Raw genomic sequence first — 115,343 nt, 5'->3', positions numbered from 1 at the left:
CCGGCGGCGGCTTCGCGGGCTGCTTCGACGGTGTCACGCCCGACATCCGGGCCGGTGACCAGGTGGCCGTCCGCTTCGACCGGTCGCCGCTGGTCGACAGCATGTCGGTCAGCTCGGCGGCGGTCACGGAGGTCACCGCCAGCGACCCCACTCCGGGCACCACCAACTCCGTCACGATCTCCGGCACCTACGGCTCGGACGTGAGCCTCGACCGGTTCGCCGTCGAGGTGGTCAACCCCGAGATGCGCGACGCGGGCGCCATCGGTGAGCGGGCGATCGGCTGGAGCCCGAACGAGGCACCGGCGGCGACGCAGGGCCACACGGTCACGGGCACCGCCGCGAACGGCCGGTTCTCGGTGACCTTCGGCAACATGTCGCAGGAAGACCAGCAGATGGTCTTCGACGGCGAGAAGGTCGCGCTCAGCTGGATGGCCGACGCGACCGTCGTCGAGGCGCAGCTCGGCCTGACGCTGGCCGAGCACGGACTCGTCGGCGGCGGGGCTCCCGGCTGCCCGGCGGGACCGGACGGCGCGGAGCCCCCGGTGAGCGAGCACACCGTCGTGTGGACCAGCGACACGGAGGCGACGGTCACCTGGGCCGCGGCCGTGCCGGTCGCGGGCGCCGAGGCGGTCGACGGCTACAGCGTCGTCGCCGTCGACCAGACGGCCAACGGCCGCGGCGCCCACCGGCAGCTGGGCTACGAGGTCGGTGCGGACGCCACCCAGGTGGTCCTCGACGGCCTGGCCGCCGACGCCCTGTACGAGATCCGCGTGCGCTCGGTCGTCGACGGCGAGCTGAGCGCCGCGTTCCCGCTCGCCGGCACGACCACGACGCCCGACGACGGCGACACGACCGCGCCCGTCCTGACCGCCACGCCGGACTTCACCACCGGGACCGCCGCGGCCCCCGTCCGCACCTCGGCCGACCGCGTGCTCACTCTGTCCGCCGACGAGGGCGCGATCTACTACACCCTGGACGGCAGCGCGGTCACCACGGAGCCGGGCGGCAACGTCCCCTCCGCCACCGCGAAGCTGTACCCGGCGGGGACGCGGATCCCGGTGACGGGTCCGACCACCGTGTCCGTCGCGGTGATCGACGCCGCCGGCAACGCCACGCACGAGACCGGTGTGGTCGCCCCGGCGGCCGCGCAGCAGGCCGTGCCCCCGACGAACGTCGGGGTGACCGGGCTGCGCGCAGGGTCGGTCGACGTCGCCTGGAGCCCGGTGCCGGACGCGACCAGCTACCGGGTCCGGGTGTGGCTGCGCAAGGACGCGGTCCGCAACGCCAGCGGGGCGATCACCGCGCCCGCCACCACGACGGTGCAGACGCAGTACGACACGGTCGTGCCGGGCGCCAGCGCGACCGTCGCCCTGCCGCGCAGCGAGAGTGGCTTCCGCTACGTCTTCCGGGTGCAGTCGCGGACGCCTTTCGCGAGCACCTACTCGGAGTTCTCGGCGGACACCCCGGTCATCAGCGCCGTCGTGCCGGGTGACGACATCGGGCTGGTCCGGGCGCGGTTCGACGCCGGGGACGACTTCCAGATCGACGGCACCGGCAGCGTGGCCGGGGCGACGATCACCGTGCACCGGCAGAACGCGGCCGGTACCGGTCCGGTCCTCACCCCGATCCCGGGCTACCCGACCGCGACCGTCGGTGCGCTCGACGAGCTCGGCGTCGGTGCCTGGGACATCACCATGGATCCGGCTCCGGCGACCAACCCGGGCGTCATCTACCTCCTGTCCAGCAACGGTGACGTGGAAGGGCCGTTCACGGTCGAGGCACGCTGACGCCGTCCCGGCCGGGCCCCGCGGGAGGCCCGGCCGGGCGGCCGGACGACGGCACAGCTGCACGGCCCGAGGGCCCGTCACCGAGGAGGTGGCGGGCCCTCGGCCTGGGTGCCTGTCGCGGACCGGGTCGTTCCGGAAGTCGCCCCCGGATTGGGGGTCCTACTCCCCCCTCCTCACGGCTGCCTGGGGACCCCCCGTTCGAGCGACCGTTCCGGCACGGCCTCGGTCACCCGATCGGGGCGCTCGCTGGACAGCGGAGACCACCATGAGTCAGTTCCGATCGACCACTGCAGGTGGTCGCGGGGGCGGATCCGGAGCCACAGCTCCTCCCGCGTCGCGACTGCCCCGACCCACCAGGCGTGCAGGCCGCGTCCTGCTCACCGGCGCCATGGCTGTCGCCACCGGTGCCAGCGGCCTCTTCGTGGCCCACACCGCAGCCGCGGCACCGCCCGCCGCCCCGCACAACATCGTCGTCTTCCCCAACCGCGACTTCGTCACCGTCGAGGGCTTCCAGAACCGCGTCGGCCAGACGGCGACCCTCGAGGTCATCCGCGGCACCCAGGTGGTCGGCTCCGCGCAGAGCGTCGTCGCGGCCGGCGACGTCGCCTTCGAGGTCAACCACCCCGGGGGTGCCTGCTGGGGCGCCGGGACCGACCTCCAGGTGACCCCGGACATCCGCGCCGGTGACAAGGTGCAGATCCGGTTCGGGACGACCGTCCTCGGCGACACCGTCGTCCAGGACGCGGCCGTCCAGGGCAGCGCGGTCCGCACGGGGAACACCGTGACCGTGCGGGGCTACATCAACGACGGCGTCAACGCCGCGCAGGTCGAGCAGCGGGTCATCAACCCCGACCTCAAGGACACCTCCATCGGCCGCCGGGACATCCGCGCGGTGCCTGGTGGTACCGGGGACACCGGCTACACCTCCAGCCTGGCCATCGACGAGGCGGCCAACACCTTCACCGCGACCTACAACTTCACCGGCGCGGACGCGGCGGCGGTCGCCGAAGCGGTCGCCACCGGTGGCGGCGAGCGGATGATGTCCTGGCAGGTGCAGGACGCGGCCGGCAACCGGCAGGGCCTGACCATCGCCGAGACCGGCGAGCCCGGCGGTCCCGGCATGGGCGGCTGCCCGGCCGGTCCGGCCGACGCGGGCGCTCCGGCCGGCTCCTTCCAGGCGGTCAAGTCCACCACGGACCCGACGAAGACGGCGGTCTCCTGGACCCCGGCGGCCGCCGTGCCCGACGCCCAGGCCGTCACCGGCTACAGCGTCGTCGCCATCGAGGCCCTGCCCGCCGATGCGGCGCCCGACACCCCGCGCAACCAGACCGGTGTGCGGCTGGGCGCCTCGGCGACGAACACCACCCTCACCCTCGACCCGGCCAAGCAGTACGACATCGAGGTCCGGTCCATCGCCGGCCCCCGCATGAGCGAGGCCTTCACCGGCGGTCCGACCGCCGGCGGCGGGACGGGAGGCACCCAGGACGGCGTCGGCCCGGAGCTGACCTCGACCCCGGCCCTCAGCGAGACGGTGGCCAACGCGGCGAGCGTGACCGTGGCCGGCTCGGACGACATCTACTACACGACGGACGGCAGTGACGTCCTGACCGGGGACGTCCCTTCCGCCACCGCCAAGGTGTACTCGGGTCCGATCGCCATCACGGCGGCCAACACCCGGGTCAACGTCGTCGGCTTCGACGCTGCAGGTGACACGAGCACCCTCACCGGCCTCGTCTCGCCGGCTCCGGCGGCCGTGGCCGCGGTCCCGACCGGCCTCACGGTCGAGAGCGTCGGCGGTGCGGGTCCCGACGCCAACGCCCCGCAGGGACAGGTGAACCTGAGCTGGACCGGGGTCAGGGACGCGACGGACTACCGCATCCAGGCGTGGACCGTGACCGGGACCGGTGCGACTGCGGTCGCCACCCGTGCGGCCCAGTACGACAAGATCGTGACGACGTCCACCGCGGAGATCACGAACCTGCCCAAGAACGCCGACGGGCAGCGGTACCGGTTCCGGGTCGCGTCGCGGACGCCCAACAGCACCGCGTTCTCGGCCAACTCCACGCCGGTCGACGCGGCCGTCCCCGGCGACACGGTCGGGATCGAGCTGGCCGACTACCGGACCGGCACCGAGTTCCGGCTCGGCGGCAGCGGCAGCATCGTCGGTGCCACCATCACCGTCCTCCGCTCGAACACCGCGGGCACCGCGCCGACCACGACGGTCCTCGGGACCGCGCCGGTCACGGCCCTCGCTCCGCCGGAGGTCGGCGGGGAGTGGGAGCTGCGGCTCTCGCCTCCGCCCGCCAACCCGGGCAAGGTGTTCATCAGGTCGAGCCAGGGCGGCGTGGCCGGTCCGTTCGACGTCACCGTCCGGTGACCCCGTCCCGGGCGGTCCGGCACCCCAGCCGGGGGTGAGCCCGCCCGGGGAGCACCACACCTGAACACACCGAGGGCCCGTCACCAGCCGGTGACGGGCCCTCGGCCTGCCCGGTGAGGCCCGTCGGCCCTGGCCGGCACCCACGGATTGGGGGGCAACCCTCCCCCTCTCGACGGCTGCCCGCACCTCGGCGACCTCGACAGGCTTGCTCCACACGTCCCGGCAACCCGCTCGAGGACGGGGGGCCCGACGCACCACCGGAGGGGAACGGCCATGAGCCTGTTGAGACGACGATCCACCAGCACCGCAGCCGGAGGCAGTGCACGACGAGGCCGGAAGGTGCTGGCCGGCCTGGCTGTGGCCGCCCTGCCGCTGAGCCTGGCGACCACCTCGATGGCCGCTACCGAGATCACCGTGAAGAACCCCGGCCAGCTCGTGCAGGCCGGTCCGGTCAACCCGGCGTACGGGTTCCCGGCCTGGTACGAGGACAAGAACGGGCTGCGCCTCGAGCCCTGCCTCGACATGTTCAACCCGCTGTGCAACATCCTCCCGGACGAGGTCCCCAACCCGTCCGCGCAGGTCTCCTTCCCGGACAACTTCCCGGGCGAGTTCTTCTACCAGCTGGCCGAGGCGGAGGTGACGCTGCGCGGCGGCGGTACCGCTCAGCTGACCCTCGGCCTCGAGGGCGCGTGGCTGAACGAGGAGGTCAACCCCGGCGACCAGACCGTCTTCGCCCGGGTCCGGGTGGACGTCGACGACGCCGCCCCGGGCACGACGTTCCGCTTCAAGCACCCGTTCGGTGAGCTGACCGTCGACACCGACGCCCGCGGTCGTGGCCGATTCGTCCAGGACGTCTCGCCGGCGCTGGGCAACTTCGACACCCCGCTGGCGGGCAACTTCGGGCCGTTCCTCCGGTGGCGACCGGGCGTCGCCCCGGCCGCACCGGCCGGCTACGTCGGTGACCCCAACGTCCCGCACCAGGTGACCGGCGGCCTGGCCGGCTGGAACCGGTTCACCGCCTGGCAGGGCACCCTCCAAGAGGGCACCACCGACATGTTCACCATCTCGGGCAAGATCGCGGTGAACACCGGCCTCAAGGTCGACCAGGCGTCGGTCAGCGGCACCAACCTCGACGTGTTCGCCACCAGCAAGGGCAACCAGCTGGAGGTCGTCGGCCAGGCCGGCAAGTTCGCCACCACGCCCATGGAGCACGACGCGGGCTCGGACCGGTTCTACGTCCGCCTCCCGCTCCAGGCGGGCGCGGCCGCGCCGACCGAGATCACCGTGCGCAACCTCGGGGACAAGCCGGTCAGCACGAGCACGTACAAGATCAACGGCGTGTCCGTGAGCCAGGCGACCTACGACGGGACGAACCTCACCGTCGCGGCGTCGGCTGTCGCACCGGCCTCCTACCCGCTCACCGTCGTCGGCATCGGGACCCTCGACTCCGCTGCGGCCAAGGCCTTCCCGATCTCCGCTCCGCCGGCGGTCGTGACGGTCAAGGACGCCAGTGGCGCCACGGGCACGCTCCAGGTGAGCATCACCGACGGTCCGGCCAGCCCCGGCGGCACCCCGCCGGCCGAGCCGGGCACCGACCCGGGCCCGGTCACCGACCCCGGTGGCGGCCCCGGCACGGAGACCCCGGCCACCGTGCCGGGTGCGCCCACCCTGGGCACCCTGACGGCCGGCAACGCCTCCGCCGTCGTCAACTGGACGGCCCCGGCCAGCGACGGCGGCGCCGCGATCACCGGCTACCGCATCACCGCGGTACCGGTGGCGCCCGCCGACAACCCCGGCGCCGTCCTGCCCGCCACGGTGACCGCGAACGCCGACGCCACGGCCACCTCGACCACGCTGAGCGGCCTGGTCAACGGGCAGCGGTACAACGTCCGCGTCCGGGCGATCAACTCGGCCGGCGTCGGTGACGGGTCCCTGGGCAAGGCGGTCACCCCCACCGCCTGACCGCACCGCGCAACCCAGGGCCCGTCACCAGCCGGTGGCGGGCCCTCGGCCTGTCCGGAGCCCCGCAGATTGGGGGGCGGAGACCCCCACGATCGCGTCTGCCCAGGTCAGGCGCCAACCGACAGGCTCATCCCATTGCGGGCCAGGAGGTCCTCACGAAGCCGGGGGGCGACGACAGATGCAGCACGACGACACGACCGCGGGTGTGTGCCCGTTCAGCGGCGCGACGGCTCCGAGGCCGGCCGGCGGGGTGAGCCGGCGGGGGTTCCTCACCACGGCGCTGACCGCGGCCATGGTGCCGGCCGTCGGCGGGATCGGGGCCACCGCCCTGGCCGCCGAGGAGGCGCCGGCGGGCGGCACCGCGGCGCCCGCGCCGACCGCGCCGGCCGAGACCGCAGCCCACGCGGTGGGCGACCCGCGCGGGGCCCAGATCGTGGCCCAGGCGGGGCGGACCAAGCGCGCGCGGTTCGGCCTCATGTTCCCGCAGCTGCCTGCCTACGCACCCGCCGACGGGTTGCTGCGGTGGCTGGCCGAGGACATGAACGACGGCAAGGCGCCGCTCTCCGACGTCCGGGACAGCGACCTCGCCTTCGACAACCCCGGCATCCCCGCCGGCTACATCTACTTCGGCCAGTTCGTCGACCACGACATGACGCTGGACAAGACGCCGCTGACCCAGCGGCTGCAGGACCCGCTGGCCATGACCAACTACGACAGCCCGCGGTTCGACCTCGGCAGCGTCTACGGCAAGGGCCTCACCGGCAGCCCCGAGCTCTACGACCCCGCCCGCCCGGGGTATCTGAAGGTCAACCCGCACGACGACATCGTCGACCTGCCGCGCGACGAGGTCGGCGCCGCCTACCTCGGCGACCCGCGCAACGACGAGAACCTCATCGTCGCCCAACTGCACACGGTCTTCATCCGGCTGCACAACAAGTTGATGGACCAGGGCAACTCCTACGCCCAGGCCCGGAAGACGTGCCGCTGGCACTTCCAGTGGCTGATCGTCAACGACTACCTCCCGCGCATCGTCGGGCAGGACGTGGTCAACAGCCTCATCAAGCGCGACGGCACGGGGCCGATCAGGTTCGCGGGCACGTTCTACAAGCCGGAGGACACCGCCCGTCCCTACATGCCCGTCGAGTACTCCGGCGCCGCCTACCGCTTCGGCCACAGCATGATCCGCGCGGAGTACGAGGTGCAGGACGGCCACACCGTGCCGATCTTCGGCAAGGACGGCTTCGAGGACCTGCGCGGCAGCCGACCGCACCCGCAGAACCTCTGGATCGACTGGAACTACTTCTTCGACATCCCCGGGCTCGAGCCGCCGGACGACCGCAACATGGCCCGGCTCATCGACACCGACATCTCGCTGCCGCTGTACACGCTGCCGTCGACCGTGGTGGCCCCCACCGACAAGGCGATCGTCGCGCTCGCCGAGCGGAACCTGCTCCGCGGCAAGCGGCTGGGTCTGCCCTGCGGCCAGGACGTCGCGAAGGCGATGGGCATCACCCCCCTGACCAACACCCAGCTGGGACTCAAGCAGCCGGGCTGGGAGGGCAAGGCCCCGCTGTGGTTCTACGTGCTCAAGGAGGCCGAGCTCGTCAACAAGGGTCGCAAGCTCGGCCCGGTCGGCGGCCGGCTCGTCGCCGAGGTGATCCTCAACATCCTGGCGATGGACCCCGAGTCGTACTTCAACGCCAAGCCCGGCTTCCAGTGGAAGCTGAAGCTCGGCATGGGTGACCTCATCCTCCTGGCCGACGCACTCGACCCCCGCTCGCGCATCGTGCAGCCCGACGACGAGGAGACCGGTCCCCTGCCGCTCGAGCCCGGCGAGGAGATCAACCCGGAGGCGACCACGCCGGTCGACTCGGGCACGCTCCTCGAGGGCGCCGACCAGGGCGGCACGACCACCGTGACCGCGCCGGGTGCGCCGAGCATCGGCGCGCTGACGCCCGGGGACGCCTCGGCGGCGATGACCTGGCGCAAGCCCGACAGCGACGGCGGCAAGCCCATCACCGGCTACCGGATCTCGGCGGTCCCGACCGACGGCGGCACCGCCGTCGGGATGAGCGTGGGGGCCACGGCCTTCGAGGCGACGGTGACCGGCCTGGTCAACGGAACCGCCTACAACGTGCGGATCCGGGCGCTCAACGAGGTGGGCATCGGCGAGGGATCACCGGGCAAGCAGGTCACGCCGGCCGCCGGCTGACCTCCGGTCAGGCCGCCGCCCCGGCCTCCTGCGGCACCGTCGCGGGAGGCCGGGGCCGGCCCCGTCGGCGGGACAGCGCGACACCGGCCAGGCACACCGCGCCGCCGACGACGGCCAGCGCGGGTGGCACCTCGTCCAGCAGCAGCCAGCCCAGGAGGATCACCAGCGGGGGCACCAGGTAGGTCGTGACCCCCAGTCGGCCGGCGTCCATGCGGGCCAGCGCGTAGGCCCAGGTGCTGAAGGCCAGCGCCGTGGGGACCGCGCCCAGGTAGACCAGCCCGGCGATCGAGCCGGCCGGGGCGGTCTGCAGCTCACCGGCGAGCGCGCCGGCCCACGGCAGGCAGCAGACCGCGCCGGTGACGCAGGCGATCAGGGTCACCTGCAGCGGGGGCAACCGGCGCAGCAGCGGCTTCTGCGCGACCACCCCGGCGGCGTAGGTCACCGCGGCGACCAGACAGAACACCACCCCGAGCACGTCGGCCTCGGCTCCCCGGGTGGCCAGCCCGATGAGCAGCACCCCGGCGAAGGCCACGGCGAGGCCGGCGACCAGCGGCCGCGGGAACCCCTCGCCCAGCAGGAGCCCGGCGAGGACGGCGATGAGGATCGGCCCGACGTTGACCAGCATCGCCGTCGTCCCGGCGTCCAGGTGCCGTTCGGCGGCGTTCAGGGCCAGGTTGTAGATCCCGAACCAGCCGACGCCGCAGATCGCCAGCAGCCCCCACTCGCGCCGCGTCGGGGCCACCCACCGCTGTCGCGACACGGCGAACAGCGCCGCGAGAACGACGGAGCCGACGGCCAGCCGGCCCAGCGCCAGCGCCCCCGGGGAGAGGTCGGCGCCGACGGCCCGGATGCCGACGAACGCCGACGCCCAGGCCAGCAGGGTGACGACGACGGCGGCGAGGACGGGGAGGCTGCTGGCACGGGACGGCGGAGACGGCACGAGCCGGACCCTAGGCCGCACTCCCGGCCCGGCACCGGCGGGTTCCGGACGCCGTCCTCTCCGCTGCGGGATCCGGCAGGAACGCTGCGGTCAGGGCAGCAGCGCGCGCACGTCGACCTCGCCGGTGATCATCCCGTACTCCCGCGCGAGCTCCGCCTGCTCCTGGAGGTGCTCGAGGTCGAGCGAGCCGTCGAACCGGGACAGGGTCATCTTCTCGAGGGCCTCCGGCGCGATCTCGGTGTACTCCCCGATCGTGGCCCGGAGCTCGTCGGGGTGCTCCTGGGCGTAGGCCAGGGACTCCTCCATCGCCGAGCTGAACGCCTCGACCGCGTCGGGGTTGCTCTGCGCGTAGGGCTCGGTCGTGAAGTACGAGGCGATGAGGAAGTCGGGGTCGGTCTCCGCCCAGTTCCACACCACCGGCGTGACCCCCTGCTCGAGGGCGCCACTGAGGAAGGGCTCGACGAGGACCGCCGCGTCGACCCGGCCCTCCGTGAGCGCCGCCGTCTGGTCCGGCCAGGGGATCTCGACCCAGTTGATCTGGCCGGCGTCGCCACCGTCGCTGTCGACGACGTGGCCGACCGTCATGACGAAGTTGTTGCCCAGCGTGTTGGTGGCGACCGTGGCGCCGGCGAGGTCCGCGGCGCTCTCGACGCCCGATCCCGGCACGGTGACGACGGCCGAGACGTCCCGCCCGACCTCCCCGGTGCTGAACGCGCCGGGAGCGACCACCTGCAGCGGCAGCCCCTGGTCGGCAGCCACCAGGATGGAGCCGAAGTTGGAGAAGCCGAAGTCGAACTCCCCGCTGACGACGGCGGGGACGACCGCGGCGCCGCCCTGGCTGACCTGGAGCGTGACGTCGAGCCCCGCGTCCTCGAAGAAGCCCTGATCGATGCCCAGGTAGATGGGCGCGACGTCGGCGTTGGGCAGCACCCCCACGGTGATGCTGGTGAGCTCCCCCTCGGCGGTCGCGGCCGCCTCGTCGTCTCCCGCCCCCGAGCTGCCTCCGGCCGTTCCGCAGGCCGTCAGCGCGACCACGGCGGCGGTGACGCACCCGACGGGACGGGCTGCGCTTCTGAACCCCATGTCAGGACTCCCTCGTCTCGGTTCGGAACCGCGGTCAGCCGACGGGCGTCGGACGATCCGCTGCCTTCTGCAGTGCGGCTCGGACGTCGACGGGCTGCCACCACGGCTCCAGGCCGAGGTCCTCGGCGATGATCCGGGAGACGATGTAGCCCGCGCCGCCGGAGATGGCCCCGCCGGGGTGGGTGGGCGAGCCGGCCATGTAGAGGTTCGAGATCGGCGTGCGGTAGCCGAAGTGGTTCCACATGCTCTGCTCCCCGGCGAAGGAGCCGACGAAGATGTCGCCGTTGACCATGTTGATGAGGTCACGGCTGTAGTCGTTGGCCGTGTACGTCCAGGTGTGCAGGATGTTGTCCGGCGTCATGTTGGGGGCGTACCGACGCCACACCTCGAGGATGCGCTCGGTGATCTCGGCCTTGACCGGCTCGATGTTGGCCGGGTCGCCGCCGGGCGCGTACGGCATGGCGTACCACGCGTAGGCGGTGTGGTGTCCCGGGGGCGCCTGGGAGGGGTCGAACTGCGTGATGGACCCGGTGCCGAACGACGTGAGGTCGGGGACGCGCCCCTGGGCCACCTGGTTGTGCAGCTCGAACAACTCCTCCATCGTCTCCGCGCCGACGTTGTACTTGAGCGCGCGGTTGATGTTGGGGTCGAAGTCGGCGCCGACGTAGCCGGGGGCGTTCTCGAGCGCGAGGTGGACGCCGAACAGGCTCCAGGCGGTCTGCTTGAAGGCGTCGACCTTCGCGCGGTACTCGGCGGGCAGCTGGTCACGCCCGACCAGGGTGTTGAACGTCTGCGGCACGTCGATGGTGCTGGCGACGAACTGCCCGGCGTGCAGGCTGCGCCCGTCGCTCAGCTCGACGCCGGTGGCCCGCCCGCCGTCGACGACGATCCGCGCGACCTCGGCGTGGTTGAGGAAGGTGCCGCCGGCACGGATGAAGCCCTCCATCAGCCCGCGGGCGAGGTTCCAGCTGCCGCCGACGCACACCTGGTACCCGGCGGAGAGGTCGAACCCGCGGACGGTGGCGCCCATGGGGCTCCGCTGGGTGACCGCGTCGTAGAGCACCGTGCCGAACAGGGAGAGCTTGAAGAGCATGAGCAGCTGCACCCGCTCGTCGACGAACAGCTCCTTGACCAGGTCCAGCGGCTGCCGCTCGATGATCTGCAGGAAGTCGCGCCCGGTCTCGCTCCGTGACAGCAGGTCGTCCCGCTCCGCCTCGGCCAGCGGCTCGGAGTACCGCTCGGCGAGGAAGACCGCGTTGCTGATCGCCTCGGCCCGGCGGTTCCAGTCGCGGAACGTCTCGGCGTCCTGCGTCGAGAAGCGGGCGATCGAGGCGACCGTCTCCTCCACGTCGCGGGAGATGACCAGCGACGTCCCGTCCAGGTGGGGCTGGGCGAACTCGTAGCGCGGGGTGACGTACGGGACGGAGGAGGACAGCCCCAGGTCCCGGTACCACGGCGTCTCGGTGATGTTGAAGTGGTTGATCGAGTGCGGGTTCTGGTAGAAGCCGGGCGGGCCGGGCTGGACGGTGCTGAGGCCGCCGCCGTACACGAGCCGGCGCTCCAGGACGGCGATCCGGAGGCCGAGCCTGGACAGGTAGGTCCCGAGGACCAGGCCGTGCTGGCCGGATCCGATGATGATGCCGTCGTAGGTCTCGGCCACCGTGCTACTTCCCTTCGACGCGGATGTAGACGTTCTTCTGCTGGGCGTACGAGGTGAGCTCCTCGACGCCTTCCTCCCGGCCGACGCCGCTGTTCTTCACCCCGCCGAACGGGGTGCCCGGGATGTGCACGGAGCTGGCGTTGACCCAGACGTACCCGGCCTCGAGCTCACTCGTGGCGCGCATCGCGGTGTCCAGCGAGGAGGTCCAGACGCTCGCCGTCAGCCCCAGCGGCAGCGCGTTGGCCAGCGCGACGACCTCCTCGTGGTCGTCGAACGGCACGACCGCGAGGACGGGGCCGAAGACCTCCTCGGTCAGCAGCACCGAGTCGCACGGACCGCCGTCGAACGCGAACACCGTCGGCTCGATGAACAGGCCCTTCTCGTCCCTGCGGGACCCGCCGACCACGAGCCGCGCCCGCGGGTCGTCCAGGCCGGCCTCGACGTAGCGCGAGACCCGGTCGTACTGGCCGCGGTGGACGATCGCGCCGACGTCGGTGGTCTCGTCGAACGGGTCGCCGACCCGCAGCCCGCCGAGGCGGGCCTCGACGCCGGCCAGGAACCTGTCCCACACCGACCGGTGGACGTAGGCCCGGGACGTGGAGCCGCAGGACTGGCCCTGCCAGGTGAAGTTCATGCCGTGCACGGCGCCGGCCACGGCGGCGTCCAGGTCCGCGTCGGCGAAGACGATCAGGGGGTTCTTGCCACCGAGTTCCAGCGTGACCACCTTGACGCGGTCCGCGGCCGCCTGGCGCTGGATGTGCAGGCCGGTCTCGACGCTGCCGGTGAAGGCGATCCGGGGGACGTCGGGGTGCGACGTCAGCCGGGCACCCACCGTGCTGCCGAGTCCGGTGACCACGTTGACCACGCCGGGCGGGAAGATCTCGGCGCACAGCTCGCCGATCCGCAGCGCGGACAGGGACGTGTGCTCCGACGGCTTCAGCACCACCGTGTTCCCCGCGACCAGGGGCGCGGCCAGCTTCGTCGCGGCGAACATCAGGGGGTGGTTGAAGGGCACCAGCCGACCGACGACGCCGAAGGGCTCGAAGACCGTGAAGTCGATGCCGCCCGGAGCCGGGATCGACTGGCCGCGCAGCTCCAGGGCCAGGCCGGCGAAGTAGCGGACCTGGTCCACGGCCAGGCGGACGTCGTTGCGGAGCATCCGGAGCGGGGAGCCGTTGTCCAGCGCGTCCAGCTGCGCGAGCTCCTCGCCGTGGGCGGCGACGGCGTCGGCGAGCCGACCGACGAGCCGGCCGCGCTCGGCGGCCGGGGTCGCCCGCCAGCCCGGGGAGGCGGCCTTCGCCGCCGCGACGGCACGGTCGACGTCCGCCGCGGTGCCGGCGGGGATGCCGGCCACGGTGTCGCCGGTGGCCGGGTCCACCACGTCCAGCACCCCGGCACCGGCCGGGACGTGCGGCGCGCCGTCGATGACCATGCGCCACTCCCGGTCGACCAGGGACCTGGCTCCCGCCGCTGTCGGCACTCCACGCTCCACTCGTCGTCGGACCGTGTTCGACTCTGCGGAACGCTGGACCGCTCTGTCGAACGCATGTGATGCTAGGCACGACCGCCAGCGGGGGTCAAGGGACGGCGCCCGACGCCGACGCCTCGCGCAGGAGCGGTGCTGGAACACGACCGGGAGGATCACCACATGCTCGACCTCGGCGCCCGATCGACCCTCGACGGAGCGGTCGGCATCGTCACCGGAGCCGGTCAGGGGATCGGTCGCACGTTCGCCACCGCCCTCGCCCGCGCGGGAGCCCGCGTCGTCGTCGCCGACCTCGACGCGGCGCGCGCCGAGCAGACCGCGGACGAGCTCCGGGCCGACGGCCACGGCGCGTGCGCGGTGCAGGTCGACGTCGCCGACGAGGACAGCGTGGCCGCCATGGTGGCCACCACGATGACCCGCTACGGCCGGGTCGACGTGCTGCTGAACAACGCGGCGGTGTTCTCGACCCTCACCATGAAGCCGTTCGACGAGATCAGCGCGTCGGAGTGGCGGCGGGTGCTCGACGTCAACCTCACCGGGGTCTTCCTCTGCTGCCGCGCCGTCGCCGGCCCCATGCGGGAGCAGCGCGGCGGTTCGATCATCAACATGTCCTCGGCCAGCGTGCTGGGCGGTCGGCCGAACTACCTGCACTACGTCACGTCGAAGGCCGGGATCGTCGGCTTGACGCGGGCGATGGCGCGCGAGCTGGGCGGCCGGGACATCCGGGTGAACGCCCTCATGCCCGGCTCCGTGGACACCGGGATACCGCGGGACTCCGCCCGGCCCGGCGCCGTCGACGAGATCGTCGCCAACCAGGCGCTGCGGCGACGTCTCGAGCCCGCGGACATCGCCGGCATGGCGGTCTTCCTCGCCTCCGACGCCGCACGGGCCATCACCGGGCAGACGATCGTCATCGACGGAGGGATGAACTTCCTGTGAACCGCGCGAGCTCCCCCATCGAGCTGACCCTGGCGATCAACGACTCCGACCAGGTCCGTGACCTGAGCAGCGGCCGGGTCCCGGTCGAGGGCATCGAGCTGCGGACGCTGCACCACGCGGTCGAGGAGATCTTCTTCCGCTTCACCAAGTTCCGGGAGTGGGACGTCTCGGAGATGTCCCTCGGGAAGTACTGCTCGCTCCGGTCGCGGGGGGACGACTCCCTCGTCGGCCTGCCCGTCTTCCCCTCCCGGTCGTTCCGCCACTCGGGGATCTTCGTCCGGGCCGACGGGCCGGTGGACCGGCCGGGTGAGCTGGCCGGCGCGCGCATCGGGTTCCCCGAGTGGACCGTCACCGCCACCGTCTACCAGCGGGCCCTGCTCCAGCACGAGTTCGGCGTCGACCTCGCGTCGGTGGACTGGGTGCAGGGCGGCATCAACGAGCCCGGGCGCATCGAGACGCTCCCGGTGGGCCTGCCCCCCGGCGTCACCGTCCGGGCCGAGCGGGAGAGGTCGCTGGACCAGCTGCTCCTCGACGGCGAACTGGACGCGGTCCTCGTGCCGCACCCGCCGGCCGCGTACGAGGACCGGTCGGGCCGCGTCGTGCAGCTCTTCTCGGACACGGTCGCGACGGAGTCCGAGTACTACCGGCGGACCGGGATCTTCCCGATCATGCACCTGGTCGTGCTGCGCGCGGACGTATACGAGGAGCACCCGTGGTGCGCGCCCAACCTCGTCACGGCCTTCACCGCGGCCAAGGACCGCAGCGTCGCCCGGATGCTCGACGCCACGGCCCCGCACACCCCGCTCCCGTGGGGGCCGGACCGCGCCCGTGCGGCGACCGACCTCTTCGGCCCGGACCTGTGGCCGTACGGCATCGACGCCAACCGCCGGACACTGGAGGCCTTCCTGCAGTACGCCCACGAGCAGCACCTGTGCCCGGAGCTGCTCGCGGTCGAGGACCTCTTCCCCGCATCGGTCCACGAGACGCACCGGATCTGACGCGTCGCCGGACCCTCACATCGGCAGCGCCGCGCTGATCTGCCGGGCGCCGTCGGCCAGCGCCACCGCGATCGCCGGCGCCTGCTCGACCGACAGCCGCGAGGGCGGGGCGGACACGGCCAGGGCCGCGCTCGCCCGGCCCTGGCCGTCCAGCACCGGGACGGCGACCGACGCGACCTCCTCCTCGGTCTCGCCGATGCTGATCGCGAAGCCCCGGTCCCGGACGACGGCCAGGTGCTCCTGCAGCTCGGCGCGGCTGGTCACCGTCCGGGCGGTCAGGGGGGCCAGGTCCGCGTCCGGCAGCAGCTCCAGGAGCCGGGCGGGCTCCAGCCCGGCGAGCAGCACCCGCCCGGCCGCCGTGCTGTGCGCGGGCCGGGACAGGCCGGTCCGGATCCCGACACGGAGGCTCTTCGTGGTCTCGATCGACTCCACGAAGAAGATCTCCGCGCCCCGCAGGACGCTGATGTGGACGGTCTCACCCAGCTCCTCGACCAGCTTGGCCATCACCGGGCGGGCGGCGGTCCGCAGGTCCAGGCCACGGACCACGGAGACCGCCAACCGCACCAGCGCCGGGCCGGCGACGTAGGCCCGGGTCTCCGGCTCCTGGTCGACGAAGCCGTGGTTCCGGAGCCCCTGCAGCAGCCGGTGCGCCGTGGACCGGGCGACCCCGAGCTGCCGGCTGACCTCGGCGACCCGGAGCGACCGCTGGTCCTGGAACATCTGCAGGAGTCGGACGGCGTTGTCGACGGACCCCACGGGGTGCAGCGGAGCGGCCTCGCTCTGCTGGTCGGCGTCATTCACGGTGCGGGCTCGATTCGGTGCCGGGGTCGGGCAGCTGGCGTCGGACGGCGTCCGCCGTCGTGCAGCGTGGCAGATCCGCGCCGGCCGTCGGCCCCCACCTGCGGAACGCCGTCGGGCCGGGCCCGCTCAGCCGCCCAGGTGCTGGGCGTAGGTCCGGTGCCCGCGCGCGCCGGCGGAGGGCAGCGCGGCGCCGTCCCGGACGGCCGACGACAGCCGGCCGGGCACCGGGGTGGCCACCACCCGGGCGCCGGGCTCGCGGGCCGCCGCCCACGCCCGGGCCAGCTCCGCGGCGGTCAGCTCCTCGGGCCCGCCGTACTCGACGACGTCGCCCGTCGGCGCCCCGGCGGCGACCGATGCGGTGTAGGCGGCCGCCTCGCCCACGTCGACCGGCTGGACCCGCCAGCCCATGGGCACCGGCAGCACCGGCCCCCGCCGGGCGGTGGCCAGCAGCTCGTCGACGAAGTCGTGGAACTGGGTGATCCGCAGCAGCGTGACCGGCAGCCCGGAGGCCAGGAGCACCTGCTCGGCGGCGTACTTGGCGTGGTAGTAGCCGTAGGGGACGCGGTCGACGCCGACGATCGACACGTACACCAGGTGCCGCAGCCGGTCGCGGTCGACGGCCTGCACCAGCCGCCGCGTGCCCGCGACGTCGGACTGCCAGTAGTCGCCGCGGGCGTCACTGGCCGCGTGGACGACGACCTCCGCACCCGACAGCGCGGTCGACAGGTCCCGGCCGGTGGCGAGGTCGGCCCGGACCCCGCCGGGCCCCGTGCCGCGCCGCGACATCTGCCGCACCCGGGAACCGCCGCCCCCCAGCTGCTCGACCAACCGCCGGCCCAGCCGCCCGGTCCCTCCTGTCACGAGAACGTCCATGCCCGCAGTCTGGCCGGACCGGTCCGTCCTGGACACGCACCGGCGCGCCGCGGGCCGTGTCATCTCACAGGAGAGATACGGTCCGTCACTGTGACGCTGACCGACCCGACCCTGTCCGACGCCACGTCCGGCGACACGGCCATGCGCCGCATCGGCCTGCTCGTCCGGGACGCCCGGCGGCACCGCGGGCTGACCCAGCAGCAGCTCGCCGAGCGTCTGGGCACCAGCCAGAGCGCCATCGCCCGCATCGAGCAGGGCGGCCAGAACCTCACGCTGGAGCTGCTCGGGCGGCTGTCCGAGGCCCTCGAGCGCGAGCTGTTCACCCTCGGGCCCTCCGGCCCCACCCACCTGCGGGTCACCGGCGGCACGCCGTTGCGCGGCAGCGTCGCGGTGAAGTCGTCGAAGAACGCCGCCGTCGCCCTGCTGTGCGCGGCGCTGCTCAACCGCGGCCGGACGACGCTGCGCAACGTCGCCCGGATCGTCGAGGTGGAGCGGATCCTCGACGTGCTGCGCTCCATCGGCGTCGCGGCGACCTGGGACGCCACCGGCCGGGACCTCACCCTCGTCGTCCCCGACGAGCTGGACCTCGCCGGGATCGACGCCGACGCCGCCCGCCGGACCCGCAGCATCATCATGTTCCTCGGCCCGCTGCTGCACCGCGCCGGCAGCTTCGACCTGCCCTACGCCGGCGGCTGCGACCTCGGCACCCGCACCGTCGAGCCGCACATGATCGCGCTGCGCCCGTTCGGGCTCGAGGTGGAGGCGCGAGCCGGCGAGTACCACGCCACCGTCGCGCCGCCGACCACCGCCGACCGGACCATCGTGCTGACCGAGCGCGGCGACACCGTGACCGAGAACGCGCTGCTGGCCGCCGCCCGCGCCGACGGGACGACGACCATCCGCAACGCCAGCTCCAACTACATGGTCCAGGACCTCTGCCTGTACCTGCAGCTGCTCGGCGTCGGCATCGAGGGCCTGGGATCGACCACGCTGACCGTCCACGGGCGGCCGGAGCTCGACGCCGACGTCGACTACACCATCAGCGAGGACCCGGTCGAGGCGATGAGCCTGCTGACCGCCGGGATCGTCACCGGCTCGGAGCTCACCGTCCGCCGGGCGCCGATCGAGTTCCTCGAGATCGAGCTGGCCGTCCTCGCCGAGATGGGGCTGCGCTACACGCTGTCCCCGGAGTACCGCGCCGACAACGGGCACACCCGGCTGTCGGACATCACGCTGTCCCCGTCGGAGCTCAAGGCCCCCATCGACAAGATCCACCCGATGCCGTTCCCCGGGCTCAACATCGACAACCTGCCGTTCTTCGCCGTCATCGCCGCGGCCGCGAACGGGTCGACGCTGATCCACGACTGGGTCTACGACAACCGGGCGATCCACCTGTCCGACCTGACCCGCCTGGGCGCCGACGTCCGGCTGCTGGACCCGCACCGGGTGCTGGTCAGCGGCCCGACCCGCTGGTCGAGCGCCGAGGTGGTCTGCCCGCCGGCGCTGCGGCCGGCCGTCTGCATCCTGCTGGCCATGCTCGCGGCCAAGGGGACGTCGGTGCTGCGCAACGTCGACATCATCGCCCGCGGGTACGAGCAGCTCTACGAGCGGCTGATCGAGATGGGCGCCCGGATCGAGGTCTTCCGCGACTGAAGCGGAGTGCCACGGGCGAGGATTCCTCGCCCGTGGCACTTCGCTTCAGCGTTCCTGATCCGTCGGGCGGACCAGGACCTCGTTGACGGCGACGTGCGGCGGCTGGGTGACGACGTAGAGGACGGCGCGGGCGACGTCCTCGGCCTGCAGCGTGCGCATCCCCGCGGCCATCTGCCGGGAGGCCTCGCGCGCCTCGGGCTGGGTGATGTGGCTGGACAGCTCGGTGGCCACCGCGCCCGGCTCGACCAGCGACACCCGCACGCCCCGGGCGGTCACCTCCTGGCGCAGCGACTCGCTGAAGGCGTTCACCGCCCACTTGCTCGCGTTGTAGACGCCGGCTCCCTTGCGTGCGGTCCGGCCGGCGACGCTGGAGACGTTCACGATGTCGCCGGACCCCTGCGCCAGCATGCCGTCGATCGCGGCGGAGGTCGTGTACATGAGGCCCAGGACGTTGGTGGCCATCATCCGCCGCCAGTCCTCGGGATCGGCCCCGACGATCGTGCCGAGCAGCATCACCCCGGCGTTGTTGACCAGGACGTCGAGGCCGCCGAGCTCCTCCCGGGTGCGCCGGACAGCCGCCCGGCAGGACGCCTCCTCGGTCACGTCGAGGTCCAGCGCCAGCACCCGCGCACCGCCGTCGGCCATCCGCGCCGACAGCGCGTCCAGCCGGTCGCGCCGGCGGGCGCCGATCGCCACCGCGGCACCGGCCTCCGCCAGCGCGACGGCGGTCGCCTCGCCGATGCCCGACGACGCGCCGGTGACCAGCGCGACCTTCCCGGTGAGCGGACCGGTGGCCTGGGTCATGAGCACCCCTCCTCGACGGGCCGCCGGGGTGCGGCCCGCCCCCAGCCTCGCCGATGGCTCCCGGACCGGCGCGGCGGGGCTCAGGCCAGCCGGACGCCGAAGCCGCGGACGGCCAGCCGCAGCAGGACCGGCCCGGGGCGCAGCAGGTCGGCCACCCGGTCGGCGGCGGCCGCCTCGAGCTGGGCGACCCGCTCGGCGTAGACGCCCGGACCGCGCCGGCGGGCGGCGTCCAGGCGCCCGGCGTTGGCCCACACCTTCCGCCGGGACTCCCGCAGGAGCACCTGGCTGGCGGTGCGGTTGGCCGGGGACAGCAGGCGGTCCAGGCGGGTGCGCCGGCCGCCGGCCCGGTGCAGCTCGGCGTCCTCGGCCGCGATCCGGGAGGCGAGCACCCGGTCGATGCGCTCGTGGTCGCGCCGCCGCAGGTCGCGCACCCGCGGGTCGTCGAAGTCGGCCGGCGGGATGACCCGGACCAGCGACTGCGGCAGGTCGAAGTTGATGTGCGCGTTCATGCCGAGGAGCACGTGCGCCTCCGGCGGCAGGTCGCGGCGGGCGCCGAAGGCCATACGCCACGGGCGCGGCGGGGCGGCCGGGTCCCGGCGGTGCGCGGTGAGCGCGTCGAGGTAGAGCTCGGCGAAGTCGACGTCCCACTCGACCACCCAGGTGCGGTCCTCGAACTCCCCGCCGTCGATGGCCGCCCCGACGGCGACCGTCGTCCGCAGGTAGGTGCCGAGGAAGAACCGCGCCGGGTCCCGGTCGGCCTCCAGCGACGACAGCAGTTCGGCCATCCGGGCCACCAGCGCGTCCACGCCTCTCCCCACGGGCGCGACCCTCTCGCGGTTCAGATGAGGGCGTCGAGCCCCTCGTCCGGGGGCATCGACAGCGCGGCGTCCACCGGCGGGCGGTGCGGCTGGTCCAGACCCCGCATCCGCGCCGCGTGCAACGCCAGCAGCAGGTTCAACCGCAGCGTCGGGTCGGTGGTGAAGGGCCCCAGCAGCCGCTCCAGCTTGCCGATCCGGTAGCGCATCGTGTTGTAGTGGAAGTGCAGCCGGCGCGCGGACTCCGCGACGTTGAGGTTGGTCTCCAGCAGCACCCGCAGCGTCTCGCGCAGGTCGGCCGAGTCGGGGTCGGCGGCGTCGGCGAGCGACCCGAGCACCTCGTCGACGTAGTTGCGCAGCTCGGTGCTGTCGGGGATGAGCGACAGCAGCCGGAACACCCCGAGCTGGTCGAAGTGCGTGACCGCCTGCGTGCCGTGGATCTCCTGCCCGACGGCGAGCGCGCGCTGCGCCTGCTGGTGGGCCTCCCCCAGCGCCGACAGCGAACCCGCCGGGCGGCCGATCCCGGTGCCCAGCACCCGGCCGACGCGGCGCACCCGGGCGTTCACGCGGGAGGTCACCGCCGACACCAGCGAGCTCAGCTCCTCCGGCGTCCGGCCGTCGAGCGGCAGCACGGTGACGATCTCGGTGGACAGGCCGGCCACCGCCGCCCCGGAGACCTCGGTCTCCAGCGCCGCGCGCCAGCCGTCGGCCAGCCGGTCGAGGACGTCGAGGGCGCGCGTGGGGTCGGCCTGCGGGTCGGCCGCGGTCTCGGTGGCGGTCACGAGGACGGCGACCGGGCCGTCCAGCCGCCAGCCGAACGACCGGGTCTGGGCCAGCGCCCGCTCGGTGTGCCGCAGCGCCCCGGCCACCAGCCGCCGGACCAGGTCGCCCTGGAACCGCAGCTCCACCGAGTGCACGGCCTGCTGGCGGATGACCGAGAGCGCGGAGACGACCGCCGCCCGCTCCAGCACGCCACCGGCACCGACCATCATCGGGCCGGTCCGGTGGACGGCGACCAGCCAGCCGTGCCGCTGGTCGCCGGCCATGATCGGGGCCACGGCGTACTCCCCCATCCCACCCGGCAGCTCGTGGTGCCCCGGGACGAGCAGGATGCCGTCGGCGGGGGTGAGGTCGGCGCCGGCCAGCACGTCGGCGGGGGTGACGACGGTCTGGTCCGCGCGCAGGCCCGACAGCCGCCGCGAGGGGGCCATGGTGGCCAGCTCGTCCTCGGCCTCGGCGTCCAGCAGCCACAGCCAGTCGCTGATCTCGGCGACGTCCTCGGGCGGGCCGGCCGTGGTGACGATCTCGCGGTCGGGCCCCAGCCCCAGGACGGCGGCGCCGTCCAGCGCGTGCGTCAGCTGCTCGGTCACCTCGGCCATCCCCCCGCCACCGAGCGCGACGTCGATGAACTGGTCGTGCATGCGGTACGAGAGCGCCAGCGCCTCGCCCTGCTTGCCGACGACCGCGCCCAGCACCTCGGACACGACCTCGTCCATCCGGGCGGAGGCCGGCAGCGCGAGCACCGGGAAGCCCCGGCGGTCGGCCTCGGCCAGGACGTCGTCGGGCACCGGGGACGGGCCCTCGGTGCGGCGGAAGGCCAGCCCGGCGGTGCCCATGGAGTCCAGCCGCTCCACCAGCGCGCGACAGTTGGCCGCGTCGGCCGCGGGCAGCCGCGCGCCGAGGACGACGAGCACGTCCTGCCCGGCCACGGCCAGCGGCTCGGCGGGGTCGTCGACCACCATGTGGCGCAGCACCCGGCGCAGCCCCTCGCCGCCGGCCGCCACCTCGGTGCCGGCCAGCCCGGGCAGCTGCAGGGCCTCGTCGAGGGTCAGCCCCATCCGGTCCTGCCACGAGGTCCGCTCGCCGCGGTCCCCGGCCACCGGGATCTCGGTGGCCGCCCAGTTGCGACGGATCGACATGGCACCATCACCCTGCGTAGGCCTTGTGAGTGAAGTGTCACTCTGGGTCACGACACCCACCTTCCCCGTCGACGATGCACACGGCACTACCACGGCACCCTGTCAGGAGTGCCTGGACCAACGTCCCCATTCTTGGCGACTTCCGCCATACAGGGGCATGCGACGCGCCGCTTAGGTTCGAGACCCGGACCACTCCGCCCGCTGGGATGGTAGGCGGTCACCGCGCCTGGTGCCGCTCGTCCCTCCGGCCCGGAGCAACGGGCCCGGGCGGGGGGCCTCGAGCCGACGGTGCCTCTCGATGCATCCAGGTGAAGAGGCCACCATGCGCACCATCGACGAGACCGCCGGCCCCGGCGGGACCCGCCCCGGAGCCCCGACGTCCCCCCGCAGCCAGGCCGCACGCGCCGGCGTGCCGACCATCCCCCTCCCGCGGGAGCAGGCCCAGGCCACCGCGCGCACCGCTCCCCCCTCCCGCGCCGCCACCGCGGTGCCCGCCTCGGCCAGCACCGGGGTCGCCGAGCTGCTGCGGGGCCCGGTCCGGCAGGCGCGCGTGCTCATGAGCGTGCCGGCCGCCGTCTACCTGCACGTGCCCAACGAGCGCGGCGGCGACGTCGTGGGCGTCCTGACCAGCGACGCCGCCCGCCTGCCGCTGGCCTGCGTGCTCTTCCGGCCCAGCAACGGCCGCCCGCTGGTGGCCCTGCCCAGCGACGCCCCGGCCGAGGTCGGCGGCGGGCGCATCGTCGTCGGCGACCTGGCCGTCAGCGCCGCCGCCTGGTGGGACCCGCGTCCCCGGCTGCCCAGCCCGCAGCCGGCGCTGCTGCCCGAGGGCGTGCGCCAGCTGCGCAACTCCCTCTACGGCGAGGGCGTGCCGCACAGCGCCTTCACCCTGCCCGGCCTGCCCGCCGGTCCCGGCGGCCCGCTGGCGGCGCTGCGCGGCGCCGTCCGCCGCGCCGACCTCGACGCCGCCCTGCGCACCGCCGTCCGGTTGATCGGCCTGGGCCCCGGCCTCACGCCGGCCGGGGACGACGTCATGGCCGGGACCATGGCCGGCCTGGTGCTGCTGGGCCACCCGGCCGCCGAGCGGTTCTCGGCCGGCGTCTACGCGCTGGCCGCGGGCCGGACGACCGAGCTGTCGCGGGCGCTGCTGCGCCACGCCGCCGCCGGGCGGGTCAGCGGCGAGTACGCGGCGGTGCTGCACGGGCTGGTCGGCGAGCGGCCGCTCGGCCCGGCGATCGCCGGCCTGCTGGCCACCGGCTCCACCAGCGGCCGGGCGATGGCCCTCGGGCTGTGCACCGCCATCGACCTCGTCGACCGGACGACCCGCGTCCGCTGAGAGAGGGACCCCGCCGCCCCACCGCTCGGGGGCGCCGGGGTCCTCCTTCAGATCCGGCAGGCGTGGATGCTGGTGACGAGGATGGCCCGGGCGCCGAGCTCCCACAGCTCGTCCATCACCCGGTTGGTGTCGGACTGGGCGACCATCGCCCGCACCGCCGACCAGCCCTCGGTCTGCAGCGGGCTGACGGTCGGGCCCTCGAGACCCGGGGTGAGCGCGGTGGCCTTCTCCAGCAGCTCGTTCGGGCAGTCGTAGTCGAGCATCACGTACTGGCGGGCCACCAGGACACCGCGCAGCCGGCGGCGCAGCTGGGCCACCGCCGGGATCTCCTCGGCCCCGGCCCGCCGCACGAGGATCGCCTCGCTGGCCAGCACCGGCTCACCGATGGTGTGCAGGCCGGCGGCGCGCAGCGTCGTCCCCGTCTCCACCACGTCGCAGACGGCGTCGGCGACGCCGAGCCGGCAGGCGGTCTCCACCGCCCCGTCCAGCTTGACGACCGAGGCCGCGATGCCCTTCTCCGCCAGGTACCGCCGGAGCAGCACGGGGTAGGCGGTGGCGATCCGCTTGCCGGCCAGCTGCTCGACGCCCTCGATGCCGGACTCGACCGGGCAGGCGAAGCGGAACGAGGAGCGGCCGAAGCCCAGGGACATGACCTCGGCCGCGGCGGGGCCCTCCCCGTCGGCCGGCGCCGTCTCCAGCAGCATGTCGCGGCCGGTGATGCCGACGTCGAGGGTGCCGGCGGCGACGTACACGGCGATGTCGCGCGGCCGCAGGTAGAAGAACTCGGTGTCGCTGTCGGGGTCGTAGACGGCGAGGTCCTTGGTGCTGCGGCGCTGCCGGTAGCCGCTCTCGGCCAGCATCTCGGCCGCCGGCTCGCTCAGGACGCCCTTGTTGGGCACGGCGATGCGCAGCACGGGAGAACTCCTCACAGGTCGAACGGAGCGGCCCCGCTGCAGGGGCCCGCGGCGAGCTCGCGAGCCGTGGGGGGCAGCGGGGTCCTTTCTTCAGAGGTGAGCGTAGACGTCGTCCAGGCTCAGCCCCCGGGCCAGCATGAGCACCTGCACCCGGTAGAGCAGCTGGCTGATCTCCTCCGCCGTCCGCTGCTCGTCCTCGTGCTCGGCGGCCATCCAGGACTCCGCCGCCTCCTCGACGACCTTCTTGCCCGCGGCGTGCACGCCGTCGCGGACCGCCGTCACCGTGCCCGACGCGGGGTCGCCGGCGGCGACCTTCGCCGACAGCTCGGCGAACAACGAGTCGAAGGTCTTCACGCGCGGCTCCCGTCGGCCGGTCGGATGCTGAAGCCGGTCGGCCGCGACGGGCCGCGCAGCGTGCGGAGGGTCAGGGCGGTGGACAGGGCGGCGACCGCCGCCTCCCAGCCCTTGTCCTCGGCGGAGCCGGGCAGGCCGGCCCGGTCCCGCGCCTGCTCCTCCGTGTCACAGGTCAGGACGCCGTTGCCGACCGGTGTCCCGGCGTCGAGCGCCACCCGGGTGAGCCCGGCGGTGACCGCGTCGCAGACGTACTCGAAGTGCGGGGTGCCGCCGCGGATCACCACACCGAGCGCGACGACCGCGTCGTGCCGCTCGGCCAGCGCCTGGGCGACGACCGGCAGCTCCACCGCGCCCGGCGCCCGGACGACGGTCGGCTCGGCGACGCCGCTGGCCCGCGCCGCCGCCACCGCCCGCTCGAGCAGGGACCCGGTGATCTCCGCGTGCCAGGTGGTCGCGACGATGCCGAGGGTCAGCCCGGATGCGTCGACCGCGCCGACCTCCGGCGCGCCCCTGCCGCTCACGCGATCGCCCCGCCGGCGCGCGCCGGCCTGCTCACAGGTCCTGCTCGTTCTGGTGCAGGGGCACGTCGGTCCCGGGGACGGTGGGGGTGTCGGCAGGACCGGACTCGGTCTCCGGCTCGATGATGTCGAGCAGGTGCCCCATCCGGTCCCGCTTGGTCCGGAGGTAGGCCAGGTTCTCGGCGGTCACGTGACTGGGCAACGGTACCCGGCCGGTGATCTTCAGGCCGTACCCCTCCAGCCCGGCCCGCTTCGCCGGGTTGTTGGTGAGCAGCCGCATGGTGTGCACGCCGAGGTCGACCAGGATCTGCGCGCCGGTGCCGTAGTCGCGGGCGTCGGCGGGCAGGCCGAGGTCGAGGTTGGCGTCGACGGTGTCCACGCCGGCGTCCTGCAGCTGGTAGGCCTGCAGCTTGTGCAGCAGGCCGATCCCCCGGCCCTCGTGCCCGCGGATGTAGAGGACGACGCCGCGGCCCTCCTGCGCCACCGCGGCCAGCGCGGCCTGCAGCTGGGGGCCGCAGTCGCAGCGCAGCGACCCGAAGACGTCGCCGGTGAGGCACTCGGAGTGCACGCGCACGAGGACGTCCTCGCCGCCGGAGATGTCGCCGTAGACGAAGGCGACGTGCTCGCGCTCGTCGTAGGAGCTGCGGTACCCGACGGCGGTGAAGGTGCCCGGCGCCAGCGGCACGGTGGCCTCGGCGACCCGCTCGACCAGCTTGTCGAACCGCTTGCGGTAGGCGATCAGGTCGGCGATGGAGACCAGGCACAGGTCGTGGTCGTCGGCGAAGACCCGCAGCTCGTCGCCACGGGCCATGCCGGTGGGGTCCTTCTCGCTGACCAGCTCGCACAGGGTGCCCGACGGGCGCAGCCCGGCCAGCACGGCCAGGTCCACGGCGGCCTCGGTGTGGCCGGGCCGGCGCAGCACGCCGCCGTCGCGGGCCCGCAGCGGCACGATGTGGCCGGGGCGGGCGAGGTCCGCGGAGCTGGTGGCGGGGTCGGCGAGCAGCCGGATGGTCTGCGCCCGGTCGGACGCCGAGATGCCCGTGGTCACGCCCTCCCGGGCGTCCACGGTGACGGTGTAGGCGGTGCCGCGGCGGTCCTGGTTGACCCGGAACATCGGCGGCAGGTCCAGCCGGTCGGCGTCGTGCTCGGTGACCGACACGCAGATGTAGCCGGACGTGTAGCGGACCATGAACGCCACCAGCTCCGGCGTGGCCAGCTCCGAGGCGAAGATCAGGTCGCCCTCGTTCTCGCGGTCCTCGTCGTCGATGACGACGACGGGGCGGCCGTCCTTGATGGCGGCGATCGCGTCCTCGATCGTGTCGAGTCGCGTGGTGGACGTCGTCACGAGTCCTCCTCGCTGGCGCTCGTCAGCCTCGTGCCGAGGCGTGCTGTGCTCGTGCGTGAGCTCGCGAGCTCGCTCACGAGCGTGCTCCCAACAGGCGTTCCACGTACTTCGCGACCACGTCGACCTCCAGGTTGACCGGGCTGCCCGGGGGAACCGCGCCGAGCGTGGTCTCGCGCAGGGTGGTGGGGATGAGGCTGACCTCGAACCACGGCTCGGGGTCGTCGACCGCGCTGACCGCGCTGACCGTCAGCGAGACGCCGTCCACCGCGACCGAGCCCTTCTCGACCACGTACCGGGACAGCTCGGGCGGCAGGGCGACGCGCACGACCTCCCAGTGCTCGCTGGGCGTACGGCGGACGACGGTGCCGACGCCGTCCACGTGGCCCTGCACGAGGTGGCCGCCGAGCCGGGTGTGCGGGGTGACCGCGCGCTCCAGGTTCACCGGGTCGCCGGCGGTGAGGACCCCGAGGCTGCTGCGGCGCAGCGTCTCGGCCATGACGTCGGTGCTCCAGGCGTCGCCGTCGGCACCGGTGACGGTGAGGCAGACCCCGTTGACGGCGATGGAGTCACCCAGGGCGACGCCCTCGAGCGCCTTGCGCGCGCGGATGGACAGCCGCGCGGCGTCCCCCTGGTCCTCCCGGACGAGCAGGGTGCCGATCTCCTCGACGATCCCGGTGAACACGATCAACTCCCTACCGCGCGTCCGTCCGCGGACCCGCCCACACGTCCAGTGTGCCGGGTCGGTCGTAGCCGGAGCTCCACGTCCCCGCCCAGGCGGGTGACGTCCACGACCGTCAGGCTCAGCGCGTCGCCGATGGTGGTGATTCCCAGGTCGCCCACCAGGGATGCCCCGGCGCCCAGGAGTCTCGGTGCCAGGTGCACGACGGCCTCGTCGACCAGGCCGTCCCGGAGGAACGCCGCGGCGAGGGTCGGGCCGCCCTCGAGCAGTACCCGCCGCACGTCGCGGGCGAACAGCTCCGCCAGCAGGTCGCGCGGGGTGGCCGCGGTGCTCACCAGGGTCGGCGCGGCGTCGTCCCGGACGCGGGCGGTGCCCGGCAGCCGGCCCCGGCGGTCCAGCACCACCCGCAGCGGCTGCCGGCCGGCGTTCCGTCCCGCGGCGTCGCGGACGGTGAGCTGCGGGTCGTCGGCCAGCGCGGTGCCCGACCCGACGACGACGGCGTCGCAGGTGGCGCGCAGCCGGTGGACGGCGGCCCGGGCCTCGGGCCCGGTGACCCAGCGGCTGCTGCCGTCGGCGGCCGCGACCCGCCCGTCGAGGGTGCCGGCGGCCTTCCAGACCACCTGCGGCCTCTGCTCGCGCACGCCGGTCAGCCACGCGGCGAGCGCACCGTCCTCGGCCTGGGCCTGCTCCACCCCGAGGACGACGTCGACGCCGGCCGCGCGCAGCCGCTCCGCCCCACCGCCGGCCAGCGAGGTGGGCTCAGGGACGGCGATGACGACCCGCGCGACGCCGGCGGCCAGGAGGGCGTCGGCGCACGGGCCGGTGCGGCCGGTGTGCGCGCACGGCTCCAGGGTGACGACGGCGGTGCCGCCGCGGGCGCGGTCGCCGGCCCGGGCCAGCGCACGGATCTCGGCGTGCGGACCGCCGGGCGGCGCGGTCGCGCCCTCCCCCACCGGCGTGCCGTCGGCGGCCAGGACGACGGCACCGACGGCCGGGTTGGGGCTGGTCGTGCCGAGCACGCCGGCGGCGAGCTCGCGGGCCCGCGCCATGGCGGCGAGTTCGACGGGGGTGGCGCTCACCCCGTCACGGCCGACGCGGCCTGCGCGCGCAGTGCCGCGATCGCGCGCGCCGGGTCGTCGGCGCCGTAGACCGCCGAGCCCGCGACGAAGACGTCGGCCCCGGCCTCGGCGGCCTGCTCGATGGTGTCGGCGTTGATGCCGCCGTCGACCTCGACCAGCAGCCGCAGGTGGCCGGTGTCGGTCAGCTCGCGGGCCCGGCGGACCTTGGGCAGCACCTCGGCCATGAACTCCTGCCCGCCGAAGCCGGGCTCGACGGTCATGACCAGCAGGGTGTCGAAGTCGCGGAGGACGTCGAGGTACCCCTCCAGCGGCGTCCCGGGCTTGAGGGCCAGCCCGGCCAGCGCCCCGGCCGCCCGCAGGTCCCGGGCCACCGCGCGGGGGTCGGTGCAGGCCTCGGCGTGCACCGTGACGTTGCGGGCACCGGCCTCGGCGTAGCCCGGCGCCCACCGCTCGGGGGCCTCGATCATCAGGTGGCAGTCCAGCGGCACCGGGCTGACCGCCTGGATCGCCTGCACGACCGGCAGGCCGAGCGTGAGGTTGGGGACGAAGTGCGCGTCCATGACGTCGACGTGCAGCCAGTCGGCGTCGGCCACCCGCTGCACCTCGTCGGCCAGCCGGGCGAAGTCCGCCGACAGCAGGCTGGGCGCGATCATCGGGGTCCGGGGCACGGGTGCCGAGTCTAGGCGGGCGGCCCTCCCTGCCCGGCACGGGAGCGGGAGCGGAACCAGAGGCCGGCACCGAGGGCGGCCACCGCGAGGACGACGGCGCCGGCGATCCAGCCGCTGCTCACGCCGTTCTCGCCCGGCTCCGCCGCGGGGGTGGTGGCCGGCGCCGCCTGGGTCGGCGCCGCGGCCGGCGTCTCCGGAGCCGTCGTCGGGGCGGGCGGGGCGGCGCTCGCCGGGGCGGGGGCGCCCGGCGCCACGGTGAGGACCGGGGCCGGCTGCTCGGGCTCGGGCGCGCCGGGGGCCGCCTGCTCGATCCACGCGTCCTCGGTGCCGTCGGCGTAGCGCTGGATGGTCGGGAACGCCAGCTCGGTCACCTCGAACGGCAACTGGGCGACGGTGATCGCGTACTCGGCGTCGGCTCCCGGGGCCAGGGGCGGGCCGCCGACCTCGTACCCGTCGGCCGTGGGCGTGAGCGCCCAGCCGGCCGGCCCCGAGGCCAGCGTCACCGAGGCCGGCGGGATGCCCGGGGGCAGCTGGGTGCGGAACCCGGCGATGCCGGCCGCCGCCTCCGACGCCGCCGAGAACGTCACGGTCACCGGGCCGGTGCCGGCGGTGGCCCCGGGGGCGCTGACCCCGACGTGCGCGGCCGCGGTGCCGGTGCCGGCGAGGACGAGGGCGGCGGCCAGGACGCCGGTGGCCAGGAACCGGCGCACGGCCGAACTGCGAGTGCTCACGCAGCGGTAGTCGCTCGGGACGCCCGGGTGGTTCCCGGGGCGCACCACCCGATCGGGGGACGGCGCCGGGGTCCAGCGCGCACCGGGACCCCGGGAGGGCGGAGGACCCGGGCCCGTCGTCGGTCGTGGCCGCCCCCTTCCTCACCGGCACCCGGGGACCTTCGTCACGACCTGTCCGTCCCGGGCCCGGATCGCGTCGCGGAGGCTCCGCGGGCGGGGTCCGCGCCGTTAACCTGCCCGTTGTGAGCCAGCTCACGGCCGGTGCCCAACGCCGGCAGCCCACGGTGACCACCTCGGTGGTCCGCTTCACCGTCGCCGGGGTGCTGGTGACCCTCGCGCTCGCGGCCGTGCTGGGTGTGCTGGCCCGCTCCGCCGGGCTGGAGCAGGGTGTCCGGTCCGCCGAGCGGGTGGCGCGAGTCGTGGCGCACGGCGTCGTCGTCCCGCTGCTGGACCGTGCCCTCGTGGCCGGCGACGAGGCGGCCCGCGCCCAGCTGCGCACCGACGTCGCGGCGGTCGCCGCCTCCGGCCCGGTGACCGGGCTGACCGTCTTCGACGACACGGGGCTGGTGCGGTGGTCCGACGACCGCACCATCGTCGGGCAGACCTTCCCGCTGCCCGCCGAGGCGCGGCAGGCCCTCGAATCGGGGTCCGCCGTCTCCGCCGTCGACACGCGGGAACCGGACGGGGCGACGGTGCTCGAGGTCTACGTCGGCGTGCGCGACGCCGTGGGCACGCGACTGCTGGTCGAGGTGCACCAGGACCACGCCGCCGTCGTGGGGGCCGCGACGTCGGCCTGGTGGACGTTCGCCCCGCCGTCGCTGGCCGCCCTGCTGCTGCTGCAGCTGGTGCAGGTGCCCTTCGCGTGGCGGCTGGCCCGCCAGGTGCGCCGGCACCAGGAGGCGGAGGCCGCCGCGCTGCAGCTGGCCGTGGACGCCTCGGAGGCCGAGCGGCGGCGGATCGCCGGGGAGGTGCACGACGGGGTGGTCCAGGAACTCACCGGGGTGACGTTCGACCTCGACGCCGCCCGCCGGAGCCCGCCCGCCGAGCCGGAGGCCACGGCGCTGATCACCCGGACCGCCGACCGGCTGCGGCAGAGCCTGTCCGAACTGCGCACGCTCCTCGTCGACCTCAACCCGCCCCGGCTGCCCGAGGCGGGGCTCGGCCCGGCGCTCGCGATCCTCGCCGAGGGGCTGCGCCGCTCCGGGGCGCGCGTCGACCTCGACGTCGAGCAGGCCGACGAGCTGCCCCGCCCGGTCGCCTCCCTGCTCTACCGCTGCGCCCTGGAGGCGCTGCGCAACGTCTCGGCGCACAGCGGTGCCGGGCACGTCGAGATCGCCGTCAGGTACGTCGACCGGTACGCGACGCTGGTGGTCGACGACGACGGCCGGGGCTTCGACGAGGCGCTGCTGGCCGTCCGCGGCGTGCGCGGGCACGTGGGGCTGCGCGCGCTGGGCGACCGGCTGGCCGCCGTGGGCGGCACGCTGACCGCGGCCAGCGCCCCGGGCGACGGCACGCGCCTCGTGGTGCAGGTGCCGCTGGACCTGCCCCGCTCGCGCCGGCCGGACGTGCGCGCCGCCGAGGGAGGGCGTGCCCGGTGATCCGCGTGCTGGTGGTCGACGACCACGCCGTCGTCCGGACCGGACTGGTCCACCTGCTGGAGACGACCGACGACCTGGAGTGCGTCGGCGGCGCCCCCGACGGGGAGCGTGCCCTGGAGCTGGTCGCCGAGTGCAACCCGGACGTCGTGCTGCTCGACCTCTCGATGCCGGGCACCAGCGGTGTGGCGGTCATCCAGGCGCTGCGCGCGACCCCGGAGCCGCCGGCGATCCTCGTCCTGACCTCCTTCAGCGACGCCGGACTGGTGCTCGACGCGGTCTCGGCCGGCGCTGACGGCTACCTCCTCAAGCAGAGCGAGGCCGAGGAGATCCTCGACGGGGTGCGCACGGTCGCCTCCGGAGGCGCCCCCGTCGACCCGGCCGTCGCCCGCTCGCTGCTGCGGGACCTGCGGGACCGCCGGCCCACCCCGGCGTCGGTGCTGACCGAGCGCGAGGTCGACGTCCTCGAACTGCTGCACCTGGGCTACCCGAACAAGACGATCGCCCGCCGGCTCGGGATCAGCGAGCGGACGGTCAAGGTGCACCTCACGCACATCTTCCAGCGGCTCGGGGTCGCCGACCGCACCGCGGCCGCCATGTGGGCCGAGCGTCACACCCCCTGGTCCGAGGACAGGAAGGAGGTGCCCTCGTGAGCAGGCAGCACGACGGCAGCGGCACGGCGGACCCCCGGCACCGGCCCGTGGTGCTGGAGGTGGGCGCACCCCGGCCGCGGCCGCGTCCCCGCCGGGCGCCGACCGTGCTGGGCGCCGTCACGGTCGCCGGCACCCTGGCCCTCAGCTGCGCCGCGGGCGCGGCAGCGGGCCTGGAGATCGTCGGCCTCGGCTGACCGGCCCGCGGCTCAGCGGGTGCGGCGCAGCAGGGCCATGAACATCGCGTCGGTGCCGTGCCGGTGCGGCCACAGCTGCCCGTACGCGCCCCGGGCCACGCCGGGCACGTCGGGGAACAGCGGCGCGACGGGCAGCACCTCGACGTCGTCCCGGGCGGCGGCCGCGTCGGCGACGGCCACGGTCTCCCCGACGTGCGGGGAGCAGGTCACGTAGGCCACCACGCCGCCGGGGCGCACCGAGGCGAGGGCACCGTCCAGCAGCGCCGCCTGCAGGTCGGCCAGCTGGGGGACGTCGTCCGGCGTCCGGCGCCACCGCACCTCGGGGCGGCGGCGCAGCGCGCCGAGGCCGGTGCAGGGCGCGTCGAGCAGCACCCGGTCGAAGGACCCGGGCGCCCAGGGCGGCTGCCGGCCGTCGGCCACGAGGACCGCCACGTCCTCCTCCCCCGCCAGGGCTCGGCGGACCAGCTCGGCGCGGTGCGGCGCCCGGTCGGCGGCGGTCAGCCGGACGCCGTCCGGCCGCACCGCCGCGAGCAGCCCGGCCTTGCCGCCGGGACCGGCGCAGACGTCCAGCCAGTTCTCGTCGCGCCCCTCCAGCGGAGCCCGGGCCAGCAGCAGGGCGGCCAGCTGGCTGCCCTCGTCCTGCACCGCCGCGGCGCCGGAGGCGACCGACGGGACCCGCCCGGGGTCACCGCCGCCCAGGCGCACGGCGTAGGGCGACCACGGCCCCGGCTGCCCGCCGGACTCGGCCGCCAGCTGCTCGCGGGCCACGCGGCGGGCGACCAGGTGCACCTCGGGCGCGGCGTCGTCGGCCAGCAGCGCCGGCTCCAGCTCCGCGTCCGCGCCCAGGGCCTCCTGCCACGCGCGGACGATCCACGGCGGGTGGTCGGTGGCCAGGGCCAGCCGCCGCTCCGGATCGCCGCCGAGCGTGTCCAGCCAGGCGGCGCGGTCGCCCCCTGCGGCGACCTTGCGCAGCACGGCGTTGACCAGGCCGGAGGCGCCCGCCCCGACGATCGCCCGGGTGAGGTCCACGGTGGTGTCCACCGCGGCGTGGGCCGGCACCCGCAGGTCGAGCTGCTGGTAGGCGCCCAGCCGCAGGAGGTCCAGCACCCGCGGGTCCAGGTCGGCCAGGGGCCGGTCGACCAGCCGGGCCAGCACCGCGTCGAGCGTCCCCTGCGCGCGCAGGGTGCCGTAGGCCAGCTGGGTGGTGAACGCCGCGTCACGCTCCTCGAGCCGCCGCTCGCGCAGCAGCTGGGGCAGCAGCAGGTTGGCGTAGGCCTCGCGGGAGGAGACGGCGTCCAGCACGTCGTAGGCGGTGAGCCGGGCGCCGTCGAGCTGCGGGCGCGGCGGGCGGTGCCCGTCGCGGCGTCCCGGGCGGGGCCGGCCGGGCCGGCGTGGCGGGCGCGTCATCCGACCCGCTCCCCGGGAGCGGGCCGGGCGCCGCGGGCCCAGTCGGCGGCCGGCAGCATCCGCTTGCCCGCCGGCTGCACCTCACCGAGGCGGACCGCGCCGCGCCCGGTGCCGACCAGCACGCCGGTCGAGCCGACCGACAGCTCCCCCGGCTCGAGCCCGAGGGAGGTGGGCAGCGGCTCCACCGGGCCGAGCCGGAGGCGGTCGCCGCGCCAGGTGGTCCACGCACCGGGCGCCGGGGTCACCCCGCGGACCCGCCGGTCGACGACGTGCGCGGGCAGCGACCACTCGACGCAGGCGTCGGCCGGGTCGATCCGCGGAGCCAGGCTGACCCCGTCGCCCGGCTGCGGCACGGGCGCCAGCGTGCCGGCCTCGATCCCGTCGAGGGTGGCCAGCAGCAGCCGGGCACCGCTCTCCGCCAGCCGGGCCAGCAGGTCCCCGGCGGTGTCCCGGGGCGCGATCGGCTCGGTGACCACGCCGTAGACCGGCCCGGTGTCCAGGCCGGCCTCGAGCCGGAAGGTCGAGGCGCCGGTGACCTCGTCGCCGGCCATGACCGCGTGCTGCACGGGTGCGGCGCCGCGCCAGGCGGGCAGCAGGGAGAAGTGCAGGTTCACCCACCCGTGCCGGGGCAGGTCCAGCGCGGCCTGCGGCACGAGCGCGCCGTAGGCCACCACCGGTGCGCAGTCGACGCCGAGCCCGGCCAGCTCCGCGAGGAACTCCGGCTCGCGCGGGAAGCGGGGCTGCAGCACGGGCACGCCGGCGGCGTCGGCCCGCTCGGCGACCGGTGCGCGGCTCACCTTCCGGCCGCGGCCGGATCGTGCGTCGGGGCGGGTGAGGACGGCGACGACCTCGTGCCCGGAGCCGAGCAGCAGGTCCAGCGAGGGGACGGCCGCCTCCGGCGTCCCGGCGAAGAGCAGCCTCAGTGGGGGCTCACCTCCACGCGCGGGGCCCAGGCCGCCATACCGGACCACTCCGCCTCGGCGATCGCCGACAGCGCGGCCGTCCGGGCGCCGGGGTCCAGCCGGTCGACGAACAGCACGCCGTCGAGGTGGTCCACCTCGTGCTGCACCGCGCGGGCCAGCAGGTGCGAGCCCTCGACCCGGACCGGCTCCCCGTGCAGGTCGACACCCGTCGCCGCCACGTGGAGGTGCCGGCGGCAGTCGTAGGCGAACCCCGGGATGGACAGGCAGCCCTCGGGGCCCTCCTGGATCTCCTCCCCCACCGGGGTCACGACGGGGTTGACCAGGTGGCCGACCTCGCCGTCCACGTGCCAGGTGAAGACCCGCAGCCCGACGCCGAGCTGCGGAGCGGCCAGCCCGGCTCCGCTCGCGGCCAGCATGGTGTCGGTCAGGTCGGCGACCAGCTGCCGCAGTTCGGCGTCGAAGTCGACGACCGGGGCGGCGGGGGTGCGCAGCACCGGGTCGCCGTAGAGCCGGATGGGGGTGACGCTCACCGGTCGATCGTAGAAGGAGCCCTCTCCCCCGTCGCTCGCGACGGACCCGGCCGAGGGGCCGGCCCCGCCGGCCGCCGGCTCAGGGCCCGGCGGTCACCTGCACCACGGCCGGGGCCAGCCCCTGGGGTTCGCCGCCGCTGGGCCCGTCGTCGGGGCCGCACCGGCTGATCGACACGGTGATGGTCAGGACGGCGATCAGGACCACGAGGCCGACCCCGACGCGGACCAGCCAGCGCTTGAGGTCGGAGGGCTGGGGTCCCGGGTCGCCGGTCCCCGGTTCGCCGGGTTGGGGGTTGCTCGCGGTCACGGGTGCTCCCGGGGCTCGGACGGACGGCGAGGTGCCCACGGGCTGGAGCGCTCCCCGACCCCGCTACCCCCGCTGCCGCCGCGCGACACCCCGCCGCTCACACGAGGTCGAGCGGGTCCAGCTGCACCCGGACGTGCTCGGGCGCCTTCTTCGCGCTGCGCACCCCCTGCACCTCGGCCAGCGCGTGCGCCAGCGCCGCCCCCTCCCCGCGGGGCACCCGGACCAGGTACCGCTCCCGCTCGCCGTCCTGACCCGGGCGCGCGGGCTCGGGCACGGGACCCAGCAGGTCGGCGTCGGCCGGCAGCCGCGCCGCCTCCAGGAACTCGGCGAGCGCCGGTGCCGAGCCCGACAGCGCGGCCATGCGGGTGGCCGGCGGGAAGCCGAGCTCCCGCCGGTCGGCGAGCTCCCGGGCGGCCAGCCAGCCGGGGTCCCAGCGCACCAGCGCCTGGACGACGGCGTGTGCGGCGTCCGCGGCGACGACGACCTGCCCGCCCGCCGACGCGGGCCGCACCAGGGCGGCCGCGTTCATCCACCGGCGCAGGGTCTCCTCCCCGGCCCGCAGGTCCGCCCGGCCGAGCAGCGCCCAGGAGTCCAGCAGCAGCGCGGCCCCGTAGCCGCCCTCGGCGACCGGCTCGGCGCCGGGCGTGGCGACCACCAGCGCCGGACCGGGCGGCACCGACGCCAGCACGCCCGATCCGCGCCCGGACACCCGCACCGCCGCGCCGGGGAAGGCCCGCCCCAGCTCCTCGGCGGTGCGGGTGGCGCCGACGACGGAGGCCCGCAGCTTCGTGCCGTGGCAGTGCGGGCAGTCGAAGGTGGCCGCCGGGCGGGCGCACCAGCGGCAGGCCGGCACCCGCGAGCCACCCGGTCCCGGCGTCGGCGCGATCCCCAGCGGCCCCGAGCAGACCGGGCACCGGGCCGGCGCCCGGCACCGGTCGCAGGCCAGGCCCGGCGCGTAGCCGGCCCGGGGCACCTGCACGAGCACCGCCGCCCCGTCGGCCAGCGTCTGGCGGGCGACGCGGTGGGCGAGGCTGGGCAGCCGGGCGGTGCGGGCGGCCGGGTCGCGCGCCAGCTCCGCGTCGGCACCCAGGGCCTGCACCCGCGGCGCGGCGGCGCGCAGGGTGGCGCGGTCGGCGACCAGCTCGTGCGCCCACCCGCTGTCGACCAGGAGGTGGGCCTCGGCGCTGCGCGCGGTCGCCGCGACGACGGCGGCGCAGGAGGCCAGGTGCGCGCGGTGCACCAGCACGTCGCGGGCGTGGGCGTAGGGGGCGCGCGGCTCGGCGTGCAGGTCGTCGCCGTCGTCCCAGACCGCGACCAGGGCGAGGTCGGCGACCGGCGCGTACGCCGCGGCCCGGGTGCCGAGGACGACCTTGGCGCTGCCGCGGACGGCGTCGAGGAAGCGCCGGTAGCGGGCGTCGGGGGCGGCGTCGGCGCGCAGGACGACGAAGGAGCCCTTCGGCAGCCGGGCCTCGGCGGCGGCGGCCAGCCGGTCCAGGTCGCGCCCGTCGGGGGCCACCACGAGGGCGCCGCGACCGCCGGAGAGCGCGGCCTGGCACAGCTCGACCAGCCGGGCCGGCCAGTCCTCGCCGGGCAGCGCCGTCCAGACCGCCCGGGCCGGCCGGCCCTCGGCGACCGCCGTCAGCAGGGCCGGGCCGGTCCGGTAGCGGGCGAAGCCGGCGGGGTCGGGCGGCGGTGGGGGCGGCGGCGCCTCGGCCGGGGGGCGCTTCTCCGCGGCGGCCCGTCGTGGCGGGATCGCCAGCCGCAGGACGTCGGGGACGGTGCCGCCCCAGCGGTCGGCGACCGAACGGGCCAGCGCGGCGACCTCGGGGGTGAGCACCGGCTCCGCCGAGACCAGCTTGGCCAGCGGCGCCAGCCGGCCGCCGTGCTCGGTGGTCTCCCCCAGCTCCAGCACGAAGCCGTCGACCAGCTGCCCGGCGAAGCGGACCCGGACCCGGCAGCCCGGGCGCACGCCGTCGGCCAGCTCGTCGGGGACGGCGTAGTCGAAGGTCCGGTCCAGGTGCGCCAGGGGCACGTCGACGACGACCCGGGCCACCCGCGGCCGGGGCTCGGGACCTGCGGAGCTGGACACCGCGAGCACGCTACCCACGGGCGACGACAGCGCCGTCACGCTCCCGGCGGCCTCGGCCCCCTGCAGGGTCCCGACGCGAGCGTGCGAGCGGCGGGGGGCAGGGGGCCCTCGCTCAGACTCCGGCCGCCGAGCGGAGCGCCTCGACGCGGTCCACGCGCTCCCAGGGCAGGTCGACGTCCGTGCGGCCGAAGTGGCCGTAGGCCGCCGTCGGCGCGTAGATCGGGCGCAGCAGGTCCAGGTCGCGGACGATCGCGCCCGGGCGCAGGTCGAAGACCGAGCCGATGGCCTTCTCCAGCACGTCGTCGGACACGGTGCCGGTGCCGAAGGTCTCGACGAACAGCCCCACCGGGTGGGCGGCGCCGATCGCGTAGGCCACCTGCACCTCGCAGCGGCGGGCCAGGCCGGCCGCGACGACGTTCTTGGCCACCCAGCGCATCGCGTAGGCGCCGGAGCGGTCCACCTTCGACGGGTCCTTTCCGGAGAACGCGCCGCCGCCGTGCCGCGCCATGCCGCCGTACGTGTCGACGATGATCTTGCGGCCGGTCAGCCCGGCGTCGCCCATCGGCCCCCCGATGACGAACTTGCCGGTCGGGTTGACCAGCAGCCGGTAGCCGGTGGTGGGCAGGCCGAGGGCGGCCAGCTCCGGCTCGACCACGAGCTCCTGGACGTCGGGGGCCAGCAGCTGCTCGATGGAGATGTCCTCGGCGTGCTGGGAGGAGACGACCACGGTGTCGACGGCGACCGGGCGGTCGTCCTCGTAGACGACAGTGACCTGGGTCTTGCCGTCGGGCCGCAGGTAGGGCACCGAGCCGTCCTTGCGCACCGCCGACAGGCGCCGCGCCAGCCGGTGCGCCAGCGCGATCGGCAGCGGCATGAGCTCGGGGGTCTCGTCGGTGGCGTAGCCGAACATCAGGCCCTGGTCACCGGCGCCCTGCCGCTCGATCTCGTCCTCGGCCGAGCCGGACGTGCGGGCCTCGTAGCCGGTGTCGACGCCCTGGGCGATGTCGGGCGACTGGGAGCCGATCGAGACGCTGACGCCGCAGGAGGCGCCGTCGAAGCCCTTGCGCGAGGAGTCGTAGCCGATCCCGAGGATCGTCCGCCGCACGATCTCGGCGATGTCGACGTACCCGGCGGTGGTGACCTCACCGGCGATGTGCACCTGGCCGGTGGTGATGAGCGTTTCGACGGCGACCCGGCTGCGCGGGTCCTGCTGGAGCATCGCGTCCAGGATCGAGTCGCTGATCTGGTCGGCGATCTTGTCCGGGTGGCCCTCGGTCACCGACTCGGACGTGAAGAGGCGGCGTGGCACTCGGGGCTCCTGACGGTCGGGGACGGTTCGGGGCCTGCCGGGCGGCAGGTGCGTCGGGTGCACGGTACCGGCGCGGGTCGACCCGCGGCCGACCGCCGTCCGGGTGGGCTCAGCGCAGGCGCGCGGCCACGGCGGTCCAGATCCCGGCGGCGACGGCGTCCTTGCTGCCCTCCGGCAGCTCCGTGGTGCTGCCGTCCGCGCCGAGCACCACGGCCGCGTTGTCCGGCCGGCCGAACACCCGGCCGCCGGAGACGTCGTTGACCACGAGCAGGTCGCACCCCTTGCGGGCCAGCTTGGCGCGCGCGTGGGTGAGGACGTCGCCGGCGTCGTCCCCCGTCTCGGCGGCGAAGCCGACCACCACCTGCCCGGTCGGCCGCTTGCCGACGAGCTCGACCAGCACGTCCGGGTTGCGCGCCAGCGGCACCGAGTCCGGCTCGGCGGCGCTGTCCTTCTTGAGCTTGGTGGCCGCGACCGTCGCCGGCCGGAAGTCGGCGACGGCGGCGGACATGACGACGACGTCGGCGTCCGCCGCCTCGGCCAGCACGGCGCCGCGCAGCTCCTCCGCGGTCCCGACCGGGACGACGCGGACCCCGAACGGGGCCGGCAGGTCGACGTTGGCGGCGACCAGGACCACCTCGGCACCCCGGGCGGCGGCCACCCGGGCCAGGGCCCAGCCCTGCTTCCCGGAGGAGCGGTTGCCCAGGTAGCGGACCGGGTCGAGGGGCTCGCGGGTACCGCCGGCGCTGATGACCACCCGGCGGCCGGCCAGGTCGGGGGCCAGTGCCGCCGAGCCGTTGCTGAGCACCACCGCGGCGAGGGCGGCGATGTCGGGGGGCTCGGGCAGGCGGCCGGGTCCGGAGTCGGGTCCGGTGAGCCGGCCGACCGCCGGCGGCAGCACGATCGCGCCACGGCGGCGCAGCGTGGCGACGTTGTCCTGCGTGGCCGGGTGCAGCCACATCTCGGTGTGCATGGCCGGCGCGAAGACCACCGGGCAGTGCGCGGTGAGCAGGGTCGCCGCGAGCAGGTCGTCGGCGCGGCCGGCGGCGGCGCGGGCGAGCAGGTCGGCGGTGGCGGGGGCGACGACGACGAGGTCGGCGGCCTGGCCGATCCGCACGTGGGCCACCTCGTCGACGTCGGTCCAGACGTCGGTGGTGACCGGGTGGCCCGACAGCGCCTCGAAGGTGGCCGCGCCGACGAAGCGCAGCGCGGCGGGGGTCGGCACGACGCGGACCTCGTGCCCGGCCTCGGTGAACGCCCGCAGCAGGAGGGCGGCCTTGTACGCGGCGACGCCGCCGCTCACGCCCAGCACGATCCTCGCCATGCGGCTCATCCTCCACACACGACGACGCCCCCGGCGCGAACCGGGGGCGTGGTCATCAGATCGGGCGGGCACGGCCCCTCTGCAGGGGCCCACGCCGAGCTCGCGAGGCGTGGGGGGCAGAGGGGTCCTTCTTCAGTTCTCGCCGGCGGTGTGGGTGAGCAGCCCCTCGTTGATCTCGCGCAGCGCGATCGACAGCGGCTTCTCCTGCGGGGCGGTGTCGACCAGCGGGCCGACGTACTCCAGCAGGCCCTCGGAGAGCTGGCTGTAGTAGGCGTTGATCTGGCGCGCGCGCTTGGCGGCGAAGATCACCAGGCCGTACTTGCTGCTGGTGCGCTCGAGCAGCTCGTCGATCGGCGGGTTGGTGATGCCCTCGGGGGCGGGTGCGACTCCGGACACGGGCGGGCCTGCTCCTTGCGGTCGTTCGACGGGAGTGTCGGGCGGCGGGACCGGGGCCCGTCACTCAGGAGCGCCGCTGCCCCGCACGGGACGGCCGGACGACGGCGCAGTCAGCAAGGATACCAACTCGTCCGCCGCCCGTGCGACGTCGTCGTTGACGACCACCACGTCGAACTCCCCGGACGCGTCCAGTTCGGCCTGGGCGATGGCCAGCCGGCGCTCCTGGACGGCGGGTGGCTCCGAGCCGCGGCCGGCCAGCCGGCTGACCAGCTCGGCCCACGACGGCGGCGCCAGGAACACCAGCTGGGCGTCGGCGTCGCGGGCCCGGACCTGCCGGGCGCCCTGCAGCTCGATCTCCAGCAGCGCCGGCGCCCCGGTGGCCAGGCGCGCGCGCACCGGAGCGGCCGGCGTGCCGTAGCGGTTGCCGGCGTACTCGGCCCACTCCAGCAGGCCGTCCTCGGCGACCAGCCGGTCGAACTCCGCGTCGGTCAGGAAGGAGTAGTGCACCCCGTCGACCTCACCCGGCCGGGGCCGCCGGGTGGTGGCCGACACCGACACCCAGACGTCCGGGTACCGGCGCCGGACCTCGGCCACGACCGTGCCCTTGCCGACCCCGGAGGGTCCGGAGAGCACGGTCAGCCGGGCCGGGGGGCGCTCCTCGGCAGCACGTCCCACGCGTCGTCGTCCTCGGCCTCCGGTGCCTCGCCGTGCGGGTCAGCCCTCCGCGGCGACCTGCTCGGCGGCGACCTTCTCGCCACCGAACTCCGCTTCGAGGGCCTTGCGCTGGTTGGCACCCAGACCGCGCACCCGGCGGGTCGGGGAGATCTCGAGCCGCTCCATGATCTTGGCAGCCCGCGCCTTGCCCACGCCGGGCAGGGACTCCAGGACCGCGGAGACACGCATCTTGCCGATGACCTCGTCGCTCTCGCCCTGGCGGAGGACGTCGCCCACGGTGGCACCCTTGCTCTTGAGCCGCTCGCGCAGCTCGGCACGGGCCTTGCGGGCGGCGGCGGCCTTCTCCAGTGCGGCGGCGCGCTGTTCGGGGGACAGATCCGGGAGAGGCATGGTGCGACCCAATCGTGTCGTCGCCGGCTCGCGTCTCGACCGGCGGGATCGGTGCGGTGTCGGGACAGGGCTCGCTGCTGAGCCCTGTCGGCCAACCTAGTTCCCGGAAAAGCGCAGGTCACGCCCGTCTTTCGGGGCCGTGTCCAGCAATCGGTGACGCATCGGGCACGCTCCGTCGAGCATCGTCCTCACCCTGCGTCATCACCGCAGGTCAGCGGCCATCCCGGGTCGCCGCGAGGTCGTTGCACTTGCGGACGGTTCCGTCCGACACGCCGCAGTACGACACGCCGGTACGGGCCGGAAACCGCTGGTGGAACGCCCGTCCGGCCGGCTCAACCGCCCGCGCGCCGACGGGACCGGCGCCCGAGGGCCCAGCCGCCGACGCCGGCGAGGACCAGCAGCCCGAGGACGACCAGGCCGGCGCCGGCGGCGTGCCGCCAGGTCCACAGCACGGAGCCGTCGACGGACAGCACGAGCTCGCTCCGGTAGGCCGCCGGGGACCCCTCGGGCACCAGGGGGGCGTAGCTGCCGCTGTACGCGGTCCAGGTGGCGGTGTTGGCCAACCGGAACACGACGGCGCCCGCGGCGACGAGGGCCAGCCCCACCGCGGTGACCGCCCAGGGCGCGGCGCGGCTCACCCGGCCAGCTCGGTGGCCCAGCGGTCGGCCGCGGCCCGCAGCGCCGCGGCGTCCGGCCCGGCGGCGAGCACGTCGCGCGACACGGTCGGGACGACGGCCGCACCGGCGCCGAAGAGCCGGCGCAGGTCGGCCGGCGACCCGCCCTGCGCGCCCAGCCCCGGGGCCAGCACCGGGCCGCCGAGGCCGCTCAGGTCGACGTCCAGCTCCGCCAGCGTGGCGCCCACGACGACGCCGAAGGAGCCGGTGGTGGGCCCCCAGCGGCTGGCGAGGTCCTGCACGGCGCCGAGGTCGGGCAGCGGGTCGCCCAGCACCCAGCCCGGCGTGTTCCAGCCGCGGACGGTGTCCACGACGACCTGGGCGACCGTCCGCTCCCCCACCAGCGCGTGCTGCAGCGCGCCGGCGTCGGGGTTCGAGGTCCGGGCCAGGACGAACAGCCCGCCGCCGGACTGCCGGGCGGTGTCGACCGCCGGCTGCAGGGAGCCGGGGCCGAGGAAGGGGCTGACCGTCATCGCGTCCACCGCCAGCGGGTGGTCGGGGCGCAGGTAGTCGGCGTAGGCGTCCATCGTCGAGCCGATGTCCCCGCGCTTGGCGTCGAGCAGCACCAGCGCCCCGGCGGCGCGGGCCCGCGCGACGGCGTCCTCCAGCACCGCCAGGCCGCGGGAGCCGTGCCGCTCGTAGAACGCCAGCTGCGGCTTGAGGACCGCCACGGTGCCGGCCAGGGCGTCGACGACGGCGTCGGTGAACCGCGCCAGGCCGTCGGGGCCGTCGGGCAGCCCCCAGCGCTCCAGCAGCGGCACGTGCGGGTCGATGCCCACGCACAGCGGCCCGCGCGCGGCGACGGCGTCGGCCAGGCGCTCGCCGAACGGCGCGCTCACCGGTGCGCGTACCCGACGGCGTCGCGCAGCGAGGCGAACCCGCGCGCGGCCAGCGCCGCGGCCAGCTCCTCGTGGACGCGGGCGACCGCGGACGGGTCCGCGAACACCGCCGTCCCGACGCTGACCGCCGAGGCGCCGGCGAGGACGAACTGCAGCGCGTCCAGGCCGGTGCGGATGCCCCCCATGCCGAGGATCGGCACGTCCGGCAGCGCCTGGTGCACCTGCCAGACGCAGCGCAGCGCCACCGGGCGGATCGCCGGGCCGGACAGCCCGCCGGTGACCCCGCCGAGCACCGGCTTCATCGTGTCGGGGTCGATCACCAGCCCGAGCAGCGTGTTGATCATCGACAGCCCGTCGGCGCCGGCGGCGGCCACCGAGCGGGCCACCGCGACGATGTCGGTGACGTCGGGGCTGAGCTTGGCGTAGACCGGCTGGGCGGGGTCCGCGGCGGCCCGGACGGCGGCGACCACGTCGGCGGCCGCGACCGGGTCGCAGGCGAACACCTCGCCGCGGCTCTCGACGTTCGGGCAGCTGATGTTGACCTCGAGGCCCAGCACGCCGGGCACGCCGCGCAGGCGGGTGGCGAGCTCGGCGAAGTCCTCGACGCGGGTGCCGGCGATGGAGACGAAGGCGCGCGCGCCGCGCTCGGCCAGCCAGGGCAGCTCCTCGGCCAACAGCCCGTCGATGCCCGGCCCCTGCAGCCCGATGGAGTTGAGCATCCCGCTGGGCGTCTCCGCCATCCGCGGGGTGGGCCGGCCCGAGCGGGGCCGCAGCTGCACCGACTTGGTGACCACCGCGCCGACCGCGGCGAGGTCGACGAACGGCTCGAGCTCCTGGCCGAACGCGGAACAGCCGGAGGCGGTGAGCACCGGGCTCGGGATCGCCGCCGTCCCCAGGGCCGTCGACATGTCGACGGCGGTGGCGGAGTCGCTCGAGCGCGGTTCCTGCGCTCCAGCGACTCCGCTCGACTCGACGAGGGTCATGGTGCGACCACCCCCATGGCGTCGGCGCCGACGACGTCCCACGGCAGGGCGCCGACGTCGGCGAAGCGGACCCGGTCCCCGCCGAAGACCGGCCCCTCGGTGCAGGAGCGGGAGAACCGGGTCCGCCCGTCCTCCCCGACCACCGGCAGCACGCAGGTCATGCACACCCCGATCCCGCAGGCCATCGACTCCTCGACGGCGACGTAGGAGGGCACGCCGGCCGCGGTGGCCGCGTCGGCGACCGCGCGCAGCATCGGCATCGGCCCGCAGGCGTAGACGACGCCGGCGTCGCCGAGCAGGTCCGCGAGCGCGTCGGTGACCCGGCCCCGCCGGCCGGCGCTGCCGTCGTCCGTGGTGACGGCGACCGCCCCGGCCACCGCCGACAGCTGGTCGACCGAGCACAGCCGGTCGGCGCTCGCCGCCCCGGTGACCGCGGCCACCGGGTGCCCTCGGTCGCGCAGCTGCGCGGCCAGCCCGACCAGGGCCGCGGCGCCGTAGCCGCCGCCGACCACGACCGCGGTCGCTCCGGCCGGGGCCGCCGGGAAGGGGCGGCCCAGCGGGCCGACGACGTCGACGGTGTCGCCCGGCCGCAGCGCGGCCAGCCAGGTGGAGCCCGGACCGTGCGGGGCGACCACCACGCTGACCGCGCCCCCGCCGGCGCCGGCGATGGCGATGGAGCGGCGCAGCAGGTGCGCCGAGGTGGGCCCGCCGACGGCGAAGGCGACGAACTGCCCCGGCTCGGCGCGCTCGGCGACCTCCGGAGCGGCCAGGGTGAGCTCGACGTAGGCACCGACCGGCCGCGCCGCGAGCACCTCCACCACCCGCTGCACCGGCCGGTTCGCCGCCCGCGGCGCCGGCTCGGTCAGCAGCCCCTCCCGACGGTTTCCACGAGAACCGACGGGAGGTGGGGTGGCGGTCACGGGCGGGTTCCGGCGGTCAGGGCGGCGTGGACCTCCTGGAGGCTGCGCACACCGACCTCGCCCTGGCGCAGCGCCTCGATGCCCTGCACCGCGGCCCCGAGCCCCTGCACCGTGGTGATCGAGGGGATCCCCGCCGCGACGGCGGCCGTGCGGATCTCGTAGCCGTCCAGCCGCGGCCCGCTGTTGCCCGGCGAGCCGAACGGGGTGTTGACCACGATGTCGACGTCGCCGGCGAGGATCGCCTCGACCACGTTCCCCGGACCCTCGCTGAACTTGCCGACCACGTCGCAGGGCACGCCGTTGCGGCGCAGCACCTGCGCGGTGCCCGCGGTGGCCAGCACCCGGAACCCCAGGTCGGCCAGCCGCTTCACCGGGAAGACCGCCGAGCGCTTGTCGCGGTTGGCCAGCGAGACGAAGACCGTCCCGGTGGTGGGCAGCGAGCCGTAGGCGGCGGCCTGGGACTTCGCGAACGCCGTGCCGAAGCCGGTGTCGAGGCCCATGACCTCGCCGGTGGACTTCATCTCCGGGCCGAGCACCGTGTCCACGTTCTGCCCCTCGACGGTGCGGAAGCGGTGGAACGGCAGCACCGCCTCCTTGACCGCGATCGGCACGTCGGCGGGCAGGTCGGCGCCGTCACCGGCGGCCGGCAGCACGCCCGCGGACCGCAGGTCGGCGATCGTCTCCCCGACCGCGATGCGCGCGGCGGCCTTGGCCAGCTGGACGGCGGTGGCCTTGGAGACGAACGGCACCGTCCGGCTGGCCCGCGGGTTGGCCTCCAGCACGTAGAGGATGTCGTCCTTCACCGCGTACTGGACGTTGACCAGCCCGCGGACGCCGACCCGGGCGGCCAGCTGCTCCGTCGCGGCGCGGATGCGCACGATGTCGGCCTGGCCCAGCGTGATCGGTGGCAGCGCGCACGCCGAGTCGCCGGAGTGGATGCCGGCCTCCTCGATGTGCTCCATGACCCCGCCGAGGTAGAGCTCGGCGCCGTCGTAGAGCGCGTCGACGTCCACCTCGACGGCGTCCTCGAGGAACCGGTCGACCAGCACCGGGTGCTCGGGGCTGACGTCGGTGGCCTTGGCGATGTAGGCCTCGAGCGTCGCGTCGTCGTAGACGATCTCCATGCCGCGCCCGCCCAGCACGTAGGAGGGGCGGACCAGCACCGGGTAGCCGACCGCCGCGGCGATCTCCCGCGCCTCGGCGAAGGTCGTCGCGGTGCCGTGCTTGGGTGCCAGCAGCCCGGTGTCGTGCAGCACCCGGGAGAAGGCCCCGCGGTCCTCGGCGGCGTCGATGGACTCCGGGGAGGTGCCCAGCACCGGGACGCCGGCGTCCTTGAGCCGCTGCGCCAGGCCCAGCGGGGTCTGCCCGCCGAGGGTGCAGATGACCCCCGCGACCGGACCGGCGGCGCGCTCGGCCTCGTAGACCTCGAGGACGTCCTCGAAGGTCAGCGGCTCGAAGTACAGCCGGTCGGCGGTGTCGTAGTCGGTGGAGACGGTCTCCGGGTTGCAGTTGACCATCACCGCCTCGTAGCCCGCGTCCTGCAGGGCGGCGACCGCGTGCACGCACGAGTAGTCGAACTCGATGCCCTGCCCGATCCGGTTGGGACCGGAGCCGAGGATCAGCACCGCCGGCTTCTCCCGCGGCTCGACCTCGGTCTCCTCGTCGTAGGAGGAGTAGTGGTACGGGGTGCGGGCGGCGAACTCCGCGGCGCAGGTGTCGACGGTCTTGAACACCGGCCGGATGCCCAGGCGCCAGCGCAGCACCCGGACGCCGTCCTCCCCGGCCAGCTCCGGCCGCAGCGCGGCGACCTGCCGGTCCGACAGCCCCGACCGCTTGGCCCGGTGCAGCAGGTCCGGGGTGAGCGACGGCGCGTCGCGGACCGCCTCGCCGATCTCGCGCACCTGGGCGACCTGGTCGACGAACCACGGGTCGAAGCCGCTGGCCTCGGCCACCTGCTCGACGGTGGCGCCGGCCGCCAGCGCCTGCTCGACGACGTAGAGCCGCCCGTCGACCGGGGTGCGCAGCGCCTCGAGCAGCTCCTCGGCCGAGCGGGACTCGGCGTTCCCGGTCCAGAACCCGGCGACCGGGGTCTCCGTGGACCGCATCGCCTTGCCCAGCGCCTCGGAGAAGTTGCGGCCCATCGCCATCACCTCGCCGACGCTCTTCATCGTGGTGGTCAGCCGCGGGTCCGCGCCGGGGAACTTCTCGAACGCGAAGCGCGGGATCTTCACCACGACGTAGTCCAGCGCCGGCTCGAAGCTGGCCGGGGTGACCCCGGTGATGTCGTTGGTGATCTCGTCGAGCGTGTAGCCGATGGCCAGCTTCGCCGCGATCTTGGCGATCGGGAAGCCGGTGGCCTTGGACGCCAGCGCCGACGAGCGGGACACCCGCGGGTTCATCTCGATGACGACCAGCCGGCCGGTCCCGGGGTGGACGGCGAACTGGATGTTGCAGCCGCCGGTGTCGACGCCGACCGCGCGCAGCACCGCGATGCCGACGTCGCGCATCTGCTGGTACTCGCGGTCGGTGAGGGTCATCGCCGGCGCGACGGTCACCGAGTCGCCGGTGTGCACGCCCATCGCGTCGATGTTCTCGATCGAGCAGATGACGACCACGTTGTCGCTGCGGTCGCGCATGAGCTCGAGCTCGTACTCCTTCCAGCCCAGCACCGACTCCTCGATGAGCACGGTGTGCACCGGGGAGTCGGCCAGCCCGTGGCCGGCCATGCGGCGCAGCATCGGCTCGTCGGTGGCGATGCCGGAGCCCAGGCCGCCCATGGTGAAGCTCGGCCGGATGACGACCGGGTAGCCGACCTCCTCGGCGGTGGCGATCGCCTCCTCCACCGACGCGCACACCGTGGAGCGGGGCGCGTCGGCGCCGATGGACCGGACGATGTCCTTGAACAGCTGCCGGTCCTCGCCGCGGTTGATCGCGTCGACGTCGGCGCCGATGAGCTGCACGCCGTACCGCTCGAGGACGCCGTTCTCGTACAGCGCGATGGCGGTGTTGAGCGCCGTCTGCCCGCCGAGCGTGGCCAGCAGCGCGTCGGGTCGCTCCTTGGCGATGACCTTCTCGACGAACTCCGGCGTCAGCGGCTCGATGTAGGTGGCGTCGGCGACCTCGGGGTCGGTCATGATCGTCGCCGGGTTGCTGTTGACCAGGCTGACCCGCAGCCCCTCGGCCCGCAGCACCCGGCAGGCCTGGGTGCCGGAGTAGTCGAACTCCGCGGCCTGGCCGATGAGGATCGGCCCGGAGCCGATCACCATGACGTGCGAGATGTCGTCACGCTTGGGCACTGCGCTCGGCCTCCATCAGGTCGACGAACCGGCCGAACAGGGGCGCGGCGTCGTGCGGGCCGGCCGCGGACTCCGGGTGGAACTGCACGCTCAGCGCCGGCGCGTCGAGCAGCCGCAGGCCCTCGACGACGTCGTCGTTGAGCCCCACGTGGCTGACCTCCACCCGGCCGTACGGGGTGTCGGTGGGCCGGTCCAGCGGGGCGTCCACGGCGAACCCGTGGTTGTGGCTGGTGACCCGGACGGTGCCGCTGACCCGGTCGAGCACCGGCTGGTTGAGCCCGCGGTGGCCGAAGCGCAGCTTGTAGGTGCCCAGGCCCAGCGCCCGGCCGAGGATCTGGTTGCCGAAGCAGATGCCGAACAGCGGGCGCCCGGCGTCCAGGACGCCGCGCACCGCCGCCACCGCGTAGTCGGCGGCGGCCGGGTCGCCCGGGCCGTTGGACAGGAACACGCCGTCCGGACCGGCGGCCAGCAGGTCCTCGGCCGTGGCGGTCGCCGGCAGCACGTGCGTCTCGACGCCGAGCGCGGCGAGGTGCCGCGGGGTCGCGGTCTTGATCCCGAGGTCCAGCGCGGCGATGGTGAACCGCTTCTCCCCCGCCGCCGGGACGACGTAGGGGTCGTTGGCGGTGACCGCGGGCGCGAGGTCGGCGCCGGTCATCGGCTCGGCCGACTGCACCCGGGTCAGCAGCTCCTCGACCGGCAGCCCCTCGCTGCTGATGCCGGCCCGCATCGCGCCGCGCTCGCGCAGGTGGCGGGTGAGCGCGCGCGTGTCGACCCCGCTGATCCCGACGACGCCCTGGGCGGTCAGCTCGTCGTCCAGGCTGCCGGTGGCCCGCCAGTTCGCCGGGCGGCGGGCCGGGTCACGCACCACGAAGCCGGCGACCCACATGCGGCGGCTCTCGTCGTCCTCGTCGTTGACCCCGGTGTTGCCGATGTGCGGCGCGGTCATGACGACGACCTGGCGGTGGTAGCTGGGGTCGGTGAGCGTCTCCTGGTAGCCGGTCATCCCGGTGGAGAACACCGCCTCGCCGACCGTCGTCCCGACCGCGCCGTACGCCTCGCCCCGGAACGTCCTGCCGTCCTCGAGGACCAGCAGGGCCTCTCTCGTACTCACGTCACTGCCTTCCCGTCCATCACCCGGCGAGATCGGCGATCTCGCACGGTTCCCCTGTCCAGAGCGTGCGAGATCGGCGATCTCGCCGGAGGGGCTGTCAACGAACCGCCTTGCCGTCGAGCACGGTCGGCGTCCCCCGCAGGAACGTCGCGACCACGCGGCCGGGGAGCTCCCGGCCGGCATAGGGGCTGTTGCGGCTGCGGCTGGCCAGCGCGGCGGGGTCGACGACCGACCGCGCGCCCGGGTCCAGCAGCAGCAGGTTGGCCGGCTCACCGGGAACCAGCGGACGGCCGTGACCGTCGAGCCGGCCGATGGCCGCCGGCCGGGCCGACATGCGGTCGGCGACGCCGCGCCAGTCGAGCAGCCCGGTCTCCACCATCGTCGCGACGACGACCGACAGCGCCTGCTCCAGCCCGAGCATCCCGGGCCGGGCGCTGGCCCACTCGGTCTCCTTGTCCTCCACCGCGTGCGGGGCGTGATCGGTGGCGACGGCGTCGATCGTGCCGTCGGCCAACCCCTGGCGGAGCGCCTCGATGTCGGCGTCGGTGCGCAGTGGCGGGTTGACCTTGAAGACCGGGTCGTAGCTCTCGGCGCACTCGTCGGTGAGCAGCAGGTGGTGCGGGGTGACCTCAGCGGTCACCTGCACGCCCCGCGACCTGGCCCAGCGGAGGATCTCCACCGACCCGGCGGTGGAGACGTGGCAGACGTGCAGCCGGGCGCCGACGTGCCCGGCCAGCAGCACGTCGCGGGCGATGATCGCCTCCTCGGCGGCGGCCGGCCAGCCGGTGAGGCCCAGCCGGGCCGAGCGGTCCCCCTCGTGCATCTGGGCGCCGGCGGTCAGCCGCGGCTCCTCGGCGTGCTGGGCCACGACGCCGTCCAGCGCCTTGACGTACTCCAGCGCGCGGCGCATGAGCGCGGGGTCGCTCACGCAGTGCCCGTCGTCGGAGAACACCCGCACCCGGGCGGCGGAGTCGGCCATGGCGCCGAGCTCGGCCAGCCGCTCGCCGGCCAGCCCGACGGTCACCGCGCCGACCGGGACGACGTCGACCAGCCCGGCGTCGCGGCCCAGCCGCCACACCTGCTCGACGACGCCCGCGGTGTCGGCGACCGGATCGGTGTTGGCCATCGCGTGCACCGCGGTGTAGCCGCCCAGCGCCGCCGCGCGGCTGCCGGTCTCGACCGTCTCGGCGTCCTCCCGGCCGGGCTCGCGCAGGTGCGTGTGCAGGTCGACCAGGCCGGGCAGCGCGACCAGCCCGGCGGCGTCCACCACCTCGGCGCCGGGGGCCGACAGCGACTCCCCGACGGCGGTGATCCGGCCGTCCTCGACCAGGATGTCGGCGGCCTCCTCGCCGTAGGGGCGGGCCCCCGTGATCAGGACGGTCATGAGGGGGCCCCTCCCAGGAGCAGGTAGAGCACGGCCATGCGGACGGAGACGCCGTTGCCGACCTGCTCGACGATCGTGGAGCGGACGGAGTCGGCCACCTCGGCGGCGATCTCCATCCCACGGTTCATCGGGCCCGGGTGCATGACGATCGCGTCGTCGGCGAGCGCGCCCACCCGGCGGGCGTCGAGGCCGTAGCGGCGGCTGTACTCGCGAGCACTGGGGAAGAACGAGGCGTTCATCCGCTCGGCCTGGACCCGCAGCATCATCACCACGTCGGCCTTGGGCAGGACGGCGTCCAGGTCGTAGGAGACCTCCGCCGGCCAGCTGCCCACGCCCACCGGCAGCAGGGTCGGCGGGGCGACGAGGGTGACCTCGGCGCCGAGCGTGGCCAGCAGCCGCACGTTGGAGCGGGCCACCCGGCTGTGCAGGACGTCGCCGACGATCGTCACCCGGACCCCCTCCAGGCGGCCCAGCCGGCGCCGGATCGTGTACGCGTCCAGCAGCGCCTGGGTGGGGTGCTCGTGGGTGCCGTCGCCGGCGTTGACCACACTGCCGCGCACCCAGTTGGCCAGCCGGTGCGGAGCCCCGGAGGCGCTGTGCCGGACGACGATCGCGTCGCTGCCCATGGCCTCCAGGGTCAGCGCGGTGTCCTTGAGGCTCTCGCCCTTGGAGACGCTGCTGCCCTTGGCGGAGAAGTTGATGACGTCGGCCGACAGGCGCTTGGCGGCCAGCTCGAAGGAGATGCGGGTGCGGGTGGAGTCCTCGTAGAAGAGGTTGACCACGGTGCGGCCGCGCAGCGTCGGCAGCTTCTTGACCTCGCGGCCGGCCAGCGCGGCGTCGATCTGCGCCGCGGTGTCCAGGACCAGCGTGGCGTCGGCCCGGTCCAGGTCCCCGGCCTCCAGCAGGTGGCGCTTCACGCTCTGCTCCTCGGTGCGACTCCGCGGTCGCTCCGCTCCTCGCTCGCAGAGCTCGCTGCGATGCTCACTCCCTGTCGCCTCACCGGCTCTCCCCCTCGGTGACGAGCACCTCGTCGGTGCCGTCGATCTCCTGCAGGTGGACCCGCACCTGCTGGCTGCGTGCGGTCGGCACGTTCTTGCCGACGTAGTCCGCCCGGATCGGCAGCTCGCGGTGGCCCCGGTCGACCAGCACGGCCAGCTGGACGGCGCGGGGCCGGCCGAGGTCGCGCAGGGCGTCGAGGGCGGCGCGCACCGAGCGGCCCGAGAAGAGGACGTCGTCGACGAGGACGACCAGCCGCCCCTCGATTCCGGCACCGGGCAGCACGGTGTCCTCCAGGGCCCGGACGCCGCGCATGCGCAGGTCGTCGCGGTAGAGCGTGATGTCGACGGTGCCGACGTCGACCCGCGTGCCGGTGAACGCCTCGATGCGGGCGGCCAGCCGGCGGGCCAGCGGAGCGCCGCGGGTGGGGATGCCGACCAGCACCAGGTCGGACAGGCCGCCGTCGGCCGGGGACGGGCTCGTGGTCGCGGCCCGTTCGATGAGCTGGTGGGCCATCCGGTCGACCACGCGGGCGACGTCGGCGGCGGAGAGGAGTGCGGAGGGGGACGGACCGGCGGGTGCCGGTGCGCCGCCCAGGGCAGGCTCGGACGATCTGGCCATCAGGCCTCCTTCCCCGCCTCACGGGACGGGTCGTTAAAGGAGTGGGGTGGACCGCGACCGACGGTACTGCACGATCGAGTGGCCCCTGCGCCGCCCCCGGGTGACGCGGATCGCGCCCCGTCACCCGGGAGGAGTGTCCTGGTGTCGCGCCCTCCGCTTCACCAGTACGCTCCGTGACGACAACTCGCCCACGACGACGGACAGTGAGCAGGAAGCGATGAGCACCGACTACTCACGGGCCCTCGGTGCCCGGCTGCGCGCCATCCGGAACCAGCAGGGACTCTCCCTCCAGGGTGTGGAGGACAAGTCACACGGCCGGTGGAAGGCCGTCGTCGTCGGCTCCTACGAGCGCGGCGACCGCGCGGTGACCGTGCAGCGGCTCTCCGAGCTCGCCGTCTTCTACGGCGTCCCGGTCTCCGAGCTGCTGCCCGATCCCCGGCCGAGCTCCGCGGTCACCTCGACCACGAAGATCGTGCTCAACCTCGAGTCGCTGGGCTCGCTGCCGGCCGACGAGGCCGGGCCGCTGGCCCGCTACGCCTCGACGATCCAGGCGCAGCGGCACGACTACAACGGCAAGGTCCTGTCCATCCGCGCCGAGGACCTCAAGTCGCTGGCGATCATCTACGACATGAGCCCCGACGAGCTGACCTCCCGGCTCATCGAGTGGGGCGTGCTCTCCCCCGGCATGGAGAGCGTCGTCGGCTTTGGTGGCGACGAGGACGAGGACGAGCTCAACCCCAACTGGGAGCGCCGCCGCTCGCCGCGCTGACGCCCGCTCTCGCAGGAGGCCCCCGACCGGTCGCCGGTCGGGGGCCTCCCGCGTTCGGGGGACCTCGGGGTCACGGAACTGCCAGCCGACGGCCACGGAAGTGTCAGCAGGGCTCCGTAGCGTCGGCCACGCCCGCTGATCGACCCCCTCTGGAGGAGCCCGTCATGACCCCGCCCGCGCTGGTCCCCGTTCCGCCGGACCGGGACGTCCTGCTCGCCGCCCGCCGTCGGGCCGCCCTGCGCCGGGTGCACCGCCAGGGCTCGGCCGCCCGGATGCAGGCGATGCTGCTGGCCGCCGGCACCGGGGCGGCCCGCCGGGCCTGGCGCCGGAGGCCCGGGCCGGCGGGGGGGGCCCCGGGCGGCGGGGACCGCGCCGAGGACGCCGTTGACGTAGCCCGGCGAGTCGTCGGTGGACAGGGCCTTGGCCAGCTCCACCGCCTCGTCGATCACCACGGGATCCGGGACGTCGTCAGCCCACAGCAGCTCGAAGACCGCCATGCGCAGGATTGCGCGGTCCACGTCGGGCAGCCGGTCCAGCGACCAGCCGGTGGCGTGCCGGTCGATCAGCTCGTCGATGCGGGCGCCGTGCTCGACGGCACCCTCGACGAGCTGGACGGTGTAGTCGTTGACCGGCGGGGAACCGCCGGACACCTCCTCCGCGAGCTGTTCGCGCGGATCGCGCGCGCGGAGGTCCGCGGCGTAGAGGACGTCGACCGCGCGCTTGCGCGCCTTGGACCGGGCAGCCATCGGGGCGCGGGGGTCAGTTGGCGCGGCCGAGGTACCGGCCGTCGCGGGTGTCGACCTTGAGCTTGTCGCCGGTGTTGACGAACAGCGGCACCTGGATCTGCGCGCCGGTCTCCAGGGTGGCCGGCTTGGTGCCGCCGGTGGAGCGGTCCCCCTGCAGGCCCGGGTCGGTGTGCTCGACGACGAGCTCCAGGGTCACCGGCAGCTCGACGTAGAGCGCGGTGCCCTCGTGCACGGCGACGACGGCCTCGGTGTTCTCCAGGAGGTAGTCCGCCCCGCCGCCGACGGTCTCGGCCGGCACGTGGATCTGGTCGTAGGTCTCGCCGTCCATGAAGACGAAGTCGGTGCCGTCCTTGTACAGGTACGTCATCGACCGCTTGTCGACCGTGGCGGTCTCCACCTTGGTGCCGGCGTTGAAGGTCTTGTCCACGACCTTGCCCGACAGCACGTTCTTCAGCGTGGTCCGGACGAAGGCGCCGCCCTTGCCCGGCTTGACGTGCTGGAACTCGGTGACGGTCCAGAGCTGGCCGTCGAGGTTGAGGACCATGCCGTTCTTGAGGTCGTTGGTGGTAGCCATCTACAGGACCAGGAGTTCCTTGCTCGTGAGGGTCAACAACTCGGGCTCGCCCTCCGTGACGATCAGCGTGTCCTCGATCCGGACTCCGCCGTGGCCGGGGAGGTACACCCCCGGCTCCACGGTGACGGCCATGCCGGCGGCCAGCGTACCCGCGCCCAGCTGCCCGATGCCCGGCGCCTCGTGGATCTCCAGGCCCACGCCGTGCCCGAGACCGTGGGAGAAGTGCTCGGCGTGACCGGCGGCCGCGATGACGTCCCGGGCCGCGGCGTCGACCGCGACGACGTCCGTGCCGACGGCGAGCGCGGCCCGCCCGGCCGCCTGCGCCTCGGCGACCAGCGCGTAGACCTCCTGCTGCCAGTCTGCCGCGTGCCCGAGGACCAGCGTCCGGGTCATGTCGGAGTGGTACCCGTCGACGGTCGCGCCGAAGTCGAGCTTCAGGAAGTCGCCCTCGGTGAGGACGGTGGAGTCGGGCCGGTGGTGCGGGATCGCGGAGTTGGCGCCGGTGGCCACGATCGTCTCGAACGACGGCGCCTCGGCGCCCACCGCCAGCATCCGGGCGTCCAGCTCGCGGCCGACCTGCAGCTCGGTGCGGCCGGGGCGCAGCGCCCCCTCCGCAGCGAGCTCGGCCAGCGCCGCGTCGGCCACCGCGCAGGCCCGGCGCAGGGCGTCGATCTCGTCGGCGTCCTTCACCGCGCGCAGCGACTCCACCGCGCACCGGACCGAGCCGAGCTCCGGCACGGGCCCGCCGGCCGCGGCGTCGGCGAGGACCGACTCCAGGGCGCGCAGTCCGTCGACGGTCACCACGTGGCTCTCGAACCCGATGCGGCCTGCGCCGCGGCGCACGGCCTCGCGGGCGAGCGCCGCTCCGGTGTTCCGCTCGACGAGCAGCTCGAGGTCGGGGACCTGGGTGCCGGCCTGCGTGGTGTAGCGCCCGTCGGTGCCGAAGACGTCGCCGCCGTCGGTGCGCAGCAGGAGGGCGCCGTTGGAGCCGGTGAAGCCGGTGAGGTACCGGACGTTGAGCAGGTCGGTCACCAGGACCGCGTCGAACCCGCGCTCGCCCGCCATCGCCCGCAGCGCCGCCCGGCGCTCCGCGTGCCTCACCGGTGGTCCCGGGCGGCCAGCCAGCGCAGGGCCAGCAGGTAGCCGTCCACGCCGAGCCCGGCGATCACGCCCTCGGCCACCCGGGACACGTAGGAGAAGTGCCGGAACTCCTCGCGCCGGTGGATGTTGGTGAGGTGCACCTCGAGCACCGGCGCGCGGGTCGCGGCCAGGGCGTCGTGCAGGACCACGGAGGTGTGCGACCAGCCGCCGGGGTTGATCACGATCGGGGAGCCGGCGTCGGTGGCCTCGTACACCCAGCGCAGCAGCTGGCCCTCGTCGTCGGTCTGCCGGACCTGCACCTGCAGGCCCAGCTGCGCGGCGGCGGACTCGACGAGCTCGACCAGCTCCGCGTACGTCGTCGTCCCGTACTTCTCGGGCTCGCGCAGGCCCAGCCGGCCGAGGTTCGCGCCGTTGAGCACCTGGATCGTCACGATCGTCCTCCACTGACCGCCGCCCACGCGGCGTCGAGCCAGGCCTGGTCCGGGTCGGCCAGGATCCGCGGGTTGCCCAGGCCGTCGAGGACGACGAACCGCAGCGAGGCGCCGCGGGCCTTCTTGTCCAGCCGCATCACCGCCTGCAGCCGCGCCCAGTCGCCGGCGTAGCGGGTGGGCAGTCCCAGGGCGCCGACGAGGTCGCGGTGCCGGTCCACCTCGGCGCGGGACAGCAGCCCCGCCTGCCCGGCCAGCTCGGCGGCGAAGACCAGGCCGACCGCGACCGCCTCGCCGTGCCGCCAGCCGAAGTCCTCCACCCGCTCGATGGCGTGACCGAGCGTGTGCCCGTAGTTGAGGAACTCCCGGCGTCCGGTGTCGAACAGGTCCTCGCCGACCGCGTCGGCCTTCACCTGCACCGCGCGCTCGATCAGCTCGACGGTGTCGCGGCGGCCGGTCGGGTCGGCCTCGAGCAGGTCGAGGATCGTGCCGTCGGCGATGAAGCCGCACTTGACCACCTCGGCCAGCCCGGCGCGGAACTCCGCCTCCGGCAGGCCGGCGAGGACGTCGGTGTCGGCCAGCACGGCGGCCGGCGGGTGGAAGGCGCCGACCAGGTTCTTGCCGGCGGCGGTGTTGATGCCGGTCTTGCCCCCGACGGCGGCGTCCACCATGCCCAGCAGGCTGGTCGGCAGCTGGACCACGCGCACGCCGCGCACCCAGGTGGCGGCGAGGAACCCGGCCAGGTCGGTGACCGCTCCCCCGCCCACGCCGACGACGGCGTCGGAGCGGGTCAGGCCCAGCCGGCCGAACTCGTCCCAGGCACGGGCCGCGACCTCGGCGGTCTTGGCGGCCTCGCCGTCGGGCACGACCACCGCCTCGGCGGCGACCCCGGCCGTCTGCAGCGTCTCGACCGCGGCGCCCGCGAGCGCGGCCAGCGGCGGCGCGTGGACGACCACGGCGCGGGGGGTGCCGTCGAGCACCAGGGCCAGCTCCAGCTGCGCGCCGGGCCCGATGACGACCTCGTAGGGCCGGTCGCCCTGGACGCGGACCCGCCTCGAGGTCGCGCGGTCCCCGCTCACCGGGCCGTCCTCGAGCGCAGGGCGGCGGCGACGTCGGCGATCACGTCGCCGGGCTCCCGCCCGCCGGTGGGGACGGTCAGCGTGGCCACCTCCTCGTAGAGCGGCGCCCGGGCCACCAGCAGCGCGCGCAGCGTCGCCCGCGGGTTCATGCCCAGCACCGGGCGGGTGCGGCCGAGCCCGACCCGCTCCGCCGCCGACGCGAGGTCGACGTCCAGCCAGACGACCGTGCCACCGGACCGGCCGTAGCCGACCAGCAGCTCGCGGGTGGCGGGGCTGAGCACGGCTCCGCCGCCGAGGGCCACGACGCCCCCGTGCGCGCCGAGCGCGCGGGCCACGGCCTGCTGCTCCAGCGACCGGAAGAACTCCTCACCGCGCTGGACGAACAGGTCGGCGACCGTCTGCCCGGTGACGTCCTCGATGTCGGCGTCGGTGTCGGTGAAGCCGACGCCCAGCAGCTCGGCGACGGCCGAGCCGACGGTCGTCTTGCCCGACGACGGCGGCCCGACGAGGACCAGGAGGGGACGGCGCACCGGCTCGGCGGGGGTCATCGGCTCGGCGGGGGTCATCGGATGGTCAGGGCGTCGAGGTAGCCCGCCACGTTGCGGCGGGTCTCGGCCAGCGAGTCGCCGCCGAACTTCTCCAGCGCCGCGTCGGCCAGCACCAGCGCGACCATCGCCTCCATGACCACCGCCCCGCGGGGCACGGCGCAGGCATCGCTGCGCTGGTTGATCGCGACGGCCGGCTCGCCCGTGGCGACGTCGACCGTGGCCAGCGCACGCGGCACGGTGGAGATCGGCTTCATCGCCGCCCGCACGCGAAGCACCTCCCCGTTGGTCATGCCGCCCTCGATGCCGCCGGCGCGGTCGGACAGCCGCTGCACCCGCCCGTCCGCGAGCACGATCTCGTCGTGGGCCACCGAGCCGCGGCGGCGGGCGGTCTCCAGCCCGTCGCCGACCTCCACGGCCTTGACCGACTGGACGCCCATGAGGGCGCCGGCCAGCCGGGAGTCCAGGCGGCGGTCCCAGTGCACGTGGCTGCCCAGGCCCGGCGGCAGGCCGTGGACGACGACCTCGATGACGCCGCCCAGCGTGTCGCCGGTCATCCGGGCGTCGTCGACCTCGGCCACCATGCGCGCGCTGGTCCCCGGGTCCGCGCAGCGCACCGGGTCCTCGTCGATGCGCGGGTTGTCCTCGGGGCCGGGGACGATGCCGTCGGGGACGACGACCGGTCCGATGCCGACCACGTGGCTGACCACCTCGGCGCCCAGGGCCTGTCGCAGGAAGGCCCGGGCGACGGCGCCCAGCGCGACCCGGGCCGCCGTCTCGCGCGCGCTGGCCCGTTCCAGCACCGGGCGGGCGTCGTCGAAGCCGTACTTCTGCATGCCGGCCAGGTCCGCGTGGCCGGGCCGCGGCCGGGTGAGCGGCGCGTTGCGGGCCTGGCCGGCGAGGACCTCGGCATCGACCGGGTCGGCGGACATGACCGTCGTCCACTTGGGCCACTCGGTGTTGCCGATCTGCACCGCGATCGGACCGCCCTGCGTGAGCCCGTGCCGGATGCCACCGGTCAGCGTCACCTCGTCCTGCTCGAAGGACATCCGGGCGCCGCGGCCGTGGCCGAGCCGCCGCCGGGCCAGGTCGGCGTCCAGGTCGGCGGTCTGCACGCGCACGCCGGCGGGCAGGCCCTCGAGGATGGCGGTGAGCTGCTGGCCGTGCGACTCACCGGCGGTCAGCCAGCGCAACATGCCCCGGAGTCTAGGAGGACCCCCCTCCCCTCCTTCCCCCGCGGGCTCGGGCGGGCCCCGGGGGGAGAGCCGTTCCCGCCGCTCACCACGTGCCGGCGAGCGCCAGGGCCAGGGCCGCGCCGACCAGCAGCGGCGGGCCGAACGGGACGGCGCTGCGCCACCCGGCCCGGCCGGTGGCCACCAGCGCGACGGACACCGCCGCCCCGGTGAGCAGGCCGAGGAACACCCCGGCGAGCAACGCGCCCCACCCCACCCAGCCCAGCACGAGGCCGAGCAGGCCCAGCAGCTTGACGTCGCCCAGGCCCAGGCCCCGCGGGGAGATCAGCGCGCCCAGCAGCGCCACCCCGGACGCGGCGGCCGCGGCGAGCACGGCCCGCAGCAGGTCCGGCCAGGTCCCGAGGACCGCGGCGTCGGCGACCAGCGCCGCGGTGACGACCGCGGCCGCCGGGAAGGTGACGCGGTCGGGCAGCCGGTGGACGGCGAGGTCCACGCCGCCCAGCACGATCGCGGCCCCGGCGGCCCAGGCCAGGCCGAGCGCGGCGGGGCGGACGCCGGCGAGGACGACGACACCCGTGAGCGCGGCGACCAGGAGCGCGCTGGTGAGCACCGCGCGCAGCGGGCCGGCCGCAGCCGCGTCGTCCCGCGTGGCCAGCCGCACGGTGACCCGGGCCAGCCAGGGTCCGACCACCACCGCGGCGACCGTGGCGGCCGCGGCGAGGACGACCGGGGAGAGACCGGCTCCCGCGGTCAGCGGGCGTCCAGCGCCGCGCGCATCTCCGCGATCGGCGCGGGCTGCCCGGTCATGAGCTCGACCTGCGCGGTGGCCTGCCAGAACAGCACGTCCAGGCCGCCGACCACCGTGCCGCCGGCCGCGGTGACCGCGGTCCCCACCGGCGTGGGCCAGGGGTCGTAGAGCACGTCGAGCACCGTCTGCCCGGCCCGCCACGGCAGCGCGGCGACGACGGGCTGGCCGCCGACCGGCACCGTGCTCACCACGACGGAGGCGTCGACGACCGCGGCCTCCAGGGACACCACCGCCGTCGGCACCGAGAGCGTGTCCAGCACGCGCAGCAGGTCCCCGGCGCGGGACGGCTCGCGGACGACCACGTCGACGTGCTCGGCGCCCAGGGAGGCCAGCGCGACCGCCGCGGCCGCCGCCGTCCCCCCGGCGCCGACGATCGCCACCCGGTCGACGGACTCGACGCCGGCCAGCTGCAGGGCCATGCCGATGCCGGCGACGTCGGTGTTCTCCGCCCGCCAGCCGGCCTCGGTGCGCACCAGCGTGTTGGCTGCGTGCAGCAGCCGCGGCAGCGGCTCGACCAGGTCGGCGACGTCCACCGCGGCCTGCTTGCAGGGCATGGTCACGGAGAAGCCGCGCCACTCCTCGCCCAGCCCGGCCAGCAGCACCGGCAGGTCCTCCGCCCCGATGTCGAGGGCGTCGTAGGTCCAGTCGGTCAGGCCGAGCGCGGCGTAGGCGGCCCGGTGCAGCAGCGGGGACAGCGAGTGACCCACCGGCCGGCCGAGGACGGCCGCGCGCCGGGTGGCGACGGCCGTCCCCGCGGCCGGCGCGTCAGCCACCGCAGCCGAGACCGGCGGCGGCGCACCGCTCCCGGGCCGCCATGAACTCCGCGTAGTCGCTGGTGAAGAAGTGCTTCCCGTCCTGGTTCTCCAGCACGTAGTACAGGAGGTCGCCGGTGGTGGGCGCCAGGGCCGCCTCGAGGCTGGCCTCGCCGGGCGAGCTGATCGGCGTGGGCGGCAGCCCGGCCCGCGTGCGGGTGTTGTACGGGCTGTCGGTCTGCAGGTCGGCCACCGTGAGGTCGTTGCCGTTCTTGCCCAGGCCGTAGGCGAGGGTGGCGTCGATGCCCAGTGCCGTCCCCTGGCTGAGCCGGTTGTAGACCACCTGCGCCACGTCGGGCCGCTCGGCGTCCAGCCGCGTCTCCGACTGCACCATCGAGGCGATGGTGACCACGTCGTGGACCGACCGGCCCGCGGCCGCGGCCCGCTCCTCCAGCTGGATCGTCGCGGCGGTCTCGGTGAACCGGCCGACCATCGCCCGCAGCATGTCGACCGGGGCGTCGTCGGGCTGGAAGTCGTAGGTCGCCGGGAACAGGTAGCCCTCGAGCTGGCCGTTGGCGTAGGCCGGCAGGCCGAGCGCGGCCGGGTCGGCGGTCGCCGCCTGCAGCTCCTCGATCGGCTTCTGGGTGCCCTCCGACAGCCGCTGCAGGATCTGCGCGACGGTGAAGCCCTCGGGGATGGTCACCCGGGAGAACAGCCGGGTGGCCGGGTCCAGGAGCAGGTCGAGCGCGGCCTGGCCGCTCATCTGCGACCGCATCGCGTACACGCCGGGCTGGATCCCGCGGGCGGCGGGCTCGGTCTCCGCGGCCTCCACGAACGGCCCGACGGAGGCGATGACGCCGCCGTCGACGAGGCTGCGGGCGATGTCGCTGAGGGTGTCGCCGACGGAGATGCGGATCTCGACGCTGCCCGACCCCTGGCCGGCGAAGTCCTGGCTCGGCGGGTTGACCAGGTCGATGATCGCCTTGCCGCCGAAGACGATGCCCGCGATCAGCCCGGCGAGGACGACGAGGGAGAGGACGACGGCCAGCGGGCTGCGCCGGCGGGGGGCCCGCCCGGAGCCGCCGCCGTCGTCGTGCCCGCGGCGCGACCGGCGGGAGTCGTCGGCGCCCGAGGCACCGATGACCTCCAGGCCGCCGGTGGACTCGTGCTCGTCGTCCCAGCCGTGCGGGTCCCCGGGGTGGTGCCCGGCGGGATCGTCGTCCGGCTCACCGCCGAACAGGCCCGGCGCGTCGGCGAAGGACTGTGCCACGGTGGCGTCGTCGTCGGGGTGGACGTCGGTTCTGCGCTGCATGCGCGACCAGGCGCCCGGCGGCCGCGGGGGGAGGTCCGGCAGGGGCGCCGACGGGTGCGTCGACCCCTCCTGGCCGCCGGCGGTCCAGCGCGGCGGAACGGGGCGGGCGCCCTCGCCGGGGAGGGGGCCGGTGCTGCCGTCGTCCGCCGGGCCGCCACCGTGACGGGCGGCCGGAACGGCCCGGCGCTGCCGCAGGCCCTCGGCGCCGTACAGCCCGCCCGCACCCGGGGCACCGGCCCCGGGGGCGTCGGGCGAGGCGTGCCGACCCCGCCGCACGGACGGGGTCGGGTCGGTCACGACCGCTCCCGCTGGGCGTCCAGGTAGGCCTGGAGTATGACGACGGCGGCCGCCTGGTCGATCACCGAACGCTGCTGGCGGCTGTCGAGACCGTTCGCCCGGAGGGAACTGGCTGCGGTCACGGTGGAGAGCCTTTCGTCGACGAGGTGCACGGGCACGGTGCCGATCCGCCCGGCGAGTGCCCGAGAGTAGGCACGCGCCTCCTTCGCTGACGCACCCGACGCACCCGAGAGGTGCCTCGGCTCCCCCACGATCACCTCTGTCACCTCGTGTTCCACCACGAGGTCGGCGATCCGGTCCAGATCGGACTCGTCACGGGCCCGCCGCACCGTCTCCAGCGGGGTGGCCAGCAGGCCGGTGGGGTCGGAGATCGCCACCCCGACCCGCACCGAGCCGACGTCGATCCCGAGCCGCCGGCCCTGCCGCGGGCGGCGCGGCGGGATCGGCAGCCCGCCCGGCAGGCCGCCGGACAGGTCGATCTGGGAGGTCTCGTGCCGCACCGGGGGGAAGCCGGCCGACAGGTCGATCTCGGTCGTCTCGTGCTGCACCGGCCGCGGCGGCTGGGCGGACGGGGCGGGCCGCGGGCGGGCCGGGGGCGGCACCGCCGGGCGGCGCACCCGGCGCTCCCCCACCGGTCCGGTCTCGTCGGGGCGCTGGTCGGGCACTCCGCTCACCTCCCTGCGGCGGTCGCGACCGCCTGTTCGCCGGCCTGGAGGGCCGCGGGGATGCCGGCGGGGTCCGTGCCGCCGCCCTGGGCCACGTCGTTCTTGCCGCCACCCTTGCCGCCCACCTGCGGGGCGGAGACCCGGACCAGGTCACCAGCGGAGAGCCCCCGCTGCACGGCGGCCGGGTTGAGGGCCGCCACGAGAGCCACCTTGCCCCCGGACTCCGACGCGAGCAAGACGACCCCCGGGCGGTCGGCGGGCAGCCGGCCGCGGACGTCGAGGGCCAGCGTGCGCAGGTCCCCGCCGCCCAGGCCCCCGGGCGAGCCGGTCACCACGGCGACCCCGCCGACGTCCCGGGCGCCGGCGGCCAGTTCCCCGGCCGCGGCCACGGTCTGCTGGGCGCGCAGCTCGGCCAGCTCCTTGTCGACGTCGCGCAGCCGGGCCAGCATGCCGCTGACCCGCTCGACCAGCCCGTCGGTCGGGGCCTTGACCAGGTCGGCGAGCTGGCGGACCAGGTCGCGCTCGCGGGCCAGGTAGCGGAAGCCGTCCAGGCCGACGACCGCCTCGACGCGGCGGGAGCCCGAGCCGACGGAGGACTCCCCGGTCAGCGCCAGCGTGCCGATCTGCGCGCTGCCGCGCACGTGCGTGCCACCGCAGAGCTCCCGCGACCACGGGCCGCCGATCTCCACGACGCGCACCTGCTCGCTGTAGGTCTCGCCGAACAGCGCCAGCGCGCCGATCGCCTGGGCCTCGGGCAGCGTCATGTAGCTGGCGGTCACCCGGTGGTCGGCGCGGACGGCGGCGTTGGCGACGTCCTCGATGTCGTGCCGCTGCTGCGGGGTGAGCGCGCCCTGCCAGGCGAAGTCCAGCCGCAGGTAGCCGGGCCGGTTGTAGGAGCCCGACTGCAGCGCCTGCTGGCCGAGCACCTGGCGCAGCGCGGCGTGCACGACGTGCGTGCCCGAGTGCGCCTGGCACGCCGACAGCCGCCACTCGCGGTCCACCTCCGCGACCAGCTCAGCGCCCTCGCGCAGCTCGCCGTCGAGGACCCGCACCTGGTGGGCGACCAGGCCCTTGACCGGCCGCTGGACGTCGAGGACCTCCGCGCGGCCGCCGTCCCACGTGAGGACGCCGGCGTCGGCCACCTGGCCGCCGGACTCCGCGTAGAACGGCGTCCGGTCGAGGACCACGCGGGTGATCTCGCCCGGGCCGGCGGGGGCGCCGGCCCCCTCCTCGGCGAGGTCGCTGACCACGCCGAGCACGCGCGACTCGGTGCGCAGCGTGTCGTAGGCCCGCCAGTCGGTCGGGCCGTGGTCGGCCAGCAGCCGGCGGTAGGCCAGGACGTCGACCGAGCCGGTCTTCTTGGCGCGGGCGTCGGCGCGGGCGCGGTCGCGCTGCTGCTGCATGAGGGCCCGGAAGCCGTCCTCGTCGACGGTGACGCCCTGCTCGGCGGCCATCTCGAGGGTGACGTCGATCGGGAAGCCGTAGGTGTCGTGCAGGGAGAACGCCTGCTCCCCCGACAGCTGCGGGGCGCCCGCCCGCTTGGCCGTGGCGACGGCGGTGTCGAACAGCGTCGTGCCCGCGCTGAGGGTGCGCCGGAACGCCTCCTCCTCGGCGTAGGCCACGCTGGAGATGCGCGCGAAGTCGGTCTCCAGCTCCGGGTAGCTGGCCTTCATCGCGTCGCGCGACACCGGCAGCAGCTCGGGCAGGGTGGCCTCGTCGACGCCGAGCAGCTTCATCGAGCGCACCGCGCGGCGCAGCAGCCGGCGCAGGATGTACCCGCGGCCCTCGTTGCCGGGCGTGACGCCGTCCCCGATCAGCATGAGACTGCTGCGGACGTGGTCGGCGACCACGCGCAACCGGACGTCGGCGTCGTGATCGCGTCCGTAGCCGACGCCGGCGAGGTCGGCCGCCCGGCGCAGCACCGGGGACACCTCGTCGATCTCGTAGAGGTTGTTCACGCCCTGCAGCAGGTAGGCGACCCGCTCCAGGCCCATGCCGGTGTCGATGTTCTTCTTCGGCAGGTCGCCGACGATGCGGAACTCCTCCTTGCTCCGCACGTCGGCCAGCTCGTACTGCATGAAGACGAGGTTCCAGATCTCCAGGAACCGGTCCTCGTCGACCACCGGCCCGCCGTCCGGCCCGTGCTCGGGACCGCGGTCGTAGTAGATCTCGCTGCACGGGCCACCCGGGCCGGGCTGGCCGGTGTGCCAGTAGTTGTCCTTGAGCCCGCGCCGCTGGATCCGCTCGTCGGGCAGCCCGGCGATGCGCCGCCACGCGTCGGCGGCCTCGTCGTCGTCGAGGTAGACGGTGACCCAGATCCGCTCGGGATCGAAGCCGAGCCCCCCGGCGTCCACGGACCCGGTGATCAGGTCCCAGGCGTGCTGGATCGCGCCGTCCTTGAAGTAGTCGCCGAACGAGAAGTTGCCGTTCATCTGGAAGAACGTGCCGTGGCGGGTGGTCTTGCCCACCTCCTCGATGTCGAGGGTGCGCACGCACTTCTGCACGCTGGTCGCCCGCGGGTAGGGCGCCGGCTCCCGGCCGGTCAGGTACGGGATGAACGGCACCATGCCCGCGACGGTGAACAGCAGCGACGGGTCGGGCGAGACCAGCGAGGCGCTGGGCACGACGGTGTGGCCGCGGGAGGCGAAGTGCTCCAGGAAGCGGCGGCGGATCTCGGCGGTCTGCATCGTCCTACTCGGGGATCGGGGGGCGGGCGGCGTCGCCCGCGAGGACGGAGGTCAGCGGTCGGCGGCGTGCGCGCCCCGCCGGGAGGGGAGCTGCGCCTGCCCGGGCTCGGGCAGCGGCGCGTCCAGCCCGGTGCCGGCGCGCAGCTCCTCCTCGCGCGCGGCCGCGGCCGCCCGGACGTCGGCACCGAAGTCGCCGATCGCGTCGGCGAGGTCCCGCAGGCCCTCGACGAGGGCGCCGGCGATGCCCTGCGGGGTCAGCTTCTCGGCGGCGCGGGACAGCTTGCGGACGAGGAGCGCGCCGATGGTGACGCCCATCCCGAGCCAGAACAGCCGGCGCATCAGGCGGCCCGCCGGGCGGCCCGGCGCTCGCGGCGCGCGACCCGGTCACGGGCGGCGGCGTCGGCGATGGCCTGGCCCTCGCGCTTCTTGCGGGCCGCGCTGCGCACCCCGTAGCTGAACGCGGCCACCTTGATCAGGGGGCTGCCCAGGGTCGCGGCGACGACGCTGCTGAGCGCCGCCACGTTGCTGGAGACGTTGGCCGCGTTGCCGGTGATGTCGTCGACCCGCTCGAGGTTGCTGTTGACGTGGGCGACCGTCGTCGAGGCCTGACTGAGGATCGGCGCGCTCTGCTCGCGAGCCTGCCGGATGGTCAGCGTCGCCTCGTCGAGGGTGCGCCCCAGCTTGAGGATCGGGACGGCGAGCAGCACCACCAGCAGCACCAGCGCCAGCGCGGCGATCAATCCGGCCCACTCTCCTGCGGACACGCGGGGTCTCCTGTTCCTCGGCGACGGCTCGTCGTCCGGAGTCGTGCCCGCGCGGTCGCTCCCGGCGGACCTCGGCCCGGCGTGGTCACAGTAGTCGCGGCCCGGGACGCCCGTCCGTGCCCCGCCGGGGGTCAGCGGCCGCGCCGGAGGATCGCCCGCAGCTTGACCAGCCGGGCGCCGATCGCGCCCTCCGCACCGCGGCTGGTGGGGCGGTAGTAGTCCTTGCCGACCAGCGCGTCGGGCGGGTACTGCTGCGGCACGATCCCGTCCGGCGCGTCGTGCGGGTACCGGTAGGTGGCGCCGTGCCCCAGCTTCTTCGCGCCGGCGTAGTGCGCGTCGCGCAGCCCCGGCGGGACCGGCCCGGCCAGGCCGGCGCGCACGTCCGCGACGGACTCGCCGATGGCCACGGTGAGCGCGTTGGACTTCGGCGCGGTGGCCAGGTGGGCGACGGCCTGGGCCAGCGCGAAGTGGCCCTCCGGCATGCCGATGAACGCGACGGCGTCGGCGGCGGCGACCGCGGTGAGCAGCGCCGTGGGGTCGGCCATCCCGATGTCCTCGCTGGCGGAGATCACCAGGCGGCGGGCGATGAAGCGGGGGTCCTCCCCGGCCTCCACCATGCGGGCCAGGTAGTGCATGGCGGCGTCCACGTCGCTGCCGCGGATGGACTTGATCAGCGCGCTGGCGACGTCGTAGTGCTGGTCGCCCTGCCGGTCGTAGCGGACCGCCGCCTGCGCCACCGCCGTCTCCAGGGTGGCCAGGTCGAGGACCTCGGTGCCGGCCGCCCTCGCCGCGCCCGCACCGGACTCCAGCGCGGTGAGCGCCTTGCGGGCGTCGCCGCCGGCCACCCGCAGCAGGTGCTCCTCGGCCTCCTCGGTGAGGGTGACCGCGCCGTCGAGCCCGCGGTCGCTGGTCAGGGCCCGGCGCAGCACGGCGCGGACGTCGTCGTCGGACAGCGGCTGCAGGGCCAGCACGAGGCTGCGGGACAGCAGCGGGCTGACCACCGAGAAGAACGGGTTCTCGGTGGTGGCCGCGATGAGGCTGACGATGCGGTCCTCGACCGCGGACAGCAGCGAGTCCTGCTGGGTCTTGGAGAAGCGGTGCACCTCGTCGATGAACAGGACGGTGCGCCGGCCGGCGTAGGTCAGCTCCCGCTTGGCGCCGGCGATGACCGCCCGGACCTCCTTCACCCCGGCGTCCAGCGCCGACAGCTGGACGAACTGCCGCTTGGTGGCCAGGGAGATGACGTGCGCGAGCGTCGTCTTGCCGGTGCCGGGCGGGCCGTAGAGGACCAGCGACATCGGCTCGTCGCCCTCGACCAGCCGGCGCAGCGGGGCCCGCGGACCGAGCAGGTGCTGCTGGCCGACGACCTCGTCCAGCGCGCGCGGCCGCATCCGGACGGCCAGCGGGGCGCCGGGGTCGACACGCGGGGCGTCGTCCACCGGTTCGTCGAACAGCGAACTCACGGTGTCCTCGGTTCGCTCCCGCGGGGCGCTCCGCTCCTCGGTCGCTCTGTCACTGCTCGCCTCCGCGGTCGCTCCGCTCCTCGCTCGCTGGCGCTCGTTGCGATGCTCACTCCCTGTCGGCTCGGACGCTCCCTGTCGGGCTTCCGCCCCTGTCCGCTCACGCGTGAGGACGCTACCCGCGGGGCACGACACCCCCGTGCAGCAACGACGCATCGGAGACGTCCCCGTCAGCGCCATCGGGCTCGGGGCCATGCCCCTGTCCACCAAGGAGCGGCGGCCGTCGCACGACGACGCCGTCGCCACGATCCACGCCGCCCTGGACGCCGGCGTGACGCTGGTCGACACCGCCGACGCCTACTCGCGCGACGAGGCCGAGTTCGGCCACAACGAGTCGCTGGTGGCCGACGCGCTGGCCTCCTACGGATCGGGCGCGGCCGACGTGCTCGTCGCGACGAAGGGCGGGCACACCCGGCGGGGCACCGACTGGGAGCTCGACGGGACGCCGGGGTACCTGCGGCGGGCCTGCGAGGCGTCGCTGCGCCGGCTCGGCGGCGACGCGATCGGGCTCTACCAGTTCCACCGCCCCGATCCCGACACCCCGTGGGAGGAGTCCATGGGGGCGCTGCGGTCCCTGGCCGACGACGGGCTGGTGCGGATGGTCGGCATCTCCAACGCCGACGTCGCCCAGATCGACGTCGCCCGCTCGATCGTCGGCCCGGCGCTGGTGAGCGTGCAGAACCAGTTCTCGCCGGGCTGGCGGTTCTCCGCCGACGAGGTGGCGCACTGCGCGGGGCACGGGCTGGCGTTCCTCCCGTGGAGCCCGTTCGGCGGGGTGTCTGCGGCCGGGTCGCTGGAGGCCACCGCGCCGGCCTTCGCGGAGGTCGCCGAGGAGCTCGGGGTGTCGGTGTACCAGGTGACGCTGGCCTGGCACCTGGCCCAGGCCGACGTCGTCGTCCCGATCCCGGGCGCCACGCGGGCGGCGTCCATCGTCGACTCCGCGGCCGCCGCGGACCTGCAGCTCACCCCCGAGCAGCTCGCCCGCCTCGACGCCTGAGCGCCGTCTCCCGGCACCGATGAGGTCGGGGGCGCCGGTCGGTCTGAGGGATGTGGCCTCGCGACCGCGCCGGGCCCCGTCAGCGCAGGAGGCCACCATGACGACCGACACCGCGACCGACCCCCGGACCGCCGCGCTGCGCTCCCTCGACCGCCTCGTCGGCACCTGGTCCGTCTCGGGCCCCGACGACCTGAGCGGCGAGGTCCGCTACGAGTGGATGGAGGGCGGCGCCTTCCTCGTGCAGCACGTCGACCTGCACTCGGCCGGCGAGCACACCCGCGGCGTGGAGTACATCGGCTTCGACGAGCCCAGCGGCGAGCTGCGGTCCCACTTCTTCGGCACCGGTGGGGAGATCCTCGAGTACACCTACCGGCTGGAGGGCGACCTGCTCACCATCTGGTTCGGCGGAACGGACTCCCCGGCCCGCTTCGAGGGGCGGTTCAGCGCCGACGGCGCGAGCAACTCCGGCGCGTGGGAGTGGCCCGGCGGCGGCTACGCGTCCACGATGACCCGGGCCTCCTGAGCCCCGGACTCCTGCCCCCTCGATTGCTGGCCCCTCCGCCGTCGCCGGGGCGCCCCGAGCCGCGCACCCGGGCACCACCGTCCGGCGGATGACGCCCCTCCCGACGTGGACCTCGGCCGCCGCGCGCGCCGCCGGCATCTCCCGGGCCACCCTGCGGAGAACCCGCTTCTTCCGGCTGTCCCACGACCTGTACGTGCACCTCGACGACGCCGTCGACGCGGCCGAGCGCCTGGCCCTGCTGGCGACCACACTGCCGCCGGACGCGGCGTTCAGCCATGCCACGGCAGCGGCCGTCCTCGGCGCCCCGGTCGACGCGCCGGCGCTCCCGCACGTCGTGCTCACCCCCAGGCGGGTGCTCCCGCAGCGGGCCGACCTCGTCGTCCACTCCCGACTGCTGGCCGACCCGGACGTCGTCGTCCACCGGGGTCTGCGGGTGACCTCGGGCGCGCAGACGTACCTCGACCTCGCCGCGGGCTCCGCGCCGGAGGACCTCGTCGCCGTCGGTGACGCCCTCCTGCGGGCGGGGCACCTCAGCGCCGACCGGCTCGAGGAGCGGCTGGGTCGGGCGCGCCGGGTCCGCGGCGTGGTCCGGGCACGGGAGTGCGCACCGCTGCTGTCACCCCTCGCGATGTCCCGTCCCGAGAGCCTCGTGCGCTACTGGCTGGTGCGCAGCGACCTGCCCGACCCGCAGCCGCAGGTGGCGGTCCGCGACCGCTGGGGGCGCGTGGTCGCGCACGGGGACCTCGGCTACGAGGAGTGGGCGGTGCTCCTGGAGTACGAGGGACGCCAGCACGCGGAGCGCGACCAGTTCGGCCGGGACGTCGACCGCTACTCCCTCGTGGCCGCGGAGGGCTGGCTGGTGCTGCGGTTCGCCGCCCGCCACGTCGGGGGACCGTGGTGGTGGACCGCACGTGCCGGGCCCTGGTCAGCCGGAGCTGGCGACCGCAGGCGGCGAGCGCCGGCGGGGCGGTCGCGGTCAGCGGCCCAGCACCTCGCGCAGCGCGGCCAGGACGAGCGCGACGGTGTCCGGGCGGGCGTTGTGGCCCATCAGGCCGATCCGCCAGACGGTGGCCGCGTAGGCCCCGACGCCGCCGCCGATCTCCAGGTCGTAGCGCTCGAGCAACTCCTTGCGCACCGCGGCGGAGTCCACGCCGTCGGGCACCCGCACCGTGGTCAGCTCGGGCAGCCGGTACCCCTCGGCGGCGAACAGCTCCAGGCCCAGCTCCTCCAGGCCCGCGTGCAGCAGCCGGCCGGCCTCGAGGTGCCGGGCGTGGACGGCGTCCAGCCCCTCCTCCAGGACGCGGCCGAGCCCGGCGTGCAGCGACACGACCATCCCGGTGGGCGCCGTGTGGTGGTAGGTGCGGCCCCCGGAGCCGGCGGCCTCGCCGGCGTACCCGCCGAGCATGCCCAGGTCGAGGTACCAGCTGCGGGGCTTCTCGATCCGCCGCTCCCAGGCCCGCTCGTTGATCGTGAACGGCGCGAGCCCCGGCGCGACCCCCAGGCACTTCTGCGAGCCGGAGTAGGCGAGGTCGACCCCCCACTCGTCCAGCTGCACCGGGATGCCGCCCAGCGAGGTGACGCAGTCGGCCAGCAGCAGCGCGTCGCCCTTGCCGGCGGCCAGCGGGGCGAGGTCCGAGCGCACGCCGGTGGAGGTCTCGGCGTGGACGGCGGCGATCAGCTTCGGGGACGGGTGGGCGGCCAGCACGCGGTCGGCGTCGACCGGCTGCCCCCACTCGTGGTCCACCCGCACGACCTCGGCCCCGCAGCGCGACGCGACGTCGACCATCCGCTCGCCGAACAGGCCGTTGACCGCGACGACGACGACGTCGCCCGGGCCGACGGTGTTGACGAACGCCGCCTCCATGCCGGCCGAACCGGTCGCCGACAGCGGGAGGGTGCGGCGGTTCGTCGTCCCGAAGACCTGGCGCAGCCGGTCGGAGGTCTCGTCGAGGATGCCCAGGAAGACCGGGTCCAGGTGGCCCAGCAGCGGCTGGACCAGCGCGACGGTGGCTTCGGGGTAGGGGTTGGACGGACCGGGTCCGAGCAGGGTGCGGGCACGCAGCGGCATGCCCGCAACCTACCGGCGGACCGTGACCTGGGTTACGGCCGGATGGTGACGTCGGTGGACGCCGGCCCCGGTGCCCCGGGCTCGGCCGGCAGCGGCGGCTCCTCCGGCTGGGCGTCGATGCCGGCCTCCTTGCGCTGGGCGTCGGTGATCGGCGTCGGCGCGCCGGTGAGCGGGTCGAAACCGGCGCCGGTCTTCGGGAAGGCGATGACCTCGCGGATCGAGTCCACCCCGGCCAGCAGGGCGGTGAGCCGGTCCCAGCCGAGCGCGGCGCCGGCGTGCGGCGGCGGGCCGTAGGCGAACGCCTCGAGGAAGAACCCGAACCGCTCCCGGGCCTCCTCGCGGGACATCCCGAGGGTCTCGAAGACCCGCTCCTGCAGCTGCGCGTCGGAGATGCGGACCGAGCCGCTGGCCAGCTCGTTGCCGTTGACCACCAGGTCGTAGGCGTCGGACAGCGCGGCGGCCTTGTCCTCGGCGAACCGCTCCCGCCACTCCGGCGTGGGCGAGGTGAACGGGTGGTGCATGAACGTCCAGTCGCCGTCCTCGGTCTCCTCGAACATCGGGAAGTCGACGACGAAGAGGAACGACCACGAGCCCGGCTCGATGAGCTCCAGCCGCTTGGCGATCTCGTTGCGGGCCGCCCCCAGCAGCTCCTGAGACGAGCGGCGCTGACCGGCGGCGAAGAACACGCAGTCCCCCGGCTGCGCGCCGACGGCGGCCACGAGCCCCTCGCGCTCGGCGTCGGAGATGTTCTTGGCGACCGGCCCGCCGAGCGTGCCGTCCTCGGCGATCGTCACGTAGGCCAGGCCCCGCGCACCGCGCGAGCGCGCCCAGTCCTGCCAGGCGTCGAACGCCCGCCGCGGCTGCGACCCGCCGCCGGGCATGACGACCGCGCCCACGTAGGGGGCCTGGAAGACGCGGAAGGGGGTGTCGGCGAAGAACGAGGTCAGCTCGGTGAGCTCGACGCCGAACCGCAGGTCGGGCTTGTCCGAGCCGAAGCGGTCCATCGCCTCCCGATAGCTCATCCGCGGGATCTCCGGCACCTCGTAGGCGGCCAGCTCCGACCACAGCGCCCGGACGACGTCCTCGGCCACGGCCAGGACGTCGTCGCGCTCGACGAAGCTCATCTCGAAGTCCAGCTGGGTGAACTCCGGCTGCCGGTCGGCGCGGAAGTCCTCGTCCCGGAAGCAGCGGGCGATCTGGTAGTAGCGCTCCAGCCCGCCGATCATGAGCAGCTGCTTGAACAACTGCGGGGACTGGGGCAGCGCGTACCACTTGCCCGGCTGCAGCCGGACCGGGACGACGAAGTCGCGCGCGCCCTCCGGCGTCGAGCGGGTCAGGTTCGGCGTCTCGACCTCGACGAAGCCGTGCCGCGCCATGACCCCCCGCGCGATCCGGTTGATCTCGCTGCGCAGCCGCAGCGTCCGGGCCGGGCCCTGCCGGCGCAGGTCCAGGTAGCGGTACCGGTAGCGGACGTCGTCGGAGGCGGCCTGGTCGGTCTCGATCGGGAAGGGCAGCGGCGCCGCCGCCGACAGCACCCGCAGCTCGCTGGCGGCCACCTCGATCTCGCCGGTGGGCAGCTCCGGGTTCTCGTTGCCCTCCGGCCGCCGCCGGACCTCGCCGGTGACCAGCACGCAGAACTCGTTGCGGAGGGCGTGCGCCTCCTCCTCGCGGACGACCACCTGGACGTAGCCGGAGGCGTCGCGCAGGTCGACGAAGACGACCCCGCCGTGGTCGCGGCGGCGGGCGACCCAGCCGGCGAGGGTCACGGCAGAACCGGCGTCGGACGCCCGCAGCGTGCCGGCGTCGTGGGTGCGGAGCACGTCAGTGCCTTTCCAGGGAGAGGGTCACCAGCGGTCGTGCACGGAGGCGCGGATGCGCTCGTCGTACACGCGCTCGAGGTCGGCGAGCTGGCTGTCGGTGAGGGGCGGGAGGGAGGCGGCGGCGACGTTGCCGCGGACCTGCCCGACGGTGCGCGCGCCGGGGATGACGGCAGTGACCCCGGGCTGGTCGATGACCCAGCGCAGGGCGAACGCCGCCGTCGGGGCGTCGCCGGCGATCTCGGCGACCTCGCGGGCGGCGGCGACGCCGATCTCGAAGGGGACGCCGGAGAACGTCTCGCCCACGTCGAACGCCTCGCCGTGCCGGTTGAAGGTGCGGTGGTCGTCGGCGGGGAAGGTCGTCGACTCGTCGTACTTGCCGCTGAGCAGGCCGCTGGCCAGCGGAACGCGGGCCAGGATGCCGACTCCGGCCTTGGCCGCGGCCGGCAGCAGCTCCTCGAGAGGCTTGCGCCGGAAGACGTTGAGGATGACCTGGATGGTGGCGACGCCCGGGTGCTCCAGCGCGGTCAGCCCCTCGGCGACGGTCTCCACCGAGACGCCGTACGCGGCGATCGCCTGCTCCTCGACCAGCGCGTCGAGGGTGTCGTACACGCGCTGGTCGGAGTACACGGCCGGGGGTGGGCAGTGCAGCTGCACCAGGTCGAGGGTCGGCACGCCGAGCGTGCGCCGGGAGCGGTCGATCCAGGCGCGCAGGTTCTCCGGCGTGTACTGGGCGGCCTCGAACGGGTCGGCGCGGCGGCCGGCCTTGGTCGCCACGAACGGCCGCTCCGACCGCGCGGCCAGCGCACGGCGGATCCGCTCCTCCGAGCGCCCGTCGCCGTAGACGTCCGCGGTGTCGAGCAGGGTCACCCCGGCGTCCAGGGCGGCGTCGAGCACCTCGGCGGCGCTGTCGTCGTCGACGTCCCCCCAGTCGCCGCCCAGCTGCCAGGTGCCCAGGCCGACGACGCTGACGTCGGCCCCCGTCCGACCGAGCGGTCGCTGCTCCATCGTGGAAGTCACTTCTCCACACTCGCACGCAGCCGCTCGTACAGCTCACCCACGGGGACGGCGGTCTGCTCGCCCGTGCGGAGGTCCTTGAGCTGGCCGACCCCCTGCGCGAGGTCGCGGTCGCCGATGACCACCGCGTGCGTGGCCCCGGAGCGGTCGGCGGCCTTCATCGCGCCCTTGAGCCCGCGGTCGCCGTAGACGGTGTCGGCCGAGATCCCGGCCGCGCGCAGCTGCCCGACCAGCCGCACCGCCAGCCGCTTGGCCTCGGCGCCCAGCGGGACGACGAACGCCTGCACCCCGGCGACCGCCCCGATGTCCAGGCCCTCGGCCTGCACCGCCAGCAGCGTCCGGTCCACGCCCACGGCGTAGCCGATGCCCGAGACGTCCGGGCCGCCGAGCGCCGCCGACAGGCCGTCGTACCGCCCGCCGCCGCCGATCGCCGACTGCGCCCCCAGCCCGTTGTGCACGAACTCGAAGGTCGTCTTCGTGTAGTAGTCCAGCCCGCGCACCAGCCGCGGGGCCTCGGTCCAGGTCACGCCGAGGTCGGTGAGGTGCTGGCGGACGGCGTCGTAGTGCGCCCTGGTCGAGTCCGACAGGTGGTCGACCATCAGCGGGGCGTCGTCCAGTTGCGCCTGCACCTCCGGCCGCTTGTCGTCCAGCACCCGCAGCGGGTTGATCTCCGCCCGGCGGCGGGTCTCCTCGTCGAGGTCCAGCTTCTCCAGGTGGGCGACCAGCAGCTCCCGGTACTGCGGGCGGCAGGTGGCGTCGCCCAGGGAGGTGAGCAGCAGCTCGAAGTCGGTCAGCCCGAGGTCGCGGAAGCCCTGCACCCCGAGCGCCACGACCTCGGCGTCCAGCGCCGGGTCGTCGACGCCGAGGGCCTCCATGTCGACCTGGGTGAAGTGCCGGTAGCGGCCGGCCTGGGGGCGCTCGTAGCGGAACGCCGACCCGACCGTCCACAGCTTCACCGGCAGTGCGCCGGTGTGCAGCCGGTGCTCGATGAACGCCCGCATCAGCCCGGCGGTGAGCTCCGGGCGCAGGGTCAGCGAGCGGCCGCCGCGGTCGTCGAAGGTGTACATCTCCTTGGTCACGACGTCGGTCGACTCGCCCACGCCGCGGGAGAAGACCGCGGTCTCCTCGAACACCGGCGTCTCGACGTAGCCGTAGCCGGCCCGGCGCAGCGGCGCGGTGAGGGTGTCGCGGACGGCGAGGAAGCGCGCCGAGTCCGGCGGCAGCGTGTCGAACGTCCCCTTCGGCGCGGTCAGGCCGCTCACAGCGCCCTCCGTTCGACTCCGGGCTCGTTCCGCTCCTCGGTCGCTGGCGCTCCCTGCGATGCTCGCTCCCCCGTCGTCTTCACAGCCCCCGCTCCCTCGGTGCCGCGCCCGCACCCGCAGCCGCCTCGGCCAGGTACGGGTTGGTCGCCCGCTCGCGGCCGATCGTGGTGGCCGGCCCGTGCCCGGGCAGCACCACGGTCTCGTCGTCCAGCGGGAGGACGACGTCGCGCAGCGACCGCAGCATCGCCTCCCACGAGCCGCCGGGCAGGTCCACCCGGCCCACCGAGCCGGCGAACAGCACGTCGCCGGCCAGCAGCCCCGGGGCCTCGCCGAGGTCGAGCGAGAAGACCACCGAGCCCTGCGTGTGGCCGGGCGCGTGCCGGACGGTGAGCTGCACGCCGGCCAGCGACAGGACGGCGCCCTCGTCCAGCGGCAGCACGTCGGCCGGGTCGGGCAGCTGCAGGCCGGTGATCAGGGGGGCGAGCTGCGGCCCGTGCCAGCGGGCGGGGTCGGCGAGCATGCCGCTGTCGGCCGGGTGCAGGTAGGCGGGGATGTCGTAGCCGTCGCAGACCGGCAGCACCGAGAAGGTGTGGTCGAGGTGGCCGTGGGTCAGCACGACGGCGACCGGCTTGAGGCCCTCCTCGGCCAGCATCCGGGCCAGCGGCTCGACGGCGTCCATCCCGGGGTCGACGACGACGCACTCCTGCCGCGGCCCGGTGGCGACCGCGTAGCAGTTGGTGCCGAACGCGCCGGCCGGGAACGAGCGGATGAGCACCCGTGCAGGTTACGCGGGGCCCGCTCGCCGCTCCGGGCCTCTCCGGGTTCAGGGAACGGCCAGGGTCGCCACCTAGACTCGCGGATCGACCAGCGGTGCGTGGCCGCGCCCTCCGGCCGTCCGCCGCGCACCGCCGCAGCACCCGCCCGTCCGAGGAGTACGACCCGTGCCCAGCAACAAGCAGCGGCGGCAGGCCGCCCAGCGGCGCCTGCAGCGCCAACTCGAGCGTCGCGCCGAGCTGGCCCGCAAGCGGCGGCGCAACGTGCTGATCGGCGTGACCGCCGTCGCCGTGCTGCTCGTCCTCGGCGCCGTCTGGCTGATCACCGGCATCACCGGCGACGACCCGGCCGACCAGGACACCGCCGCGGCCCCGACCTCCGCCGGTGCCCCCGTCGTCGACGGCAGCGACGGCACCTGTGACTTCACCCCGGACTCCTCCGGCAACCCGAACCTGACCGACGTCGGGACGCCGCCGCCCGAGGTGACCCCCACCGGGACCGCGGCGCTCACGATGACCACGAACCTCGGCCCCATCGGTCTCTCGCTGGACCGGGCCGGCGCGCCCTGCGCGGCCGCGAGCTTCGTCTACCTGACCGAGCAGGGCTTCTTCGACGGCACGGTCTGCCACCGCGAGACCGACAGCGAGGGCCTCAAGGTCCTGCAGTGCGGCGACCCGAGCGCCACCGGGTCCGGCGGCCCGACCTACGAGTTCCCGACCCAGGTCACCGGCGATGAGACCTACCCCCGCGGCACCCTCGCCATGGCCAACAGCGGCCAGGGCACCGACGGCAGCCAGTTCTTCCTCGTCTACGGCGACAGCCAGCTCTCGCCCGACTACACCGTCGTCGGCACCATCGACGAGGCCGGGCTGGCCACGCTCGACACGATCGCGGCCAACGGCAACGACGCCAGCAACGGCCCCGGTGACGGCGCCCCCACCCAGGAGGTCCGCATCGAGTCGATGACGGTCGCGGCGTGACGGTGCGACCGCGGTCCGCGGCGGGGCTGGTCGCAGCCGTGCTGCTCCTGGCCGGCTGCTCCGACAGCGAGCCCGGGTCCGATCAGCAGGGCGGCGCGGACGGCGGCGCCGGCGGTGGCGGCGGCACCGGCTCGGGGGCGACGACCGGGTGCGACTGGTCGGCCAACGACTCGGGCAACCCCTACCTGATCGACGTCGAGCCGCCGGCCGACGACGTCCCGGCCACGGGCACCACCGACCTGCTGATGTCGACCAGCCTCGGCGACCTCACGCTGACCCTCGACCAGCAGGCCACGCCGTGCGCCGCCGCGAGCCTGGCGCACCTCGCCGAGCAGGGCTTCTTCGACGACTCCCCCTGCCACCGGCAGGTCGACAGCGCGGGCCTGCAGGTGCTGCAGTGCGGCGACCCGACCGGCACCGGGGCGGGCGGGCCCACGTACACCTTCCCCACCGAGGTCACCGGCGAGGAGACCTACCCCCGCGGCACGATCGCCATGGCCAACAGCGGCCAGGGCTTCGACGGCAGCCAGTTCTTCCTCGTGTGGGGCGACAGCCAGCTGCCGCCGGACTACACCGTCGTGGGCACGGTGGACGACGCCGGGCTGGCCGTCCTCGACGTGGTGGCGGCCAACGGCAACGACGGCTCGATGGACCCCAGCCCCGGCGGTGGAGCGCCCAGCGTGCCGGTGACCATCGAGTCGATGACCGTCGCGTAGCGGCCCGAGGACGGGGTCCTCTCTCAGGCGGTGACGCGCTCCACGTCGAAGACGCCGTCGACGTTGCGCACCGTCTGCAGGACCGCGCCCAGGTGCGCCGGGTCGGCCAGCTCGAACGTGAACCGGCTGACCGCCACCCGGTCGCGGCTGGTCTGCACCGACGCCGACAGGATGTTCACCCGCTCGTCGGCCAGCGCCTTGGTGACGTCGGAGAGCAGCCGGTGCCGGTCGAGGGCCTCGACCTGGATGGCCACGAGGAACACCGAGCCGGGCTGGCTGGCCCACTCGACCTCGACCAGCCGCTCCGGCTTGCGCTTGAGGTCCTCGGCGTTGGTGCAGTCGGTGCGGTGCACGCTCACCCCGCCGCCCCGGGTCACGAAGCCGAGGACGTCGTCGCCCGGCACCGGGGTGCAGCACTTGGCGAGCTTGGCCCACACGTCGCTCATGCCGTGGACGACGATGCCCGGGTCCCCGCCGGCCGACCGCCGGTGCACGGGACGACGGGCCGGGATGGCCGTCTCGGCGATGTCCTCGACGGCGCCCTCGGTGCCACCCAGGGCGGCGATCAGCTTCTCGACCACCGACGCGGCCGAGATCTGGTTCTCCCCGACCGCCGCGAACAGCGCGGTCACGTCGGAGTGGCGGAGGTCCTTGGCCAGCGTCGACAGCGCCTCGCCGCCCAGCAGCCGCTGCAGCGGCAGCCCGGCCTTGCGCATCGCCCGGGTGATGGCCTCCTTGCCGGCCTCGACGGCGTCCTCGCGGCGCTCCTTGGTGAACCACTGGCGGATCTTGGTGCGCGCGCGGGAGGAGCCGACGAAGGACAGCCAGTCCTTGGAGGGCCCGGCGTTCGGCGACTTGGAGGTGAAGATCTCGACGACGTCCCCGTTGTTCAGGGTGCTGTCCAGCGAGACGAGGGTGCCGTTGACGCGGGCGCCGATGCACCGGTGGCCCACCTCGGTGTGCACCGCGTAGGCGAAGTCGACCGGGGTCGAGTTGCCCGGCAGGCTGACCACGTCGCCCTTGGGCGTGAAGACGAAGACCTCCTGCGGACCGAGGTCGTAGCGCAGGGTCTCCAGGAACTCCCCGGGCTCCTGCGCCTCGCGCTGCCAGTCCAGCAGCTGGCGCAGCCACAGCATGTCGTCGGGCGCGCCGGCCTTGGCGCCGCCGAACTCCCCGGCCGCGGGCTTGCCCCCGGCCCGCGCCTTCTCCTTGTACTTCCAGTGCGCGGCGATGCCGTACTCGGCGGTGCGGTGCATGTCGTGCGTGCGGATCTGCAGCTCGACGGGCTTGCCCTGCGGGCCGATCACCGTGGTGTGCAGCGACTGGTACATGTTGAACTTCGGCATCGCGATGAAGTCCTTGAACCGGCCCGGGACCGGCTGCCAGTGCGCGTGCATGATGCCCAGCGCCGCGTAGCAGTCCCGGACCGAGTCGACGAGGATCCGGATGCCGACGAGGTCCCAGATGTCGGCGAAGTCGCGGCCGCGCACGATCATCTTCTGGTAGATCGAGTAGTAGTGCTTGGGCCGGCCGGTGACGACGGCCTCGATCTTGGCGGCCTTGAGCTGCCCTTCGACGGTCGAGGTGACCTCGGCGAGGTAGGTGTCGCGGGACGGCGCGCGCTCGGCCACCAGCCGCACGATCTCGTCGTAGCGCTTGGGGTAGAGCGTGGCGAACGCGAGGTCCTCGAGCTCCCACTTGATGGTGTTCATGCCCAGCCGGTGGGCCAGGGGGGCGAGGATCTCCAGCGTCTCGCGCGCCTTCTTCTCCTGCTTCTCCGGCGGGAGGAAGCGCAGGGTGCGCATGTTGTGCAGCCGGTCGGCCAGCTTGATGACCAGCACCCGGGGGTCCCGGGCCATCGCGACGATCATCTTGCGGATCGTCTCGGCCTGGGCCGCGTCCCCGAGCTTGACCCGGTCGATCTTCGTGACGCCGTCCACCAGGTGGGCCACCTCGGGCCCGAACGCCTCGGTGATCGACTCCAGCGTCTGGCCGGTGTCCTCGACGGTGTCGTGCAGCAGCGCGGCCACCAGCGTCGTGGTGTCCATCCCGAGCCCGGCCAGGATGGTGGCGACCGCCAGCGGGTGGGTGATGTAGGGGTCGCCGCTCTTGCGCTTCTGCGCGGCGTGCGCGCTCTCGGCGACGTCGTAGGCGCGCTGCAGCAGCACCAGGTCGGCCTTGGGGTGGCTCTGCCGGTGCAGCGCGGCCAGCGGCTCCAGGACGGGCCGGACGATGCCGCTGCGCTGGCCGGCCACGATGCGGCGGGCCAGCCGGTCGCGGACCCGGCGCCGCGGCGTGCCGTGGGCGTCCTGCTCGCCGGGCGGCTCCGACCCGACGTCGTCGGGCCGGCGTACCACCGGCCGGCTGGGCAGCGGAGGCCGGTCGGCGGGGCCCGGCGGTCCCGCGGTCCCGGTGCCTGGCGGTCCGGCGGTGCCGGCGGGAAGGGCCGGGGCATCGGCCCGCGTGGCAGCCACGTTGGTGGCGGCGTCGGGGCCCATGGCGACTCCTGCAGGCCGGAGGAGGGACGACCTCTCCATGCTAGTCGGGCCGCGTGTCCCCGCAGCGCAGCCCGCCCGCCCGGGCCCCGTCAGGCGGTCCAGAGGGCGTGCACGGTGTGCGGCGCGACCCGCTCCCGGCCACCCAGCGCGACCAGCTCGATGACCACGGAGACCGCCGTCACGACCCCGCCGAGACCCTCGATGAGGGAGACCGCGGCGGCCAGCGTCCCGCCGGTGGCCAGCACGTCGTCGACGAGCAGCACGCGCTGCCCCGGCCGGATGGAGTCGGTGTGCAGCTCGAGGGTGGCCGTGCCGTACTCCAGCGTGTAGTCCGCGGACAGCCGCTCCCGCGGCAGCTTGCCGGCCTTGCGGACCGGCACGACGCCGACGCCCGCCTCCAGCGCCACCGCAGCGGCCAGCAGGAAGCCACGGGCCTCGACGCCGACGACGACGTCGAAGCCCGCGTCGCCGTCGGCGGCCATGGCCGCGGCCCGCGGGTCGACCAGGGACGGCGCGGCCAGGCTCTGGACGATCCGCCGGAAGACGGGACCGTCGGCGAACACCGGCGTCAGGTCGCGGAAGACCACGCCGGGGCTCGGGAAGTCCGGGACGTCGACCGCCAGCCCGGCGATCAGCTCGTCCAGCGGCGGCGTGCCGCCGACGGCCGCGTCGCTCACCGACGCTTCTTGCCGGGACCGCCCGGGCCGCCGGAGCGACGGGCGGCCGGCCGCTGCGGCCGGGCGCCCGGGCGCGGTGCCGCCGTCGCCCCGCTGCGCGGCTCGGGCCGGACCGACTCCGGGGACTCGACGACCACGTCGGCCGCGGCCGGACCGAGGTCGACCTCCCGCTCGGCGAGAGCCACACCGGCCGCGCCGCCGGCCGCGGACCGGGCCCGCCGGGCGCTGGCCACGGGTGCGGGGCCGGCCGCCGGGTGCCCACCGCCCTGCCGGGCCTCCGACGAGCGCCGGGCGAGCACCCGCTTGCGCAGCGCCTGCACCCCCGGCTCCCGCTCCTTGAGGTCGGCCACGATCGGGGTGGCCAGCACGATCGAGGAGTACGTCCCCGCGGCCAGGCCCACGAACAGCACCAGCGCGAGGTCCTTGAGGGTGCCGACGCCGAGCAGGCCGGCGCCGACGAACAGCAGTCCGGCGACCGGCAGCAGCGCGATGACCGAGGTGTTGATCGAGCGCATCAGGGTCTGGTTGACCGCGAGGTTGGCCGCCTCGCCCCACGTCATCCGGGCGCTGCGGTCGAGGTCGCGGACGTTCTCGTCGACCTTGTCGAACACCACGACCGTGTCGTAGAGGGAGAAGCCGAGGATGGTGAGGAAGCCGATGACCGTCGACGGGGTGACCTCGAAGCCGATCAGCGAGTAGACGCCCGCCGTCACCACGATGTCGTGCACCAGCGCGGCCATCGCGCCGATCGCCATCTTCGGCTGGAAGCGCACCGCCAGGAACAGCGTGACGGCCACCAGGAACACGATCAGGGCGAAGATCGCCTGGTCGGTGATGTCGTTGCCCCACTCGGCGCTGACCGACTCGGGGCTGACCTGGCCGGGATCGATGCCGGCCGCCGTCGCCACCGCGTCGACGACTGCGCGCTCCCCGTCGTTGTCGAGGGCCCCGGTGCGGAGCAGGACCGTGTCGCCGCCGACGACCTGCGCGCTGGCCACGTCGGCGCCGGCGTCCTCGGCGGCCTCGCGGATCTCGGTGAGCTGCTGCTCGGACGCCGGCAGCCGGAAGCTGTTGCCGCCGGCGAAGTCGATGCCGAAGTTGAAGCCCCGGAAGACCATCGACAGCAGGCACAGCAGCACGACGACAGCCGTGATCTTGTAGATGAGCCGGCTGTGGCCGACGACGTCGAGGCCGGCCTCGCCGTTGTAGAGCCGGTGCCCGAGCCCCGACAGGCGGCCGCGGTGCCGGCGCGCGGCCGGGTCCGGGGCACCCTCCCGGGGCAGCCCGGCATCGGCCAGGGCGGCCTCGCCGACGGAGGTCGCCGGCTCCTCCTCGGGAGTGGTCGCGTCGCCGCGGGTCATGACTGGCTCCTGTTCGTGCTGCCGGCGCCGACCAGCTCGCGGCCGCCGGCCGACCGGGTCCGCTCCGTCCGGCGGGTGTGCTCGACCCGGCCCAGGCCCGAGAACCGGCTGCTCCCGAAGGACCGGAACCGGGACAGGACCTCCATCAGCGGGTGCGTGAAGAGGAAGACGACGACCAGGTCCAGCACGGTCGACATGCCGAGGGTGAACGCGAAGCCCTTCACGTCACCGATGGCCAGCCAGTAGAGGATGGCCGCGGCCAGGAAGCTGACCGCGTCGGCGGAGAGGATCGTGCGCCGGGCCCGCACCCACGCGCGCGGCACGGCCGACCGCAGGGTGCGGCCCTCCCGGATCTCGTCCTTGAGCCGCTCGAAGTAGACGACGAACGAGTCCGCGGTGATGCCCAGGGAGACGATGAACCCGGCGATGCCGGCCAGGCTCAGCGTGAAGCCGATCTGCCGGCCCAGGACGACGAGGACGCCGTAGACGACCACCGCCGAGAGCACGAGGCTGGCGATCATGACCAGCCCGAGGAGTCGGTAGTAGAGCAGCGAGTACAGGAAGACCAGGGCGATGCCGAGGGCGCCGGCGATCAGGCCGGCCTGCAGCTGCTCCTCGCCGAGCTCGGTCGAGATGGACTGCGCGGTCGCCTGCTCGAAGGTGAGGGGCAGCGCGCCGTAGCGCAGCTGGTTGGCCAGCTGCTCGGCGCCGGCCTGGTCGAACTGGCCGGTGATGGTCGTCTGGCCGTTGATCGCGCCTTGGATGGTGGGCGCCGAGACGACCCGGCCGTCCAGGGTGAAGGCGACGTTCTTGCCGACGTTGGCGGCGGTGTAGGTCGCCCAGGTCTCCTGGCCGGTGGCGTTGAAGTCCAGCAGGACGACCCACTCGCCGGTGGTCTGCTGCGTGCCGGCGCTGGCGTCGACGATGTCGGTGCCCTCGAGGATCGCGGGCCCCAGCAGGTACTTGAACTCGCCGTCCTCGGAGCAGACGGCGACGTGGTCCTCGGAGCGGTCGACCGCCTGGTCGCCCTCCCCGCCGCAGGCGAGCGACAGGTACTCCTGCTGGGCCTGCTCCTCGGTCACCGGCGGGGCGTCGGGGTCCAGGGCGGGGTCGGCGACGGCGCCGTCGGAGGGGGCCGGCGCCGCGGCGTCGGTCGGCGCGGCGGCGTCCGTCGGCTCGGCGGCGTCCGTCGGCTCGGCGGCGTCGGTGGGCTGCGCGCCGTCCTCGGCCGCGGCCGCCGGCTCGGGCCCGGCCAGGACCGGGCGGAAACGCAGCTGGGCCGTCTGGCCGAGCTCCCGCGCCTGGTCGCCGTCGTCCCCGGGGACGGAGATGACGATGTTGGTGTCGCCCTCGGTGACCACCTCGGCCTCGGCGACGCCCAGACCGTTCACCCGCTGCTCGATGATCTGCCGGGCGAGCTCGAGGTCCTCGGGGGCGGGGGCGGCGCCGTCCGGCGTGCGGGCCGACAGCGTCACCGTGGTCCCGCCGCGCAGGTCGAGTCCGAGCTGGGGGGTCCGGGTGTCGCCGGTCAGGAAGACCAGCGTGTAGAGGACGGCGACGATGAGCAGGAAGGCGCCGAAGTACCGGCGCGCGGGGAGTTGGCGTTGGGCCACGGGGGTGCTCCGGGTCAGTGGGCGCGGTCGGCCGGGCCGCCGTCGGCCGGGCCGGTGGCGTCGTCGCCCGGCACCGCCGGGCCGGCGTCGGCGGTGGGGCCGGCGACCGCGGGCTTGCGGACCTCGAGGATGGCCTGCCGGGCGAAGGTGACGACGACACCCGGGGCGATCTCCAGGTCGACGGTGGCGTCGCCGAGGGCGACGACCGTGCCGTGCAGCCCGGCGGTGGTCATCACCGGGGCGCCCGGCGTCAGCGACTCCTGCATCGCCTGGGCCTGCGCCGCCACCCGCTTGCGCTGCCGGGCCGGCAGCACGATGAGCAGCACGAAGGCCAGGGCCAGGAGGACGAGCGGGAAGTACTGCTCCACGACTTGTGTGCCTCTCTACCGCGCGTGCGTGCCGCGGTGGGTGCGGTCCGGGACGGGACCGCTCGGGTGCGTCGGCTGCGGCGCGCAGGGACGTCCGGGCACGGCGACCGGCGGGGACGCGCGCGGCCGCGGCCGGACGGGTTGCGCGCCAGCGCTCCGCAGTCTAGGCGTCGAACAGCGTCTCTGACGACGATACCGGGGCCTGTGGGTCGGCTGTGACCCGCCCGAGGGGAACGCCACCCCGCGGCAGGGGCTGGCCCAGGTGCCGCCAGGCCGCCTCGGTGGCGACCCGGCCACGGGGCGTGCGGGCCAGCAGGCCGGCACGGACGAGGAACGGCTCGCACACCTCCTCGACGGTGTGCGGCTCCTCCCCCACCGCGACGGCCAGGGTGGCCACGCCCACCGGCCCGCCGCCGAAGCGCAGCACCAGCGCCTCGAGGACGGCGCGGTCCAGGCGGTCCAGCCCGAGGTGGTCGACGTCGTAGAGCGCCAGCGCGGCCTGGGCGACCTCCCGGGTGACCCGCCCGTCGGCCTTGACCTCCGCGTAGTCGCGCACCCGGCGCAGCAGGCGGTTGGCGATGCGGGGGGTGCCGCGGGAGCGGCCGGCGATCTCGACCGAGCCCTCCTCGCTGAGTTCGACGCCGAGCAGCGCGGCGCTGCGGGCCAGGACCTGCATCAGCTCGGCCGGCTCGTAGAACTCCATCTGCCCCACGAAGCCGAACCGGTCACGCAGCGGGCCGGTGAGCAGGCCGGCGCGGGTGGTGGCCCCGACCAGGGTGAACGGGTGCAGCTCCAGCGGGATGGCCGTGGCGCCGGGCCCCTTGCCGACGACGACGTCGACCCGGAAGTCCTCCATCGCCATGTACAGCAGTTCCTCGGCCGGACGCGCGATGCGGTGGATCTCGTCGATGAACAGCACGTCGCCCGGGCCCAGGTTCGACAGCATCGCGGCGAGGTCGCCGGAGCGCTCGATCGCCGGCCCACTGGTGATCTTGACCGCCGTCCCGAGCTCCGAGCCGATGATCAGCGCGAGGCTGGTCTTGCCCAGCCCCGGCGGGCCCGACAGCAGCACGTGGTCCGGCGGCCGGCCGCGCCGCTTGGCCCCCTCGAGCACGAGGTCCAGCTGGCGGGCGACCTTCGGCTGCCCGATGAAGTCGGCCAGCGAGTGCGGGCGCAGCGCCGACTCGACGACCCGCTCCTCGTCACCGGCCCGCGGGTCGACGGCGTCGTCGGGCCACCGGCCGGTCCCGGCGTCGGCGGCCGACAGCCCGCGGTCGAAGGGGCTGCTCACGGCCGGCCCAGCATCCGCAGCGCCTGGCGCAGGAGCACGGCGACCTCGACGGCACCGGAGGCGGCGAGCTGCTCGTCGGCGACCGGGGCGAGCTGGGCGACGGCGGTGTCGGCCTCCTTGCCCGTCCAGCCCAGCCCGACCAGCGCGGCCGACAGCTGGTCGCGCCACGGCGCCACGGGCGTCACCGACGGCAGGCCGGCGGGGGCCCCCGCGCCGTCGAGCTGGGTGTCGGTCGTCGTGGACCCGAGCCGGTCGCGCAGCTCGAGGATCAGCCGCTCCGCGCCCTTCTTGCCGATGCCGGGCACCTGCATGAGCGCCTTGACGTCGGCCATCGACACCGCCCGGCGCACCTCGCGCGGCGGGTGGATGGCCAGCACCGCCTGGGCCAGCCGGGGCCCCACGCCGTTGGCGGTCTGCAGCAGCTCGAACAGCTGGCGCTCGTCGTCGTCGGCGAAGCCGTACAGCGTCAGGGAGTCCTCCCGGACCACCAGGCTGGTCGACAGCCGGGCGCCCTCCCCCACCTGCAGCCGGGCGATCGTGCCCGGCGTGCACTGCACCGACAGCCCGATGCCGCCGACCTCGACCACCGCGCCGTCGGGCGACACCGCGGCCACCCGGCCGCTGACGCTGGCGATCACCGGGACACCCCGGTCCAGCGCGGCAGCGTGGTGGAGCGCACCGGCGCGCCGATGCCGCCGGCCAGCGCCGCGACGCGCAGCCGCTGCTGCGCCGGGCCGCGCCAGGCGTGGCAGACCGCCAGCGCCAGCGCGTCGGCGGCGTCGGCGGGCTTGGGTGGGGACGCCAGTCCCAGTACCCGGGTGACCATGAGGGTGACCTGCTCCTTGTCGGCGCGGCCGCTGCCGGAGATGGCGGCCTTGACCTCGCTGGGCGTGTGCCAGGCGACCGGCCGGTCGGCCTGCGCCGCGGCCAGCGCCGCGACCCCGGCGGCCTGGGCGGTTCCGGTGGCGGTGCCCTTGTTGCTCTGGGTGAACACCCGCTCGATCGCGACGACGTCCGGCCGGTGCTCCCGCAGCAGGGCGGTCACCGCGGTGTGCAGCTCCAGCAGCCGCAGCTCCAGGTCGAGCTCCGCGGCCGTGCGGACGACGCCGACGCCGACCGCGACCGGCCGGGCACCGGGCCGCCCGTCGACCACACCCCACCCGCACCGGGTGAGGCCCGGGTCGATGCCGAGCACCCGCATGGTGAGACCCTCCCGCCGCCGAACTGGTGTTCGACTGCCACGGTAACGGTCCCCGATCCGGGGCCCCGAACGCAACACGCCGTCGGCCCCGTCCGGGGCGCGCGGTCCTCCGTCAGCCGACGCCGATGGCGATGCGCGGGGCCGCCCCCGCGTCCAGCCACTGCAGCACGGTGCGCAGGCTGCCCCGGTCGATCGCGACGCACCCGGCGGTGGGCGCGCCGTTGGTCACGTGCAGGAAGAACGCCGAGCCGGCGCCGGGCGTGCCGCCCCGGTTGTAGTCGATGACCACGGCGGAGTCGTAGACCGCGCCGGCCGCCTGCAGGTTCTCCGAGACCGACTCGTCGAACGGGCAGCCGCCCGCGGCGCAGCGGGCGTGCTGGTTGTAGAGCGGGCTGCCGACGTCGGACACCCACCAGTCCTGGTCGTCCACCACGCGGTAGGGCAGTCCGCTGCCCGGGTCGGGGGCGCGGCCGAACGCCTCGCTGAGCCCGAAGGTGCCCGCCGGGGTCCGCGTCGAGCTCTCGCTGGCCGCACCGACACCGGCCGAGCCCAGGCGGGCGCGCACCGGCCCGAGCACCGCCGTCCAGCCGGAGGGCCCGCGCTCCCAGGCGGTCAGCTGCGCGGTGGTGGCGCCGGACGAGGCGGCCACCACGGTGACCACCTGCGTCGAGCCGCCGGGGTCGACCCCCAGCGGCAGGGCCGGGGGTGCGGGGGGAGCCGCGGGGTCGGCGACCTGCGGGTCGGCCGGGCCGGGCCCGTCCGCCTCCGGGACGGCAGCCGCGGGAACGGCCGGCGCGGGGGCCGCGGGCCGCGCGGCGGCCGGGCGGGGCACCACCCCGACCGCGGGCCGGTGGCCCACCGGCTCCCCGGTCGTCGAGGCGGCCGTGGTCAGCTCCCCGGCCGACGGGGCCGCGCCGGCGGCCGCCGAGGCGGACGCCGGTGCTGCCGTCCCCTGCGGAGCGCCGGTCACCAGCAGGAGGGCCGCGAGGACGGGGAGCAGGGCCGCGCGCCGGCCCGCCACCCCCCGCGCACCCGCCACGGGCCGGACGCTAGGCGGCTCCGGCGCCCGGAGCGGTCACCCGCCGGTGCGTCTGTGGCGCCCGGGACTCCCGGTGCGGATGGGCGTCAGCCGACCTCGTCCACGCGTCGTCCACGCGTCGTCCACGCGTCGGCTTCCGCCCCCGGTCCGCTCCTCGCTCGCTGGCGCTCGCTGCGATGCTCCCGGCGGCGTCAGCCGACCTCGTCCACGCGTCGGCTTCCGCCCCCGGTCCGCTCCTCGCTCGCTGGCGCTCGCTGCGATGCTCCCGGCGGCGTCAGCCGACCTTCTCGAGGACCTCGTCGGACACGTCGTAGTTCGCGTACACGTTCTGCACGTCGTCGCAGTCCTCGAGGGCGTCGATGAGCCGGAAGACCTTGGCCGCCGCCTCCTCGTCCAGCTCCACGGTGACGCTGGGCACGAACCCGGCCTCGGCGGAGTCGTAGTCGATGCCGGCGTCCTGCAGCGCGGTGCGGACGGCGACCAGGTCGGTCGGCTCCGACACGACCTCGAAGGCGTCGCCCTGGTCGCGGACCTCCTCGGCTCCCGCGTCGAGCACGGCCATCAGCACGGTGTCCTCGTCGACGGTGTCGGTCTTCGGCACCACCACGACGCCCTTGCGGGAGAAGAGGTAGGCGACCGAACCCGGGTCGGCCATCGAGCCGCCGTTGCGGGTCATGGCCGTGCGCACCTCCATCGCCGACCGGTTCTTGTTGTCGGTGAGGCACTCGATGAGGACGGCGACACCGCCGGCCGCGTAGCCCTCGTAGGTGATGCCTTGGTAGTCGACGCCGCCGGCCTCGGCCCCGGACCCGCGCTTGACCGCCCGGTCGATGTTGTCGTTGGGCACCGAGCTCTTCTTCGCCTTCTGGATGGCGTCGTAGAGCGTCGGGTTGCCCCCCGGGTCACCGCCGCCGGTGCGCGCGGCGACCTCGATGTTCTTGATCAGCTTGGCGAAGAGCTTGCCGCGCTTGGCGTCGATGCCCGCCTTCTTGTGCTTCGTCGTCGCCCACTTGGAGTGGCCACTCACGACTGTCCCCTCTCGTTCCCGGCGGTCCCCGGTCAGTTCGGGGTGGAAGCTGGTGGCCACCAGCACGCTGGCCGACCGCGACGATCCTACCGTCGGCCGGTCCGCCGACGACCCGCGCGGCCGGGTGCGCGGGACCGCTCCGCCCCCCGGGGGATGGCGGGTCCCCGGCCCGCAGGCGCCCGCTACGGCCCCGCGGCGCGGGTCGACGTCCAGGTCAGCAGCCGCTCCAGCGGCCCGCGGCCCAGCCACAGCCGCCACGCCGTGGCCAGCACGAGCGCGGTGATCGTGAAGCGTACCCAGTCGTCCCAGCCGGCCAGGAACGGCAGGTCCAGCCACCAGATGGCGACGATCTGCGCGGTGTAGACGGTGAGGGCCATCGCGCCGACCGCGCCCACCGGGAAGACCAGCCAGGGCACGAGGTCGGCCAGCACGAGGCACAGCCCGATGACCGCCACCGCCACCCCGGCCGAGCCCACCAGCTCGAACGGCGTGCCGCTGTGCGGCTCGGCGCCGGCGAACCAGGCGGGGTCCCACTCGTCCTCGCGCGGGAAGCCCATCTCCATGCCGCCGAGCTCCGTCCCCGGAGCCACCCGCTGCGCGCTCAGCCACCCGCCGGCGTAGCCCAGCACGGCCGCCACCGCTCCGCCCGCGACCAGGCCGGCGCGCACCCGGGCCGCGCGCAGGTCCATCCGGCCGATCGCCAGGCCGACCAGCACGAAGGTCCACCAGATCAACGCCGGGTACCAGCCGGTGACCATGAGGAAGACGAACGCCGACCGCTCCTCCTCCTGGGCCGTGGCCCACTGGCCGACCTCGAGCACGACGAAGGGGCCCACCACGGCGACCAGCCCGGCCAGCGGCAGCAGCCACCGCGGCGGCCACCGCAGGAACGGGAGCGCGAGCACGAAGAGCACCGCGTAGACGCCGAGGATGATCGCGACGAAGGTGTGCAGCAGCTCGAGGACGCCGCCGATGGCGAACACCCAGGCGGCGCGCACCAGGATCCGGGTGCGGGCCCGTCCCAGCGCCGCTCCGGTCACCGGCGTCGCGCCGCCGGACAGCAGCGCGATCGACACCCCGGCCAGAGTGGCGAACAGGATCGAGGACCGGCCCTCGACGACCGCGCCCCACGTGGACGGCGACCAGCCGAGCTCCCCGGTGCTGCCGAGGTGGGCGCCGAACATGCCGAGGACGGCGAGCCCGCGCGCGACGTCGAGCCCGGCGATCCGCCGGACCCGGTCGCGCGGCTGCGCGGCGCCGTCGACCACCCGGTCCGGCTGCACCGTCACGGCGGGGAGCGTAGGTCGTGCAGCCGGCAGGCGGCGCTCCACCGGCTCCGGCGGCGGCAGTTCCTCAGGCGCGCGGCCGGCCGGCACCCGCGGCGCTGCTGGTGAGCTCGCGCAGCCCGTCCTCGATGTCGAAGAACCGCGGCATCGGCCGGGACGCGTGCAGCCGCAGCAGGCTGGGCAGCCGCCGGGTGCGCAACGCCGAGGTGTCGCGGACCGCGTCGTTGTAGAAGCGCCGCGCCAGGCCGATCCGGGTGGCGGTGCCGTCGAGGTCGGCGCGCAGCGCGGCGGGCACGCCGGGCAGGTCGTCGGGCAGGTCCCGCAGCTCGCGGCCGAGCGCGTTCTCCGCGACCTCCCGCTCCCCGGCGTGCGAGGCCCGGGCCCTCCGCGCGGCCGCGGCCAGCCGGACCGCGCGCTCCTCCCCCACCGCGCCCGCGTGGTCGCGGGCCAGCTCGGCGGCCAGGCCGGCCCGCCGCTGCAGCTGGGTGTCGAGGGCGGTCCACGCCCGGTCGACGCGGGCCTGCAGGCGCCGCAGCCGGGTCAGGGTCCACGCCGACCAGGCCGCCAGGACGACGACGGCCCCGAGGACGAGCAGCAGCCAGACGTCGGGGGTCACGGCCGGTCAGGCTAGCGCTGCACCCACCGTCGCAGGGCCACGCGCTTCGGGGCGTCGCCCGGTTCCTCGCCCGGTTCGTCGCCGGGGACGGCGGACAGCCGGGCGAGGTCGTCGTCACCGTCCTCGGCCCGGACCCCGCCGGCGCCGGGCAGGGCGACGGTCTCGTACACCGCGAGGACCCGGCGGGCGATGACCGACCAGTCGTACCCGGCAGCCGCCCGGCGGCCGACCGCGGACAGCTCCGCGCGCCGCTGCGGGTCGGCGAGCAGCGCACCCAGGGCGCCGGCCAGCTCGCGGGCGTCGCCGCGCCGCACCAGCACCCCCGCCGCCCCGTCCTCGAGCACCTGGGAGAAGGCGTCCAGGTCGCTGGCGACGATCGGCGCGCCGGCGGCGAGCGCCTCGATGAGGATGATCCCGAAGGACTCCCCCAGCAGGTTCGGCGCGCAGTACACGTCGACCGACCGGAGGAAGGCGGCCTTCTCCGCCTCGGAGAGCTCCCCGAGCAGCGCGACGTGCGGGCGCAGGTCCGGCCCGAGCAGGTCGCGCACCTCGTCCGGGTCACCGCGGCCGGCGATGAGCAGGTGGGCGCCGGGGTGCTGCCGGACGACGGTGCGCATGGCCTCCAGCAGCACCGGCAGCCCCTTGCGCGGCTCGTCGTAGCGGCCGAGGAAGCCGATCGTCGGGCCGTCCACCCCGCGGGCGCGCCCCGGCAGCGTCGGCCCCTCGGCGAACGCGGCGACGTGCACGCCGTTGGGGATGATCACCGCGTCGCCGCCCAGGTGCTCGACCTGCACCCGGCGGGCGAAGTCCGAGACCGCGATCCGCCCGGCGATCTTCTCCAGCCACGGCCGGATGACCGGCCCCCAGGCGGCCAGCCACTTGGACCGGGTGGTGGCCGCGTGGAAGGTGGCCACGATCGGCCCGGTCGCGATCATGCAGACCAGCAGGCCGATCGACGGCGGCGCCGGGTCGTGCACGTGCACGACGTCGAAGTGCCCCTCCCGCAGCCAGCGGCGCACCCGCGCGGCGGAGACGGGCCCGAACTGCACGCTGGCCATCGAGCCGTTGTACGGGATCGGGACGGTGCGCCCGGCCCAGGTGACGTGCTCGGCGGGCAGCGACTCCTCCCGCTCGGCCGGGGTGAGGACCTCGACGTGGTGGCCCATCCCGCGCAGCGTCTCGGCGAGGTCGCGCACGTGGTACTGCACGCCGCCGGGGACGTCCCACTGGTAGGGGCAGACCAGCCCGATCCGCATCAGCGGGTCCCGGGAGCGACGGGGTCGGGTGCGACGTCGGCCCAGATGCGGCCGAGCACGTGCCAGTCCTCGGGGCGCTCGGCGATGCCCGTGGTGAAGGCGTCGGCCACCCCCTGCATGGCCGTGGTGACGCGGTCGCGCAGCCGCCCCGGGCCGTCGAGGGGGACCTCCGGGGAGAAGACGATCCGCCAGCCGCGGTCGGTGAACGAGCAGACGGTCGGGACCAGCGCCGCCCCGGTCTGCGCCGCCAGCAGCGCCGCTCCGCCGGGCATCGTCGCGGTCCGGCCGAAGAAGGAGACCGGCACGCCTCCGCTGCCGAGGTTGCGGTCGACCAGGAGGCAGGTGACGCCCCCCTCGGACAGCCACTCGCGCAGCACCTCGGTGCTCGGGCGGGGGCCGCCGGTCAGGGGGATGACGCGCATGCCGAGGGACTCCCGGTACTCCAGGAACCGCCGGTAGAGGGACTCCGGTCGCAGCCGCTCGGCGACCGTCGCGAACGGCCCGGCCAGGAAGTCGACGAACCACACGCCGGCGGCGTCCCAGTTCCCGCTGTGCGGCAGCACCATCACCAGGCCGACCCCCTTGGCGCGGGCCCGCTCCAGGTGCTCCAGGCCCACGACCTCGGTGCCGGCGACGATCCGCGCGCTGGACAACCGCGGCAGCCGGAAGGCCTCCTGCCAGTAGCGGGCGTAGGAGCGGACGGCGCGGGTGGTCAGCGCCTCGAGCTCCGCCTCGGACAGCCGCCCGCCGGTGGCCACCCGCAGGTTCGCCCGCAGCTGCCGGACCCCCCTACCGTCCCGCCGCGCGGCGCAGCGGCCGGCGGTGTCGAAGGCGCCGCGGGCCACCGGCTCGGGGAGCAGCTTCACCGCCCCCCAGCCGGCGGCGAAGCCGAGGTCGGTCAGCCGGGCCGCGACCCGCGAGCCCAGCCGCGGCCGGCCGGGGACCACCGACAGCGCCGGGGGCGCCGGGGCGCCGGCCGGCCCGGCCGCGCTCACGTCGCCCGCTCGGTCGGCGGGCCGGCCGGCGGCGCCGAGGGCAGCGGCCGGCCCCGGGACTGCTGGTACACCGCGACGAAGCGCTGCCCGACCGTGACCGCGCTGCCGGCCAGCAGCAGCCAGAGGCCCACGTGCAGGGCGTACGGGATGCCGAGCCCGGTGAACCCGGTCCCGACGAGCACCAGGATCAGCCGCTCGGTGCGCTCGACGACGCCGACGTCGCAGGTCAGCCCCATGCCCTCGGCCCGCGCCTTCACGTAGGAGGTGAGCACCCCGAGGACCAGGCAGAGCAGCGCCAGCAGCACGATCAGCCGGTTGTCCCCGGAGCCCGAGAACCACCACACCAGGGCCCCGAAGACGGCGGCGTCCGCGGCGCGGTCCCCGGTGGAGTCGAGGACGGCCCCGAACACCGAGCCGCCGCCGCGGGCCCGGGCGAGCGCGCCGTCGAGCATGTCCATGAGCACGAAGACGGTCACGGTGAACGCGCCCCAGAACAGGTGCCCGGTGGCGATCAGGCCGGCCGCCCCGGCGACGGCGCCCAACGTGCCGACCACGGTCACCGAGTCCGCGGTGACCCCGGCCCGCAGCAGGTGGGTGACCACCGGGGCCCAGAACCGGCCGACGGCGGCGCGGGCGTTGACCCCGAGCACCTCAGCCCTCCCGGGGGAGGGCGGACGGCGCACCGGGCCACGCCTGGGCCAGGAGCGCGCGCGTCTCGCGCAGCACCTGCGGCAGCACCCGGGTCAGCCCGATGACCGGCATGAAGTTCGTGTCCCCGCCCCAGCGCGGGACCGCGTGCTGGTGCAGGTGGTCGGCGATGCCCGCCCCGGCGACCGAGCCCTGGTTCATGCCGATGTTGAACCCGTGCGCGCCGGTGACCGCGCGCACCACGCGCATCGCCGTCTGGGTGAAGTTGCCCAGCTCGGCCACCTCCTCGACGGTGAGGTCGGTGTAGTCGGGCACGTGCCGGTACGGGACCAGCATCAGGTGACCGGCGTTGTACGGGTAGAGGTTCAGCACCGCGTAGACCAGGTCCCCGCGGGCGACCACCAGCCCCTGCTCGTCGTCCATCTCCGGGATGAGGCAGAACGGGCAGTCGTGCGCGCCGGTCGGCTTGCCCTCGCCGCGGATGTAGGCCATGCGGTAGGGCGTCCACAGGTGCTCGAACACCGTCGTCGGGCCGCCGTCGTCGCTGGCGACGGCGGCCTCGACGACCTGCTCCTCGGCGCCGGCGCTCATCCGGACACCGCTCGCCCCGGCAGGAGCGCCTCGGCGGTCGGGTCGACGTTGGCCCGGTTCGCCACCCACTGCGCGACCGCGGCCACGGCCTCCTCGACGGGGACGCCGTTGGACTGGCCGCCGTCGCGGAACCGGAAGGACACCGCGCCGGCCTCGGCGTCGGTGGCTCCCGCGATGAGCACGAAGGGCACCTTCTGCTTGCTGGCGGTGCGGATCTTCTTCTGCATCCGGTCGTCGGAGTCGTCGACCTCGACCCGGATCCCGTGCTCGCGCAGCCGCAGCGCGACGTCGGTCAGGTACGGCACCTGCTCGTCGGTCACCGGGATCCCGACGACCTGCACCGGGGCCAGCCACGCGGGGAAGGCGCCGGCGTAGTGCTCGGTGAGGACGCCGAAGAAGCGCTCGATCGAGCCGAACTTGGCGGAGTGGATCATCACCGGCTGCTGCCGGGTGCCGTCGGCGGCGCTGAACTCCAGGCCGAACCCGGCGGGCTGGTTGAAGTCGTACTGGATGGTCGACATCTGCCAGGTGCGGCCGATCGCGTCCCGGGCCTGGACGGAGATCTTCGGCCCGTAGAACGCGGCACCGCCCGGGTCGGGCACCAGCTCGAGGCCGGTCTCCCGAGCGGCCTCCTCGAGGACGGCGGTGGCCACCGCCCACTCCTCCTCGGAGCCGATGAACTTCGACTGCTTCGCCGGGTCGTCGCCGCGGGTGGACAGCTCCAGGTAGTAGTCGTCGAGCCCGAAGTCGCGCAGCAGGCCCAGGACGAAGGCCAGCAGGTGCCGGATCTCCCCCGGCGCCTGCTCCGGGGTCACGTAGCTGTGCGAGTCGTCCTGCGTGAGCCCGCGCACCCGGGTGAGGCCGTGGATGACGCCGGACTTCTCGTACCGGTACACCGACCCGAACTCGAAGAACCGCAGCGGCAGCTCCCGGTAGGACCGCCCCCGCGACCGGTAGATCAGGTTGTGCATCGGGCAGTTCATGGCCTTGAGGTAGTACTGCGCGTTCTCCAGTTCCATGGGCGGGAACATGGTGTCGGCGTAGTACGGCAGGTGGCCGGACAGCTCGAAGACGTGCGCCTTGGTGATGTGCGGCGTCCCGACGTAGTCGAAGCCCTCCTCGATGTGCCGGCGGCGGACGTAGTCCTCCATCTCCCGCTTGACCACACCGCCCTTGGGGTGGAAGACCACCAGGCCGGAGCCGATCTCGTCGGGGAAGCTGAACAGGTCCAGCTCGGCACCCAGCCGCCGGTGGTCGCGCCGCTCGGCCTCGGCCAGGTGCTCCAGGTGGGCCTTGTGGGCCTCCCGGCTCTCCCACGCGGTGCCGTAGACGCGCTGCAGCTGCGGGTTCTTCTCGCTGCCCCGCCAGTACGCGGCGGCCGACCGGGTGAGGCTGAAGGCCGGGATGCCCGACGTCCGCGGCAGGTGCGGGCCGCGGCACAGGTCCGTCCAGACCCGGTCGCCGGTCCGCGCGTCGCGGTTGTCGTACATGGTCAGCTGGGCGCCGCCGACCTCGACGTCGGCGCCCTCGGCGGCCTGCCCGGCCCCACCCTTGAGCCCGATCAGCTCCAGCTTGTACGGCTCGTGCGCGAGCTCGGCCTGGGCCTCGGCGTCGGTGATCTCCCGGCGGGAGAAGTACTGGCCGGCCTTGACGATCTCCTGCATCCGCTTCTCGAGGGCCTTGAGGTCCTCCGGGGTGAACGGCCGCTCGGGGTCGAAGTCGTAGTAGAAGCCGTTCTCCACCGGCGGGCCGATGCCCAGCCGGGTGCCCGGGAACAGGTCCTGGACCGCCTGCGCCAGCACGTGCGCGGTGGAGTGCCGGATGACCGCGCGCCCCTCCGGGCTGGCCGCGGGCACCGGGTCCACCTCGGCGTCGGCGTCCGGGGCCCAGGCGAGGTCCCGGAGGTCGCCGGTGGCCGGGTCGCGGACGACGACCGCGCCGTCGGGGCCCTTGAGGGGCACGCCGGCCTCCTTGAGCGCGTCGGCGGCCGTCGTCCCGGCCGGCACCCGGACGGGACCGACGGCGGTGGGCGAGGGCGGGGTCGACACGAGAGCGCTCCAGGGGGTCGGTGGATCGGCGCCCCGAGCCTAGTGCGCGGCGCGGGTTCCCCCGGGACGACCGCCAGCCCGGCGGCGACCGCGCCCCGGCCGTCCCGGACCACGGCGACGCGGGCGGAGGGGGCCGGAGCGGCGGGTCAGCGGCGCTTCACCCGGGCTGGGGAGCGGCCACCTCGACACGGTCCCCGACGCGCACCGTCCCGGGCTGCCGGACGTCGGCGTAGACGCCGAGGCAGTGCTTGGGCGTGCGGGTGACCAGCAGCTCCACCGCGCCGATGCGCACCGTGCGCCCGACCCAGGTCCGCTCGTCGGCGCCCTCGGGCAGGTCCAGCAGGAGGTTGGCGCGGGGGTCGTCGGCCGAGCAGCCCTCCGGTACCCGGCCGGCCGCGGCCCCGGCGACCGCCGCGCGGCTGACCAGGTGCACCGCGGCCGAGTCCACCTGCGGGGCGGCCGCCCGCTCCAGCCGCACCGGCCGGCCGAGGACCTCGGTGAGGGTCACGGTGTCGGCCTCGGCGTCCCCGGTGGCCACCACGCCGGCCATCGCGGGGGTGCCCTTGACCGTCACCGGCTCCCCGGTGGTGGCGTCGACGACCCGCCACGCGCGGTCCCCGGCCAGGCCGGCGGGCGACACCCGCGCCTCGGCGACGGCCCGGCCGCCGAGGCTCTTCACCGGGTAGACGGTCAGCTGCGCGATGCTGCCCACGACGTCGCTCACCGGCCGACCGTACGGCGCACTCAGGCGGCGGCGCCCGGGAACCGGCGGCGCACCCGCCGCAGCTGGGCGTCGAGGTAGGGCCGCGCCCGACGCTGCCCGCCGTCCCGCTCGATCGCCGCCTGCAGCGCGGTCAGCGCCCGGGCCAGCCGCGGCGCGTCGGGCCGCCAGCCGCGGCGCTCGCACTCCTCCAGCCAGTCGACGGGTGCCCGGTGCCCGCGCTCGGCGTTGCAGCGCCGGCAGGCAGCCACCTCGTTCTCCAGCCGGGACGGGCCGCCCTTGACCCGCGGGACCACGTGCTCGGTGGTGGGCGGGACGAGGCCGCTGAAGTCGCGCCCGCACCAGATGCAGGTGCCGCCGTCGCGCTCCACCACGGCCGCGAGGCGCTCGGCGCGGCCCGGCTGCCGCGGCCGGCCCGGCTCCGGGACGGCGGGGGACCGGCGCGGGGACATCGCCCCCATGGTCCTCCGCACCCGGCGGGACCGCCGCCCGGAGAACGCAGCGGGCCCCAGGTCGACGACCTGGGGCCCGGCAGCGGTGGGCGATACTGGGTTCGAACCAGTGACCTCTTCGGTGTGAACGAAGCGCTCTACCACTGAGCCAATCGCCCGCGCGTGCCCTCAGTGTGCCAGACGCTCACCGCCAGAGCGGTACCCACCCCGGCACCCAGTCGGGCACGCCGGTCATGTGCAGGGTGACCACGAGGACCCCGTAGACGAAGGCCGCCGTCGCCAGCGCCACCGCCATCCGCACCCACAGTGCCTGCCGGCCGAGCCAGTCGGTCCAGGCCTTGACGTGCTTCTTCGTGAACTCCAGCAGCCGCTCGGCCCAGAAGAACTCGGTGGCGAGCACGAAGAGCCCGGCGATGACGGTCAGCCAGCCGGGACCGGGCAGCGGGATGGTGGCCAGGCCGAGGGCGACGATCAGGCCGCCGACGATGCCCACGCACAGCCGGTAGGTCGAGTCCAGGGTGCGCCGCGCGCCCAGGCGGCGCCGCCAGCGGGTCTCGGCGACGCGCTCGCGCAGGCTGCGGTGCCCGTCGTGGGCGAACCGCTCGCGCAGCTGCTCCGTCGTCTGGTGGCCCCCCTCCCGCCCGGGTGGGGCCACCGTCTCCGGACCGGTCAGTTGGTCACCTCCCCGCGCGCGACGACGTCCGTCGGGACCGACGGAACGCGACGACCGGGCTCCAGGCTGATCTCGAAACCGGAGAAGTCGTCGAGCCCCGTCGCAGCGGAGCCTACGGTCCGCAGGTCCATCTGTGGGCGGATCACGTCGAAGGTGCCCAGCGCCACGGGGGTGTCGTCGGCCAGCCCCCACACGACGTAGGTCTGCGCGCGGTCGTCGTTGGGCGCCAGTCCGTGCGTGACCACCTGCACCGGCCCGTTGCGGACGACGACCGTCGCCAGCGGTGCGCCGTCGTCGCCGGACAGGGGCGTGATGACGGCCCGGCCGGGGGTCAGCAGCGCGTTGACCACCTCGGCCTGCTCCACCGCCGTCGTCCGCGCCTCGTCGCGGGCGGTGCTCAGCACGACGTTCCAGGTGCCGAGCGCCAGGATCGCCGCCACGGCGCCGGCCGCCAGCGCGTGGGGCAGCACCCGGCGCCACGGGGTCGGCGGCGGCGGCCGGTCGGCCTCGGCCGGGACGCGGTGGAGCGGGAACCCCGTCGCCGGCTGGGCGCTCCCCCAGGGCTCGGCGCCGGCGTCCGGTCCGGGCGGGAGCGGTGGGTCTCCCGGCGGGATCTGCTGTGGGGTGTCCGGGACGGCGGCCTGCAGCCGCTCCCGGAGGCGGCCCGGGGGCTGCGCGGGCGGCAGCTGCCCGGCCAGGTCGGCCATCACCTCGGTCGCCTCGGTGATCGTGCCGCGGCACCGGGCGCACCCCGGCAGGTGGGAGGCGAAGACCGTCTCCTCCTCCGGCTCGAGCGCGTGCAGCGCCCAGCCGACGGCCAGCTCGTCGAACACGCCGTGCGGCCCGGGCCCGGCGGCCGGCCCGGTCACCGTCCCGGCCCGTCCACGGAGGTGACGTCGTGCAGCGCCCCTCCCCGCGCCGCGCCGGCGTCCCGGGCGAGCTGCCGCAGCCCGGCCAGCATCCGGGCCTTGACCGTGCCCAGGGGCGCCCGGGTCAGCGCCGCCACCTCCCGCTGCGTGTAGCCCCCGAAGTAGGCCAGGTCCAGGGCCTCCCGCTGGACCTCGGGGAGACCGCCCTCCCCCGCGGCGGGCCCCTCCCCGGCGTGCCGCCGTCGGCGCGACTCCTCGCGGCGGACGACCTCGACGGCCCGGTGGTGGACCATCCCCAGGACCCAGGCACCGACGCTGCCGCGGTCGTGCGCGCCCGGCTCGCGCCACACCTGGAGGAAGACCTCGTGCAGCACGTCCTCGGCCAGGGCGTCGTCGCCCAGGACCCGCCGGGCGAGCGCGAAGGCCGGCCCGCAGAGGTGCAGGTAGAGCGCGTCCAGGGCCGCCCGGTCCCCCGCGCGCACGCGCGCCAGCAGGTCGGCGTCCCCGGGCCCGTGGCGGGCCGGTCGTGCCGGGCGGCTCACCCGCTCATCGTTCCACGGGACCCGGCCGTGGAGGTCCCGACGGTTCAGCCGGGTCGGGAAGGGGCATGACAGGGTGCGACACGCCCGGGACCCTCCGCGGCGTGACCCCGACTCTGGGAAGGTCGTTGTTCCGGACATGAACAACCGCTCGACGCCCGGGTACACGTGCCCCACCACCCTCCACCTGATCGGACCGCACTCGTGGACCGAGGTGCCGGCACTGCTCTCCTACGAGGTCAGCGACCCGTTCGCCGTCCGGATCACCTTCGGGGACACCGCCGACAGCGGTGACGGCATCTCGTGGCTGGTCGGCCGCGAGCTGCTCCAGGCGGGCCTGGACCGGCCGGCCGGTGACGGCGACGTCCGGCTGTGGCCGTCCCGGACCTCCGGCGACGTGCTGTTCCTGCACCTGCGCGCCCCCTCCGGGGAGGCGCTGTTCGAGCTCTCCCGCGCCGCGGTGGCGGGGTTCCTCCAGCTGACCGAGAACATCGTGCCCACCGGCGAGGAGGCCTCCGTCCTCGCCGTGGACGACGAGCTGGCGGCCCTGCTGTCCAACGGCGGCGCGGACCCCGGAGCCCGCTGACCGGGGGGACCCCCCGTCGAACCCCCGTCGGGGAGTCGGGTATGGTTCCTACCCGTAAGACAGCAACGCGGACGTGGCTCAGTTGGTAGAGCATCACCTTGCCAAGGTGAGGGTCGCGGGTTCGAATCCCGTCGTCCGCTCGGAACCTGGGCGCTGGTCGGGAGACCGGCGCCCGCGTGCGGTGGAGTGGCCGAGAGGCGAGGCAACGGCCTGCAAAGCCGTCTACACGGGTTCAAATCCCGTCTCCACCTCGGCTCCCCGCCGGGAGCGGTGGGGCGGAACCGGCCATCCGGCCGGACAGGGCGATTGGCTCAGTGGTAGAGCGCTACCTTGACACGGTAGAGGTCACTGGTTCGAACCCAGTATCGCCCACAGCGACGGAAGGCCCCCCGGTCCAGCGACCGGGGGGCCTTCCGCGTCCCCCGGCCGTCGCCGGCCGGGGTCCGGCCCGGCGGGCGTCCCCTCAGCCGGCGGCCGGCGCCACGCGCTCGGCCCAGAAGCGGTCGACCTGCTCCGCCAGCTGCTCCGGGGTGCCGCTGTTGTCGAGGACGACGTCGGCGACCGCCCGCCGCTGCTCGTCGGTGGCCTGCGCCGCGATGCGCGCCCGGGCGTCGGCCTCGGTCAGGCCCCGCTGCTCCAGGCGCCGCACCCGGGTGTCGAGGTCGGCCTCGACCACCAGCACGAGGTCGTAGGAGGCGGCCTGCCCGGTCTCCACGAGCAGCGGCACGTCCTGGACCACGACGGCGTCCGGCGGCGCCGCGGCGACCTGCTCGGCCGCCCGGGCGCGGACCAGCGGGTGGACGATGCCGTCGAGCCGGGCCCGCGCGGCGGGGTCGGCGAAGACGACGGCGGCCAGGGCGGGGCGGTCGAGGGCGCCGTCGGCGGTCAGCACCGACGGCCCGAAGGCCTCGACGACGGCCGCCAGCCCGGGGGTGCCGGGCGCCACCACCTCCCGGGCGATCCGGTCGGCGTCCACGACGCGGGCGCCGCGGGCGGCGAGCAGGCCGGCGACCGTGCTCTTCCCCGACCCGATCCCGCCGGTCAGCCCGATCCGCAGCATGGGCGGACAGTAGCCAGGCCCGGGACCGGGATCACGGACGGGTAACACCCGTCCGTCCAGCCCGGCGCGTCGCTCCAGTCACACGCGCCCCGTGGGAAACAGTGTCGTCGGCGCTCGTCCCCCGCCGAGAGAGGCAGAACCGACCATGTCCCGTCCCGCCCACGCGGCCCCCTCGTCCTCCCCCTCCGCTGCGCGTCGCGGACCGGGCCGGCACCGGCTCGACCGCCCCACCGGCGTCCGGGCGAGCGACCTGCCCGCCGTGCGCGAGCGGCTGGAGCACAACGGTCAGGCCGCGCGCCCGGGCAACGCCTTCCTGCGCTGGCTGTCGGCCACCGCGCCCGCGGGCCGGCACACCTGGCAGTTCCTGGCCCACTCCGGCGGTCGCCCGCGCACCGCGTTCGCGATCATCCTGAGCCTGTAGCAAGGACCCCCTACCCCCCGGTTGCCCGGCCCCCTGCAGGGTCCCGCCGCGAGCTCGCGAGTGGCGGGGGGCAGGGGGTCCTTCGACCTCGTCCCTCCAGGGGATGGGAGGGACGACAGAGGCCCGGGACCCCCGCAGGGGTCCCGGGCCTCTCCCGTTCAGGTGATCAGCTGGCGGGTGCGGTCACTCGCCGCCGGCCAGCTTGGCCCGCAGGGCCGCGAGCGCCTCGTCGCTGGCGAGGGTCCCGCCGGAGGACGCGTCGGTCGTGTCGGCCTCGCCGCCGCTGGAGTAGTTGCCACCGGCCGCGGCCTCGGCGTCCGCCGCGCGGGCGTCGGCGATCTGCTTCCGGTGCGCCTCGAAGCGGGACTGGGCCTCGGCGTACTGCCGCTCCCAGGTCTCCCGGGCCTCGTCGTAGCCCTCGAGCCACTCGCCGGTCTCCGGGTCGAAGCCCTCGGGGTAGATGTAGTTGCCCTGCTCGTCGTACGAGGCGGCCATGCCGTAGGCGGCGGGGTCGAACTGCTCCTCGTCGCCGATGACGCCCTCGTTGGCCTGCTTGAGCGACAGCGAGATCCGGCGCCGGTCGAGGTCGATGTCGATGACCTTGACCAGGATCTCGTCGCCGACCTGCACGACCTGCTCCGGGATCTCCACGTGGCGCTCGGCCAGCTCGGAGATGTGGACCAGGCCCTCGATGCCCTCGTCGACGCGGACGAACGCACCGAAGGGCACCAGCTTGGTGACCTTGCCGGGCACGACCTGGCCGATCTGGTGGGTCCGGGCGAACTGGCGCCACGGGTCCTCCTGCGTCGCCTTCAGCGACAGCGAGACCCGCTCCCGGTCCAGGTCGACGTCGAGCACCTCGACGGTGACCTCCTGGCCGACCTCGACGACCTCGGACGGATGGTCGATGTGCTTCCAGGACAGCTCGGAGACGTGCACCAGACCGTCGACCCCACCCAGGTCCACGAACGCACCGAAGTTGACGATCGAGGACACGACGCCGGTGCGGACCTGGCCCTTGGCGAGCTTGTTGAGGAACTCGCTGCGGACCTCGGACTGGGTCTGCTCCAGCCACTGGCGGCGGGAGAGGACGACGTTGTTGCGGTTCTTGTCGAGCTCGATGATCTTGGCCTCGAGCTCGCGGCCCACGTAGGGCTGCAGGTCGCGGACGCGGCGCATCTCGACCAGCGAGGCGGGAAGGAACCCGCGCAGGCCGATGTCGAGGATGAGGCCACCCTTGACGACCTCGATGACGGTGCCGGTGACGACCTCGTCGGCTTCCTTCTTGGCCTCGATGGTGCCCCAGGCGCGCTCGTACTGAGCGCGCTTCTTGGACAGGATCAGCCGGCCTTCCTTGTCCTCCTTCTGGAGGACGAGGGCTTCCACCTCGTCGCCGACGCTGACGACCTCGTTGGGGTCGACGTCGTGCTTGATGGAGAGTTCGCGCGAGGGGATGACGCCCTCGGTCTTGTAGCCGATGTCCAGCAGCACCTCGTCGCGGTCGACCTTGACGATGACGCCTTCGACGATGTCGCCGTCGTTGAAGTACTTGATCGTCTGGTCGATGGCAGCGAGGAAGTCCTCGGCGGTGCCGATGTCGTTGATCGCGACCTGGGGGGTGCTGTTCGGACGGACCTGGGTGGAGGTCATGTGGTCGAGTGCTCCGGACGGGGGATGCGTAGGGACAGGAACCCGCGGCCGTTGCCACGGGGGAGCGGGGAGAGCCGGCGCGCGCCGAACCCCGATGGGGACAGCACAGACAGACCTCTGGCGCACCCCCCATCGTACGGAGCTGACCAGCACCGGGTCCACCTGGGTCGGAACGGCCCCGCGGGGACCCCGGCGTGTCACGATCGGCGTGTCATGAGCACTCCCCCGCCGCCCGTCCCCGGCCTCCCCCTGGCCGACGACGGCTATCCCGCGCCGAGCGGCGTGGCCCGCCGTCCGGCCGGCGCGGCGGAGTCGGTGCGGGCCAACCGGCGCTGGTGGGACGCGGCGGCCCCGGCCTACCTCGCCGAGCACGGCGCGGACCTGGGCGACGTCGACTTCCTCTGGTGTCCCGAGGGGCTGCGGGAGGGCGAGGCCCGCCTGCTCGGGGACGTCGCCGGCCGGCGGGTCCTGGAGGTGGGCTGCGGATCGGCGCCCTGCGCCCGGTGGCTGCGGCGGGCGGGGGCCGAGGTCGTCGCCCTGGACCTCTCCGGCGGGATGCTGGCGCGGGCCGCCGAGCTCAACCGCGCCACCGGCATCGACGTCCCGCTCGTCCAGGCCGACGTCGGGGCGCTGCCGCTCGCCGACGGCAGCGTCGACGTGGCCTGCTCGGCCTACGGCGGGCTGCCCTTCGTCAGTGACGTCGAGGGGGCGCTGGCCGAGGTGGCCCGGGTGCTGCGCCCCGGCGGCCGCTTCGTCGCCTCGGTGAACCACCCCCTGCGCTGGCCGTTCCCCGACTCCCCCGACCCGGAGGACCTCCGCGTCGTCTCCTCCTACTTCGACCGGCGGCCCTACGTCGAGACCGGGGAGGACGGCTCGACCGTCTACGTCGAGCACCACCGCACGGTCGGCGACTGGGTCCGCGCCGTCGTCGGTGCCGGCCTGGTGCTCGAGGACCTCCTCGAGCCCGAGTGGACGCCGGGCCGCACGCAGGAGTGGGGCCAGTGGTCGCCGGAACGCGGGGCGCTGGTGCCGGGGACGCTCGTCCTCGCCTGCTCCCGCCCCTGACCCTCGACCTCTCGTGGAGGGTCAGGGTCGGCCCGGCGCTCCCCCGTGCTCGCTCATCCAGGACTCCACGAGCGCCCAGCTGGCGGCGTTGTTGGCCTCGGCGGCCAGCGCGTGCCCGTTGCCGCGGACCCCGTGGTCGGCCAGGTACAGGTGCTGCACCGGCACGCCGGCGTCGCGGAGGTGGGCGACGGTGCGCCGGTCCGCGGCCAGCCGGCCGGACGCCTCGGCGGTGACCACGCACACCGGCACCCCGGCGAGCGCGGGGAGGGCCACGCCGTCCGGCCCCCGGGTCAGCGGGACGGCGGCGGGGCCGTGATCGAGCCGGCCCAGCACCCCGAGGTCCTGGTACGGCGGTCCCAGCGGCTCCAGTGCCACGACCGCCCGCACCAGGTCCGGACGCCGGTCCGCGGCCAGCCACCCGCCCGGCGCACCCGCCGAGGCCGTGACGAGCACGGCCGGGCCGGTCCGCTCCAACAGGTCGACCAGCCGCCGCGCGTCGAGCTCCTGGCCCATCGCGAGGTCGCGGAGCATCCCCGAGGACGACGCCACCCGGGCGTCGGCGTGCGGCGTCCCGGCGGTCCGGCCCCAGGGCCAGGCGGTGTGCGCCGCGGCGCGCTCGTCCCGCGGGACGAGGAGGAACGCCAGCCCGGCGTAGTCGGGGAACGGGGTCCTCTCCCCCAGCCGGGCCGGGTCCCAGGGCGAGCGGCCGTGACCGGGCCGGTCGAGGAGGTAGACGGGGTGCCCGGTACGGACCGCCAGCTCCGCCCAGCCGGCCTCGGCGCCGGTCGTCCCGAGCCAGTCGGTCGACTGGCCGCCGCCGCCGTGCACGAGCACCAGCGGCGGGCGGCCGGACAGCTCCGCCGGCGCCTCCCACTGGACGAAGGCCGGGCCCAGCTGCCAGGGGCCGCCGTCGCCGTCCTGCAGGTCGCCGGGCAGCCAGAACGCGCCGCGGCGCCGGTGCTGCGGTTCGGCCACCTCGTGCGGCGGCCTCACCGTGCCGCGACCAGGGAGGGGGTCTCCATCCGCTTGGTGGCCATCAGCCGCTCGACCAGGGCGTCGCGGTCGGAGGCCAGGCGGCGCAGACCGGCCATGTCCCGCTCGAGCTGCTCGGGGTCGGCCGAGTGGAAGATCATCCGCTTGATGGCGGTGGCGGCCGGGTCGACCATCTCGACGAACACCCGGCGCCGCTCGCGGGAGTAGGCGTCGAGCACCGACTCGTCGGCCGTGCCGTGGACGACGGCGGCCAGCGCCTCCTGCAGGACGAAGGTGTCGAACAGCCCACCGGTCAGCCCCAGGCCGCCCGAGGGGTTGGTGACGTGCGCGGCGTCGCCGGCCAGCAGCACCCGCCCCTCCCGGAAGCGGGGCGCCACCCGCTGGTGCATCCGGTACGGCGCCCACTCCGCGACCTCGACCTCGTCGGGCGTGGGCAGCACCGCCTCGTGGAAGCGGGGCATCCGGTCGAGGACGCCCTCCTCGGGGAGGTCCTGGGACTCGCAGTACGTGTAGCGCCACAGGCCGGTGCCGCCGGTGTCGTCGAGCTTGGCGATGACGGCGCCGTGGACGTCGTCGACGATGAACGTGCTCTGCGTGAAGCCGTGCTCCGCGAACGGGTAGTGGATGTTGGTCGCGACGAACCGTTCCGGCCAGGTGAAGCCCTCGAACGGCAGCCCCAGCGCCTTGCGGACCGCGCTGGACGCCCCGTCGGCGCCGATCGCCCAGGCCGCGCGGAACGTCTCGGTGCCGGCCGGCGTCTGCGCGGTGACGGTGACACCGGTGTCGTCCTGCACCAGCCCGACGACGGAGTGCTCCCACAGCACGCGCGCCGTCCCGTACCCGGCGAGCTCGTCGAGGGCGAGTTGGACGAGGGCGCCCTGGCCCAGGTGCAGGTTGTAGGGGCGGTCCACCAGGCCGTCGAGGGAGTCCAGCCCGAAGCGGACCCGCTCCCCCGTCCGGTACGCCCGGTACTCGTAGTCCTGCTTGAGGAACCCGCGGGCGGCCGCCTGGTCGAAGACGCCGAGCCGGTCGAGCCCGTCGAGCGCCGCCCAGTGGTAGATCGCCGCGCGGGGCGACCAGTTCACCCCCGGCGCCCGGTCCAGCACGGTCACCGGCACGCCGGCCCGCGCCAGGCCCAGGGCGTTGAGGACGCCCACCGGGCCGGCGCCCACCACCAGGACTGCGTCGTCGGTCACCGCCCGACCGTCCCGACCGGCGGCGCCTCGGGCAAGACGGTGCTCCGCCAGCCGGAAGCGTGGCGGGACCCGCGCCAGACCCGCGGCGTCGTTGCCGAACTCGAGGTCCAGCGCAGGTCCGGCGGCGACACCGCGAGGTCGGCGATCACCGCGCGTCGCTCGGCCCCGGTGCAGGGCCCAGGCCGAGCGTGCGAGGCGTGGGGGGCACCGGGGTCCTCCCTCAGTGGGCGGCGGTGTCCCAGCTGGCGCCGAAGCCCACCGACACCTCGAGAGGCACCGACAGCTGGGCCGCGCCGGCCATCTCCCGGCGGACCAGGGTCTCCAGCGCCTCGCGCTCCCCCGCGGCCACCTCGAGCACGAGCTCGTCGTGCACCTGCAGCAGCATCCGGGACCGCAGCCCCTCGGCGTCGATGGCCTTCTCGACGTTGAGCATGGCCACCTTGATGACGTCGGCCGCCGAGCCCTGGATGGGGGCGTTGAGCGCCATCCGCTCGGCCATCTCCCGGCGCTGCCGGTTGTCGCTGGTCAGGTCGGGGAGGTAGCGGCGGCGGCCCAGGGTCGTCTCGGTGTAGCCGGACAGCCGGGCCTCCTCGACCACGCTGTCGAGGTAGTCGCGGATGCCACCGAACCGCTCGAAGTAGGCGTGCATCTGCTCGCGCGCCTCCTCGGTGGAGATGCGCAGCTGCTGCGAGAGCCCGTACGCCGACAGCCCGTAGGCCAGGCCGTAGCTCATCGCCTTGATCCGCCGGCGCATCTCGGGGTCGACGTCCTCGATCGGGATGTTGAACGCCCGCGAGGCGACGAAGGAGTGCAGGTCCTCCCCCGAGGTGAACGCCTCGATCAGCCCCTCGTCGCCGGAGAGGTGGGCCATGATCCGCATCTCGATCTGGCTGTAGTCGGCGGTCATCAGCGACTCGTAGTCGGTCCCCACCACGAACGCCTGGCGGATCCGGCGGCCCTCCGCGGTGCGGATCGGGATGTTCTGCAGGTTGGGGTCGGTCGAGGACAGCCGGCCGGTGGCGGCGATCGTCTGCCCGAACGTGGTGTGGATCCGCCCGGAGTCGTCGACCATCGGGATCAGCCCGTCGATGACCGTGCGCAGCCGGGTGACGTCGCGGTGGCGCAGCAGGTGCTCGAGGAACGGGTGGCCGGTCTGCGCCAGCAGCCAGGTCAACGCGTCGGCGTCGGTCGTGTAGCCGGACTTGATCTTCTTCGTCTTGGGCAGGCCGAGCTCGTCGAAGAGGACCGCCTGCAGCTGCTTGGGCGAGCCGAGGTTCACCTCGCGGCCGATGACGGCGTAGCACTCCGCCGCCGCGGCGGCCACGCCGTCGGCGAACTCGCGCTGCAGCCCCTGCAGGAACTCCAGGTCCGCGGCGATGCCGCGGTACTCCATGGCGGCGAGCACCCGGGTCAGCGGCAGCTCGATGGCGCCGAGCAGGGCGTCCCCGCCGCGCTGGCCCAGCACCGACTCCAGGGCGTCGGACAGGTCGTTGACCGCCACCGCCTTGAGGACGTCGGCGTGCGCGGCCTCGCGGGCGAGGTCGTCCTCCGACGGGCCCATCCCGTCGAGGGTGAGCTGGGCCTCCTCGGCCGCGGTGTCCTTGAGCTCGCGGCGCAGGTATCGGACGGCGAGGTCGCCCAGGTCGAACGACCGCTGGCCGGGCAGCGCGAGGTAGGCCGCCAGCGCGGTGTCGCTGACCACCCCCTCGAGCTGCCAGCCCCGCGCCCAGATCGCCAGCAGCGGGCCCTTCACCTCGTGCACCACCTTCTGGGTGGCGGGGTCGGCGAGCCAGGCGGCCAGGGCCTGCTCGTCGGCCACGTCGAGGTCGAGGCCGAGGTCGACGAAGGCCGCGGCGTCGTCGGCCGCGGCCAGCGCGATGCCGGTGAGCTCCCCGGTGCCCCGGCCCCAGGTGCCGCGGAACACCACGCCGGTGCGCCCGGTGCGGGCGTGCTGGTCCAGCCAGGCGCCCAGCTCGCCGGCCGGCACGTCCTCGACGGCCAGGTCGAAGCCCCCCTCGACCTCCGGCTCCGCGCTGGTGAGCGTGGCGAACAGGCGGTCGCGCAGCACCCGGAACTGCAGGTTGTCGAAGAGGGTGTGCACCTCGTTGCGGTCCCACGGCTGGACGGCGAGGTCGGCCGGGCCCAGCTCGAGGGGGACGGCGCGGTCCAGCTCGGTGAGCCGGCGGTTCTGCAGCACCGAGGACAGGTGCTCGCGCAGCTTCTCGCCCACCTTGCCCTTCACGGTGTCGACCTGGTCGACCAGCGCGTCGAGGGAGCCGTACTCGCGCACCCACTTGGCGGCGGTCTTCTCCCCGACGCTCGGGATGCTCGGGAGGTTGTCGCTGGGGTCCCCGCGCAGCGCGGCGAAGTCGGGGTACTGGGTCGGGGACAGCCCGTACTTGGTCTCGACCTCCTCCGGCGTGAACCGCGTGAGGTCGGAGACGCCCTTGCGCGGGTACAGGACGGTGACGTGCTCGTTGACCAGCTGCAGCGCGTCGCGGTCCCCGGTGGCGATCAGCACGTCCATGCCCTGCGCGACGGCGGCCACGGTCAGCGTGGCGATGACGTCGTCGGCCTCGTACCCCTCGGCGGTGATCACCGGCACGTGCAGCGCGCCGAGCACCTCCTGGATGAGGCTGACCTGGCCGCGGAAGTCGGTGGGGCTCTCGGCGCGGTTGGCCTTGTACTCGGCGTAGATCTCGCTGCGGAAGGTCTTGCGGCCGACGTCGAAGGCGACCGCCAGGTGGCTGGGCTGCTCGTCGCGCAGGATGTTGATCAGCATCGACGTGAAGCCGTAGACCGCGTTCGTCGGCTGGCCGGTGGTCGTGGAGAAGTTCTCCACCGGCAGCGCGAAGAAGGCGCGGTAGGCCAGGGAGTGCCCGTCCAGCAGCAACAGCCGGGGGCGCGGCCCGCCGGTGGCAGGGACGGCGGTGGACGCGGGGGCGGAGACCGGAGCGGACATCGAGGCCGATCCTAAGTGCGGCCACCGACGCGACGGCGGCCCCGGCGGGGCGCCGTCCGGCCGCTGGTTACCGTGCCCGGGTGACCCTCGCCCGTCCCGACTGGCTGCCCGCCCCCTTCACCAGCCCGCTCGACGAGAAGCTCGGCATCGAGATCACCGACTACGACCCCGACCACCTGGTCGCCACCATGCCGGTCGAGGGCAACCAGCAGCCGGCCGGCCTGCTGCACGGCGGGGCGACCTGCGCCCTCGTGGAGACCGTCGGCTCGTGGGCGGCGGCCCTCGGCGCGGGCCCCGGGCGCCGCTGCGTCGGCGTCGAGCTCAACGTCAGCTACCTGCGGGCGTCCACCGCCGGCACGGTCACCGCGGTGGCGACGCCGGTCCGCCGCGGGCGCACGCTGGCCACCTTCCGGGTGGAGGTCACCGACGCGAGTGGCCGGCCGACCGCCACCGCGCGGCTGACCTGCATGCTGTCCGACGCGCGGGCCTGAGGGACACCGCGGCCCCGTCGGGACGGGACGGCGGCGGGAGCCGGTTCAGCCCTGACCGGCACCGCGCAACGGCACCGGACGCCGGCGCACCGGTGGACGGCGGGGGGCGGGGACGGTGGTCCCGCCGCGCCGCCACGAGGTCAGGGCCCGCGCCAGCGTCTGCCGCGGCACGATGCGCCGGGTGGTGAGGGGCGCGAAGCCCATCCGCGCGAAGAACCGCTGCCGCTCGGCCTCGTGCCCGCCGACGGCCGCGACGACGTGCTCGGCCCCCGTCTCGGCCGCGTACGCGACGGCGGCCGCCAGCAGGGCGGCGCCCGCTCCGCAGCGGCGGTGGTCCCGGTGGACGACGAGGTTGTCGACGGTCACCTGGCCGACGCCCAGCACGACCGACAGCGGGTCCACCCCGAGGATCGCCAGCCCCACCACCTGCTCGCCGGCGCCGCCGTCGTCCCCGCCCGGCCCCGGCCGCACGGCCAGCACCACCCGGTGACCGGCATCGGCCAGCAGGCGGCCGAACCCGGCGGCCGCCGCCGCTCCGGGCGTCTGCCCGGTCAGCACGCCCTCGGCGTGGGCGTCGGCGCGGTGCTGGCGCACCAGGGACAGCACGGCGGGCAGGTCGTCGGGGCGCGCCGTGCGCGTCGCGACGCGGGACCGCGAACCGGTTCCTGACACAGGAGTCCTCCCGTGGACGGTGGCCAGAGAGTGCACCGGAGAGGACCGTTTCCCACGGCGGCGCGCCGCTGCGCGGTCGGCACCTCGGCTGCGGCGTGTCGCGGAAAGGTCACAGCTCGCGGCGAGGACAGCGAGTCGAAACACAGCTGGGTTACGGTCCCCCCTCACTCACACGCCACGGGAGGTCGAGTGACGCACGTGCCAGGCCGTGCCCGACCACACGGTCGACGGCCGGAACGCACCGGGCGAGCCATCGGCTCCCCCGGCCGGCACCACCCCGGCTCGCGGCTCAGGTACCTGGTCGGGGTCCTGCTCGTCGCCGCGTTCGGCCTCGGGCTGGCCGCGATCGCCCCCGGCATCGCCCAGGCCACCGGCGAGGGCGCCGCCACCGAGCAGCTGGTCGGCACGCTCCAGACCAGCCGCAGCGGCCCCATCGAGGGCGTCGAGGTGACCGTCGAGACGGCCGACGGCGAGGAGGTCGAGTCCGTCGAGAGCGACGAGCAGGGCCGCTGGGAGGTCGACCTGCCCGGGCCCGGCGAGTACGTCGTCACCCTCAACGCCGACGACCTCCCCGAGGGCGTGGTCCTCTCCGGCGAGGCCAGCCGCACGGTCACCGTGGAGGAGGGCCGCCGCCAGGCGGCGATCATCGGCCTCAACGACGGCAGCCGGGAGGGCGGTGGCAGCACCGTCCGCGCCGTGCAGCTGCTCGTCGACGGCATCCGCTTCGGCCTGCTCATCGCCATGTGCGCCGTCGGCCTGTCGCTGATCTTCGGGACGACCGGCCTGACCAACTTCGCCCACGGCGAGCTGGTCACCATCGGCGCGGTCGCCGCGTGGTTCATCAACGTGGAGGGCGGCGTCCCCTTCATCCCGGCCGCGTTGATCGCGATGCTGGTCGGGGCGGCGGTCGGCGCGCTCAACGAGCTCGGCCTGTGGCGGCCGCTGCGCCGCCGCGGCACCGGCCTGATCGCCGCCCTCGTCGTGTCGATCGGCCTGTCGCTGCTGCTGCGCTACCTGGTCCAGCTCGTCTACGGCGGCCGGTCCAACGCCTACCAGGGCGTGGGCGGCGGCCGGGCGGTCGACTACGGCCTGTTCCGCATGACCGGCGCCGACCTCACCTCGGTCATCGTCTCGGTCGTCGTCCTCGTGCTGGTCGCGCTCATGCTGCAGCGCACCAAGATCGGCAAGGCGATGCGGGCGGTCTCGGACAACCGGGACCTCGCCGCCTCCTCGGGCATCGACGTCAACCGGGTCATCCTCGTCGTCTGGATGATGGGCGGGGCGCTGGCCGCGCTCGGCGGCGTCCTGCTCGGCCTGTCCGACCAGGTGCAGTGGGACATGGGCTTCCGCCTGCTGCTGCTCATGTTCGCCGGCGTCACCCTCGGCGGGCTCGGCACCGCCTACGGCGCCCTCGTCGGCAGCCTCGTGGTCGGGGTCTTCGTCCAGATGTCGACGCTGGTCATCCCGAACGACGTCAAGTACGTCGGCGGGCTGCTCCTGCTGATCGTCATCCTCGTCATCCGGCCCCAGGGGATCCTGGGCAGCCGCGTCCGGGTGGGCTGACATGAGCGAACTGATCAACGCCCTGGCGGTCGCGGGAAAGGCGGCGCTGGGCTTCCAGGCCCTCTTCTTCATCCTGCTGGCCATCGGCATCAACGTGCAGTTCGGCTACACCGGCCTGCTCAACTTCGGGCAGATCGCCTTCGCGATGCTCGGCGGGTTCGGCATCGCGATCTCGGTCAGCAAGTGGGGGCTCAACTTCTGGGTCGGCGTCCTCATCGGGCTGGGCGCCGCGGTCGTGCTCGCCCTGCTGCTCGGTCTCCCGACCCTGCGGCTGCGCGCGGACTACCTGGCGATCGTCACCATCGCCGCGGCCGAGGGCCTGCGGCTGCTGTTCCGGTCGGTGTCGGCCACCCCCGTCACCAACGGCACCCGCGGCCTCTCGGCCTTCAACGGCGACTTCCTCGCGCTCGCCCCGTGGACCACCAACGAGCGCTACCGCCTCCTGGGCACCAGCTGGTCCGGCGGCGAGCTCTGGGTGGCCCTCGTCGGGTGGACGCTGGTCGCGCTGGCCTGCCTGCTCATCTGGGCGCTCATGCGCAGCCCGTGGGGCCGCGTCGTCCGCTCGATCCGTGAGGACGAGGACGCCGTCCGCGCCCTGGGCAAGAACGTCTACGTCTACAAGATGCAGGCGCTGGTGCTCGGCGGGATCCTCGGCGCCCTGGGCGGGATGATGTACGCCATCGGCACCGGCTCGGCCATCCCCGACCAGTACCAGAACGCCAACACGTTCCTCGCCTACGCCGCGCTCATCCTCGGCGGGGCCGCGCGGGTGTTCGGCCCGGTCGTCGGGGGGATGATCCTGCTGTTCATCCTGCAGTTCGCCGACACGGGCCTGCGGGCACTGATCGAGAACGGCGTCATCCCCGAGGGTCTGCTGACCTCCACCGACGTGGCGCAGATCCGCTTCGTGCTCGTCGGCCTCGGGCTCATGCTGTTGTTGGTCTTCCGGCCACAAGGCATCTTCGGTGACCGACGAGAGGTGATGCTCGATGCCCGCTGACCCGATTCCGCACGGCGCCTCGGCGTCCGGCGCGGGCACGCCGGCCGGCGACGCGCGGTCCGGGGGCTGGCACAGCGGCGACGCCCCGCTGCGGCTGGCGCAGACCGCCCTCCGGGACGTCCCGTGGGAGGTCGGCGTCGCCAAGCCCGACCCCGTCGTCGTGGTGGACGGCGTCACGCGCCAGTTCGGCGGCCTCACCGCGGTGTCCGTCGACCACCTGGAGATCCAGCGCGGCGGCATCACCGGCCTGATCGGCCCCAACGGCGCCGGCAAGACCACCCTGTTCAACCTGCTGACCGGCTTCGACCAGCCCAACAGCGGGAGCTGGACCTACGACGGGCGGTCGCTGTCCAACCTGCCGCCGCACCGGGTCGCGCGGCTCGGCGTCGTCCGCACCTTCCAGCTGACCAAGGCGCTCTCCCGGCTCACCGTGCTGCAGAACATGCTGCTCGGCGCCCAGGGGCAGAAGGGTGAGAGCTTCCTGGGGGCCCTGCTGCCGGGCTGGCGCTCGCAGGAGCGGGCCAACACCGAGAAGGCGATGGACCTGCTCCAGCGCTTCAAGCTCGACGCCAAGAAGGACGACTTCGCCGGCACCCTCTCCGGCGGTCAGCGCAAGCTGCTCGAGATGGCGCGGGCGCTCATGAGCGACCCCAAGGTCGTCATGCTCGACGAGCCGATGGCCGGGGTGAACCCCGCCCTGACGCAGAGCCTGCTCGGGCACGTCAAGGACCTGCGCGAGCAGGGCATGACGGTGATCTTCGTCGAGCACGACATGGACGTCGTCCGCGACATCAGTGACTGGGTCGTCGTCATGGCGGCCGGCCGGGTGATCGCCGAGGGCCCCCCGGAGTCGATCAGCCAGAACCAGGCGGTCGTCGACGCCTACCTCGGCGCTCACCACGACGCGCCGCTCACCGTCGAGGAGGAGGACCGCGTCCTCGCCGAGGCCTCGCAGGCCATCGCCCGCGAGGAGAAGGTCGACGGCGAGGTCCTGCAGTCCGACGGCACGCCGCGAGGAGAGACCGACCGATGAGCGATCCGCTGTTCCGCGTGGACGAGTCCGGCGAGGACCTCACCCGCGCCGACCAGGCCGGCTCCCCAGCCGCCACCCTCTCCCCCGCGGAGAAGGCCGCCACCCGCGAGGAGCACGTGCGGCTGGCCGAGGGCGCCCTGGTGCGGGCCGACGACCTGGTCGCCGGCTACGTCCCGGGGGTGAACATCCTCCGCGGCTGCGACTTCTACCTGCAGGAGGGTGAGCTGGTCGGCATCATCGGCCCGAACGGCGCCGGGAAGTCGACCCTGCTCAAGACCCTGTTCGGGCTCATCCCGGTGCGGTCGGGGTCGGTCACGCTGCGCGGGGAGGACATCACCTCCGCGCCCGCGCACCGGCTGGTGTCCCTCGGCGTCGGGTACGTCCCGCAGAACAACAACGTGTTCCCCTCGCTCACCATCGAGGAGAACATGCAGATGGGCGTCTACCTGCGGCCGAAGACGTTCCGCGAGCGGTTCGACTACGTCGTCGACCTCTTCCCGCTGCTCGGCGAGCGGCGCAAGGGCAAGGCGGGAGCGCTGTCCGGCGGCGAGCGCCAGATGGTGGCCATGGGCCGGGCGCTGATGATGGACCCGTCCGTGCTGCTGCTCGACGAGCCCTCGGCCGGCCTGTCCCCGGCCTACCAGGACGAGGTGTTCATCCGCTGCCGGCGGATCAACGCCACCGGCGTCTCGATCATCATGGTCGAGCAGAACGCCCGCCGGTGCCTGCAGATCTGCGACCGCGGCTACGTCCTCGACCAGGGCCGCAACGCCTACACCGACACGGGCGAGTCGCTCATGCACGACCCGAAGGTCATCGAGCTCTACCTGGGCACCCTCGCCAAGGCCCACTAGAGCCGCCCGACCGGCCTGCCGACGGGGGCGGGCCCCTCCCCCCGGGTCCCGCGGCCCTGCCCCCCCCGGGGGGCTCCATCGCGAGCGGGGC

The 115,343-nt window shown here is 74.9% G+C and carries 107 protein-coding genes, 4 tRNA genes and 1 pseudogene (1 of these 112 running past the window's edge); 27 read left to right on the top strand and 85 right to left on the bottom strand.

Translation table 11 applies throughout. From position 1 onward, the window contains the following. From PGN05_RS03965 to PGN05_RS03950, 4 genes are all read left to right on the top strand, one after another. On the top strand, positions 1–1,787 hold the 3' portion of the coding sequence (locus tag PGN05_RS03965) for a fibronectin type III domain-containing protein (protein ID WP_419751223.1). It extends 361 nt beyond the left edge of the window; the window shows 1,787 of its 2,148 coding nt (coding positions 362–2,148); the start codon falls outside the window, past its left edge; it ends in the stop codon at positions 1,785–1,787. Between the two features lie 388 nt (positions 1,788–2,175). Continuing rightward, on the top strand, positions 2,176–4,164 hold the full coding sequence (locus PGN05_RS03960) for a chitobiase/beta-hexosaminidase C-terminal domain-containing protein (protein WP_419751222.1): 1,989 nt from the start codon (positions 2,176–2,178) through the stop codon (positions 4,162–4,164). 339 nt (positions 4,165–4,503) lie between these two features. Then, positions 4,504–6,126, top strand: coding sequence for a fibronectin type III domain-containing protein (locus tag PGN05_RS03955; RefSeq protein WP_419751221.1), 1,623 nt, complete (start codon positions 4,504–4,506; stop codon positions 6,124–6,126). A 178-nt stretch (positions 6,127–6,304) separates the two neighbouring features. After that, positions 6,305–8,338, top strand: coding sequence for a peroxidase family protein (locus PGN05_RS03950; protein ID WP_419751220.1), 2,034 nt, complete (start codon positions 6,305–6,307; stop codon positions 8,336–8,338). 7 nt (positions 8,339–8,345) lie between these two features. Here PGN05_RS03950 and PGN05_RS03945 read toward each other — a convergent pair whose 3' ends face one another. The 4 genes from PGN05_RS03945 to PGN05_RS03930 all read right to left on the bottom strand — a co-directional run bounded on the left by PGN05_RS03945 (position 8,346) and on the right by PGN05_RS03930 (position 13,453). After that, the gene (locus PGN05_RS03945; RefSeq protein WP_419751219.1) at positions 8,346–9,278 is read right to left on the bottom strand and encodes a DMT family transporter; all 933 of its coding nucleotides are present in this window, start codon (positions 9,276–9,278) and stop codon (positions 8,346–8,348) included. Between the two features lie 90 nt (positions 9,279–9,368). Further along, complete coding sequence (locus PGN05_RS03940; protein ID WP_419751218.1) at positions 9,369–10,361, bottom strand: ABC transporter substrate-binding protein; 993 nt, start codon at positions 10,359–10,361, stop codon at positions 9,369–9,371. 34 nt (positions 10,362–10,395) lie between these two features. Next, positions 10,396–12,021 (bottom strand): phytoene desaturase family protein, encoded by a 1,626-nt coding sequence (locus PGN05_RS03935; RefSeq protein WP_419751217.1) that lies wholly within the window; start codon positions 12,019–12,021, stop codon positions 10,396–10,398. 4 nt (positions 12,022–12,025) lie between these two features. Next, positions 12,026–13,453 (bottom strand): aldehyde dehydrogenase family protein, encoded by a 1,428-nt coding sequence (locus tag PGN05_RS03930; protein ID WP_419751216.1) that lies wholly within the window; start codon positions 13,451–13,453, stop codon positions 12,026–12,028. Between the two features lie 216 nt (positions 13,454–13,669). Between PGN05_RS03930 and PGN05_RS03925 the strand changes: the two genes are divergently transcribed. Together PGN05_RS03925 and PGN05_RS03920 are read left to right on the top strand one after the other, a co-directional pair. Then, the gene (locus tag PGN05_RS03925; protein ID WP_419751215.1) at positions 13,670–14,446 is read left to right on the top strand and encodes an SDR family NAD(P)-dependent oxidoreductase; all 777 of its coding nucleotides are present in this window, start codon (positions 13,670–13,672) and stop codon (positions 14,444–14,446) included. Beyond that, positions 14,443–15,444, top strand: a complete 1,002-nt coding sequence (locus tag PGN05_RS03920) for an ABC transporter substrate-binding protein (RefSeq protein WP_419751214.1) — start codon at positions 14,443–14,445, stop codon at positions 15,442–15,444. Before PGN05_RS03925 ends, PGN05_RS03920 begins: the two co-directional genes overlap by 4 nt. Positions 15,445–15,459: 15 nt before the next feature. Here PGN05_RS03920 and PGN05_RS03915 read toward each other — a convergent pair whose 3' ends face one another. Further along, positions 15,460–16,245: an IclR family transcriptional regulator gene (locus tag PGN05_RS03915; RefSeq protein ID WP_419751213.1), complete on the bottom strand. Its 786-nt coding sequence runs from the start codon at positions 16,243–16,245 to the stop codon at positions 15,460–15,462. Between the two features lie 126 nt (positions 16,246–16,371). After that, complete coding sequence (locus PGN05_RS03910) at positions 16,372–17,106, bottom strand: SDR family oxidoreductase (RefSeq protein ID WP_419751212.1); 735 nt, start codon at positions 17,104–17,106, stop codon at positions 16,372–16,374. Between the two features lie 102 nt (positions 17,107–17,208). Between PGN05_RS03910 and PGN05_RS03905 the strand changes: the two genes are divergently transcribed. Beyond that, positions 17,209–18,771, top strand: a complete 1,563-nt coding sequence (locus tag PGN05_RS03905) for a helix-turn-helix domain-containing protein (RefSeq protein WP_419751211.1) — start codon at positions 17,209–17,211, stop codon at positions 18,769–18,771. 45 nt (positions 18,772–18,816) lie between these two features. On the opposite strand, the gene PGN05_RS03900 is transcribed toward PGN05_RS03905, so the two are convergent. From PGN05_RS03900 to PGN05_RS03890, 3 genes are all read right to left on the bottom strand, one after another. After that, positions 18,817–19,575, bottom strand: coding sequence for an SDR family NAD(P)-dependent oxidoreductase (locus PGN05_RS03900; RefSeq protein WP_419751210.1), 759 nt, complete (start codon positions 19,573–19,575; stop codon positions 18,817–18,819). An 80-nt stretch (positions 19,576–19,655) separates the two neighbouring features. Further along, complete coding sequence (locus tag PGN05_RS03895; protein ID WP_419751209.1) at positions 19,656–20,381, bottom strand: DUF5995 family protein; 726 nt, start codon at positions 20,379–20,381, stop codon at positions 19,656–19,658. Positions 20,382–20,413: 32 nt separating this feature from the next. Next, complete coding sequence (locus PGN05_RS03890; protein ID WP_419751208.1) at positions 20,414–22,309, bottom strand: PucR family transcriptional regulator; 1,896 nt, start codon at positions 22,307–22,309, stop codon at positions 20,414–20,416. Between the two features lie 322 nt (positions 22,310–22,631). Here PGN05_RS03890 and PGN05_RS03885 point away from each other — a divergent pair, with 322 nt between their 5' ends. Further along, positions 22,632–23,642, top strand: coding sequence for a DUF2877 domain-containing protein (locus tag PGN05_RS03885; RefSeq protein ID WP_419751207.1), 1,011 nt, complete (start codon positions 22,632–22,634; stop codon positions 23,640–23,642). Between the two features lie 47 nt (positions 23,643–23,689). Here PGN05_RS03885 and hisG read toward each other — a convergent pair whose 3' ends face one another. The 8 genes from hisG to PGN05_RS03845 form a co-directional block, all read right to left on the bottom strand. Further along, positions 23,690–24,556 carry an ATP phosphoribosyltransferase gene (hisG, locus tag PGN05_RS03880; RefSeq protein ID WP_419751206.1) on the bottom strand — a complete coding sequence of 289 codons (867 nt, stop codon included), beginning with the start codon at positions 24,554–24,556 and terminating at the stop codon, positions 23,690–23,692. 90 nt (positions 24,557–24,646) lie between these two features. Then, positions 24,647–24,910: a phosphoribosyl-ATP diphosphatase gene (locus PGN05_RS03875; protein WP_419751205.1), complete on the bottom strand. Its 264-nt coding sequence runs from the start codon at positions 24,908–24,910 to the stop codon at positions 24,647–24,649. Beyond that, on the bottom strand, positions 24,907–25,431 hold the full coding sequence (gene ribH, locus PGN05_RS03870; RefSeq protein ID WP_419751204.1) for a 6,7-dimethyl-8-ribityllumazine synthase: 525 nt from the start codon (positions 25,429–25,431) through the stop codon (positions 24,907–24,909). The genes PGN05_RS03875 and ribH overlap by 4 nt, the downstream gene beginning before the upstream one ends. Before the next feature lie 31 nt (positions 25,432–25,462). Beyond that, a complete protein-coding gene (locus PGN05_RS03865; protein WP_419751203.1) occupies positions 25,463–26,773 on the bottom strand; it encodes a bifunctional 3,4-dihydroxy-2-butanone-4-phosphate synthase/GTP cyclohydrolase II in 1,311 nt (436 codons plus the stop codon). 73 nt (positions 26,774–26,846) lie between these two features. Beyond that, positions 26,847–27,455 (bottom strand): riboflavin synthase, encoded by a 609-nt coding sequence (locus tag PGN05_RS03860; RefSeq protein ID WP_419751202.1) that lies wholly within the window; start codon positions 27,453–27,455, stop codon positions 26,847–26,849. A gap of 2 nt (positions 27,456–27,457) precedes the next feature. Next, complete coding sequence (ribD, locus tag PGN05_RS03855; protein WP_419751201.1) at positions 27,458–28,531, bottom strand: bifunctional diaminohydroxyphosphoribosylaminopyrimidine deaminase/5-amino-6-(5-phosphoribosylamino)uracil reductase RibD; 1,074 nt, start codon at positions 28,529–28,531, stop codon at positions 27,458–27,460. Next, positions 28,528–29,199 carry a ribulose-phosphate 3-epimerase gene (rpe, locus tag PGN05_RS03850; protein WP_419751200.1) on the bottom strand — a complete coding sequence of 224 codons (672 nt, stop codon included), beginning with the start codon at positions 29,197–29,199 and terminating at the stop codon, positions 28,528–28,530. The genes ribD and rpe overlap by 4 nt, the downstream gene beginning before the upstream one ends. A gap of 11 nt (positions 29,200–29,210) precedes the next feature. Continuing rightward, positions 29,211–29,930: a DUF1775 domain-containing protein gene (locus PGN05_RS03845; RefSeq protein ID WP_419751199.1), complete on the bottom strand. Its 720-nt coding sequence runs from the start codon at positions 29,928–29,930 to the stop codon at positions 29,211–29,213. 242 nt (positions 29,931–30,172) lie between these two features. Here PGN05_RS03845 and PGN05_RS03840 point away from each other — a divergent pair, with 242 nt between their 5' ends. Genes PGN05_RS03840 through PGN05_RS03830 form a run of 3 tightly spaced genes read left to right on the top strand, consistent with a single transcriptional unit; the run spans position 30,173 to position 32,372 of the window. Then, positions 30,173–31,528 (top strand): sensor histidine kinase, encoded by a 1,356-nt coding sequence (locus tag PGN05_RS03840; RefSeq protein ID WP_419751198.1) that lies wholly within the window; start codon positions 30,173–30,175, stop codon positions 31,526–31,528. Further along, the gene (locus tag PGN05_RS03835; RefSeq protein ID WP_419751197.1) at positions 31,525–32,178 is read left to right on the top strand and encodes a response regulator; all 654 of its coding nucleotides are present in this window, start codon (positions 31,525–31,527) and stop codon (positions 32,176–32,178) included. Before PGN05_RS03840 ends, PGN05_RS03835 begins: the two co-directional genes overlap by 4 nt. Next, complete coding sequence (locus PGN05_RS03830) at positions 32,175–32,372, top strand: hypothetical protein (protein ID WP_419751196.1); 198 nt, start codon at positions 32,175–32,177, stop codon at positions 32,370–32,372. The genes PGN05_RS03835 and PGN05_RS03830 overlap by 4 nt, the downstream gene beginning before the upstream one ends. A gap of 12 nt (positions 32,373–32,384) precedes the next feature. Here PGN05_RS03830 and PGN05_RS03825 read toward each other — a convergent pair whose 3' ends face one another. From PGN05_RS03825 to pyrR, 19 genes are all read right to left on the bottom strand, one after another. Then, positions 32,385–33,779 (bottom strand): RsmB/NOP family class I SAM-dependent RNA methyltransferase, encoded by a 1,395-nt coding sequence (locus tag PGN05_RS03825; protein ID WP_419751195.1) that lies wholly within the window; start codon positions 33,777–33,779, stop codon positions 32,385–32,387. After that, positions 33,776–34,750, bottom strand: a complete 975-nt coding sequence (gene fmt / locus PGN05_RS03820) for a methionyl-tRNA formyltransferase (protein WP_419751194.1) — start codon at positions 34,748–34,750, stop codon at positions 33,776–33,778. The genes PGN05_RS03825 and fmt overlap by 4 nt, the downstream gene beginning before the upstream one ends. Beyond that, positions 34,699–35,232, bottom strand: a complete 534-nt coding sequence (gene def / locus PGN05_RS03815; protein WP_419751193.1) for a peptide deformylase — start codon at positions 35,230–35,232, stop codon at positions 34,699–34,701. Before def ends, fmt begins: the two co-directional genes overlap by 52 nt. Before the next feature lie 79 nt (positions 35,233–35,311). Continuing rightward, a complete protein-coding gene (locus PGN05_RS03810; protein ID WP_419751192.1) occupies positions 35,312–35,539 on the bottom strand; it encodes a hypothetical protein in 228 nt (75 codons plus the stop codon). 97 nt (positions 35,540–35,636) lie between these two features. Next, positions 35,637–37,628, bottom strand: a complete 1,992-nt coding sequence (locus PGN05_RS03805; protein WP_419751191.1) for a primosomal protein N' — start codon at positions 37,626–37,628, stop codon at positions 35,637–35,639. Between the two features lie 112 nt (positions 37,629–37,740). Further along, positions 37,741–38,937, bottom strand: coding sequence for a methionine adenosyltransferase (metK, locus tag PGN05_RS03800; RefSeq protein ID WP_419751190.1), 1,197 nt, complete (start codon positions 38,935–38,937; stop codon positions 37,741–37,743). A 109-nt stretch (positions 38,938–39,046) separates the two neighbouring features. Further along, entirely contained in the window at positions 39,047–40,258 is a 1,212-nt protein-coding gene (gene coaBC, locus PGN05_RS03795; RefSeq protein ID WP_419751189.1) for a bifunctional phosphopantothenoylcysteine decarboxylase/phosphopantothenate--cysteine ligase CoaBC, read from the bottom strand. Positions 40,259–40,390: 132 nt separating this feature from the next. Beyond that, positions 40,391–40,654 (bottom strand): DNA-directed RNA polymerase subunit omega, encoded by a 264-nt coding sequence (gene rpoZ / locus PGN05_RS03790; protein ID WP_012949163.1) that lies wholly within the window; start codon positions 40,652–40,654, stop codon positions 40,391–40,393. Between the two features lie 60 nt (positions 40,655–40,714). Then, entirely contained in the window at positions 40,715–41,329 is a 615-nt protein-coding gene (gene gmk, locus PGN05_RS03785; protein WP_419751188.1) for a guanylate kinase, read from the bottom strand. A 39-nt stretch (positions 41,330–41,368) separates the two neighbouring features. Then, positions 41,369–41,719 carry an integration host factor, actinobacterial type gene (gene mihF / locus PGN05_RS03780; protein WP_419751187.1) on the bottom strand — a complete coding sequence of 117 codons (351 nt, stop codon included), beginning with the start codon at positions 41,717–41,719 and terminating at the stop codon, positions 41,369–41,371. Positions 41,720–42,051: 332 nt separating this feature from the next. Further along, positions 42,052–42,357, bottom strand: coding sequence for a hypothetical protein (locus tag PGN05_RS03775; RefSeq protein ID WP_419751186.1), 306 nt, complete (start codon positions 42,355–42,357; stop codon positions 42,052–42,054). Further along, positions 42,354–43,232, bottom strand: coding sequence for an orotidine-5'-phosphate decarboxylase (gene pyrF, locus PGN05_RS03770; protein ID WP_419751185.1), 879 nt, complete (start codon positions 43,230–43,232; stop codon positions 42,354–42,356). Before pyrF ends, PGN05_RS03775 begins: the two co-directional genes overlap by 4 nt. After that, a complete protein-coding gene (locus PGN05_RS03765) occupies positions 43,229–44,215 on the bottom strand; it encodes a dihydroorotate dehydrogenase (protein ID WP_419751184.1) in 987 nt (328 codons plus the stop codon). The genes pyrF and PGN05_RS03765 overlap by 4 nt, the downstream gene beginning before the upstream one ends. Then, the gene (locus tag PGN05_RS03760) at positions 44,212–45,135 is read right to left on the bottom strand and encodes a dihydroorotate dehydrogenase electron transfer subunit (protein WP_419751183.1); all 924 of its coding nucleotides are present in this window, start codon (positions 45,133–45,135) and stop codon (positions 44,212–44,214) included. Before PGN05_RS03760 ends, PGN05_RS03765 begins: the two co-directional genes overlap by 4 nt. Beyond that, positions 45,132–48,431 carry a carbamoyl-phosphate synthase large subunit gene (gene carB / locus PGN05_RS03755; RefSeq protein WP_419751182.1) on the bottom strand — a complete coding sequence of 1,100 codons (3,300 nt, stop codon included), beginning with the start codon at positions 48,429–48,431 and terminating at the stop codon, positions 45,132–45,134. Before carB ends, PGN05_RS03760 begins: the two co-directional genes overlap by 4 nt. Next, complete coding sequence (carA, locus tag PGN05_RS03750) at positions 48,418–49,542, bottom strand: glutamine-hydrolyzing carbamoyl-phosphate synthase small subunit (RefSeq protein ID WP_419751181.1); 1,125 nt, start codon at positions 49,540–49,542, stop codon at positions 48,418–48,420. Before carA ends, carB begins: the two co-directional genes overlap by 14 nt. 97 nt (positions 49,543–49,639) lie before the next feature. Then, a complete protein-coding gene (locus tag PGN05_RS03745) occupies positions 49,640–50,926 on the bottom strand; it encodes a dihydroorotase (protein ID WP_419751180.1) in 1,287 nt (428 codons plus the stop codon). Further along, positions 50,923–51,843: an aspartate carbamoyltransferase catalytic subunit gene (locus PGN05_RS03740; protein ID WP_419751179.1), complete on the bottom strand. Its 921-nt coding sequence runs from the start codon at positions 51,841–51,843 to the stop codon at positions 50,923–50,925. The genes PGN05_RS03745 and PGN05_RS03740 overlap by 4 nt, the downstream gene beginning before the upstream one ends. A 79-nt stretch (positions 51,844–51,922) precedes the next feature. After that, a complete protein-coding gene (pyrR, locus tag PGN05_RS03735) occupies positions 51,923–52,543 on the bottom strand; it encodes a bifunctional pyr operon transcriptional regulator/uracil phosphoribosyltransferase PyrR (protein WP_419751178.1) in 621 nt (206 codons plus the stop codon). Between the two features lie 217 nt (positions 52,544–52,760). On the opposite strand from pyrR, the gene PGN05_RS03730 reads away from it, so the two are divergent. Further along, positions 52,761–53,312 carry a transcriptional regulator gene (locus tag PGN05_RS03730; RefSeq protein WP_419751177.1) on the top strand — a complete coding sequence of 184 codons (552 nt, stop codon included), beginning with the start codon at positions 52,761–52,763 and terminating at the stop codon, positions 53,310–53,312. Positions 53,313–53,737: 425 nt separating this feature from the next. On the opposite strand, the pseudogene nusB reads toward PGN05_RS03730, so the two are convergent. From nusB to PGN05_RS03655, 15 genes and pseudogenes are all read right to left on the bottom strand, one after another. Further along, positions 53,738–54,058, bottom strand: a pseudogene (gene nusB, locus PGN05_RS03725) (transcription antitermination factor NusB); the annotation flags it as partial. Between the two features lie 13 nt (positions 54,059–54,071). Continuing rightward, entirely contained in the window at positions 54,072–54,632 is a 561-nt protein-coding gene (gene efp, locus PGN05_RS03720; protein WP_419751176.1) for an elongation factor P, read from the bottom strand. Continuing rightward, complete coding sequence (locus PGN05_RS03715) at positions 54,633–55,733, bottom strand: M24 family metallopeptidase (RefSeq protein WP_419751175.1); 1,101 nt, start codon at positions 55,731–55,733, stop codon at positions 54,633–54,635. It lies immediately after the preceding gene. Then, a complete protein-coding gene (gene aroQ, locus PGN05_RS03710) occupies positions 55,730–56,164 on the bottom strand; it encodes a type II 3-dehydroquinate dehydratase (protein ID WP_419751174.1) in 435 nt (144 codons plus the stop codon). Before aroQ ends, PGN05_RS03715 begins: the two co-directional genes overlap by 4 nt. Next, positions 56,161–57,240 carry a 3-dehydroquinate synthase gene (gene aroB, locus PGN05_RS03705; protein WP_419751173.1) on the bottom strand — a complete coding sequence of 360 codons (1,080 nt, stop codon included), beginning with the start codon at positions 57,238–57,240 and terminating at the stop codon, positions 56,161–56,163. Before aroB ends, aroQ begins: the two co-directional genes overlap by 4 nt. Next, a complete protein-coding gene (locus PGN05_RS03700) occupies positions 57,237–57,806 on the bottom strand; it encodes a shikimate kinase (protein WP_419751172.1) in 570 nt (189 codons plus the stop codon). Before PGN05_RS03700 ends, aroB begins: the two co-directional genes overlap by 4 nt. Beyond that, the gene (gene aroC / locus PGN05_RS03695) at positions 57,803–58,981 is read right to left on the bottom strand and encodes a chorismate synthase (protein WP_419751171.1); all 1,179 of its coding nucleotides are present in this window, start codon (positions 58,979–58,981) and stop codon (positions 57,803–57,805) included. The genes PGN05_RS03700 and aroC overlap by 4 nt, the downstream gene beginning before the upstream one ends. A gap of 82 nt (positions 58,982–59,063) precedes the next feature. Beyond that, positions 59,064–59,672: a prepilin peptidase gene (locus PGN05_RS03690; protein WP_419751170.1), complete on the bottom strand. Its 609-nt coding sequence runs from the start codon at positions 59,670–59,672 to the stop codon at positions 59,064–59,066. Between the two features lie 56 nt (positions 59,673–59,728). Beyond that, entirely contained in the window at positions 59,729–60,559 is an 831-nt protein-coding gene (locus PGN05_RS03685; protein WP_419751169.1) for a shikimate dehydrogenase, read from the bottom strand. Beyond that, the gene (mltG, locus tag PGN05_RS03680; protein WP_419751168.1) at positions 60,552–62,147 is read right to left on the bottom strand and encodes an endolytic transglycosylase MltG; all 1,596 of its coding nucleotides are present in this window, start codon (positions 62,145–62,147) and stop codon (positions 60,552–60,554) included. The genes PGN05_RS03685 and mltG overlap by 8 nt, the downstream gene beginning before the upstream one ends. Next, positions 62,144–62,812 (bottom strand): Holliday junction resolvase RuvX, encoded by a 669-nt coding sequence (gene ruvX / locus PGN05_RS03675; protein WP_419751167.1) that lies wholly within the window; start codon positions 62,810–62,812, stop codon positions 62,144–62,146. The genes mltG and ruvX overlap by 4 nt, the downstream gene beginning before the upstream one ends. 5 nt (positions 62,813–62,817) lie before the next feature. Then, positions 62,818–65,499, bottom strand: a complete 2,682-nt coding sequence (gene alaS, locus PGN05_RS03670) for an alanine--tRNA ligase (RefSeq protein ID WP_419751166.1) — start codon at positions 65,497–65,499, stop codon at positions 62,818–62,820. Between the two features lie 51 nt (positions 65,500–65,550). Further along, complete coding sequence (locus PGN05_RS03665; protein WP_419751165.1) at positions 65,551–65,838, bottom strand: hypothetical protein; 288 nt, start codon at positions 65,836–65,838, stop codon at positions 65,551–65,553. Then, on the bottom strand, positions 65,838–66,263 hold the full coding sequence (locus PGN05_RS03660) for a DUF948 domain-containing protein (protein ID WP_419751164.1): 426 nt from the start codon (positions 66,261–66,263) through the stop codon (positions 65,838–65,840). Before PGN05_RS03660 ends, PGN05_RS03665 begins: the two co-directional genes overlap by 1 nt. A gap of 131 nt (positions 66,264–66,394) precedes the next feature. Further along, positions 66,395–67,726, bottom strand: a complete 1,332-nt coding sequence (locus PGN05_RS03655) for a replication-associated recombination protein A (RefSeq protein WP_419751163.1) — start codon at positions 67,724–67,726, stop codon at positions 66,395–66,397. 196 nt (positions 67,727–67,922) lie between these two features. Here PGN05_RS03655 and PGN05_RS03650 point away from each other — a divergent pair, with 196 nt between their 5' ends. Both PGN05_RS03650 and PGN05_RS03645 read left to right on the top strand, forming a co-directional pair. Beyond that, complete coding sequence (locus PGN05_RS03650) at positions 67,923–68,780, top strand: aldo/keto reductase (RefSeq protein ID WP_419751162.1); 858 nt, start codon at positions 67,923–67,925, stop codon at positions 68,778–68,780. Positions 68,781–68,877: 97 nt separating this feature from the next. Further along, positions 68,878–69,303 (top strand): hypothetical protein, encoded by a 426-nt coding sequence (locus PGN05_RS03645; protein WP_419751161.1) that lies wholly within the window; start codon positions 68,878–68,880, stop codon positions 69,301–69,303. 976 nt (positions 69,304–70,279) lie between these two features. Here PGN05_RS03645 and PGN05_RS03640 read toward each other — a convergent pair. From PGN05_RS03640 to PGN05_RS03620, 5 genes are all read right to left on the bottom strand, one after another. After that, positions 70,280–71,371: a pyridoxal-phosphate-dependent aminotransferase family protein gene (locus PGN05_RS03640; protein ID WP_419751160.1), complete on the bottom strand. Its 1,092-nt coding sequence runs from the start codon at positions 71,369–71,371 to the stop codon at positions 70,280–70,282. Between the two features lie 32 nt (positions 71,372–71,403). Then, positions 71,404–73,191, bottom strand: a complete 1,788-nt coding sequence (aspS, locus tag PGN05_RS03635; protein ID WP_419751159.1) for an aspartate--tRNA ligase — start codon at positions 73,189–73,191, stop codon at positions 71,404–71,406. Between the two features lie 24 nt (positions 73,192–73,215). Continuing rightward, entirely contained in the window at positions 73,216–74,196 is a 981-nt protein-coding gene (locus PGN05_RS03630) for an aldo/keto reductase (protein ID WP_419751158.1), read from the bottom strand. Positions 74,197–74,204: 8 nt separating this feature from the next. After that, positions 74,205–75,467, bottom strand: coding sequence for a histidine--tRNA ligase (hisS, locus tag PGN05_RS03625; RefSeq protein WP_419751157.1), 1,263 nt, complete (start codon positions 75,465–75,467; stop codon positions 74,205–74,207). A 79-nt stretch (positions 75,468–75,546) separates the two neighbouring features. Further along, positions 75,547–76,242 carry an MBL fold metallo-hydrolase gene (locus PGN05_RS03620; RefSeq protein ID WP_419751156.1) on the bottom strand — a complete coding sequence of 232 codons (696 nt, stop codon included), beginning with the start codon at positions 76,240–76,242 and terminating at the stop codon, positions 75,547–75,549. A 166-nt stretch (positions 76,243–76,408) separates the two neighbouring features. On the opposite strand from PGN05_RS03620, the gene PGN05_RS03615 reads away from it, so the two are divergent. Beyond that, complete coding sequence (locus PGN05_RS03615) at positions 76,409–77,221, top strand: peptidylprolyl isomerase (RefSeq protein ID WP_419751155.1); 813 nt, start codon at positions 76,409–76,411, stop codon at positions 77,219–77,221. After that, complete coding sequence (locus PGN05_RS03610) at positions 77,218–77,937, top strand: peptidylprolyl isomerase (protein ID WP_419751154.1); 720 nt, start codon at positions 77,218–77,220, stop codon at positions 77,935–77,937. Before PGN05_RS03615 ends, PGN05_RS03610 begins: the two co-directional genes overlap by 4 nt. Positions 77,938–77,960: 23 nt before the next feature. On the opposite strand, the gene PGN05_RS03605 is transcribed toward PGN05_RS03610, so the two are convergent. From PGN05_RS03605 to PGN05_RS03495, 23 genes are all read right to left on the bottom strand, one after another. Continuing rightward, the gene (locus PGN05_RS03605; protein WP_419751153.1) at positions 77,961–80,435 is read right to left on the bottom strand and encodes a RelA/SpoT family protein; all 2,475 of its coding nucleotides are present in this window, start codon (positions 80,433–80,435) and stop codon (positions 77,961–77,963) included. Between the two features lie 89 nt (positions 80,436–80,524). Next, positions 80,525–81,112 carry an adenine phosphoribosyltransferase gene (locus PGN05_RS03600; RefSeq protein WP_419751152.1) on the bottom strand — a complete coding sequence of 196 codons (588 nt, stop codon included), beginning with the start codon at positions 81,110–81,112 and terminating at the stop codon, positions 80,525–80,527. Further along, a complete protein-coding gene (gene secF / locus PGN05_RS03595) occupies positions 81,109–82,473 on the bottom strand; it encodes a protein translocase subunit SecF (RefSeq protein WP_419751151.1) in 1,365 nt (454 codons plus the stop codon). The genes PGN05_RS03600 and secF overlap by 4 nt, the downstream gene beginning before the upstream one ends. Further along, positions 82,470–84,086, bottom strand: a complete 1,617-nt coding sequence (secD, locus tag PGN05_RS03590) for a protein translocase subunit SecD (protein ID WP_419751150.1) — start codon at positions 84,084–84,086, stop codon at positions 82,470–82,472. Before secD ends, secF begins: the two co-directional genes overlap by 4 nt. Before the next feature lie 14 nt (positions 84,087–84,100). Next, positions 84,101–84,454, bottom strand: a complete 354-nt coding sequence (gene yajC, locus PGN05_RS03585; protein ID WP_419751149.1) for a preprotein translocase subunit YajC — start codon at positions 84,452–84,454, stop codon at positions 84,101–84,103. A 163-nt stretch (positions 84,455–84,617) separates the two neighbouring features. Next, complete coding sequence (ruvB, locus tag PGN05_RS03580) at positions 84,618–85,745, bottom strand: Holliday junction branch migration DNA helicase RuvB (RefSeq protein WP_419751148.1); 1,128 nt, start codon at positions 85,743–85,745, stop codon at positions 84,618–84,620. Next, entirely contained in the window at positions 85,742–86,383 is a 642-nt protein-coding gene (gene ruvA / locus PGN05_RS03575) for a Holliday junction branch migration protein RuvA (protein WP_419751147.1), read from the bottom strand. Before ruvA ends, ruvB begins: the two co-directional genes overlap by 4 nt. Next, positions 86,380–86,946, bottom strand: coding sequence for a crossover junction endodeoxyribonuclease RuvC (ruvC, locus tag PGN05_RS03570; RefSeq protein ID WP_419751146.1), 567 nt, complete (start codon positions 86,944–86,946; stop codon positions 86,380–86,382). The genes ruvA and ruvC overlap by 4 nt, the downstream gene beginning before the upstream one ends. 112 nt (positions 86,947–87,058) lie before the next feature. Further along, a complete protein-coding gene (locus PGN05_RS03565; protein WP_419751145.1) occupies positions 87,059–87,985 on the bottom strand; it encodes a L,D-transpeptidase family protein in 927 nt (308 codons plus the stop codon). Positions 87,986–88,259: 274 nt separating this feature from the next. Next, positions 88,260–89,012 (bottom strand): YebC/PmpR family DNA-binding transcriptional regulator, encoded by a 753-nt coding sequence (locus tag PGN05_RS03560; protein WP_419751144.1) that lies wholly within the window; start codon positions 89,010–89,012, stop codon positions 88,260–88,262. A gap of 182 nt (positions 89,013–89,194) precedes the next feature. Then, positions 89,195–90,301 (bottom strand): heparan-alpha-glucosaminide N-acetyltransferase domain-containing protein, encoded by a 1,107-nt coding sequence (locus PGN05_RS03555; RefSeq protein WP_419751143.1) that lies wholly within the window; start codon positions 90,299–90,301, stop codon positions 89,195–89,197. Positions 90,302–90,365: 64 nt separating this feature from the next. Next, positions 90,366–90,914 (bottom strand): hypothetical protein, encoded by a 549-nt coding sequence (locus PGN05_RS03550; RefSeq protein WP_419751142.1) that lies wholly within the window; start codon positions 90,912–90,914, stop codon positions 90,366–90,368. 11 nt (positions 90,915–90,925) lie between these two features. Next, positions 90,926–92,170 (bottom strand): glycosyltransferase family 4 protein, encoded by a 1,245-nt coding sequence (locus PGN05_RS03545; protein ID WP_419751141.1) that lies wholly within the window; start codon positions 92,168–92,170, stop codon positions 90,926–90,928. Beyond that, on the bottom strand, positions 92,170–93,165 hold the full coding sequence (locus PGN05_RS03540) for a phosphatidylinositol mannoside acyltransferase (RefSeq protein WP_419751140.1): 996 nt from the start codon (positions 93,163–93,165) through the stop codon (positions 92,170–92,172). Before PGN05_RS03540 ends, PGN05_RS03545 begins: the two co-directional genes overlap by 1 nt. After that, a complete protein-coding gene (gene pgsA, locus PGN05_RS03535) occupies positions 93,162–93,815 on the bottom strand; it encodes a phosphatidylinositol phosphate synthase (RefSeq protein ID WP_419751139.1) in 654 nt (217 codons plus the stop codon). The genes PGN05_RS03540 and pgsA overlap by 4 nt, the downstream gene beginning before the upstream one ends. Position 93,816: 1 nt before the next feature. Then, entirely contained in the window at positions 93,817–94,404 is a 588-nt protein-coding gene (locus PGN05_RS03530) for an HIT family protein (RefSeq protein WP_419751138.1), read from the bottom strand. Beyond that, positions 94,401–96,452, bottom strand: a complete 2,052-nt coding sequence (gene thrS / locus PGN05_RS03525; RefSeq protein WP_419751137.1) for a threonine--tRNA ligase — start codon at positions 96,450–96,452, stop codon at positions 94,401–94,403. The genes PGN05_RS03530 and thrS overlap by 4 nt, the downstream gene beginning before the upstream one ends. Before the next feature lie 157 nt (positions 96,453–96,609). Continuing rightward, positions 96,610–97,176 carry an MOSC N-terminal beta barrel domain-containing protein gene (locus PGN05_RS03520; protein ID WP_419751136.1) on the bottom strand — a complete coding sequence of 189 codons (567 nt, stop codon included), beginning with the start codon at positions 97,174–97,176 and terminating at the stop codon, positions 96,610–96,612. 20 nt (positions 97,177–97,196) lie between these two features. After that, a complete protein-coding gene (locus PGN05_RS03515) occupies positions 97,197–97,625 on the bottom strand; it encodes an HNH endonuclease (protein ID WP_419751135.1) in 429 nt (142 codons plus the stop codon). Between the two features lie 86 nt (positions 97,626–97,711). Then, positions 97,712–97,783, bottom strand: a tRNA-Val gene (locus PGN05_RS03510). A gap of 26 nt (positions 97,784–97,809) precedes the next feature. Continuing rightward, on the bottom strand, positions 97,810–98,280 hold the full coding sequence (locus tag PGN05_RS03505) for a TIGR02611 family protein (RefSeq protein ID WP_419751134.1): 471 nt from the start codon (positions 98,278–98,280) through the stop codon (positions 97,810–97,812). 14 nt (positions 98,281–98,294) lie between these two features. Continuing rightward, a complete protein-coding gene (locus tag PGN05_RS03500) occupies positions 98,295–99,167 on the bottom strand; it encodes an anti-sigma factor domain-containing protein (protein ID WP_419751133.1) in 873 nt (290 codons plus the stop codon). Then, on the bottom strand, positions 99,164–99,709 hold the full coding sequence (locus tag PGN05_RS03495; protein ID WP_419751132.1) for a sigma factor: 546 nt from the start codon (positions 99,707–99,709) through the stop codon (positions 99,164–99,166). Before PGN05_RS03495 ends, PGN05_RS03500 begins: the two co-directional genes overlap by 4 nt. A gap of 136 nt (positions 99,710–99,845) precedes the next feature. On the opposite strand from PGN05_RS03495, the gene PGN05_RS03490 reads away from it, so the two are divergent. The 4 genes from PGN05_RS03490 (at position 99,846) to PGN05_RS03475 (ending at position 100,664) form a co-directional block, all read left to right on the top strand. Next, the gene (locus tag PGN05_RS03490) at positions 99,846–100,292 is read left to right on the top strand and encodes an SsgA family sporulation/cell division regulator (RefSeq protein WP_419751131.1); all 447 of its coding nucleotides are present in this window, start codon (positions 99,846–99,848) and stop codon (positions 100,290–100,292) included. Between the two features lie 67 nt (positions 100,293–100,359). Continuing rightward, positions 100,360–100,432, top strand: a tRNA-Gly gene (locus PGN05_RS03485). Positions 100,433–100,472: 40 nt separating this feature from the next. Further along, positions 100,473–100,543 (top strand) — tRNA-Cys (locus PGN05_RS03480). Positions 100,544–100,592: 49 nt separating this feature from the next. Then, positions 100,593–100,664: transfer RNA gene (locus tag PGN05_RS03475), tRNA-Val, on the top strand. A 91-nt stretch (positions 100,665–100,755) separates the two neighbouring features. Here PGN05_RS03475 and coaE read toward each other — a convergent pair. Then, positions 100,756–101,352: a dephospho-CoA kinase gene (gene coaE / locus PGN05_RS03470; protein WP_419751130.1), complete on the bottom strand. Its 597-nt coding sequence runs from the start codon at positions 101,350–101,352 to the stop codon at positions 100,756–100,758. A 145-nt stretch (positions 101,353–101,497) separates the two neighbouring features. On the opposite strand from coaE, the gene PGN05_RS03465 reads away from it, so the two are divergent. After that, positions 101,498–101,773 (top strand): hypothetical protein, encoded by a 276-nt coding sequence (locus PGN05_RS03465; RefSeq protein ID WP_419751129.1) that lies wholly within the window; start codon positions 101,498–101,500, stop codon positions 101,771–101,773. A 183-nt stretch (positions 101,774–101,956) separates the two neighbouring features. On the opposite strand, the gene rpsA is transcribed toward PGN05_RS03465, so the two are convergent. Then, the gene (gene rpsA / locus PGN05_RS03460) at positions 101,957–103,423 is read right to left on the bottom strand and encodes a 30S ribosomal protein S1 (protein WP_419751128.1); all 1,467 of its coding nucleotides are present in this window, start codon (positions 103,421–103,423) and stop codon (positions 101,957–101,959) included. A 213-nt stretch (positions 103,424–103,636) separates the two neighbouring features. Between rpsA and PGN05_RS03455 the strand changes: the two genes are divergently transcribed. Then, positions 103,637–104,488 (top strand): class I SAM-dependent methyltransferase, encoded by an 852-nt coding sequence (locus PGN05_RS03455; protein WP_419751127.1) that lies wholly within the window; start codon positions 103,637–103,639, stop codon positions 104,486–104,488. Between the two features lie 21 nt (positions 104,489–104,509). On the opposite strand, the gene PGN05_RS03450 is transcribed toward PGN05_RS03455, so the two are convergent. The 3 genes from PGN05_RS03450 to polA form a co-directional block, all read right to left on the bottom strand. After that, a complete protein-coding gene (locus PGN05_RS03450; protein WP_419751126.1) occupies positions 104,510–105,481 on the bottom strand; it encodes an alpha/beta fold hydrolase in 972 nt (323 codons plus the stop codon). Further along, entirely contained in the window at positions 105,478–106,677 is a 1,200-nt protein-coding gene (locus tag PGN05_RS03445; RefSeq protein ID WP_419751125.1) for an FAD-dependent oxidoreductase, read from the bottom strand. The genes PGN05_RS03450 and PGN05_RS03445 overlap by 4 nt, the downstream gene beginning before the upstream one ends. 220 nt (positions 106,678–106,897) lie before the next feature. Beyond that, positions 106,898–109,639 carry a DNA polymerase I gene (polA, locus tag PGN05_RS03440; protein ID WP_419751124.1) on the bottom strand — a complete coding sequence of 914 codons (2,742 nt, stop codon included), beginning with the start codon at positions 109,637–109,639 and terminating at the stop codon, positions 106,898–106,900. 80 nt (positions 109,640–109,719) lie between these two features. On the opposite strand from polA, the gene PGN05_RS03435 reads away from it, so the two are divergent. Beyond that, the gene (locus tag PGN05_RS03435; RefSeq protein ID WP_419751123.1) at positions 109,720–110,130 is read left to right on the top strand and encodes a PaaI family thioesterase; all 411 of its coding nucleotides are present in this window, start codon (positions 109,720–109,722) and stop codon (positions 110,128–110,130) included. Between the two features lie 45 nt (positions 110,131–110,175). On the opposite strand, the gene PGN05_RS03430 is transcribed toward PGN05_RS03435, so the two are convergent. Beyond that, positions 110,176–110,802 carry a GNAT family N-acetyltransferase gene (locus tag PGN05_RS03430; RefSeq protein WP_419751122.1) on the bottom strand — a complete coding sequence of 209 codons (627 nt, stop codon included), beginning with the start codon at positions 110,800–110,802 and terminating at the stop codon, positions 110,176–110,178. A gap of 198 nt (positions 110,803–111,000) precedes the next feature. Between PGN05_RS03430 and PGN05_RS03425 the strand changes: the two genes are divergently transcribed. The 4 genes from PGN05_RS03425 to PGN05_RS03410 are packed head-to-tail and all read left to right on the top strand — an operon-like array spanning position 111,001 to position 115,252. Beyond that, positions 111,001–112,365 carry an ABC transporter permease subunit gene (locus PGN05_RS03425; protein ID WP_419751121.1) on the top strand — a complete coding sequence of 455 codons (1,365 nt, stop codon included), beginning with the start codon at positions 111,001–111,003 and terminating at the stop codon, positions 112,363–112,365. A gap of 1 nt (position 112,366) precedes the next feature. Next, the gene (locus PGN05_RS03420; RefSeq protein ID WP_419751120.1) at positions 112,367–113,365 is read left to right on the top strand and encodes a branched-chain amino acid ABC transporter permease; all 999 of its coding nucleotides are present in this window, start codon (positions 112,367–112,369) and stop codon (positions 113,363–113,365) included. Beyond that, positions 113,355–114,398: an ABC transporter ATP-binding protein gene (locus PGN05_RS03415; protein ID WP_419751119.1), complete on the top strand. Its 1,044-nt coding sequence runs from the start codon at positions 113,355–113,357 to the stop codon at positions 114,396–114,398. Before PGN05_RS03420 ends, PGN05_RS03415 begins: the two co-directional genes overlap by 11 nt. After that, positions 114,395–115,252: an ABC transporter ATP-binding protein gene (locus PGN05_RS03410; protein ID WP_419751118.1), complete on the top strand. Its 858-nt coding sequence runs from the start codon at positions 114,395–114,397 to the stop codon at positions 115,250–115,252. The genes PGN05_RS03415 and PGN05_RS03410 overlap by 4 nt, the downstream gene beginning before the upstream one ends. The last annotated feature ends 91 nt before the right edge of the window (positions 115,253–115,343 follow it).

This window comes from Geodermatophilus sp. CPCC 206100 (assembly GCF_048569675.1).
GTDB lineage: Bacteria > Actinomycetota > Actinomycetes > Mycobacteriales > Geodermatophilaceae > Geodermatophilus.
Note: the sequence above shows the minus strand (reverse complement) of the source record. Positions and strands in the feature narration are given on the sequence as shown.

Coding starts and splice junctions, on each gene's coding strand:
- PGN05_RS03960 (WP_419751222.1), top strand. CDS start 2,176: ATGGCTGTCGCCACCGGTGCCAGCGGCCTCTTCGTGGCCCACACCGCA.
- PGN05_RS03950 (WP_419751220.1), top strand. CDS start 6,305: ATGCAGCACGACGACACGACCGCGGGTGTGTGCCCGTTCAGCGGCGCG.
- PGN05_RS03940 (WP_419751218.1), bottom strand. CDS start 10,361: ATGGGGTTCAGAAGCGCAGCCCGTCCCGTCGGGTGCGTCACCGCCGCC.
- PGN05_RS03930 (WP_419751216.1), bottom strand. CDS start 13,453: ATGGTCATCGACGGCGCGCCGCACGTCCCGGCCGGTGCCGGGGTGCTG.
- PGN05_RS03925 (WP_419751215.1), top strand. CDS start 13,670: ATGCTCGACCTCGGCGCCCGATCGACCCTCGACGGAGCGGTCGGCATC.
- PGN05_RS03900 (WP_419751210.1), bottom strand. CDS start 19,575: ATGACCCAGGCCACCGGTCCGCTCACCGGGAAGGTCGCGCTGGTCACC.
- PGN05_RS03890 (WP_419751208.1), bottom strand. CDS start 22,309: ATGTCGATCCGTCGCAACTGGGCGGCCACCGAGATCCCGGTGGCCGGG.
- PGN05_RS03885 (WP_419751207.1), top strand. CDS start 22,632: ATGCGCACCATCGACGAGACCGCCGGCCCCGGCGGGACCCGCCCCGGA.
- PGN05_RS03825 (WP_419751195.1), bottom strand. CDS start 33,779: ATGACGCGCCCGCCACGCCGGCCCGGCCGGCCCCGCCCGGGACGCCGC.
- coaBC (WP_419751189.1), bottom strand. CDS start 40,258: ATGGCGAGGATCGTGCTGGGCGTGAGCGGCGGCGTCGCCGCGTACAAG.
- mihF (WP_419751187.1), bottom strand. CDS start 41,719: ATGCCTCTCCCGGATCTGTCCCCCGAACAGCGCGCCGCCGCACTGGAG.
- PGN05_RS03765 (WP_419751184.1), bottom strand. CDS start 44,215: ATGACCCTCGTCGAGTCGAGCGGAGTCGCTGGAGCGCAGGAACCGCGC.
- PGN05_RS03745 (WP_419751180.1), bottom strand. CDS start 50,926: ATGACCGTCCTGATCACGGGGGCCCGCCCCTACGGCGAGGAGGCCGCC.
- pyrR (WP_419751178.1), bottom strand. CDS start 52,543: ATGGCCAGATCGTCCGAGCCTGCCCTGGGCGGCGCACCGGCACCCGCC.
- PGN05_RS03730 (WP_419751177.1), top strand. CDS start 52,761: ATGAGCACCGACTACTCACGGGCCCTCGGTGCCCGGCTGCGCGCCATC.
- efp (WP_419751176.1), bottom strand. CDS start 54,632: ATGGCTACCACCAACGACCTCAAGAACGGCATGGTCCTCAACCTCGAC.
- PGN05_RS03700 (WP_419751172.1), bottom strand. CDS start 57,806: ATGACCCCCGCCGAGCCGATGACCCCCGCCGAGCCGGTGCGCCGTCCC.
- aroC (WP_419751171.1), bottom strand. CDS start 58,981: ATGTTGCGCTGGCTGACCGCCGGTGAGTCGCACGGCCAGCAGCTCACC.
- alaS (WP_419751166.1), bottom strand. CDS start 65,499: ATGCAGACCGCCGAGATCCGCCGCCGCTTCCTGGAGCACTTCGCCTCC.
- PGN05_RS03665 (WP_419751165.1), bottom strand. CDS start 65,838: ATGCGCCGGCTGTTCTGGCTCGGGATGGGCGTCACCATCGGCGCGCTC.
- PGN05_RS03645 (WP_419751161.1), top strand. CDS start 68,878: ATGACGACCGACACCGCGACCGACCCCCGGACCGCCGCGCTGCGCTCC.
- PGN05_RS03640 (WP_419751160.1), bottom strand. CDS start 71,371: ATGCCGCTGCGTGCCCGCACCCTGCTCGGACCCGGTCCGTCCAACCCC.
- PGN05_RS03630 (WP_419751158.1), bottom strand. CDS start 74,196: ATGGAGCAGCGACCGCTCGGTCGGACGGGGGCCGACGTCAGCGTCGTC.
- PGN05_RS03605 (WP_419751153.1), bottom strand. CDS start 80,435: ATGGGCCCCGACGCCGCCACCAACGTGGCTGCCACGCGGGCCGATGCC.
- secF (WP_419751151.1), bottom strand. CDS start 82,473: ATGACCCGCGGCGACGCGACCACTCCCGAGGAGGAGCCGGCGACCTCC.
- ruvC (WP_419751146.1), bottom strand. CDS start 86,946: ATGCGGGTGCTCGGCATCGACCCGGGCCTCACCCGGTGCGGGTGGGGT.
- PGN05_RS03545 (WP_419751141.1), bottom strand. CDS start 92,170: ATGCGGATCGGGCTGGTCTGCCCCTACCAGTGGGACGTCCCCGGCGGC.
- PGN05_RS03530 (WP_419751138.1), bottom strand. CDS start 94,404: ATGAGCGCCGGCGCCGAGGAGCAGGTCGTCGAGGCCGCCGTCGCCAGC.
- PGN05_RS03515 (WP_419751135.1), bottom strand. CDS start 97,625: ATGTCCCCGCGCCGGTCCCCCGCCGTCCCGGAGCCGGGCCGGCCGCGG.
- PGN05_RS03490 (WP_419751131.1), top strand. CDS start 99,846: ATGAACAACCGCTCGACGCCCGGGTACACGTGCCCCACCACCCTCCAC.
- coaE (WP_419751130.1), bottom strand. CDS start 101,352: ATGCTGCGGATCGGGCTGACCGGCGGGATCGGGTCGGGGAAGAGCACG.
- PGN05_RS03465 (WP_419751129.1), top strand. CDS start 101,498: ATGTCCCGTCCCGCCCACGCGGCCCCCTCGTCCTCCCCCTCCGCTGCG.
- rpsA (WP_419751128.1), bottom strand. CDS start 103,423: ATGACCTCCACCCAGGTCCGTCCGAACAGCACCCCCCAGGTCGCGATC.
- PGN05_RS03455 (WP_419751127.1), top strand. CDS start 103,637: ATGAGCACTCCCCCGCCGCCCGTCCCCGGCCTCCCCCTGGCCGACGAC.
- polA (WP_419751124.1), bottom strand. CDS start 109,639: ATGTCCGCTCCGGTCTCCGCCCCCGCGTCCACCGCCGTCCCTGCCACC.
- PGN05_RS03420 (WP_419751120.1), top strand. CDS start 112,367: ATGAGCGAACTGATCAACGCCCTGGCGGTCGCGGGAAAGGCGGCGCTG.
- PGN05_RS03415 (WP_419751119.1), top strand. CDS start 113,355: ATGCCCGCTGACCCGATTCCGCACGGCGCCTCGGCGTCCGGCGCGGGC.
- PGN05_RS03410 (WP_419751118.1), top strand. CDS start 114,395: ATGAGCGATCCGCTGTTCCGCGTGGACGAGTCCGGCGAGGACCTCACC.